Here is a 112,752-nt window from a genome sequence, read left to right on the forward strand (position 1 = left end):
TGCTGCTTGAGCTGGGGGTGGCCGCAGAGACCAGCGAGAAGCGACTGTTTACTAAAAACACAGGTCCGTGCGAAGCCGTAAGGCGATGTATACGGACTGACGCCTGCCCGGTGCTGGAACGTTAAGGGGACCGGTTAGCTTGGATTCGTCCGGGCGAAGCTGAGAACTTAAGCGCCAGTAAACGGCGGTGGTAACTATAACCATCCTAAGGTAGCGAAATTCCTTGTCGGGTAAGTTCCGACCTGCACGAATGGCGTAACGACTTCTCGACTGTCTCAACCATAGGCCCGGTGAAATTGCACTACGAGTAAAGATGCTCGTTTCGCGCAGCAGGACGGAAAGACCCCGGGACCTTTACTACAGTTTGATATTGGTGTTCGGTTCGGCTTGTGTAGGATAGCTGGGAGACTTTGAAGCGGCCACGCCAGTGGTTGTGGAGTCGTCGTTGAAATACCAGTCTGGTCGTGCTGGATGTCTAACCTGGGTCCGTGATCCGGATCAGGGACAGTGTCTGATGGGTAGTTTAACTGGGGCGGTTGCCTCCTAAAGGGTAACGGAGGCGCCCAAAGGTTCCCTCAGCCTGGTTGGCAATCAGGTGTTGAGTGTAAGTGCACAAGGGAGCTTGACTGTGAGACCGACGGGTCGAGCAGGGACGAAAGTCGGGACTAGTGATCCGGCGGTGGCTTGTGGAAGCGCCGTCGCTCAACGGATAAAAGGTACCCCGGGGATAACAGGCTGATCTTCCCCAAGAGTCCATATCGACGGGATGGTTTGGCACCTCGATGTCGGCTCGTCGCATCCTGGGGCTGGAGTCGGTCCCAAGGGTTGGGCTGTTCGCCCATTAAAGCGGTACGCGAGCTGGGTTTAGAACGTCGTGAGACAGTTCGGTCCCTATCCGCTGTGCGCGTAGGAGTCTTGAGAAGGGCTGTCCCTAGTACGAGAGGACCGGGACGGACGAACCTCTGGTGTGCCAGTTGTTCTGCCAAGGGCATGGCTGGTTGGCTACGTTCGGGAGGGATAACCGCTGAAAGCATCTAAGCGGGAAGCCTGCTTCGAGATGAGGGCTCCCACCTCCTAGAGAGGGTAAGGCTCCCAGTAGACGACTGGGTTGATAGGCCGGATATGGAAGCACGGTAACGTGTGGAGTTGACCGGTACTAATAGGCCGAGGGCTTGTCCTCAGTTGCTCGCGTCCACTGTGTTGGTTCTGAAACCACGAACAACCCCACGTCCACAGCGTGGTGCGGTTGATTGTTTCATAGTGTTTCGGTGGTCATAGCGTAGGGGAAACGCCCGGTTACATTCCGAACCCGGAAGCTAAGCCTTACAGCGCCGATGGTACTGCAGGGGGGACCCTGTGGGAGAGTAGGACGCCGCCGAACTCCTTTTAGAGCTCTGGCTCTTGGGCATACAGCCCGAGGGCCAGAGCTTTTTTGCGTTGAGGTAGGGTCGGGGGGCATCGTCGACACGTTTCCCACAGGAGGATCCCGGGTGGAGGTCCAGGAGACGCGGGTCCAGACAGACCGCGTCCTCACCATCCCGAACATGCTCAGCATGGCGCGGCTCGTTGGCGTACCCCTGTTCCTGTGGCTGATCCTCAGGCCGGAGTTCGGTGGCCCGAAGAGTGACGGCTGGGCGCTCCTGGTGCTGGCTTTCAGCGGCGTCAGCGACTACCTGGACGGCAAGCTCGCGCGACGGTGGAACCAGATCAGCAGCCTCGGCCGGCTGCTCGACCCCGCGGCCGACCGGCTCTACATCCTCTCGACCCTGGTGGGCCTCACCTGGCGCGAGATCCTGCCGCTGTGGCTGACCGCCGTACTGCTGGCCCGTGAGCTGGTCCTGCTCGTGATGGTGGGCATCCTCAGGCGGCACGGCTATCCGCCGCCGCAGGTGAACTTCCTGGGGAAGGCCGCCACCTTCAACCTGATGTATGCCTTCCCACTGCTCCTGCTCAGTGACGGAACTGGCTGGATCTCGTCACTCGCTGCTATTTTCGGCTGGGCGTTCGCAGGATGGGGTACAACCCTGTATTGGTGGGCAGGAGTGCTTTACGTGGTCCAAGTCCGCCGTCTGGTTCGTGCGGACGCCTTGGCCGATTGAACTCGCTGATTGACGCGCGCAGAGCGGCGCGCCGGCCCGCAGCTGAAAAGTGCGGGACCACCCCGGCGGGTGCGGTCGGCTGGACCGTCGTCTCTTCGAGGAGGACGCTTCCGACATGAAGGCCGTCGTGATGGCCGGAGGCGAAGGCACCCGCCTTCGCCCCATGACCTCAAGCATGCCCAAGCCGCTCCTGCCGGTGGCCAATCGGCCGATCATGGAGCACGTTCTGCGGCTGCTCAAAAGGCATGGGCTCAACGAAACCGTTGTGACTGTCCAGTTCCTTGCGTCGCTCGTCAAGAATTACTTCGGTGACGGCGAAGAGCTCGGAATGGAGCTCACCTATGCCAACGAGGAGAAGCCACTCGGTACCGCCGGGAGTGTCAAGAACGCCGAGGAGGCACTGAAGGACGATGCCTTCCTCGTCATCTCCGGCGATGCCCTGACCGACTTCGACCTCACCGAGCTGATCAATTTCCACAAGGAAAAGGGCGCCCTGGTCACGGTCTGCCTGACCCGCGTCCCCAATCCGCTGGAATTCGGCATCACCATCGTGGACGAAGAGGGCAAGGTCGAGCGCTTCCTCGAGAAGCCGACCTGGGGGCAGGTCTTCTCCGACACGGTGAACACCGGCATCTACGTCATGGAGCCCGAGGTCTTCGACTACGTCGACCCGGATGTGCCCGTCGACTGGTCCGGTGACGTCTTCCCGCAGCTGATGAAGGAAGGCAAGCCCGTCTACGGCTACGTCGCCGAGGGCTACTGGGAGGACGTGGGCACCCACGAGAGCTATGTGAAGGCGCAGGCCGACGTCCTGGAGGGCAAGGTCGACGTCGACATCGACGGCTTCGAGATCTCCCCGGGCGTGTGGGTCGCCGAGGGAGCCGAGGTGCACCCCGACGCGGAGCTCCGTGGACCGCTCTACATCGGCGACTACGCCAAGGTCGAGGCCGGCGCGGAGATCCGTGAACACACGGTCGTCGGCTCCAACGTCGTCGTGAAGAGCGGCGCCTTCCTGCACAAGGCCGTCGTCCACGACAACGTGTACGTCGGACCGCACAGCAATCTGCGCGGCTGTGTCGTCGGCAAGAACACCGACATCATGCGCGCGGCACGGATCGAGGACGGCGCCGTCATCGGCGACGAGTGCCTGATCGGTGAAGAATCGATCGTCCAGGGCAACGTCCGGGTCTACCCGTTCAAGACCATCGAGGCCGGCGCGTTCGTCAACACCTCGGTCATCTGGGAGTCCAGGGGCCAGGCGCATCTCTTCGGGGCCCGGGGCGTGTCCGGCATCCTCAACGTCGAGATAACGCCGGAACTCGCGGTGCGGCTGGCCGGTGCCTACGCGACGACCTTGAAGAAGGGCTCGACCGTCACCACGGCGCGCGACCACTCCCGTGGAGCCCGGGCGCTGAAGCGGGCGGTCATCTCCGCGCTGCAGGCCAGCGCCATCGACGTACGGGACCTGGAGAACGTGCCGCTGCCCGTGGCGCGGCAGCAGACCGCGCGGGGCAGTGCGGGCGGCATCATGATCCGGACCACACCCGGCGTGCCGGACTCCGTCGACATCATGTTCTTCGACGGGCAGGGAGCCGACCTCTCGCAGGGCAGCCAGCGCAAGCTCGACCGGGTGTTCGCGCGCCAGGAGTACCGGCGCGCGTTCCCCGGCGAGATCGGCGACCTGCACTTCCCGGCCAGCGTCTTCGACTCGTACACCGGATCGCTGTTGCGCAACGTCGACACCACCGGTATCGCGGAGTCCGGGCTCAAGGTGGTCGTGGACGCGTCGAACGGCAGCGCCGGCCTGGTGCTGCCCAGCCTGCTCGGCAAGCTGGGCGTCGACTCCCTGACGATCAACCCCGGCCTCGACGAGTCCAGGCCCACCGAGACGGCCGACATGCGGCGCTCGGGGCTGGTCCGGCTCGGGGAGATCGTGGCGTCCTCCGGCGCCGCGTTCGGTGTGCGGTTCGACCCCGTCGGTGAGCGGCTGTCCCTGGTCGACGAGAAGGGGCGGATCATCGAGGACGACCGGGCCCTGCTCGTCATGCTCGACCTCATCGCCTCCGAGCGGCGCAGCGGCCGGGTCGCGCTCCCGGTGACCACCACCAGGATCGCCGAGCAGGTGGCCGCGTACCACGGCACCCAGGTCGAGTGGACGACCACCTCGCCCGACGACCTGACGCGCGTGGGCGGCGAGGAAGGGACGATCTTCGGCGGGGACGGCAAGGGCGGCTTCATCGTCCCGGAGTTCAGCAGTGTCTACGACGGCACCGCGGCCTTCGTGCGGCTCATCGGGCTGGTGGCGCGCACCCAGCTCACGCTCAGCCAGATCGACGCGCGCATCCCGCGGGCGCACGTGCTCAAGCGCGACCTGGCGACCCCGTGGGCCGTCAAGGGCCTGGTGATGCGGCGGGTCGTCGAGGCGGCCGGAGACCGCTTCGTGGACACCACCGACGGCGTGCGCGTGGTGGAGACCGACGGCCGCTGGGTGATGGTGCTGCCCGACCCGGCCGAGGCGGTCACCCATCTGTGGGCCGAGGGGCCCGACGACGCCTCCGCGCAGGCGCTGCTCGACGAGTGGGCGGCGGTCGTGGACAGCGCGGGACGGTAGATCGAGCGGTACGTGGGCGTGCCGGACAAGTGCCCCCAACGGGGCCTGTCCGGCACGCCGGTAGGTCCGTTCGGAGGTAGTGGCCGCGGCGTGCGACGATGTGCGGCATGCCGAAGCAACCCCCCGTTCGGAGCACACCCGCGCGGCCCGCGCGTCCGGACGCCTCCATGTCGTTGCTCACCAACGTCATGGACCACAGCCTCGATGACGGGTACGCCGAGGCCGCCGCGCGGAAGAAGGCCGACGGCGAGGGCGGCATGCCGAAGACCCTCAGGGCGAAGCTCGGTCTCGCCCTCGGCCTGGTGCTCGCCGCCCTGATCGTGACCGTCGGTGCCGCGCAGGCCCGGGTCGCGGCGCCCGTGGTCGCCAAGGAGCGCGAGGAGCTGATCGACCGCATCGATCAGGAGACCGACGCGGCGGACGAGCTCGAGGACAGTGTCGACGAGCTGCGCGCCGATGTGAGCGCCCGGCAGCGCGAGGCGCTCCGGGACAGTGGCGGAGGCGACGGCTCCGCGCTGGTGGGCATCCTGTCGGGCGCCGTCGCGGTGCACGGACCCGGTGTCCGGCTCGTGGTGGACGACGCCAAGGACACGAGCGCCGGCGGTGACGGGGACCCGCGGTCGACCTCCGGGTTCTCCGACACCGGTCGGGTCCGCGACCGGGACATGCAGCGGGTGGTCAACGGCCTGTGGGAGTCCGGTGCCGAGGCCGTCTCGATCAACGGGCAGCGGCTGACCGCCCTGTCGGCGATCAGGGCCGCCGGAGACGCGATACTGGTCGACAACAGGCCGCTGGTGCCGCCGTACACGGTGCTCGCGGTGGGGGACGGCGGGCGGCTGAGCGACCGGTTCCAGAACAGCGCCGACGGACTGTATCTGCACGCCCTCCAGGAGAACTACGGCATCCGCACGGCCATCTCCGCGGAGGACGACGTCCGGCTGCCCGCAGCACCGAGTGTGATCGTACGTACCGCACAACCGATAACCGAGAAGGGCACATCGTGATCGCCGTACTGGGCCTCGTCGTGGGAGTCGTGGCCGGACTGTTGGTCCGGCCCGAGGTTCCGGCGGTCGTCGAGCCTTATCTGCCGATCGCCGTCGTCGCGGCGCTCGACGCGGTCTTCGGGGGACTGCGGGCCATGCTCGACGGCATCTTCGACGACAAGGTGTTCGTGGTGTCGTTCCTGTCCAACGTCGTCGTCGCCGCGCTGATCGTGTTCCTCGGCGACAAGCTCGGCGTGGGCGCCCAGCTGTCCACGGGCGTCGTGGTCGTCCTCGGCATCCGCATCTTCTCCAACGCCGCGGCGATCCGTCGGCACGTGTTCCGGGCGTGAGGCCGATGAGCGAGCGAGAGCAGGACGAGACGGCGCGCCCGGCGGTGTCGCGGACCGGGCCCGCCTCCGAGGCACCGCCCGCGGCGGGGCTGCGCAAGGAGTTGCCCGCAGAGGTCCCTGTGCGGCCCTCAGCGCCTGCGGAAGAGGGTGTTCCGCAAGATCGGCCCGTCTCCGGTCCCACGGGGCGTCAGCGGCTGGCTGCGGGGCTGTGGCCGCCGCGGGTGACCCGGGCCCAGCTCATCGTCGCGCTGCTGCTGTTCGGCCTCGGCTTCGGTCTCGCCGTCCAGGTGGCCTCGAACAGCGACAGCGACACCGCGCTGCGCGGGGCACGTCAGGAAGATCTTGTGCGGATCCTCGATGAACTCGACGACCGCACAGAGCGTCTAGAGGACGAGAAGCAGGGTCTCGAGAAGCAGCGCGACGAGCTGGAGAACAGCTCCGACCAGGCCGAGGAGGCCCGGAAGCAGACGATCGAGAAGGAACGGCAACTCGGCGTCCTGGCAGGCACGGTGGCCGCGGAGGGGCCCGGGATCACGATGACCATCGAGGACACGAAGGGGACGGTGGAGGCGGACATGCTGCTCGACGCCGTCCAGGAGCTGCGCGCGGCCGGTGCCGAGGCGATTCAGGTCAACGGCGTGCGCGTGGTGGCGAGCACCTACCTGACGGATTCGGGGAACGGTGTCGGCGTGGACGGGAACAAGATCAACGCGCCCTATCGTTTCAAGGTCATCGGCAAGCCGCAGGACCTCGAGCCGGCGCTCAACATCCCCGGAGGCGTGGTGCAGACTCTCGAGAAGGAACAGGCCACCGTTACCGTGGAGCGGTCGACCAAGATCGTTGTGGATGCCTTGCGGGCGGCGAAGCGGCCTGACTACGCTCGGTCGTCCTCCCAGTGAACCGGGGGTGCATGGGGGGCGTCCGGCGAGGGCATGAGGTTGCGGGGGGTCGGCGCACCGATTGGGTGGTGCGTGGTGGAAACTGTCTGGCGGAGGCGGACGTTGTGAAGATGTCCGGGTCGGCCAATGTGTTCAGTCAGGGTTCGTCCTGCCCCACGGGCGGGTCTGTTTCGGTCAAGGGGAATCGCCCGTGAAGTTGTTTGCGAAGTTGTTCGGCAAGAGCGCGCGGCGAGAGGGCAGCGACAACGCGACCGCTCGTCACCGCGCACAGCCTGATGCGGAAGGTCAGCGTCCGCTGTTCCGGGACCAGGTCGCCGGTGGCCAGGGCGCGCCGTCCGCCGACCCCGCGCAGTCGGGCGGCATAGGTTTCGGGCAGCCTTCGGCCTCAGGTGCGGGTGGGTTCTCCGACCCGTACGCGTCCCATGCCCCCGGCGGGCAGTCGCAGCAGGAGGATCCGTCCATGTCGGCCCTGGTGTGCTCGAGGTGCGGCAACCGCAACGCGGAGAACAGCCGCTTCTGCTCCAACTGCGGCGCGCCCCTGAGGCCCGGAGTGGCTCCGGAGCGCCCCTCGGAGACGACGTCCACGATCTCGATCTCCGGTCTCGAGGCCTACGACGCCGAGGCCACCGGTCAGACGCAGGTGCCGATGCTCTCCCCGGAGGCGCAGGCGGCCGTCGACGCGCTGCCGATGGGCTCCGCGCTGCTGGTCGTCCGCCGCGGGCCGAACTCGGGCAGCCGCTTCCTGCTGGACGGTGACCTGACCACGGCCGGGCGTCACCCGCAGAGCGACATCTTCCTGGACGACGTGACGGTCTCCCGCCGACACGTGGAGTTCCGCCGCAGTCCGGACGGCTCGTTCACGGTGGCCGACGTCGGCAGCCTGAACGGCACGTACGTCAACCGCGAGCGGATCGACCAGGTCGCCCTGTCCAACGGTGACGAGGTGCAGATCGGCAAGTACCGGCTGGTCTTCTACGCGAGCCAGCGGGGCTACTGACTCCTCCGGACCGCGTCCGGGGACCCCAGGGAAGGTCCATGCTGCAGACACCGGGCGGCGGTGCCGGTCACGGCGCCGCCGCTGACACCGGACTGATGAGCATCGGCGCGGTGCTGGGCGTGCTGCGCGAGGAGTTCCCCGAGGTCACCATCTCCAAGATCCGTTTCCTGGAGTCGGAAGGGCTTATCGAGCCGCGGCGGACCCCCTCGGGGTACCGCAAGTTCAGTGCCGGGGACGTCGAGCGTCTCGGGCACGTCCTGAGGATGCAGCGGGACCACTACCTGCCGCTCAAGGTCATCCGTGAGCACCTGGCGGCCATGGAGCGAGGCGAGGCCGTTCCGCTGCCGGCGCTCGGCCGTCCGGGGGACGGGGAGGACGGCCGGGAGCCGGCCTCCGACGTGCCCTCGGCGGCCCGCATCGGGCGCGGTCGCCTGCTGGCGGCGGCCGGCGTCGACGAACGGACGCTCGCCGAGTGGGAGTCCTACGGGCTGCTCACGCCGGTCGAGGACGGGGTGTACGACGCCGAGGCGGTCACCGTCGCCGCCCTGATCACGGAGCTGGGGCGGTCCGGGATCGAACCGCGTCACCTGAGGGCGATGAAGGCCGCCGCCGACCGGGAGGCCGGTCTGGTGGACCAGGTCGTCGCCCCACTGAAGCGCCACCGGAACCCGCAGACGAGGGCGCACGCCGAGGCCCGTACGAAGGAGCTGGCGGCGCTCACGGTGAAGCTGCACGCCGCCCTGGTGCAGGCGGCGCTGGGTGTACGGCTGCCCTGAGCGGCGGGTCCGGGCGGGGCCGGATCGGTCACCCGTTCCCTGCCCGACTACCCAAACATCCCGAGCACGGCCTAGGGTTGCTGTGTGAACGAGCTCGATGTCGTAGGTGTCCGGGTCGAGATGCCCTCCAACCAGCCGATCGTGCTGTTGCGTGAGGTGGGCGGCGACCGCTACCTCCCCATCTGGATCGGACCGGGCGAGGCGACGGCGATCGCCTTCGCCCAGCAGGGCATGGCACCCGCACGGCCGCTGACCCACGACCTGTTCAAGGACGTGCTGGAAGCCGTCGGCCAGGAGCTCACGGAAGTGCGCATCACCGATCTGCGCGAGGGTGTCTTCTACGCCGAGCTGGTCTTCGCCAGCGGGGTGGAGGTGAGCGCCCGCCCCTCCGACGCCATAGCGCTCGCGCTGCGCACGGGCACGCCGATCTACGGCAGCGACACGGTGCTCGACGACGCGGGGATCGCCATTCCGGACGAGCAGGAGGACGAGGTGGAGAAGTTCCGCGAGTTCCTCGACCAGATCTCGCCGGAGGACTTCGGGAGCAGCAACCAGTGACCGGTGGCCGCCGCCGCGGCCGGCCGCCGGGGCTCGCGCCGAGGGCATTCGGCTAGCCTTTCCCCACGGTGGGGTACGGGAAACCACTCTTAGGGTGATTATCACTCGGCGTGCCGAGTGTGGCGATCGTTGACGCACCCTTGGTGACTGCCTACCGTCGAGGAGGCAGGTCAAGGACGGAGGTCGGCGTGAGAAGCAGCGGCGACGGTACGGCTGGGGGTGCCCCCACCCGCGGTGTCGGGGCGAGCGGGCCGTACCCTCCCCAGAGCTCTCGGTTCCCCTCGGCCGGGGGGTATCCCGCGCACGGCGGCGCCGTCGAACACGCTCAGCAGCGACCGACGGCCGTGCCGAGTGGAGGGGCGACGTCCATGGCGTCCGAGGAGATCGGCTACAGGGGCCCCACGGCCTGTGCCGCTGCCGGTATCACCTACCGGCAGCTCGACTACTGGGCCCGTACGGGGCTGGTCGAGCCGAGCGTGCGGCCGGCCCACGGATCGGGGACGCAGCGGCTCTACAGCTTCCGCGACGTCGTCGTCCTCAAGATCGTCAAGCGGTTCCTCGACACGGGTGTGTCCCTGCAGAACATCCGCACCGCCGTACGGCACCTGCGGGAGAGCGGCTTCAGCGACCTGGAGCGCATGACGCTGATGAGCGACGGGGCCACGGTCTACGAGTGCAGCTCGCCCGACGAGGTGCACGCCCTGCTGCAAGGGGGCCAGGGCGTCTTCGGGATCGCCGTCGGCGTGGTCTGGCGGGACGTCGAGAGCGCGCTGTCGCAGCTGCACGGGGAGCGCGTCGACACCGGCGAGACCCTGGTCGGCCACAACCCGATGGACGAGCTGGCGCGGCGGCGGAACAAGGCCGTCTGAGCACGGCACTGTCAGTGGCGTAGGGCAGCATCGGACATGTGAGATCCGCGCCCACGATCCTGCATCTCGACATGGACGCCTTCTTCGCCTCGGTGGAGCAGGCGTCCAAGCCGAGCCTGCGCGGGAAGGCCGTCGTGGTGGGCGGGCTCGGGCCGCGCGGTGTGGTCGCCACCGCCTCCTACGAGGCCCGGGTCTTCGGCGTCCACTCGGCGATGCCCATGGCGCAGGCCCGCCGGCTCGCGCCGAACGCCGCGTACCTGGTGCCGCGGTTCGCCCTCTACCGGTCGATCAGCGAACAGGTGATGGGGCTGCTGCGGGACCTGTCGCCCCTGGTGGAGCCGCTCAGCCTCGATGAGGCGTTCGTGGACCTGGAGGCGGGCGGCACGGCCTGGGACGAGCGGTCGGCGCGCCTGGCCGGGGCGAGGCTGCGGGCCGACATACGGGCGGTCACGGGGCTCACCGGCTCGGTGGGACTCGCGGCCTCCAAGATGCTGGCGAAGATCGCCTCGGAGCGGGCGAAGCCGGACGGGCTGGTGCTGATCGAGCCGGGCACCGAGCGCGCCCTGCTGGGGCCGCTGTCGGTGCGGACGCTGCCGGGCGTGGGCCCGGCGACCGGCGACCACCTGCGGCGGGCGGGCATCCACACCGTCGACGAACTCGCCGAGGCCGGCGAGGACGAGCTCGTACGGCTGCTGGGCAAGGCCCACGGGCACGCGCTGTACGCGATGGCGCTGGCGCGGGACGAGCGGGCCGTGGTGGCCGAGCGGGAGACGAAGTCGGTGTCGGTCGAGGACACCTATGACGTGGACATCCACGACCGGGTGCGGGTCGGGACCGAGGTGCGGCGGCTCGCGGACCGGTGTGTGAGCAGGCTGCGGGGGGCGGGGCTGTCCGGGCGCACCATCGTGCTGAAGGTGCGGCGCTACGACTTCTCGACACTCACCCGGTCGGAGACGCTGCGCGGGCCCACGGACGATCCGGCGGTGGTGCGGGAGGCCGCGGCGCGGCTGCTGGACTCGGTCGACACGACGGGCGGGGTGCGGCTGCTGGGCGTGGGGGTCAGCGGACTGGCCGACTACACGCAGGAGGACCTGTTCGCGCAGGCGGCGGGTGCGCGCGAGGACGGACCGGGCGACGAGGAGCCCGAGACCGCGCCCGTGCCGGAGCGGCAGGCGCCCGCGGAGCGGCGATGGCCGGCGGGACACGACGTGCGGCACACCGAGTACGGGCACGGGTGGGTGCAGGGCAGCGGGCTGGGCCGGGTCACGGTGCGCTTCGAGACCCCCGACTCGCAGCCCGGCCGGGTGAAGACCTTCCGAACCGACGATCCGGCCCTGGAGCCCGCAGAACCGCTTCCGCTGGTCCGCCGAAGACCCGATGCGGCGGAGGACGGGGGCGCCGGGGGCGCGGGCGGGTGACCGGAAGCGGGGGGCGAGCGGATCAGGCCGTTTCGTCCCGGCCCGCCAGTTTGCCGAAGGAGTGGTCCGGCAGCGGGGGAGGGGCGGCGATGTCCAGGCCGTAGTGGTGGTAGAGCTGGAGTTCCTGTTCGGGGGAGAGATGACGGCCCACGCCGAAGTCGGGGGCGTCCTTGATCAGGGCGCGTTCGAAGGGGACGTGGAGGGCGCCGTCGATCAGCTCGCTGGGCTCCAGGGGGACGAAGGCGTCCCTGCTGAACAGCCCGGTGCGTATCGCCGCCCACTCCGGGACGCCGGTGGCGTCGTCGAGATAGACCTCGTCGATCGTGCCGATCCGGGTTCCGTTGCGGTCGAACGCCTTGCGGCCGATCAGGTGGCGCGGATCGATGTCGGTCTGCACGGGCCCTCCACTGGTCGCACAATCCATCCGTAAGCACTACAGAACGGCACAATCGGCGGAGCGGCCACTCGAAAGTTCCGCCGCTGTGCTCGCTGGTAGGCTGGCAAACGGCTGCTGACCCCGTGCGGGAGAGCCCTCCGGACACCATCGGGGGCGCCGAAGGAGCAAATCCTCCCCGGAATCTCTCAGGCACACGTACCGCACGGACGAGGTCACTCTGGAAAGCAGGGCGGGTGTCGACGGCTTCCGCTCTCACCGACGGTGAAAGCCGGGTGCCCTGGGGCGTCCGGTGAAGCTCTCAGGTTGAGATGACAGAGGGGGAGGCCGTCCGGGCACCCGCGCCGTGGTGCCCCTCGAAGGTCGTCAGACCAGGAGGCCTCCGCAATGACCGCCCCTCGCACTCCGCTCTCCGAACTCGAACAGGGCATCCCCTTCGAGCAGCGCCACATCGGCCCCAACCACGAGGCGCGGGCCAAGATGCTCGCCCAGGTCGGCTACGGCTCGCTCGACGAGCTGACGGCCGCCGCCGTGCCGGACGTGATCAAGAACGCCGACGCCCTGGACCTGCCGGGTGCGCGGAGCGAGGCCGAGGTCCTGGCCGAGTTGCGCTCGCTGGCCGACCGCAACGAGGTGCTCGGCTGCATGATCGGGCTCGGGTACTACGGGACCTTCACCCCGCCCGTGATCCTGCGCAACGTGATGGAGAACCCCGCCTGGTACACGGCGTACACGCCGTACCAGCCGGAGATCTCCCAGGGGCGGCTCGAGGCGCTGCTGAACTTCCAGACCGTGGTCGCCGAACTCACCGGCCTGCCGACCTCCGGTGCCTCCCTGCTCGACGAGGGCACCGCCGCCGCCGAGGCGATGGCGCTGATGCGGCGCATGGGCAAGAACAAGAAGGGCCTGTTCCTGGTCGACGCGGACGCCCTGCCGCAGACCATCGCCGTGATCGAGACCCGCGCCGAGCCGACCGGTGTCGAGGTCGTCGTCGCCGACCTGAGCGAGGGCATCCCCGCCGAGCTCGCCGGGCGCGAGATCAACGGCGTGCTCATCCAGTACCCGGGCGCCTCCGGTGCCGTCCGCGACATCAAGCCGGTGATCGACCAGGCGCACAAGCTCGGCGCGCTCGTCACCGTCGCCGCCGACCTGCTCGCCCTCACGCTGCTGAAGTCGCCCGGTGAGCTGGGCGCGGACATCGCGGTCGGCACCACCCAGCGCTTCGGTGTCCCGATGGGCTTCGGCGGACCGCACGCCGGCTACATGGCCGTACAGGAGAAGATGGCGCGCAGCCTGCCCGGGCGGCTCGTCGGCGTCTCCGTCGACGCGGACGGCCACAAGGCCTACCGCCTCGCGCTCCAGACGCGTGAGCAGCACATCCGCCGCGAGAAGGCCACCAGCAACATCTGCACCGCCCAGGTGCTGCTCGCCGTCATGGCCGGGATGTACGCCGTCTACCACGGCCCGGAGGGGCTGCGGATCATCGCGCGGCGCACCCACCGGTACGCCACGGTCCTCGCCGAGGGGCTGCGGGCCGGCGGCGCCGAGATCGTGCACGGCTCCTACTTCGACACGCTGACCGTGCGCGTCGCGGGCCGGGCCGCCGAGGTCGTCGCCGCCGCGCGCGACAACGGCGTCAACCTGCGCCTCGTCGACGCCGACCACGTCTCGATCGCCTGCGACGAGACCACCACCAGGGACCGGCTGACCGCCGTGTGGAACGCCTTCGGCGTCGAGGGCGACGTCGAGGCCCTGGACGCGGCCGCGCGGGACACCCTGCCGGACGGGCTACTGCGCGACGACGAGTACCTGACGCACCCCGTCTTCCAGCAGCACCGCTCCGAGACGGCGATGCTGCGCTACCTGCGCCGCCTCGCCGACCGCGACTACGCGCTGGACCGCGGCATGATCCCGCTGGGCTCCTGCACCATGAAGCTCAACGCCACCACCGAGATGGAGCCGGTCACCTGGCCCGAGTTCGGGCAGCTGCACCCCTTCGCGCCGGCCGAGCAGGCGCGGGGCTACCTCACGCTCATCCACGAGCTGGAGGAACGTCTCGCCGAGGTCACCGGCTACGACAAGGTCTCCCTCCAGCCCAACGCCGGCTCCCAGGGCGAGCTGGCCGGCCTGCTCGCCGTACGCGGCTACCACCGCGCCAACGGCGACGAGCAGCGCACCGTCTGCCTGATCCCGTCCTCCGCGCACGGCACCAACGCCGCCAGCGCCGTGATGGCGGGCATGAAGGTCGTCGTCGTCAGGACGTCCGACGACGGTGAGATCGACGTCGCGGACCTGCGGGCGAAGATCGGGCAGTACCGCGACGAGCTGTCCGTGCTGATGATCACCTACCCGTCCACGCACGGTGTGTTCGAGGAGCACGTCGCCGACATCTGCGCCGAGGTGCACGAGGCCGGCGGGCAGGTGTACGTCGACGGCGCCAACCTCAACGCGCTGGTGGGCCTGGCCAAGCCCGGCCACTTCGGGGGCGACGTCTCGCACCTGAACCTGCACAAGACCTTCTGCATCCCGCACGGCGGCGGCGGCCCCGGCGTCGGCCCGGTCGGCGTGCGCGCGCACCTCGCCCCGTACCTGCCGAACCACCCGCTCCAGCCCGAGGCGGGCCCGGAGACGGGCGTCGGCCCGATCTCGGCGGCCCCGTGGGGTTCGGCGGGCATCCTGCCGATCTCGTGGGCGTACGTCCGGCTCATGGGCGGCGAGGGCCTGAAGCGGGCCACCCAGGTCGCGGTGCTCAGCGCCAACTACATCGCCAAGCGCCTGGAGCCGCACTACCCGGTGCTCTACACCGGTCCCGGCGGCCTCGTCGCGCACGAGTGCATCATCGACCTGCGCCCGCTGACCAAGGCCACCGGCGTCAGCGTCGACGACGTGGCCAAGCGGCTGATCGACTACGGCTTCCACGCGCCGACGATGTCGTTCCCGGTGGCCGGCACGCTGATGATCGAGCCCACCGAGTCCGAGGACCTGACCGAGATCGACCGCTTCTGCGAGGCGATGATCGCGATCCGCGCGGAGATCGAGAAGGTCGGCTCCGGCGAGTGGCCCGCGGACGACAACCCGCTGCGCCACGCCCCGCACACCGCCGCCGCGCTCGGCGGCGACTGGGAGCACGCGTACGACCGCGAGGAGGCCGTGTTCCCGGCCGGGGTGAACGCCGCCGACAAGTACTGGCCGCCGGTGCGCCGCATCGACCAGGCGTTCGGCGACCGGAACCTGGTCTGCTCCTGCCCGCCGCTGGACGCCTACGAGGACTGATCCGGCGCGATCGAGTAAGAGGGCCCCGCCCCGGCCACACGGCCGGGGCGGGGCCCTCCGCCGTTCCCGTCACGCCGGGTACGCGTGCGTCTGGGTCGCCTTCACCGCCGCCCAGACGGGTGCGCCCGGGTGCAGATCGAGTTCGGCCGCGGCGACCGCGGTCAGGTCGGCCGTCAGCGCCAGCTCGCCGGTCAGCTCCGCGCGGATCTGGTCGCCGTGGGTCTCCAGCCCGGCGACCGCGCACTGCCAGAGGTTGCGGGCGCTGGAGCCGGTGGGCCGGTCCCGGTACAGGGTGACGGCGCCGGGCGGGAACGCCACGAAGGCCGGGCCGGTGAGGTCCTCCGTGGTGCTCACGGAGGGGCCCGCGTCGAGGCGGACGGTGTGGCCGTCGGCGTGCCCGCGGTACAGGTTGAGGCCGACCAGCTGGGCGACGTACTCGGTGCGCGGGTGGCGGGCGATGTCGGAGGGGGTGCCCTCCTGCACGATCCGGCCGTGCTCCACCACCACCAGGCGGTCGGCCAGCACCATGGCGTCCAGCGGGTCGTGCGTGACCAGGACGGCGACGGCCTCGAAGGCGGCCAGATGACGGCGGAGCCCGGCGCGCACCTCCAGACGGGTGCGGGCGTCCAGGGCCGCGAGCGGTTCGTCCAGGAGCAGCAGCCGGGGGCGGGTGGCCAGAGCGCGGGCGAGCGCCACGCGCTGGGCCTGCCCGCCCGACAGACGGCGGGGTTTCGCCCCCGCGTGCTCGGCCAGCCCCATGCGCTCCAGCCAGGCGGCGGCCTGGGCCCGCGCCTGAGCCTTGCCCGCGCCCCGGCAGCGCGGTCCGAAGGCCACGTTGTCGAGCGCGGTGAGGTGCGGGAACAGCAGGTAGTCCTGGAAGACCACCCCCACCGGGCGCGACTCGGGGGGCCTGCGGCGCAGGTCCGCGCCGTCCAGCCGCAGATGCCCGGCGGTGAGGGGGGCGAGGCCCGCGAGGGCGCGCAGGGCGGTGGTCTTGCCGGCGCCGTTCGGGCCGAGCAGGGCGACGACGTCGCCCGGCGCCGCGGTCAGCGCGATGTCCAGGCGGAACGAGCCGCGGTCCACGACGAGTCGCGCGTCCAGGCCCTCGGCACCGGGCTCCGGCACGGGCCCCTTCCCGGGACGCGGTGGCACGGCTTCGGGCATGGGCGTCAGACCGTCCTCATCCAGCGGTCCCGCAGCCCGGCCAGTACGGCGATGGACACCGCCAGCAGGACCAGGCTGAGGGCGATCGCGGCGGCCGGGTCGTTCTGCAGGGCGAGGTAGACCGCGAGCGGCATGGTCTGGGTGCGGCCGGGGAAGTTGCCGGCGAAGGTGATCGTCGCGCCGAACTCCCCGAGCGCCCGGGCCCAGGCCAGCACGGCGCCCGCCGCGACGCCGGGCGCGATCAGCGGCAGGGTGACCCGGCGGAACGCGGTGAAGCGGGAGGCGCCCAGTGTGGTGGCCGCCTCCTCGTAGCGCGGGTCGGCGGCCCGCAGGGTGCCCTCGACGCTGATGACGAGGAACGGCATCGCCACGAACGTCTCGGCGAGCACGACGCCGGTGGTGGTGAAGGGCAGGGTGATGCCGAACCAGGCGTCCAGCCACTGGCCGACGACCCCGTTGCGGCCCAGCGCGAGCAGCAGGGCCACGCCGCCCACCACCGGGGGCAGCACCAGGGGGAGCGTCACCAGGGCGCGGACCAGGGCCCGGCCCGGGAAGTCCGTGCGGGCCAGCAGCCAGGCCAGGGGGACGCCGACGACCAGACTCAGGGCGGTCGCCGTGGTGGCGCAGAACAGCGACAGGCGCAGCGCCTCCCACACCGCGGGACGGGTCAGCTGCTCGGGCAGGCTGTGCCAGGGGGCGCGGACGAGGAGGGCGAGGAGGGGGACGACGAGGAAGGCCAGGCCGAGGAGGGCCGGCACGAGGAGGGCCGGGGGGACACCGCGACGCGGGGTGCGGGAGGCGGCCGGGGCGGGGGTCACGGCCGCAGGAATCCGGCGTCGTCGAGGACCTTCCGGCCCTCGGGCGACTTCACCAGTGCCATGAAGGCCTTGGCCGCCGACGGGTTGGGGGCGTCGTCGAGCAGGGCGATCGGGCAGTCGTTGACGGCCTCGGCGGACTCCGGGAACTCCACGCCCTCCACCTTGTCACCGGCCGCCCTCACATCCGTGCGGTACACGACGGCGGCGTCGGCCTCCTTCAGCTCGACCTTCGTCAAGGCGCTCTTGACGTCCTGCTCGTAGGAGACGGGCGTCAGTCCGACGCCGGCGGCTTTCAGGGCCGTCCGCGCGGCCGCGCCGCAGGGCACCGTCGCGTCGCACAGGACGACCTTGAGGCCGGACGCCGTCAGGTCGCCGAGGGAGTCGATGCCGTGCGGGTTGCCCGGGACGGTGGCGATCTGCAGCCGGTTGCGGGCGAAGGTGCTCGGGCTGCCCGCCGTGCGCCCGCGGTCCGCGACGAGCGCCATGGTCTTCGCGCTGGCCGCCGCGAAGACGTCGGCCGGGGCGCCGTTGTCGATGCCGGCCGCCAGCGCGTCGCTGCCGCCGAAGTTGAAGGTGACCTCGGTCCCCGGGTGCTCCTTCTCGAACCGCTCTCCCAGTGTCGTGAAGCTTTCCTGCAGCGAGGCGGCCGCGAAGACGGTGACGGTGCCGGTGGGGCCGTCCCCGGCGGCGTCCCGGGACGCGTCCGGTCCGGACGCGGAGCAGCCGCCGAGCGTCAGCACGGCGACGGCCCCGGCGCCCGCGAGCCGACGGGAACGGCGGGTCCGGTGAGCGGAACGGGTCATCGCGTGGCACTCCCTCTCGGGCCGGGGGGAAGGGCCTCCGGAACCTTCCCCTGCGCCGATCATACTGACGCATCTGCCAGGCGGCATGCCCCTGTGGGTTCGCATGAGCCAGGAAGGAGGACGAAGGGGTGCGCATGTGCGTTCACATAGCAGGCCCGCTCCGGTCAGGTGCGGTCGATATGGACATTCGTCGACTTCACGCGTGCGGTGGCCTCCACACCGACCTCCAGGCCCAGTTCCTCGACCGCCTCCCGGGTGAGCAGCGAGACCAGTCGGTGCGGGCCGGCCTGGATCTCGACCTGGGCGGCGACGTCGCCCAGCTTGATCGCGGTGACGATGCCGGGGAAGGCGTTGCGCGCGGAGGTGTACGGGGTCCCTTCCTCGACGGTGCCCGCCTTGGCGAGCTCCACGGAGAACGCGGCCAGGTCCCGCCCGTCCACGACCCGCCGTCCGCCGTCGTCCCGGTGGGTGGTAAGGCGCCCCGCGTCCGCCCAGCGGCGGGCGGTGTCCGGGCTCACTCCGAGCAGCCTCGCTGCCTGGCCGATCGTGTAGGACTGCATGCCGGTCACGATAGGGCGCGCCGCGGGTGTGCGGCGGGCGGGGGCGGCGGGGCACGGCGCCGGGCCGCACCGGACCGGGGGCCCGCGTGCCGTCCGGAAGGGCTCAAGCAGCCGTGCCGGGAGCGGCCGTGCTCGCCCGGACGATCAGCTCCGTGCCCAGTTCCACGCGGGGGGAGTCCGGCTGTTCGCCCCGGGTGAGGCGGAGCACGGTGTGGACAGCGAGCCGGCCCATGTCGGCGAGGGGCCGGCGGACCGTGGTCAGCGGCGGGGCCGACGAGCGGACCTCCGGGAGGTCGTCGAAGCCGGCCACGCTCATGTCCTGCGGCACCCTGAGCCCTCGGCCGCGCAGCGCCTCGGCCGGGCCCAGCGCCATCCGGTCGCCAGCCGCGAACAGCGCGGTCGGCGGCTCCGGCAGGTCCAGCAGGGCGGCGCAGCCGGCGAAGCCGGACTCCGGGGGGAAGTCGCCGGGGACGACCAGCGACGCGTCCAGCGGGACACCGGCGCGTTCCGGTGCCGCCCGGTGGCCGTCGAGCCGGGCGCGGGAGCAGAGCAGGCGCGGCGGTCCGGCGATCAGGCCGATCCTGCGGTGCCCGAGCGCCGGCAGGTGGTCGGTGGCGGCCATGCCGCCCGACCAGTTGGCGGCGCCGATGGTGGGCAGGTCCAGCGCGGGGGAGCCCGCCGGGTCCACGACCACCAGCGGCACCCCGAGGACGCGCAGCTCCTCGTGGAGCGGGGGTTCCAGTGCCGAGGTCACGAGGATCACGCCGTCGGACGCGCGCGCCCGCAGGGTGCGCATCCACTCCCGGGCGTCGCCGGAGCGGCCGTGGACCGCCGACACCACGGTGCCCACCCCGGCGTCGTGGGCGACCTCCTCCACCCCGCGGATGATCTCCACGGCCCAGGGGCTGTCCAGGTCGTTGAAGACCAGGTCGAGCAGGGCGGCACGCGAGGGCGAGGTGGTGGGGCGCTTGTGGTGGCCCTGCCGGCGCAGCAGGTCCTCGACCCGGGCCCGGGTCCGCGGGGAGACGTCGGAGCGGCCGTCGACCACGCGGGAGACGGTCGGCACGGAGACGCCGGCCCGCCGGGCGATCTCCGTGATCGTGACTCTGCCGCCGGCGTCGGCCCCCTGTGCTGCCACTTGCCCGGGGGAGCCGCCGGTCACGCCTTCCGTGCGGCGGACCACGGTGAGTGAGCCACCGCGGACACGCGTCGGGGCCGGTTCGCAGGAGGTCCCGCGGTCCGGCCCCTGGGGTCGCCGGGCGGTTCCGTCCGCCCGGTCGTGCTCAGGCGGTGGTCAGGCTGGCGCTGCGAGGGCGCTGCGGGGCGATGATCCTGCCGTCGGGCAGAAGCTCGCCGGTGTCCTCGAAGAGCACGACACCGTTGCACAGCAGGCTCCAGCCCTGCTCCGGGTGGTGCGCCACGAGGCGGGCGGATTCCCGGTCGGCGGAGTCGGCTGAGGGGCACGGTGGCTGGTGCTGGCACATGGGTGGGTTCTCTCGCTCTGTGGTGGCCTGTGAGTCGGCTGTCGTGTCAGTTCCGCGGCGTGAAGCTTCGTTCATGACCGCCCCCCGTTGTGATAAGTCGGTCGGAAACCAGTGTTGCCCCACGGACACCGATCCGCAGGGATTTCGCGGCACCGCTCCTCACAGGTTGATGACGCGTCACCCGCGCGGACGGTTCACCTCAACTGCACCGTCCCTTCGGGTGGTTCGACGTGGCCCGATGGGGCTAGGCCCTGTCCTGGCCCCGGTCGTCGGCAGAACGTGGTCCGGCCGGGCCGGGGGACGGGCGCGCCCCGCCGCCCGCGGGTGCGGGCGGCGGGGCACACGGGGGTGGACGGTCAGGCGGGGGAGCCGAGCAGACGGGTCGGTGCCACGCGGTGGGTCAGGACCGGAAGCAGTTCGGTGACCCGGTGCGGGCGGTGGGCCGCGATGCCGGGCGGGGCCGGCGCGAGCGGGACGAGCAGATCGGTGGCGGCCGGGTCACCGGTGGCGCCGTCCGCGGTGGTGTCGCCGTGCAGCCAGAGCGCCAGCATGTAGAGGCCGGGCACCGACAGCAGCCGGGGCTGGTACGGCTGGGCCATCGCCTCGGCCTGGCGCAGCGCGAGTTCGGTGGACGTGATGTAAGGGCCCTCGAAGAAGCGGGAGAAGGCCCAGCCGTCGGCGGTGAGCACGGTGTCCGCGGCGGCCACCGCGCGGTCGCCGGTGCGGATCAGGAAACGCCACCCGGCCAGCCGTGTCGAGGTCCCGCCGTCGGCGGTGACCCGGTCCAGGACGTGGACGGGAAGCGGCACCTCGGGTGAGGCGGGTCCCGAGGCGCCGAGCAGGGAGGGAGTTCGGGCTTCGCGGACCGCGGCCGGTGAGGAGAGCGCGGTCAGGACGGAACGCAGTGCGGGCGCGGGAGCCGGGGGGACATGCAGCGGCATGGTGGGTCGCCTCTCATTCGAAGGCACAGTGGCGCGAGGGCGGGGCGTGGCGTGGCGGACGGCGCTGTCAGCTCGCGAAGGTCAGAGAGGCAGGGGCCGGGGGTCTGAGCCCGAGAGGCGGGGGTGAGGACGACCGTCACGCCACCTCTCGGCTGGATCGCTCGACCGAGGGCGCCAACCTTCTGCCTTGTGCGCGAAGTTTATACGACGTGTGTTCACGCTGTGTTTCGGCTAGCTGTTTTCGACCGGCGGAACAAGGGTACTTCTGGCCGGAGAAACGCGAAAATCATCCCGATTCCACAGTGGGGGCACGCCGATGACCTCGAAAAATGGCGGCGATGCGGTCGGCCCATTCTCGTCGGCGTTTTTCACGAGTTCGTAGCCGACTCGATCCGAGGGCCTCGCGCCTTGCCTCGTGAATGTGCCACTGGTCACCTTCGACCAGACTAGCGGTCGACGGGCCCGTCCGGGACGTTATCGATCGCATCCGCGGGGCATCCTCCCCTGTGGACCGGGACCCCGGCGGCCGATCTTCGGTCCGCCCATCCGAGGAGGGACGCTTCGATGGGGGAGAAGGTCGTGGCAGGCCCATTCGACCTGTCCGATCGCCAGCGCTACCGCGAGAAGCTCCGCAGTTGCCTGACGGGCCTGGAGCGACTCCTGGCGGAGAAGCGGTTCGACCGCCCCAAGAACCTCATGGGGCTGGAGATCGAATTGAATCTCGCGGGCGCCGACGGCATGCCGAAAATGTTGAATGCGCAAGTCCTTGAACGGATCGCCAGCAGGGACTTCCAAACAGAGCTCGCCATGTTCAATCTGGAAGTGAACATCGCTCCCCACCGATTGGGCGGCCGGGTATTCGACCGGCTCGACGAGGAACTGCGCACCTCGCTCGCCTACGCCGACCGGAAAGCCGGTGAGGTGGACGCCGGAATCGTGATGATCGGCATCCTTCCGACACTGGACCGGGACGACCTCGTCTCCTCGAATCTCTCCGACGTCGACCGCTACGCATTGCTCAACGAGCAGATCGTGGCCGCGCGCGGCGAGGACTTCACGCTCGACATCGACGGCGTCGAGCGCCTCAGCTGCACCTCGAAGTCCATCGCCCCCGAGGCCGCCTGCACCTCGGTGCAGCTGCACCTCCAGGTCACCCCGGAGCGCTTCGCCGGCGTGTGGAACGCGGCCCAGGCCGTCGCCGCCGCCCAGATCGCCGTGGGGGCCAACTCGCCGTTCCTGTTCGGCCGCGAGCTGTGGCGGGAGTCCCGGCCGCCGCTGTTCCAGCAGTCCACCGACACCCGCCCGCCCGAGCTCCAGGCCCAGGGCGTGCGGCCCCGCACCTGGTTCGGCGAGCGCTGGGTGACCTCGGCGTTCGACCTCTTCGAGGAGAACCTGCGCTACTACCCGGCCCTGCTGCCGATCTGCGACGACGAGGACCCGCTGGAGGTGCTGGACGCGGGAGGCATCCCCTCCCTCGCCGAGCTGGTCCTCCACAACGGCACGGTCTACCGCTGGAACCGCCCGGTCTACGGCATCGCCGACGGCGTCCCCCACCTGCGGGTGGAGAACCGCGTACTGCCCGCCGGGCCCACCGTCACCGACGTCATCGCCAACGCGGCCTTCTACTACGGAGTGGTCCGCGCCCTCGCCGAGGACAGCCGGCCGGTGTGGTCCCGGCTGCCGTTCGAGGCCGCCGCCGCCAACTTCGACGCGGCCTGCAAGGACGGCATCGACGCCCGCCTCACCTGGCCCCGGCGCGGCCGGTACGGCGGCACCGGAGAGGTGGACGCGGTCACCCTCGTACGCGACGAGCTGCTGCCGCTCGCCGAGGCCGGGCTGGACGCGTGGGGGATCGAACCCGCCGACCGCGACCGGTACCTCGGGGTGATCGAGGAACGGTGCCGGCGCCGGGTGAACGGCGCGACCTGGCAGGCGGCGACCTTCCACCGGGCCCTCGACTCGGGGCTCGGCCGGGAGGCCGCGCTCGCCGCCACCACCCGCCGCTACCGGGAGCTGACGGAGCAGGGCGAGCCGGTGCACACCTGGCCGGTGGGCCTGCCCGACCCGGTGCCGACGGGCTGACGGCCACGCGGACCCCGGGCCAGCCCCACAGCCACTGCCCTCATACTGATCGGACCGATCGGTGATGTGGAGGCAGGTGTGCAGGCGGAGGCGGGCCCGGGGGCCGATTCGTATCCTGAGCGTCCCGGGCGGAGGCCGTCGCGGACGACGCTCCGCGACGAGACCCTGCTCGTGCTCGCGCTGTCGCTCGGCGCGAGCGGAGTGTCCGCGCTGATCAGTTTCCTCGGCTCGGTCACCGAACCGGGCGGACTGAAGGACCAGGCGGCCACCCTCAACGCGTCGGCCGCGCCGGGCCGCCCCTGGCTCGACCTGGCCTGGCAGCTCTTCGGGATCACCACGGCACTGGTCCCCGTCGCCCTGGTCGCGCACCTGCTGCTCCGGGAGGGCGCGGGACTGCGCACCCTCGGCTTCGACCGCACCCGCCCCTGGCCCGACCTCGGCCGCGGAGCGGCCGTCGCGGCGGTCATCGGCAGCAGCGGCATCGCCTTCTACCTGGCGGCGCGCGGGCTGGGCTTCAACCTCACGGTGGTGCCGGAGGCGCTGCCCGAGGTGTGGTGGAAGTACCCGGTGCTCATCCTCTCGGCGATGCAGAACTCGATCCTCGAAGAGGTCGTCGTCGTGGCCTATCTGCTGCGCCGCCTGGACCAGTTGGGCTGGACCCCGGGCGCCTCCCTCGCGGCCAGTGCGGTGCTGCGCGGGTCGTACCACCTCTACCAGGGCATCGGCGGCTTCATCGGGAACATGGTGATGGGCGTGGTGTTCGTCCACCTCTACCGGCGCTGGGGCCGCGTCGGGCCGCTGGTGGTCGCCCACACGCTGCTCGACGTGGGGGCGTTCGTGGGGTACGCGCTGCTGGCCGGCGAGGTGGACTGGCTGCCCACGGCGTGAGCGGCCCGGAACCGGGTCGGGGGCGTACGGCACGGCCGTACGCCCCCGACCCGTACCCGGTTCAGACCAGCAGGTCGCCCTCGATGACCGTCACGGCCCGTCCGCTCAGCAGGGTGCGGCCGCCGCGCAGTTCGGTGCGGACGCGGCCGGAGCGGGCCGAGGCCTGGAGACCGGTGAGGACGGACCGGCCGAGGCGCTCGGACCAGTAGGGGGCCAGGGCGGTGTGCGCGCTGCCGGTGACGGGGTCCTCGTCGATGCCGACGTTCGGGAAGAAGCAGCGGGAGACGAAGTCGTAGCCCAGGGCCGGGTTCTCGGCGCGCGCGGTGGCGATGACGCCGCGCTCGGAGTAGGCGGCCAGGGCCACGAGGTCGGGCCGCAGCGCGTGCACGGTCCGCTCGTCGGCGATCTCGACGAGCAGGTCGCCGACGTTCGGGCCGGTGTCGAACGCCGTGAGCGGCGCGGCGCCCAGCGCCTCGGCGACGCCCTCGGGGACCTCGACCGCGGTGAGCGGGGCCGTGGGGAAGTCCAGGGTGATGCCGCCGTCCTCCCCGGGGGTGGCGACGAGCACGCCGCTGCGGGTGGCGAACCGCACCGGGCCCCGGTGCGCGCCGGTGGTGTGCAGGACGTGCGCGGTGGCCAGCGTCGCGTGTCCGCACATCGCGACCTCGGTGGCGGGGGTGAACCAGCGCAGGGCCCAGTCGGCGTCCCCGCCGGCGGGGAGCGGGTGGGCGAACGCCGTCTCGGCGTGGTTGACCTCCAGGGCCACGCTCTGGAGCCAGGGGTCGTCCGGGAAGCGGTCGAGCAGCAGCACCCCGGCGGGGTTGCCGGCGAAGGGCCGGTCGGTGAAGGCGTCGACGATTCGAATGCGCATGGCCCGACGGTACGGGCCGGGTGAACCCGCGGGCCAAGGCCAATTCGCGGGTCGCGGCCCGGTCGCCGGGCCGCCCGGCGACCGGTCCGGCCGGTGCGCTCCGCCGGGCGCCGCAGCGGGCCAGCCCCGAGCGGCGGACCGGGTGCCGCCCGGTCAGGCGGACGCGCGTACGACCAGACGGGTCGGGGTGACCACGGAGGACGGCGCGGGGCGGCCGTCCCGTGACGCGGGCTCGTCCGAGGCCCGTTCGAACAGCAGCCGGGCCATCAGGCGTCCCATGTCCTCGATGTCCTGGCGCACGGTGGTGAGCGGTGGCTCCGTCGCCTCGGCGATGGCGACGAGGTCGTCGAAGCCGACGACCGCCACGTCCTCGGGGACGCGGCGCCCGCGCTCCCGCAGCACGCGCAGGGCACCGGAGGCCATCAGGTCCGAGGCGACGAACACCGCGTCCAGGTCGGGGCAGCGGTCGAGGAGCGCGGCCATGGCGTCGGCACCGCCCCGGAGCGTGAAGTCGCCCTCGGCGACCAGCTCGGCCGGGGCGTCGAGGAGTACGTCGCGGTACCCGTCGAGACGGTCGGCCGCGGAGGTCTGGTCGAGCGGTCCGGTGATCGTCCCGATGCGCCGGCGCCCCAGTGACACGAGGTGCCGGACGGCTTCCCTGGCCCCGCCGCGGTTGTCGGCGTCGACGGACGCGTAGCCGCGGCCGCGGTGGCCGGAGCCGCCGGCCGGACGGCCGCCGAAGACCGCGGGCAGGTCCATGTGCGCGACCATGGCGGGCAGCGGATCGTCGGTACGCAGCGAGAACAGCAGGGCGCCGTCGACGTGGCCGCCGCCCAGGAAGGTGCCGACGCGCGGATAGTCGTCCGGGTCCTCGATGAACAGCAGCACCGGCTGCGCTCCCCGCCGGACGAGTTCCTGCCGGATGCCCCGCAGATGGCAGTCGAAGTACGGGTCCACGAAGAGGCGGTTCTGCGGTTCGGTGACCACCACGGCGACGGCGTTGCTGCGCCGGGTGACCAGGCTTCGGGCGGCCTGGTTGGGGACGTAGCCGAGGGCGGCCACCGCCTGCCGGACGCGGTCCGCGACCGCCGCCCGCACTTTCGGCTCGCCGTTGATCACACGGGACACGGTGGACTTCGACACCCCTGCCCGGCGTGCCACGTCCTCGAGGGTGGGGCGATGTCCGTTCGGCCGTTCCGTCAACACGTTCTCCGATGCGCGCAGTTGCCCGGGCGCCGACCACGTTAGCCGTCGACCGGCCGCATGAGCAGGCGGTTTCCGCCGGGCGCCGGCTCCGGGACCGCCGGTCTGCGGGAGGGGGTTGTCGGTCCCGTGTTTACGATATATCGTTGAGGCATCGTGACAGATCAGCGATGGAATGGAGGGGTGGCGATGCACACCCATGGTTTCGAGCACGGACACGGTCACGGAGGCCCGCGCGGCGGTCGCGGCGACTTCGACAGGCTGCGCGCGGCCTTCGGTCCCTTCGGGCCGGGCGGACCGGGTGGTCCCGGCGGCCCCTTCGGGCCGGGCTTCGGACACGGCCCCTGGGGCGGTCGCGGGCGCGGCGGGCCGAGGGGGAGGGCGCGGCGCGGTGACGTACGGGCATCGATCCTGGCCCTGCTCAAGGACCGCCCCATGCACGGCTACGAGATGATCCAGGAGATCGCCGAGCGCAGCGGCGGGGCGTGGAAGCCCAGCCCCGGATCCGTGTACCCCACCCTCCAGCTGCTGGAGGACGAGGGGCTGATCGCCAGCGAGTCCGAGGGCGGCAAGAAGCTGTTCTCCCTCACCGAGGCCGGCCGCACGGCGGCCGAGGACGGTCCCGAGGCTCCCTGGGAGGAGGCCTCGCGCGGGGTCGACTGGGAGGCGCTGAGCGAGATCCGGCAGGCCGGCTTCGGGCTGATGGAGGCCTTCGGGCAGGTCTGGAAGACCGGCAGCAAGGACCAGCGGGACAAGGCCCTCGCCGTGATCAACGAAACCCGCAAGAAGCTGTACCTGATCCTCGCCGACGAGGACTGAGCGGACCGGTGGGGCGCGGCGGGCGGCGGCGTGCGCCCCTTCGCGCGCAACACCCTGATCTCCTTCGCAAGGAGGAGATTACGGCCCGGGACGTCCACTCCCCGTGGGACGCGAAGATGCTCCCCGCCGGGGATGTCCCGGGCCCGCCGGTGCTGATGGGGTGGAGACTGTGCAACCCCGTATCCCCCGGCAGTCGGCCGAGGAGCTCCCGGAGCAGGACATCCACCGCGCGGACGGCGACGCCGGGCTCAGTGCCGAGCTGGCGGCGGTGGTCACCGGTGCCCGGCGCAGGGCGGTCCGGGACGGGGACCGCCAGATCGACACCGCCCATCTGCTGCACTCGCTGCTGGAGTCCGACGCCGAGGTGGGCGCCGTCTTCGGCGAGGATCCGCGGATCGCGCGGCTGCTCGGCTACCTGGTCCAGCGCAGCATCGGCTACGGCCTGCGCTGGCAGAGCGCGGTCGAGGACTCCGGCGGCGTCCCCGCGGTGCCCGAGACCGCCGGCTTCTCCCCGCTGGCCGCGCGCTGTATGGCGCACGCCCGCGAGCGCGCCGCCCGCCGCGGCCGCGGCCCGGCCCGCGGCACCGACCTGCTCGCGGCGATCGTCGTGGACCCGCAGGCGCGGGCCGTCGAAGTGCTCCTGCGGGCCGGGATCGACCCCTGCGAACTGTCCGACCGGCTCGAGACGCGGGCCGCGGCCCGCCCCGGGGAGTCCAGCCGGTGAGACAGGTGTCACAGGGGGTGACGCTCCTGTCGGCGCCTGCCATCATGTGCCGGTGCCTACCTCTGTCAGTACCCGGAGCAACCAGTCCAAGGGCGTCGGGCTCGGCCTCGCGCTGCTGTCCGCGTTGGCCTTCGGTGGTTCCGGTGTGGCGGCGAAGCCGCTGATCGAGGCGGGTCTCGACCCGCTCCACGTGGTCTGGCTGCGCGTGGCGGGCGCGGCACTCGTCATGCTGCCGCTGGCGGTGCGCCACCGGGGGCTGCTGCGCCGCCGGCCGGGGCTGCTCGCCGGGTTCGGCCTGCTCGCCGTGGCCGGCGTCCAGGCCTGCTACTTCGCCGCCCTCTCCCGCATCCCCGTCGGGGTGGCGCTGCTGGTGGAGTACCTGGCGCCCGCGCTCGTCCTCGGCTGGGTGCGCTTCGTGCAGCGACGGCCGGTGACCCGTGCCGCCGCGGCCGGCGTGGTCCTGGCCGTCGGCGGGCTGGCCTGCGTCGTGGAGGTGTGGTCGGGGCTCGGCTTCGACGCCCTGGGGCTGCTGCTGGCGCTCGGCGCCGCCTGCTGCCAGGTCGGCTACTTCGTCCTGTCCGACCAGGGCAGCGACGCCGACGAGGCGCCCGACCCGCTCGGGGTGATCGCCTACGGGCTGCTGATCGGCGCAGCCGTGCTGACCGTCGTCGCGCGCCCCTGGTCCATGGAGTGGTCCGTGCTCACGGGCAGCGCCGAGCTGGACGGCACCCCCGTCGCCGCCTTCGCGCTGCTGGCCTGGATCGTCCTCGTCGCCACGGTCGTCGCGTACGTCACCGGGGTGGTCTCGGTGCGCCGGCTCTCGCCGCAGGTCGCCGGTGTCGTGGCCCGCCTGGAGGCGGTCATCGCGACCGTGCTGGCCTGGGTCCTGCTCGGCGAGCACCTGTCGGCGCCGCAGATCGTGGGCGGCGCGGTCGTCCTGACCGGCGCCTTCATCGCCCAGTCGTCGGCCCCCGCCAAGGGCTCCGCGGAGCCGGTGGCCGGCGGCGGGCCCGACCGGGAGTTGTCCACGCCGGGAACGACCGCATAAGGTGCCGATTGTGCACGCTCGCGCACTCGTTCTTCCGCCTCCGGCCGCCTGAGGCGGGCCCTCCGGTCCACCGGCCCGGCATGCCGCCGGGCGGAACGGTGCTGCCCGCAGACGAAGTCCGCGGATCCCGTCGAACCGGCCCCTCCGGGCCCGGCCCGGGATCCCTTCCCGAACTTCCGCGCCCGCGCCGACGCGCGGGGCGCGCACCTCTGCGGAGAGAACACGTGTCGAACGCCGTCTCCGGCCTGCCCGTCGGGCGAGGCCTCCTCTATCTGATCATCGCCGGTGCCGCCTGGGGCACCGCGGGCGCGGCCGCCTCCCTGGTCTACCGGACCAGCGACATGGGGCCCGTCGCCCTGTCCTTCTGGCGCTGCGCGGCCGGCCTGGTGCTGCTGCTCGGCGCCCGCCTGCTGCGGCGCGCCCGGACCGCCGCACCCCAGCCGCTCCGCCGCCGGGTGCTGCGGGCCGCGGCCACTGGGATCGGCCTGGCGGTCTTCCAGACCGCCTACTTCGCGGCCGTGGCCGCCACCGGACTCGCCGTGGCCACCGTGGTCACCCTCGGCGCCGGACCCGTGCTGATCGCACTCGGTGCGCGGGCGACCATGGGCGAGCGCCTGGGACGCGGCGGGGCGGCCGCCGTCGTGGGCGCCCTCGCCGGGCTCGTCGTGCTGGTCCTCGGCGACGGCGAGACCACCGTCGACACCTGGGGCGTCCTGCTCGCCCTGCTGTCCGCGGCCGGATACTCCGCGATGACCCTCCTCACCCGCTGGTGGGGACGCGACGGCGGCACGGACTCCTCCGGTATGACCGTCGGCGCGTTCGCCGTCACCAGCCTGGTGCTGCTGCCGTTCGCCGCGCTCGAGGGACTGGTGCCGCACACCGACGCCCCCGGTGCACTGCTGTGCCTGCTGGCCTACGTGGCCGGCGTGCCGACGGCGCTCGCCTACGGCCTCTACTTCGCCGGCGCCGCTGTCGTACGGTCGGCCACCGTGTCCGTGATCATGCTGCTGGAGCCGGTGAGCGCGGCGGTGCTGGCGGTCGCCCTGCTCGGTGAGCGGCTCACGGTGGCCACCCTGGCCGGCACCCTGCTGATGCTGGGCTCGGTCGCGGGCCTCGCGGTGGGCGAGGCACGGGGAGCGAAGGCCCGCAGGGCGGAGCGGGAGGCCGTGCCGGCGTGACGGTGCGGGGCCCTTCCGGCGGGAAGGGCCCCGGGCCGGGACGGCGCGCGGGTCAGGACGCGCGCGGGCCGCCGCGTCCCGCGCGCCGTCCCGGCCGTCCGGTCCGGCGCCGCGATCCGTTCCCGCACCGCTCCGAACCGCCGGCCGGCGTACCGGCGCCGCCGGGCGGCGGCGTCGCGGGGCGCGTCCCAGGGTGGACCGGCATCACAGGGCTGCCAGGTAGCCGGGCAGTGCGGTGCCGGGGGCCAGGCCGGGGTCGGCGACAGGGGCGTCGTAGCCCTTGCGCAGCGGGAGCACGCCCGCCCAGTGGGGCAGGGCCAGGTCCTCGGGCTCGTCGTTGACACCGCCCGTGCGGAGCTTGGCGGACACCTCCCGGAGATCGAGGCGGATGACCGCGGTGGCGGCCAGCTCCTTCTTGTCGGCCGGCCGGGAGTCGGCGGCGCGCCCCGGTACGACATGGTCGACCAGGGCGTCGAGCGCCTGCCGCTTCTCCTCGGGGTCCGTCACGTCGTACGCCGCTCCGTGCACCACCACGGAGCGGTAGTTGACCGAGTGGTGGAAGGCCGAGCGGGCCAGCACCAGCCCGTCCACGTGGGTGACGGTCAGGCAGACCGGGAGACCGGGGCCGGCCTGTCCCGCCGCGCGCAGCGGGCGCGAGCCGGTCGAGCCGTGGACGTAGAGGCGCTCGCCGACCCGCGCGTACAGGGTGGGCAGCACCACCGGCGCGCCGTCCCGGACGAAACCGAGGTGGCAGACGTAGCCCTCGTCGAGTATCGCGTGCACCAGCTCCTTGTCGTACGCGGCGCGGTCGGGGGAGCGGGTGGGGACGGTGCGGCCGGTGGGCGGGTAGGTGTCGGCGGGCTGTCGGGTCCCCTGCATGGCGCTCTCCATTGCACTAGTGCATACTTGGTTTTGTGCTAGGAGAGTATCCGATCAGTGGGCGGCGCGCAGCGGAGATTTCCGCGAGCGTGGAACGGGCGGTGGCGGCAGGGGCACTGCGTCCGGGTGAACTGCTACCTCCCCTGCGGGAGTTGGCGGAACGGCTCGGGGTGAACCCGAACACGGTCGCGGCCGCGTACCGGACCCTGCGCGAGCGCGGGGTCATCGAGACCGCGGGCCGGCGGGGGAGCCGGGTGCGGCCCAAGCCGGCCACCACCGCGCGCGACCTCCTTCGCGTGGAGGTCCCGCCGGGCGTGCGGGACCTGTCCGAGGGCAATCCGGATCCCGCGCTGCTCCCCGCGCTGGCCGGGGCGTTCGCGGCGGCGGCCGCACAGGGCGACCGGGAGCCGGTGCTCTACGGGCACGCGCCCGTGGAGCCCGAGCTGGCGCGCCTGGCCCGCGCCGGACTGGACGCCGACGGTGTGCCCGACGGACCCGTCGCCGTCACCTCGGGCGCGCTGGACGCCCTGGAACGGGTGCTCGCGGCGCACCTCAGACCGGGGGACGCGGTCGCGGTGGAGGACCCCGGGTGGGGGAGCCTGCTGGACCTGGTCCCGGCGCTGGGCCTGCGGACCGTCCCCGTCGGCGTCGACGACGAGGGGCCGCTCCCCGACGCCGTGCGCGGCGCGCTGGCGGGCGGCGCACGGGCCCTGGTCGTCACCGACCGCGCGCAGAACCCGACGGGCGCAGCGCTGAGCGCCGCCCGCGCGCGTGCCCTGCGGGCGGTGCTCGCGGAGCACCAGGACACCCTGCTGATCGAGGACGACCACGGACACCACATCGTCGACCTCCCGCTGCACCCCCTCGCGGGCACCACCCGCGCCTGGGCCTTCGTCCGCTCGACGGCCAAGGCGTACGGCCCCGATCTGCGGCTCGCGGTGCTCACCGGGGACGCGGTCACCCTCGACCGGGTGCGCGGACGGCAGCGGCTCGGGCCCGGCTGGGTCAGCCGGATCGCGCAGCGCGCGGTGGTCCGGCTGTGGAGCGACGGCGCGGTGGACCCGGCGGCCGTGGCGGCGCGGTACGGGCGGCGCCGGGACGCCCTGGCCGGGGCGCTCGCCCGGCGCGGGATCGAGGCGCGCGGGCGCAGCGGCATGAACGTGTGGGTGCCCGTCCCGGACGAGACCGGCGCCGTCGCCCGGCTGCTGCACGCCGGCTGGGCGGTGGCCCCCGGCGCCCGCTTCCGGATGAGCGCGCCGCCGGGCATCCGTATCACCGTCTCCACGCTCAGCCAGGACGACATCGAACCCCTGGCCGAGGCGATCGCCGCGGCGGCCGGCCCCGCCGGTGCCCCCTCGCGGACCTACGTCTGAACGGTCCGGGCACGCAGGCGGCTACGCCCTCTTCGGCCCGACCTGCGTCAGCGCCGCACCCGCCAGTACGATCACGGCGCCCACCGGCGTCGACCAGGTCAGCGTCTCGCCGAGCAGTGCGACACCGGCCGCGGCGGCGATCACCGGGACGAAGTAAGTGACCATCTGGCCGGTCGTCGGACCGACCTCGGCGACTATGCCGTACTGGACGAGGACGGCCAGTCCGGTGCCCAGCGTGCCCAGCGCGGCGATCGCCAGCAGCGGCCCCACGGCGACGGTGGTCGGCAGGGTGGTGAACAGCGGTGTCACCACGGCCAGTTGGACCGTGGCCAGCAGCAACTGGCCGCCGGTCAGGGACAGGTGGGAGTGGCTGCTGCCCGCCAGGGTGCGGCGGACGTAGATCCAGCCGACGGGATAGCTCAGCGAGGCCAGCAGGGCCAGCGCGGTGCCGCGGGCGTCCAGGCCCTGGAAACCCTGCCAGGCGCCCAGCACGGTCAGCACCCCGAGGAAGCCCACCCCGAGCCCCGCCACCCGCACCCGGGTCGGCCGGTCCTCGGACAGGGCCACCAGCGACAGCGCCATGCCCCACAGCGGCGAGGTCGCGTTGCAGATGCCGGCCAGCGTGGACGGGATGGTCAGCTCCGCGAAGGCGAACAGCGAGAACGGCAGCGCGTTCAGCAGGAATCCGGCGACCGCGAGGTGGCCCCAGGTGCGCGCACCGCGCGGCAGCCCCTCCCGCCGTACCGCCATCGCGACCGCGAGGACGGCGGTGCCGAAGGCCAGCCGGCCGAGCGTGACCTGGAAGGGGGCGTAGCCCTGGGTGCCGACCTTGATGAGGAGGAAACTGAAGCCCCAGATCAGGGACAGGGCGCCGAAGCGCAGACGCCAGTCCAGGCGGGGGCGGGCCCCTCGCGGGGCCGAAGGGGCCGGGCTCGGCGTGGTGGTGGTCGCGGTGACGCTGCTCATGGACGCAACGATGGGGGACAGCCATCTCGTAGCACAATCGAGATTTCGCACGCGGTATCTCGTAGCATCGCTTACATGTTGAACCTGGAGCGCCTGCGCACCCTCGACGCCCTCGCCCGGCACGGCTCGGTCAGCGGGGCGGCCGAGGGTCTGCACATCACGACCTCCGCCGTCTCGCAGCAGATGTCCAAGCTGGAGCGGGAGGTCGGCCAGCGGCTGCTCGCCAAGAACGGGCGCGGTGTCCGGCTCACGGACGCGGGCCGGCTGCTCGCCGAGCACGCCGCGCGCATCCTCTCCCAGGTGGAACTCGCCCAGTCCGATCTGGAGGCGCAGCGGGGCCAGGTCGTCGGGGAGCTGCGCGTCTCGGCGTTCCCCACCGCCGCGCGAGGGCTGTTCCCGGCGGCGCTCGGCGATCTGCGCGCGCGGCATCCCGCGCTGCGCGTGCGCTCCCGCGAACTGGAACCGGAGCAGGGCATCCGGGGGGTGGTGCGCGGGGACCTCGACCTCGCGGTGCTGCTCGACTGGTACAACAAGCCGATGCCGCTGCCCGACGGCCTGGTCAAAGCACCCCTGCTGGACGACCCGGCCGATGTGGCGCTGCCGGCCGGCCACCGGCTCGCCGACCGTGACGAGGTGGACCTCGCCGAGCTGGCCGAGGAGGAGTGGATCACCTGGGGCGAGGGCGAGTTCTGCCACGAGTGGCTGATGTTCACCCTGCGCTCCAAGGGCATCGAGCCGGTCGTCGGCCACCGCGCCGCCGAGAGCCACACCCAACTCGGCCTGGTCGCCGCAGGGCTGGGCGTCTGCGTCGCACCGCTCCTGGGACGCGATCCGCTGCCCTCGGGGGTGGTGACCGTCCCGCTCAGGCAGCGCGTACGGCGGCACGTCTTCGTGGTGTGGCGTGCGGACGCCGACCGCCGCCCGTCGATCCGGGCGGCGGTGCGGGCGCTGCGGGCCGCCGGCGCCCGTGTCGGGGCGGGGGCGGTCTGAGCCGAGCGTCCCGGGCGGGGCGGGGCGGGGTTGCCGCGGCCCGCGCGCCGGAACCGAGCCCCGGCCGTGCTACGACAGTGTCGACAGCTTCCTGAAGTCCCACGACACGGTCTTCTCCGGGGTCAGGCGCAGCCAGGCGTGGCGGCCGTCGTGGGGCATCTCGTCCAGGCCGAAGTTCTTGCGGGCGAACAGCGTCTCGGCGAGGTCGAGTTCCGCGCACAGCTCACCGGTGCACGGCACCTCGCCCACGAACTCCACCCGCCCGGACAGCTCCGCCCCGCGCAGTTCGTCGTACTCCTCGCCCGTGTCGACCACGACCGCCACCCGGGGGTCGCGGCGCAGGTCCGCCCAGCGTCTGCTGCGCACCACGGAGTACAGCCACAGCGAGGTGCCGTCCCAGGCGAACCAGAGCGTGCTGACGTGCGGCGCGCCGTCGGCGGACACCGTGGCGACCCGGCAGGTGCGCTGGGCCGTGAGGAAGTCGTCCAGTTCCCCGGGCGTCATCATGATCCTGCGGCCGCGGCGCTGGCCTGTGGTCATCGGTTCCCCTCGTCTCCCACGTCGTGCCGGTGAGGAGGCCGGCTTCGGCGACTCACGCGAGGGTGATCGAGTCCCCGCTCACGGTGATCTCCACGGAGGGTAGCGGTGTGGTGGCCGGGCCGCTCTGCACACTGCCGTCCGTGATGGAGAAATTGCTGTTGTGGCAGGGGCAGTTGATCACCCCGTCCGCGATGCTCTTCACCGCGCACCCCTGGTGGGTGCAGGTCGCCGAGAACGCCTTGAACTCGCCCGCCGTCGGCTGGGTGACGACCACCTTCCGGTCGGCGAAGACCTTGCCGCCGCCCTCGGGGATGTCGGCGGTCGAGGCGAGCGCGGCACCCGCGGCCGCATCGCCGCCGTCCGAACCGCCGCCGCTCGTACCGGCGTCGTCCGGGGAGCCGCCGGCCGTGCCGGAGTCCGCGGAGGAACCCGACGCGTCGTCGCCGGAGCCGCCGCACGCGGTCAGCGCGACGGCGAGACCCGCCGCTCCGGCCGCCGCCACGACCGTGCGACGGGCGGGTCCCCCGAGGGCACCGCCCCCTGCGGGCGGAGCCGGGAACTCGGGGGAGTGCTGGAACGATGTGCTGGTCATGCCGGTGTCCCTTCCGGGGGATGCGGTGATCTGGGGAGAGGTACGGTCAGCGGGCCCACGCTGTTCAGGCATTGCGGAGAGCTTGGCCTGCCCGCGGTCGGAAGGGCGTAAGGCACGGCTGTCGTTTCGCTGTCGGCGCGCGGCCGGGGGCGTCCGCCGGTCCGTGCGACGACCGCGCGGAGCACACGCGGCGACGCCCGCCGTCCCGGGGAGGCCGTGGGCGGCAGGCGGGGAAGATCGCGTAGCCTGGCGAGATGCTGTCCGAGGTCACCGCAACCCGCTACATCACGCCCCTGCGCGAGGGCGGCTCGCTGCCGGGACTGATCGAGGCCGACGACCTCCACACCTACGTCCTGAAGTTCACCGGCGCCGGACAGGGCCGCAAGACCCTCGTCGCCGAAGTCGTCTGCGGCGAACTCGCGCGCCGGCTGGGGCTGCGGGTGCCGCGCCTGGTCACCGTCGAGCTCGACCCCGTCCTGGGACTCGCCGAGCCCGACCAGGAGGTGCAGCAGCTGCTGAAGTCCAGTGGCGGCACCAACCTCGGCATGCACTTCCTGTCCGGCGCCCTCGGCTTCGACCCGCTCGCCTTCGAGGTGAGCCCGCGGGAGGCGGGGCGGATCGTCTGGTTCGACGCGCTGGTGAACAACGTCGACCGCTCCTGGCGCAACCCCAACCTGCTCCGCCTGCGCGACGAACTCTGGCTCATCGACCACGGTGCCACCATGATCTGGCACCACAACTGGCCCGGCGCCGAGGCCTCCGCCGACCGCCCCTACGACGCCGTCGACCACGCCCTGAGAGCCTTCGCGCCGGACGTCGCCTCCGCCGCCGCGGAGCTCGCGCCGCAGATCACCGAGGAACTGCTCGCCGAGGTCACCGCCGCCGTCCCCGACGTCTGGCTGGCCGGCGAGCCCGGCTTCGACTCGCCCGACGCGCTGCGGCGGGCCTACGCGCGGCCGCTGATCGCCCGCGCGGCCACCGTCCACCAGCGCATCCACGGCCTCCAGGGGGACCAGTGAGCGACCGGCACGTCTACGAGTACGCCCTGCTGCGGGTCGTACCGCGCGTCGAGCGCGGCGAGTGCGTCAACGCCGGCGTGCTCGTGTACTGCCGCCCCCGGTCGTTCGTCGCGGCCCGCACCCACCTCGACGAGGCGCGGCTACTGGCCCTCGACCCGAAGGCCGACCTGCCCGGCGTCCGGGCCGCGCTGCGCGCCGTCGAGGGGGTCTGCGCGGGCGGGGACGCGGCGGGACAGGCGGCGGGGGACGACGCCGGGCGGCGCTTCCGCTGGCTGATCGCGCCCCGGTCCACCGTCGTCCAGCCCGGTCCCGTGCACACGGGGCTCACCGCCGATCCCGCGGCGGAGGTCGAGCGGCTGCTCGACCTCCTCGTGCGCTGACCCGCCGTCAGGTGCGGCGGCGCCTCACCGCGTGGCCGACGGCGAGGACGGCGCCCGTCACGAACGTGGCGCCGATGCCCACGTCCCAGTCGCTCGGGCCGGAGTCCGACGCGCCGCCCAGCCCGCCCCGCACGCCGCGCGTGGGCACGGCGGAGGCGGACGCCGTGGGAGCGGTGGTCGTGGGGCTCGCGGTGCCGGTGGGTGTCGCGGTGCGGGTGGGCGTCGCGGTCGCCGTCCGGGTGGGCGTCGCGGTCGCCGTCCGCGTGGGCGTCGCGGTCGCGGTGCGGGTCGGCGCGGCGGTGGTGGGGGTCGCCGTCGGGGCCGGAGCGGAGGTGGTCGGCGCGGGGCGGAACGTGGACGAGGTGAGACCACGGCGGGGAAGGGCCTCGCAGGCCACTCCGTCGTCCGGACCGGGGTCCTCGTCGAGCCGGTGCGGATCACTTCGGTCCGTGTTGAAGAACGCCTGCGCGTCCTCCTGGTAGGTGAAGTCGCCGCAGTCCAGATCCTGGGCGTGAGCGGTGTCGGCCAACGGCACGATCGCGGCGAGCGCGATCAGCGTGCCTATGGCACCGGTGCGCCGGCGCATGGAGCGCCTCCTTTCCGGCCACGGGTGGCTCGCGCTTCGACGCTAGGCGCGGTCCGGTGCGCGGGCGCGCAGCCGTAGGCCGATCGGGTGCTCGTCACGGCGGCCGGGCGCGGGCCGGGGCGGCGCGGGAGCCGACGGGCGGGGCGTCCCCGCGCGGGGAATGGATCACACACGCGCGGTGTGCCGTTGACACCGGGTGCCAGGGCTTCTAGCGTCTCGTCTGCTGAAGGTACTAAGCGGTCGCTCACTGCTGTGGGTCCGGCCGCAGGAGCCGCATCCCAAGGGCGAGGAGAAGCAGCAATGTCCACCACTGAGCAGCGGGTCGCGGTCGTCACCGGCGCCGCGCGCGGCATCGGCGCCGCCACCGCCGTACGACTGGCCGCCGAGGGCCGCGCGGTCGCCGTGCTCGACCTCGACGAGGCCGCCTGCAAGGACACCGTCGAGAAGATCACCGCCGCCGGCGGCAAGGCGATCGCGGTCGGCTGCGACGTCTCCGACGAGGCGCAGGTCGAGGCGGCCGTCGCGCGGATCGCCGAGGAGCTCGGCGCGCCCACGATCCTCGTCAACAACGCGGGCGTGCTGCGCGACAACCTGCTGTTCAAGATGAGCGTCTCCGACTGGGACACCGTCATGAACGTGCACCTGCGCGGCGCGTTCCTGATGACGAAGGCCTGTCAGAAGCACATGGTGGACGCCGGATTCGGCCGGATCGTCAACCTGTCGTCCTCCTCCGCGCTCGGCAACCGCGGCCAGGTCAACTACTCCGCCGCCAAGGCCGGTCTCCAGGGCTTCACCAAGACCCTCGCCAAGGAGCTCGGCAAGTTCGGCGTCACCGCCAACGCCGTCGCCCCCGGCTTCATCGCCACCGAGATGACCAAGGCCACCGCCGACCGCGTCGGCATGGGCTTCGAGGACTTCAAGGCCGCCGCCGCCACCCAGATCCCGGTGAACCGCGTCGGCGAGCCCGAGGACATCGCCAACGCCATCGCCTTCTTCACCGGCGAGGCGGCCGGCTTCGTCTCCGGCCAGGTCCTGTACGTCGCCGGCGGACCGCTCGACTAGGGAAGACCGAGAACATGACTTCTGTGGAACTCTCCGGCAAGGTCGCCCTGGTCACCGGCGCCAGCCGCGGCATCGGGCTCGGCGTCGCCGAGGCGCTGGTCGCGCGCGGCGACCGGGTCTGCATCACCGGCCGCAACGAGGACGCCCTCAAGGAGGCCGTCGAGAAGCTCGGCGCCGACCGGGCCGTGTACGTGGCCGGCAAGGCGCACGACGAGGCCCACCAGGCCATCGCCGTCGAGCGCGTGATGGAGGCCTTCGGCCGCGTCGACTACCTGGTCAACAACGCCGGTACCAACCCGGTGTTCGGGCCGATCGCCGACCTCGACCTGAACGTGGCGCGCAAGGTGTTCGAGACCAACGTGATCTCGGCGCTCGGCTTCGCGCAGCAGACCTGGCACGCCTGGCAGAAGGACAACGGCGGCGCGATCGTCAACATCGCCTCCGTGGCGGGCATCGCGCCCTCGCCCTTCATCGCCGCCTACGGCGTCAGCAAGGCCGCGCTGATCAACCTGACCCAGCAGCTCGCGCACGAGTTCGCGCCCGGGGTGCGGGTCAACGCCATCGCCCCGGCCGTGGTCAAGACCAAATTCGCCCAGGCGCTGTACGAGGGCCGGGAGGAGGAGGCCGCCGCGGCGTACCCGCTCGGCCGGCTCGGTGTGCCGTCCGACATCGGCGGCGCCGCCGCGTTCCTCACCTCCGACCAGTCGGACTGGGTCACGGGACAGACTCTCGTGGTCGACGGCGGCATCTTCCTGAAGGCCGGCGTGGGCTGAGCCGCACGCCCGCGCGGTGCGGTACCCGCCCGCGCGGGAGCGGTGCGCCGCCGAACGGGCACGGCGGGTGCCCGTTGCGGCGCTCGCGGTGCCCGTATGTGCCCGCCGTTCGACCGCAGGACACGGGCGCCGTCGACGAAACGGCGCCCGTGTCCGCGTATCGGTGTCACGACGGTGCGTGACAACGTAGTCATCGAGAAGTCGATCTCAAGGGCCGTACGAGGGAGGGTCAACGGGGCAAACACTGCGGTATGGTCTGCCGACCCTTGGGACGGCAGATCGAGGAGCGTGCGCGTGTTCAACCGGAACCGATGCCTGCGGCGGGTGGCGGCCATCGCGTCCATATCGTCCTTGGTGACCGGATGCGGCGTCCTGGCGTCCGATTCCCCGGACGACGAGGGGCCCATCGTCGTCGGAACCACCAGCTCCCCGAGCACGCTGGATCCTGCCGCCTCCTGGGACAGCTCCTGGGAGCTGTTCCGCAACATCTACCAGACCCTGCTGAGCTACCCGGTCGGCGCGACCGCCCCCCAGCCGGACGCCGCGAAGAGCTGCGAGTTCACCGACAGCTCCAACCAGGTGTTCCGCTGCGAGCTGCGCGAGGGCCTGACGTTCTCCGACGGCGGCACCCTCGACGCCAAGGCGGTCAAGCACTCGATCGACCGCATCCGGACGATCAACGTCAACGGCGGTCCGGCCGGTCTGCTGGGCAGCCTGGACCGCGTGCAGGCACCGAACGAGCGCGAGGTCGTCTTCCACCTCAACAAGCCGGACGCCACCTTCCCGTTCGTGCTCGCCACCCCCGCGATGTCGATCGTCGACCCCGGCGCCTACCCGGCCGGCGCCCTGCGCGAGGACACCGCCGTCATCGGTTCGGGGCCGTACACGCTCCAGTCGTACGAGGAGGGCAAGGAGGCCCAACTCGTCCGCAACGACCGCTACAAGGGCCACGCCGAGCGCCGGAACAACGCGGTGACCATCCGCTACTTCCAGGACTCCGGCACCATGGTCGAGGCGCTGCGGGACGACCGGATCGACCTGACCTACCGGGGTCTGGCCGCGGACGACATCATCGATCTCCAGGGCAGGGCCTCCAAGGAGGAGGAGATCCAGCTCATCGACGGCACCGGGACCGACATCAACTACCTGGTGTTCAACCCGAAGGACCCCTGGGCCGGCAAGAAGGAGGTGCGCCGGGCCGTCGCGCAGATCGTCGACCGCGCGGCGATCGCGCACAAGGTCTACAAGGACACCGTCGACCCGCTGTACTCGATGGTCCCCAAGGGCCTGGATGGCCACACGACGGGCTTCTTCGACGACTTCGGCGAGCCGAGCGTCGCCAAGGCCCGGCAGTTCCTCGCCGGCGCGGGCATCACCGAGCCGGTCCCGCTCACCCTCTGGTACACCACGGACCGCTACGGCTCCGAGACCGCGCTGGAGTTCAAGGAGATCGAGCGGCAGCTGGAGGCGTCGAAGCTGTTCGACATCACGCTCAAGAGCCGTCCCTGGAAGACGTACGTCGAGGGGTACCAGAACGGTGAGTACCCGGTGTTCGGGCGCGGCTGGTTCCCCGACTTCCCCGACGCGGACAACTTCATCGCCCCGTTCGTCGGCGAGCAGAACGCGCTCGGCACGCCCTACGCGGCGAAGAAGATCACGAACGATCTGCTGCCCAGCTCCCGCCGGGAGAGCGACCGTGGCAACGTGGTGAAGCAGTTCGAGGAGGCCCAGCAGATCCTTGTCGACGACGTGCGGCTGCTGCCGCTGTGGCAGGGGCGGGCGTACGTGGCGGCGAGCCGGGACATCTCGGGCGCCGAGCGGGCGCTGGACCCGTCGACGATCATGATGATGTGGGAACTCTCCCGCAAGACCAGCTGGTAGCACCGGCGGACGACCGTCCGCCGGGCCGGTTGTCAGTGGTCGCCTGTAGGTTCTGTGGCCTGGAAGTGACCGCACACGTGAGGACATTGACGTGACCGACATCGCCATGCTGCCCGAGTCCTGGCGCGGGGTTCTGGGCGACGAGCTGCAGCAGCCCTACTTCAAGGAGCTGACCGAGTTCGTCGAGGAGGAGCGGGCGAAGGGTCCCGTCTACCCGCCGCGCGAGGAGGTCTTCGCGGCGCTGGACGCCACGCCGTACGACAAGGTGAAGGTCCTGGTCCTCGGCCAGGACCCCTACCACGGCGAGGGCCAGGGCCACGGGCTGTGCTTCTCGGTGCGCCCGGGCGTGCGGATCCCGCCGTCGCTGCGCAACATCTACAAGGAGATGCACGCCGAGCTGGGCACCCCCATCCCGGACAACGGCTATCTGATGCCGTGGGCCGAGCAGGGCGTGCTGCTGCTCAACGCGGTGCTCACGGTCCGCGCCGGCGAGGCCAACTCGCACAAGGGGCGGGGCTGGGAGAAGTTCACCGACGCGGTCATCCGCGCGGTGGCCGGGCGCCCCGACCCGGCGGTCTTCGTGCTGTGGGGGAACTACGCGCAGAAGAAGCTGCCGCTGATCGACGAGAGCCGCCACGTGGTGGTCAAGGGGGCGCACCCCTCTCCGCTGTCGGCGAAGAAGTTCTTCGGCTCGCGTCCGTTCACGCAGATCAACGAGGCGGTGGCCGCGCAGGGCCACGAGCCGATCGACTGGACCGTCCCGAACCTGGGCTGACGCGTCCCGCCGTGTGCCGCGCCGGGCGCGGGCCGGTTCCACCGGTTCCCGCACCCGGCCGTTCCCGGGGCGGCTTGGGGCGCGGCGGAGCGGCTTGCCCGGTACCGCGCCCGGCTGCGGTTAGCGTCGGGGGCGACAGCCGGCGAGCGGTGCGGAGGACGCGGTGGCGGAGCGACAGGGGCAGGCGGCGCCGGACGCCGTGCCGACGCGGATCGGTCAGGTCGTGATGCTGCACCACGCGGGGGACCGCGAGGAGGCCCGGCACCGTTTCCTCGCCCTGTGGGCGGAGATCGGGGAGCACGGCGACCCGCTGCACCGCTGCACCCTGGCCCACTACCTCGCCGACACCCAGGACGAGCCCGAGGACGAACTGGCCTGGGACCTGCGGGCGCTGACGGCGGCCGAGGAGGTCGCCGGCGACCGCCCCGCCGAGTACGAGGGAACCGTCGCCGTGCGCGCCCTCTACCCGTCGCTGCATCTGAACCTGGCCGCCGACTACCTTCGCCTCGACCGCCCCGACGCCGCCCGCACCCATCTCCGCCGGGCCCGGGACGCGGCCCGCACCCTCGCCGACGACCGCTACGGCGAGGGCGTGCGGGCAGCCATCCGGCGGCTGGCCCTCCGACTGGGCGAGGACGGCACTCCCGGGAGCTGGGGACCGCCGCGGCAGCGCCCGTAGGGGCGGCGGCCTGCGCCCGGTCCCGCCGGACGCCGTGCGCCCCCGCTCGCCCGCGGCCGGTTCAGCGGCCGTACGCGTCGCGGCAGATGGCCGCCTCCGGGCTGTCCGCGCGCCAGCCGCCGTACTTCCTGCCCAGCGCGCACAGGTCCGGTCTGCCCGAGGCGTCACCGTGCATCGACTCCGCGACGCCGGGGAGGTCCACCGGGGGACCCGGCGTCCGGCCGTGGCCGCCGGACCCGGGACCGGCCGGACGGGTCTGCCCGGTGCGGTGGCCGGGCGGAGCGTCACGCCGCGGCTCGGTCGTGGGCGCGGCGCGGTGCGACGGGGACGCGGACGCCTTCGGCGGCCGGGACGGGCCGATCATCTCCAGGGCCTCGCGCGCCGGTGCCTGCACGACCTGCGTCTCGTTCTGTCCCACCGGACGTGGCTCGGTCCGCTGGGACGGTGCCGTCCCCGCGCCGGGGGCGAGGGGCCGCTGGACCGTCACACAGCCCGAGAGGGCGGAGACCGCCACGGTCACCAGAAGCGTTGCTGTGGTCGTCGTTCGGTGCACGCGCGCAACTCTGCTGGCTCCGCCCGCCCCGGTGGGGGCGGACAGGCGCAGCATGCCCCGCACGGGTGATCTCCGGCCCCGTACGGGGGGCCCGGAAGGTGCCGCGGGTGACGTCACTCGCCGATGGCGCCGTCGATCCGCTCGCGGAGCAGATCGGCGTGGCCGTTGTGCCGCGCGTACTCCTCGATCATGTGGGTGTAGATCCAGCGCAGGCTGTACGGTTCGCCGGTCTGCCTGCCGACGCCCCGGGACAGGTCGTCCAGCGCGAAACCGGCCGCGTTGCGCCGGGCGGCGTCGATCTCCGACTGCCAGGTGGCGTACGCCTCCTCGTGGGTGTCCGCCGCGGTGAGGTGGAAATCGCCGTCCCGGTCGGCCTCGCTGTAGTAGAGGGGGCCGGCGGCCTCGTCCGCGAGCACCCGGCGGAACCAGTTGCGCTCCACCTCCGCCATGTGCCGCACCAGTCCCGTCAGGGACAGCTTCGAGGGCGGTACCGACGCGGTGCGCAACTGGTCGTCGGTCAGCCCCTCGCACTTCCAGGAGAGGGTGCGGCGGTGGTAGTCGAGCCAGCCCTCCAGCATGGTGCGCTCGTCGGCGTCGGGGGCGGGTTCACTGCGCTCGGTCGTCATGGTGTCATCCTTGCCCGGAGCCGCCCCCGCACACCGGGCGATTCCGGCCTCGGACGCGCCGGTCGGCACCGCGGATCCGCGGGCGGTTCGAGCGGGACCGGGAGCCCCGGCCGGCGCTCCCGCCGGCCGCCGTATGCTTCCCAGCGGACCACGACGGGCGAGGACCAGAGGAGCACACCAGGTGAAGGTCGGCTGCATCGGACTCGGTGACATCGCACAGAAGGCCTACCTGCCGGTACTCGCCGTCCAGCCCGGAGTGGAACTGCACCTGCACACCCGCACCCCGGCGACGCTGGACCGGGTCGCCGACGGCCTCCACCTCCCGCCCGCACGGCGTCACCCGGACCTCGGCTCCCTGCTCGCCCAGGACCTCGACGCGGCCTTCGTGCACGCGCCGACCGAGGTCCACCCGCAGATCGTCACCCGGCTCCTCGAAGCGGGCGTACCGACCTACGTCGACAAGCCGCTCGCCTACGAACTCGCCGACTCCACGCGGCTGGTGACGCTCGCCGAGGAGCGGGCCACCAGCCTCGCCGTGGGCTTCAACCGGCGCTTCGCCCCCGGCTACGCGCAGTGCGCCGACCATCCGCGCGAGCTGATCCTGATGCAGAAGAACCGGATCGGGCTGCCGGAGGAACCGCGCACGATGATCCTCGACGACTTCATCCACGTCGTGGACACCCTGCGCTTCCTGGCGCCCGGCCCGGTCGACGACGTGACCGTGCGCGCCCGTACCGAGGGCGGGCTGCTGCACCACGTGGTGCTCCAGCTCGCCGGTGAGGGCTTCACCGCCCTCGGGGTGATGAACCGCCTCAGCGGTTCCGCGGAGGAGATCCTGGAGGTCTCCGGGCAGGACACCAAGCGCCAGGTGGTCAACCTCGCCGAGGTGATCGACCACAAGGGGCAGCCGACCGTGCGGCGGCGCGGCGACTGGGTGCCGGTGTCCCGGCAGCGCGGCATCGAGCAGGCCGTGCTCACCTTCCTGGACGCGGTGCGTGCGGGCAGGGTGCTCAGCGCCCGGGACGCGCTGGCGACCCATGAGCTGTGCGAGCGGGTGGTACGAGCGGTCCACGAGCGCTCCGCCTGAGGCGCACCGCCTCGGTGACGCCCCACACCGCGAGCACCAGCAGCGCCGCGTGCAGCGGCCAGTCGCCGAAACGGACGTAGGGCGTGGTGCCGTGCGCCAGCGGGACCTCGTACACCCGCGCGGCGCTCGCGTCCGTACCGAGCCACGTGCCGACGCGCCCGCCGCCCGGCCCGTACACGGCGGAGACGCCCGTCAGTGTCGCGTGGACCATCGGGCGCCCGGACTCGGCGGCGCGCAGCGCGGCCAGCGAGGCGTGCTGTTCGGGGGCCCAGCTCTGCTGGAACGTCGAGGTGGAGGACTGGGCCAGGAGGACGTCGGCGCCGTCCTCGGCGAGGTGCCGGCTCATGTCGGGGAACGCGGACTCGAAGCACACCATGGGGCCGATCCGCAGTCCGTCCCCGGCGTCCATCACCACCTGCCGCGAGCCGCGCCTGCGGTCCTCGCCGGCCGCCTCCCCGACGGAGGTCGCCCAGCCCAGCAGGGAGCGGGCCGGGACGTACTCGCCGAACGGCACCAGCCGCATCTTGTCGTACCGGTCGCCGGTCGGTCCGTCCGGGCCGATCAGCACCGAACTCTTGTAGATGCCGGGCTTGTCGGAGCGCCGGGCGTCCACGTTGACCAGGATCGGCGAGCCCGTCTCGCGGGAGAGCGCGGCCAGCCGCCGGGCGAGGTCGGGCCGGGCCCCGAGGTCGAAGCCCACGCTGCTCTCGCCCCAGACGATCAGTGCGACGTCCTGGCCCACGAGCTCGCGGGTGAGCCGCTCCTCGCGGTCGAAGCGGCGGTCCGCGCTGTCGCGTCCGGAGACGACGCCCGGCTGCACGAGCGCGATCCGGACCCGCCGGTCGGGGTCGGGGCGGGGCGAGAACACCCAGGCTGCCGAGGCGGCGGCGGCCGTGGCGACCAGGCAGGCCACGGCGGGCACCCGGGCCCGCGGGACCGCGACGAGCACGGCCACGGCGACGTTCAGGGCCACCACCAGGAAGCTCGGCAGCCAGACCCCGCCCACCGACGCCAGCCGCAGCGCGGCCTCCACCTGCCACTGGCTCGCGCCGAGCACACCCCAGGGGCCACCGAGCCCCTCCCAGGAACGGACCAGCTCGATCACCAGCCAGCCCGAGGGCACCACGACGAGCGCGGCCGCGACCCGCCCGCGCGTCGGCTCCCCGCCGAGCAGCCGCCGCACCAGTCGGCCCCACGGCGCCCACAGCGCGCCCAGCAGGGCGGCGATGACGAACGTGAACACGTGCAGGTTCGGCAGCAGCCAGTGGTGCATGGCCAGCATGAAGCCGAACCCGCCCCACCAGCCGTCGTGGGCCGCCCGTTTCCCGGTCGGAGCGCCGCGGACCAGCAGGATCCACGGTACGAGGGCGACGTAGGCGAACCACCACAGGGACGGGGCGGGAAAGGCCAGGACGGGCAGGGCGCCCACGACCGCGGCGACGGTCGAGCGCCGCCACGGGGAGGTGAGCCAGTGGCCGAGCGTCTTCATAGGCGCCTCCCTACCCCGTGGTGCCTCCAGTGTGCGTCCCGGAGGTGATCCGGAACAGGGCACGCCGGTTCAGTGGATCACAGGCCCGCCGGGCGGTCGGGAAGGCGGCGCCACTTCTCCCGCACGACCACCTCGCTCAGCCGCCAGCCGTCGTCGGTGCGCAGCAGGGCGAAGGCGCACCGCCCGCCGCACACGAGGTCCGGGGCGGCGGACGCGCCGTCCTGCCCGCCGCCGCCCATCGGATTCACGTAGTCGGCCTGGACCTGCGCCGTGTCGCCCGTGTCCTGTTCCCAGACCCCGAACCGCACCCGCCGGTTGACGAACAGGTGCTGCCGCACCGGAAACGCCTCCAGGCTCTCCGCCAGCCACCCGGCGACCGTCCCGGCGCTCCCCTCGATGCCCCCGGCCGAGCGGTAGTCCACCCGCCCGTCCGGCGTGAACAGCCGCCGGTACGCCGGCCAGTCGCCGTCGTCCACGGCCATCGCGTACTCGGTGACCAGCCCGTCCACGGCCAGCCGGTCCCTCACGGTCGCGAGCTCCACACGCTGCGTCATCGGCTCAGTGTTGGCCATCGGGGGTGCGTGGCCAAGGGGGCGTGCGCGGGAATTCGCCCGACCCGGGCGTACGGCGCGGCAGCCGGGGTTCCGGGTCACCCGGCCGGCCCCCCGCCCCGTGCGGTGCCTCGACGCCGGTCGGGGGAGCGGGTACACCCGTGGGGCCGGGCACGGGACCGGGCTCGCCTAGGGCCGGGTCCGTCCCGTGCCGACGGCCGACAAGGGGCTCGTCGGCGGGGCGGCGAGGGCCGCCGCGAGAGGCGAGGAGGAGAGCGCGATGACCGCACGGACGGGCAGGGTGATCTGCGACATCACGGTGTCGGCCGACGGCTACTCGGCCGGGCTCCACCAGACGGAGGCGCGTCCCTTCGGCGACGACGGCGGAGACGGCACCGGCGGCAGGCTGCACGCCTGGATGTTCGACACCCCCGAGGAGAACCGGGCCGAGGCCGACCTGGTGTCGGCCGCCGGGGCATTCGTCATGGGGCGCAACATGTTCGGTCCGGTGCGCGGGCCGTGGGACCGGCAGTGGAACGGCTGGTGGGGTGAGAACCCGCCGTTCCATGCCCCGGTGTTCGTGCTCACCCACCACGCGCGCGAGCCGCAGCCGATGGACGGCGGCACCACCTTCCACTTCGTCACCGAGGGCGTCGAGCCGGCCCTGGCGCGGGCGCGCGCGGCGGCCGGCGACGCCGACGTGCTGGTCCTCGGCGGCGCGCACACCGTCAACCAGTACCTCGCCGCCGGCCTGGTCGACGAGCTGCGGCTGCACATCGCGCCGCTCACGCTCGGCGCCGGTACGCGGCTGTTCGAGGGGGTCCCGCCGCTGGACCTGGAGCAGGTGAGGTCGCGCCCGGCGACGCTGGCCACGCATCTGACCTACCGCGTGCTGCCCTGAGCGTCGGCCGTCACCCCGGCCCGCGCGGGAATCGACGGGCCGTCACCCCCCTCGGTGAGCGTGCCCGCGCGTCTGCGAGCCTGAGGATCTTCGTCCCGCGCTCTTCGCCAGGAGGTACTCATGAAGCGTCCGGTCACCGTGGTCACCGGTGGCAGCCGGGGGATCGGCGCCGCGATCTGCCGCAGGCTCGCCGCGGAGGGGCACGACGTGGTGGTGGACTACGTCCGCGACTCCGCTGCCGCGGAGGCGGTGGCGGAGGAGGTGCGGGCGGCCGGTGCGCGCGCCGTCACCGTGCGCGCGGACACCTCCGTCGAGGCGGACGTCGAGCGGCTCTTCGACGTGGCGGAGCGGGAGGCGGGGCCGGTGACGGGACTGGTGAACAACGCGGCGGTGACGGGGCCCCTGGGGGCCTTCACCGAGGTGGACACCGACACCCTGCGGCGGGTCGTCGACGTCAACCTGATGGGCACCCTGCTGTGTGCGAGGCGCGCCGCGCAGCTGATGACGCCCCGGGGCGAGGGGGTCATCGTGAACATCTCCTCCGGCGCCGCCACGCTGGGCAGCCCCGGCGAGTACGTCCACTACGCGGCGACGAAGGCCGCGGTGGACACGCTGACGCTCGGGCTGGCCAAGGAGCTGGGACCGGACGGGATCCGTGTCAACGCGGTCGCGCCGGGTGTGATCGACACCGAGATGCACGCCGCCATGGGCGCTCCGGACCGGGCCCGGCGGATCGCGGGGGCGGTTCCGCTGCGGCGGGCGGGACGGGCCGAGGAGATCGCGGCGGCGGTGGCGTGGCTGATGTCGCCGGACGCCTCGTACGCCACGGGGGCGGTGCTGCGGGTCGCGGGCGGGCGCTGAGACGGACGCCGGACGGCGGTGGACGCCGGCGTCGGGCCGGTGGCACGGGCGGCGCGCGTCCGGGGCCGTCAGGCCGCCTCGACGACCTGTCCGGCGATCGCAGCCGCCCACTCGACCACCAGCAGCTCGTACTCGGCGCGCTCCTGGGCGGACAGGGACCCGCCCGAGCGCAGCCACAGGGCGCGGATCTGCTCGTTGACCTCGGCGGCGGACCGCACGGAACCAGGGGTCATTAAATCGGGGGACATGCCCACAAGCCTAGGGCCATGGACTGACAGTGCGCTACCGGGCGGCTACCCGTCCCGTATGTCCTCGGTCACGTGCCCGGGACACGTACCCCCGGACTCAGCCCGCCGACTCAGCCCGCCGACTCCGCCGCGTGCGGGCTGAGGACGCCCATGGAGACCAGGACGATGATGACGATGCCGAGCGCGATGCGGTACCAGACGAAGGGCATGAAGCTCTTGGTCGAGATGAACTTCATGAACGAGTTCATGCGTCGAGGTCCTGAGCGGCTTTGACCTGCTGTTTCCACCACTTTTCAGGATCGAAACAGAGAGCAGTGGGAGAGGGCACCTTCCAGAGCTCTCCCTCGCTGGCCACGAAGCGCAGCCACCTGGTTTGCAGCGAATCGGCGATCTCCTGCTCACAGCCGGAGTAGTTCCGCCGGTCGGCTTTGCCGGTGCGGCGCTGGGTGCGGACGAGGGTGCCGTCGATCAGGACCAGATCTCCGCCCTGTCTGGCGATCTCGTTCAGGGCGCGGTCCAGGCGTGGAGCCTGGGCGGCGAGCAGTCCGATCAGCTCGTCGCGCGGGCGCCGGACGGTGGATTCCGACACGTTGTTTCCGCCCGGCCATGTCGGCGAGGCGCTGGTCATGCCGCAGCACGGCCAGGACGATCACCGCGATCTTTCCCGGTGGGTTTGCCGGCACGAGGGACTCCGCTGCTTGCGCATGCCCGGCAGAAGCACGGAGGTCGCCGTTCTCGTCGGAGCGGACCGTCGCTCCGTACGACGTCGCACTCATCCCTGTCGGACATCCCCGCGTAGCCAGGGAGTGGCGCTCCCTGGAAAAGCTTGACCTTCCTGATGCCGATATCGGCAGGTGTACTGAACGCATCGAACCGAGCACCAATGACCAGGAGCCTCCGTGAACATCAGCGGCAACACCATTTTCATCCCCGGCGGCACCTCCGGCATCGGCCTCGGCCTGGCCCTGCGCCTGCAGGCCAAGGGCAATACTGTGATCGTCGGCGGCCGACGCGCCGAGCTGCTGGACGAGATCCGCTCCCAGCACGCCGGTATCGGCACCGTCGTGATCGACACCACCAGCCCCGCCTCGATCGCCCAGGCGTACGAGAGCGTCACCTCCCGCTACCCGCAGCTGGACACGCTGATCACCATGGCGGGCATCATGCTGCCCGAGGACCTCGCGACCGAAGGCTCGCTACAGGTCGCCGAGCAGACCGTCGAAACCAACCTGTTGGGCCCGATCCGGCTGGTCTACCAGTTCCTGCCGGCCCTGCAGAAGGGCGAAAAGGCGACCATCATCACGGTTTCCTCCGGTCTGGCCTATGTGCCGCTACCGGCCACGCCCACCTACAACGCCACCAAAGCCGCGATCCACTCCTTCACCGAGGGCATCCGGGTGCAGCTGGAGAAGAGCAACGTCCAGGTCATCGAACTGGTCCCGCCGGCGGTCCGGACCACGCTGATGAACCAGGAGGAGTCGCCGATCGCGATGCCCCTGGAGGAGTTCCTCGAGGAGGTCATGACCCTGCTGGAGAAGGCCGGCGACGCCGAGCAGATCCTGGTCGAGCGAGTCAAGTGGCAGCGCAACGCCGTGGCCGAGGGCCGCTACCAGGACGTGCTTGGCGTTCTGGCCGGGCGCTACCGCTCCTGACCTCCCGGCCTGGACTACGGATGGCCGGCCACCGAGGGCATCGAGGGCGACACCGGAGAACCGCCGATCTTCACCCTTCGCCCGGATGACGCCTCGCCCTCGGGAACGGCCTACGCGGCCGGGTCGCTGTGGGTGGGCGCGCTGGGCGGGCAACGCCTCTGGCAACTCCCGGTTGCGGGTGAGCAGCCCTCCGGGCAGCCGATCTCCCACCTCGAAGGCACCTACGGACGTATTCGGGCGGTCCGGACGGCACCGGACGGTTCGTTGTGGATCACTACGTCCAACACCGATGCGTCGACCTGGGGTGGCACTCCGTCTCGGGACGGGGACGACCACCTGCTGCGCATCGAGGTGAATGCTCCTTGACACAATTCCTTTGAACGACGGATGCCAGATCCCGCAGATCGGCTTTGGTACCTGTCTCATGCCCTCTCCGGATACCGAACGGCTGGTGGGGACGGCTCTGGTGGCCGGGTACCGTCACATCGACACCGCCCGCTACTACCGCAATGAGGCCCGGGTGGGCAAAGCGGTGCCGCCAGTGACCTGCCCCGAGAATCGCTGTGGGTCACCAGCAAACTGCCCTTCGGCGCGCACACACGTCCGTCAGGCGATCGATGCGAGTGTGGGCGAATTGGGCACGCACCCGGACCTTTACCTGATCCATTGGCCGCAGCAGGGACACTACGCGCAGACCTGGCGGGCCCTGCAGGAGGCCCAGGCCGACGGCCGACTGCGCTCGGTCGGCGTCTCCGACTTCCACCGGGGACATCTGGAGCGCATTCTGGGCGACGGCGGTATCCGCCCGGCTGTGAACTGTGCCGACCTCGGCATTGCCGTTCAGGCGTGGTCCCCCCTGGGCGCCGGGGCCGTGCTACGGGACCGGACGATCGCGTCGGTGGCCCAGGACGTCGGACGTTCATCCGCCCAGGTGATCCTGCGCTGGCACCTGCGGCGCGGCGATCCGGTCATGCCCAAGGCCGGCGCAGGGCCCAGGATCCGGGAGAACCTGGCGTCGGACGACTTCGTACTCAGCCCGGGTGACATGACCCGCACCGACCGGATCGACCGGGGGGAGCGTGGGCGCTCTGGCCCGCGGCCTGCCGCGGCTTGAACCGCGATCCACGCTTCGTGGGGGAGAATTCACCCGCATGAGCTTGTCCGATCTTTCAGAGATTTCCCTCGGACCCTCCGGCCTGGGGCTTCGAACCAGAAGGAGGTAGCTGGTGTCCACCGAAAATGATTCGCTCGGCGGGTTCCTGCGCCATCGGCGCGAACGTCTGTCCCCCCAGGAAGCGGGTCTTTCCCCAGGCGGACGTCGGCGCACTCCCGGACTGCGACGCGAGGAGGTGGCCTCGCTGGCCGCGATCTCTTCCGATTACTACGGTCGGCTGGAGCAGGGGCGGTTGACCAACGCCTCATCGGCCACCCTGGCCAGTCTGGCCCGGGCCCTGCGCCTGTCGTTGGACGAGCGGGACTACCTGTTCCGTCTGGCCGGACAGGAACCACCGTCACGCCACTCGGCCTACGCCCACATCGACCCGGCCATGTTGTTCCTGCTCGACGCCCTGTCCGAGACCCCGGCCCAGATCACCGACGACCTGCTGACCGTGGTGGCGCAGAATCAGGCAGCCACCGCGCTGCTCGGCCCCTGGACCGGGCTGCCGGATTTCGACTCCAACGTCACTTGGCGCTGGTTCGCCGACCCGTCCTCACGTGCCCTGAACGTCCCGGAGGAACACGCGGCCATCGGCCGCGCCTACGCCGCGGATCTGCGCTCAGGTCTGGCCCGTCGGCCCGCGCGCGAGAAATATGGCACCGAACTGGCGAAGGACCTGCTGGAGCGCAGCGCGGAGTTCCGTAACCTTTGGGAGGACCATGAGGTGGAACCGCTGACCTCATCCGCCAAGCGCATTCAGCACCCAGAGGCAGGCGTGCTCGACCTGCAGTGCGATGTCGTCCTGAGTCCGGCCACCGGACACCGTCTCATCGTCTTCCGCCCGCGCCCCGGCTCCGGCGCAGGCGCCAAACTGTCCTTCCTGTCCGTGCTCGGCGAGCAGAACTTCGACTGACGGCCACGGACCTTCGCAGTCGCCGCCGGCATCGGTGACCAGGTCCGCGGTCCAGGCATGGGGCCGTGCTCAGCGGTCGCGCCCGGGCCCCGTCCTGTTCGACCACCACCGGCCCCGGCAGGTCACCGTGGTCGAGCACCACCTCGCGCACGCCGCCTCCGCCTTCCACCCCAGCGGCTTCGACGAGGCCGCCGTCCTGGTGGTCGACGGCTCCGGCGACGGCGTCTTTGCCACCCTCGCCCACGGCACCGCCGACGGACTGAAGGTCCTGCGCCAGTTCCCGTTCAGCCAGTCGCCGGGCTGGTCCTACGAAACCGTCGCCGAACACCTCGGACTCGGCAACTGGACCAGCTCCGGCAAGCTCATGGGCCTGGCCGGCTACGGCAACCCCGACCGCTACACCCTCGACTTCCTCACCGCCCGCGCCGGCGGCTCGTCGAGAAGGAGCTGAGCGACGTCATCGTGACGGCCGCAGTGGCACTTGCCCGCATCACCCCGGACCCGGAGAAGGCGCTGGCCGGCCGTGTCCAGGGCCTGCCGGCGCGCCTCAGCCTCGACCGACCCGGGCCGGCCGCCACGCGGAACGGCCCGCACAGCTGCTGCTGTGCGGGCCCTATTTCTGCTCCCGACTTTGCAGGTGCGCACTTCGGGCTGATCGTCTCCCGGTCTCCTGAGTGGGAGACAAGTGGGAGATGATCATGGAGTGGTGCCGCAGTCAGGCGCTGGAAAACGCTGGATGGCGCTACATGTGCCTACCGGATCAGTGCGCCGATTCCGCAGCATGAGGACTCAGCACACCCATCGAGACCAGGACGATGATGACGATGCCGAGCGCGATGCGGTACCAGACGAACGGCATGAAGCTCTTGGTCGAGATGAACTTCATGAACCAGGCGATCACCGCGTAGCCGGTCGCGAAGGCGATCACCGTGGCGAAGGCCGTCGGGCCCCAGGAGACGTGCCCGCCCTCCGCGGCGTCCTTCAGCTCGAACAGGCCGGAGGCCAGCACCGCCGGGATGGCGAGCAGGAACGAGTAGCGGGCCGCGGCCTCGCGCCGGTAGCCCATGAACAGGCCGCCGCTGATGGTGGCGCCGGAGCGGGAGACGCCCGGGATGAGGGCCATGGCCTGGCAGATGCCGTAGATCAGACCGTCCCTGACGGTCAGGTCCCCGAGTTCCTTGCGCTGCTTGGCCACGCGGTGCCGGCCGCCGCTCTCGCCCCGCGCGGCGAGGCGGTCGGCGATGCCGAGCACGATGCCCATGCCGATCAGCATGGCCGCGGTGATCCGCAGGTCGCGGAACGGCCCCTCGATCTGGTCCTTGAGCGTCACCCCGAGCACGCCGATCGGGATCGAGCCGACGATGACCAGCCAGCCCATGCGGGCGTCCTGGTCGCGCCGCATCTCCTTGTTCGTCAGCGACCGCGTCCACGCGGACAGGATGCGCCCGATGTCCTTGCGGAAGTAGATCAGGACCGCGGCCTCCGTGCCGATCTGGGTGATCGCGGTGAAGGCCGCGCCCGGGTCCTCCCAGCCGGAGAAGGCCGCGGTCAGCCGCAGGTGCGCGCTGGAGGACACGGGCAGGAACTCGGTCAGCCCCTGGACGAGTCCGAGGATGAGGGATTCAAACCAAGACATGAGGTAGCGGAGTCCAAGTGCCGATCGTGGAACGGACGAAGGGCACGCCGCACCACCGCCGAGGGGCGGTGATCGTCGATCAGGTGTGCCGAGGGGGAAGCGTAGCGCCCCAAGATGAAGGTCCCGACACAGGGGCCGGACGGCCGGGGAGCGGCCGCGGGGCGCGGCTCAGGCCGCCGTCGGGCCGGCGGTCGTCCACCCCGGGGACCGCGGGTGCGCGGTCAGGTCCTCGTGGCGCACCTCGTCGCCGCAGGACCGGCAGGTGACGGCCGGGACGAACTCGTCGCCGCAGACGTGCTCCAGCACCATCGGCAGCTCGCCGTCCGGGTGCAGGTGGCGGTCGCCCCACTCCTTCAGGGTCAGCAGTACGGGCTCCAGCTCCAGCCCCGCCCGGGTGGGCCGGTACTCGAAGCGCTGCGGGCGCTCGCTGTAGGGGACCTTGGTCAGGATCCCGGCCTCGACCAGCCGCTTCAGCCGTGTGGCCAGGATGTCGCGCGGGGCGCCGGTGTTGCGCACCAGCTGGTCGAAGCGGCCGTTGCCGAGGCACACCTCGCGCAGGACGAGCAGGGAGTACTTCTCGCCGACCAGGGCGAGCGTGTCGGCGATCGAGCAGGGGCGCGGGTGCTTGGTGGCGGCCATACGGCCGATTCTACGGGAGGGTTGGAAATTCCAACGCACGGAGCTATGGTGAGTTCGGATTTCCTACTCACTGGTAGGTCGATGCTGATCCGTCCGGCCGCACCGCGCCCGGGCGGTCGAGGAGGCCCGCACCATGCGTGACGCAGTCGTCGTCGAAGCCGTACGCACCCCCATCGGCAAGGGCAAGCCGAACGGCGCCCTCGCCCACGTCCACCCCGTCGAACTCCTCGCCCACACCCTGCGCACCCTCGTCGAGCGCTCCGGCGTCGACCCGGAGCTGATCGACGACGTGATCGGCGGCACCGTCGACCAGGTCGGCGAGCAGGCCATGAACACCACCCGCTACGCCGTCCTGTCCGCCGGACTGCCGGAGTCCGTCCCGGCCACCACCGTGGACCGCCAGTGCGGCTCCTCCCAGCAGGCCGTGCACTTCGCCGCGCAGGGCGTCCTCTCGGGCGCGTACGACCTCGTCGTGGCCTGCGGCGTGGAGTCCATGAGCCGGGTGCCGATGTGGTCCAACGTGCCCGAGGGCAAGGACCCCTTCGGCCCCGGAGTCGCCGAGCGCTACCCCGAGGGCCTGGTGCCGCAGGGCATCAGCGCCGAACTGATCGCCGCCAAGTGGTCGCTCACCCGCGAGCGGATGGACGCCTTCGCCGTCTCCTCGCACCGCAGGGCCGCCGCGGCCTGGGACGCCGGCCTGTTCGACGCCGAGGTGGCACCCCTGGACGGCGTCACGCGCGACGAGTGCGTACGCCCCGACAGCGACCCGGCGACCCTGGCCGGCCTTCGCCCCGCCTACCACGACCCCGCCTACGCCGCCCGCTTCCCGCAGATCGAGTGGAACGTCACCGCCGGCAACGCCAGCCCGGTCAACGACGGCGCCTCCGCCGTCCTGATCACGTCGAGCGAGACCGCCGCCCGGCTCGGCCTGCGCCCGCTCGCCCGGCTGCACAGCTTCGCCGTCACCGGCTCCGACCCGCTGCTGATGCTCACCGGCGTGGTCCCCGCCACCGAGAAGGTGCTGCGCCGCGCCTCCCTGTCACTGGACGACATCGACCTGTTCGAGGTCAACGAGGCGTTCGCCAGTGTGGTCCTGGCCTGGCAGCAGGAGACCGGCGCCGACCTCGCCAGGGTCAACGTGCACGGCGGCGCCCTCGCCCTCGGCCACCCGCTCGGCGCCAGCGGCACCCGGCTGACCACGACCCTGGTCCACGCGATGCGCGAACGCGGTGCCCGCTACGCCCTGCAGACCATGTGCGAGGCCGGCGGACTCGCCAACGCGATGGTCCTCGAACGGGTCTGACGCCCCGCCGGGCTCCTCAGCGCCCGCCCAGCCGGTGCCGCTTGCGCCACGCCACCACAGCGCCCGCCAGACCCGGTACGGCGATGCAGGCCAGCGCGATCAGGAAGGCCGGGGACGTCGGCGTCGAGGCGCGGGCGCCGGCCACCACGTAGGCGGCGGTGTTCGGGACCGAGCCGAGCGCCGTCGCCAGCAGGAACGGCAGCAGGCCCATCCGGGAGACGGCGGCGCAGTAGTTCGAGGCGGCGAACGGGATGCCCGGGAAGAGCCGGGCCGCCAGCATCGAGCGGAAGCCGTGCCGGCTGAGCTGGTCGTCCGCCGCCTTCAGCCAGCGCCCGCGCAGCAGCGGACGCAGCGCGTCCTGCCCGAGCGCCCGCCCCAGGCAGAACGCCAGCCCGGCACCGAGCACCGTGCCGCCGAGCGCGGCCCCCAGACCGAGCTGCGTCCCGAACAGCGCGCCCGCGGCGAGGTTCAGCAGCGGGCGCGGCACGAACGCCACCGTGCACACCCCGTAGGCCACCGCGTACGCCACGACCGCCGCGGCCCCGCCGAGGTGCGCCGGCCAGCCCTCGGTCAGCAGCCGCTGCGGCTGGAAGGCCAGCACCAGCGACGCCGCGGCGGCGAGCAGCACGACCAGCAGCGACAGCCGCGACCACGGCGACAGCAGCACTCTGGCGCAGCGGGCTGCGGGACCGGTGGCGGGGGCGAGCGCGGGGGCGGCCGTGGGGACGGCGACCGCGAGGTCGGTGGAGGTGGCCCGGGGAGAGGCCGTGGCGGTGCCCCCAGAGCGGGTGGTGGCATCGAGCATCCGGTGACACTAACCGACATATGTGTGTGATCGCCGTAGTGTTCGTCTCATGGGCGTAACAGGGGACGGAACAACGGCCCCCGAGGACACCGCCCCCGGGGACGGCCGCGCCGCCGTGACCCGGCGTCCCGTCGCCGAAAACCATTCGACGCGGGGCGGGTCGTCGGCAAGGATCGACCCCATGTTCCGGTACGCCTTCCACCTCGCAGCATCCGCCGTCGCGGATGCCCCGAAGGCTGCCGTTCCCGCTGTCCTCGCCGCAGTCGACGGCGCCCGAAGCTGACCCTCCCCGGATCGTCCGGCGGACCCCGCAGGGGGAGGGTCGGCACCTTCCCGGGGGTCCCCGTCCCGCCGCCCGCCGCATCCGCCGCGAGCCGGGACGCGCACGCGTCACCATCGAGAGGCTTCGAGGTACCGCCATGTCCAAGACGGCGTACGTCCGCACCAAACCGCATCTGAACATCGGCACGATGGGCCATGTCGACCACGGCAAGACCACCCTGACCGCCGCCATCACCAAGGTCCTCGCCGAGCGCGGCTCCGGCAGTTTCGTCCCGTTCGACCGCATCGACCGGGCCCCGGAGGAGGCGGCGCGCGGCATCACCATCAACATCGCGCACGTCGAGTACGAGACCGACACCCGGCACTACGCGCACGTCGACATGCCCGGCCACGCCGACTACGTCAAGAACATGGTCACCGGAGCCGCGCAGCTCGACGGGGCGATCCTCGTGGTCTCCGCGCTCGACGGGATCATGCCGCAGACCGCCGAGCACGTGCTGCTCGCCCGGCAGGTGGGCGTGAACCACATCGTGGTCGCGCTCAACAAGGCCGACGCCGGGGACGAGGAGCTGACCGACCTGGTCGAGCTGGAGGTCCGCGACCTGCTCTCCGCGCACGGCTACGGCGGCGACTCCGCGCCCGTCGTCCGGGTCTCCGGGCTCAGGGCCCTGGAGGGCGACCCGCGCTGGACGGCGTCGGTCGACGCGCTGCTCGACGCGGTGGACACCTACGTGCCCATGCCCGAGCGGTACGTCGACGCGCCCTTCCTGCTGCCGGTGGAGAACGTGCTCACCATCACCGGCCGGGGCACCGTCGTCACCGGCGCCGTCGAGCGCGGCACCGTCCGCGTCGGCGACCGGATCCAGGTGCTCGGCGCCGGCGTGGAGACCGTGGTGACCGGCCTGGAGACCTTCGGCAAGCCCATGGCGGAGGCGCAGGCCGGGGACAACGTGGCGCTGCTGCTGCGCGGGGTGCCGCGCGACGCGGTGCGGCGCGGGCACGTGGTGGCCGCACCGGACAGCGTGGTGCCGAGCCGGCGCTTCACCGCGCAGGTGTACGTGCTGTCGGCCCGCGAGGGCGGCCGCACGACACCGGTGTCGACCGGCTACCGGCCGCAGTTCTACATCCGCACCGCGGACGTGGTCGGCGACGTCGACCTCGGCGGGACGGCCGTCGCCCGGCCCGGGGACACCGTCACCATGACGGTGGAGCTGGGCCGGGAGGTGCCGCTGGAGCCCGGACTCGGCTTCGCCATCCGGGAGGGCGGCCGCACCGTCGGGGCCGGCACGGTGACGGAGGTCGGCTGAACCACGCGGGGCCGCCCCCTCCCCCCGAGGGGGCGGGCGGCCCCGCGCACCGGCGACGGCACAATGTGACGGTGAGCGAGCCCCTCCCCGTGACCCGTGTCGTCGAGCACGGCACCGCCAAGCTGATGCCCGACATCGACCGGGAGCGCGCCTGGCTGCTCACCGTCGACGGGGCGCCCCAGTCGTACGTCGACCTGGACGAGCCGACGCACCTGGAGTTCGAGTACGCCCGGCGGCTCGGGCACCTCCTGGACACCGTCGCCGAGCCCGGCCGGCCGCTGGACGCGCTGCACCTCGGCGGCGGCGCCCTGACCCTGCCCCGCTACCTGGCCGCCACCCGGCCCGGCTCCCGGCAGCACGTCGTCGACGCCGACGGCCCGCTGCTCGACCTGGTCGCCGAACACCTGCCGCTGCCCCCGGACTCCCGCGTCGCGCTGCACGCGGCGGACGCCCGCGCCTGGCTGGAGGCGGCGCCCGACGACAGCGCGGACGTCCTCGTCGCCGACGTCTTCGGCGGCTCACGCGTCCCGGCGCACCTGACCTCTGTGGCCTACGTGCACGAGGCCGCGCGCGTGCTGCGCCCCGGCGGGGTCTACCTCGCCAACCTCGCCGACGCCGCCCCGTTCGCCTTCCTCCGCTCCCAGCTCGCCACACTGGCCACGCGGTTCGAGGAACTGGCGCTGATCGCCGAGCCGGGGGTGCTGCGCGGGCGCCGCTTCGGCAACGCGGTGCTGGCCGCCGCGCACCGCCCGCTGGACATCGCCGCCCTCTCCCGCCGCACCGCCGCCGACGCCTTCCCCGCCCGCGTCGAACACGGCGCGGCCCTCCGGGACTTCACGGGCGGCGCACGGCCGGTGCGGGACGAGGACGCGGTGCCCTCACCCGAGCCCCCCGAGGGAGCGTTCGGCATCGGCTGAGCGGCGGCACGGGACGCGGTGCGTCAGGTGAGCCCACCCACGGGGCGCTCGGGCTCGGCCGCCGGCGCACCGGCCGGCTCCGGGGCCGCTTCGGTGACGTGGCGGGTACGGCGCCGCAGGTCGCGTACGTCCGGGACGCACAGGACCGCCGCCGTGACGACCACCACCAGCGCGGCACAGCCCCACAGCGCCTCCGTGCGCCCGAAAGCCGTCTCCGCCGGGCCCGCCAGCGCCATAGCGGCCGGCACCAGCGCGACGGAGCCGAACCAGTCGTACGCCGAGACCCGGGACAGCTTGTCCTCCGGTATCTCCTGGTGCAGCGCGGTCATCCAGGAGACGCCGAACACCTCCAGGGACACACCGGTCACGAACATCACCGCGCACAGCACGGCGACCGGCACCGGGACGGCCAGCGCGGCGGACGGCAGGGCCAGCGGGAACACGCACAGGGTGCCCACGAACAGCATCCGGCGCGGCTGCCAGCGGGTCATCACCAGCGCGCCCACCACCGTGCCCCCGCCGAAGAAGGCCAGCGCCACGCCCCACGGCGCGGCACCGCCGAGGTGGTCCCGCGCGACCAGCGGCCCGTAGACGGCGTCGGCCGCGCCGACCACCGCGTTCGCGACGGAGAACTGGACGACGACGCCCCACAGCCAGGGCCGCCCGCTGAACTCCCGCCAGCCCTCCCGCAGATCGGCGAGCATGCCGCCACCGGGAGCGCGCGGCGGGACGTGCTTCACGTCGAGGAAGGCCCGCAGCGCCGCCGCGGCCGCGAAGGCCGCCGCGTCCGCCGCCAGCACCCAGCCCGGTCCGATCGCGGCGACCATGGCGCCGCCGAGCGCGGCCCCGCCGAGGGTCGCCCCGTGCATCGCCATCCGGAACACCGCGAACGCCCGGCCCGCCTGCTCGCCCTGGACCGACGACAGCAGCATGCCCTCGGCGGCCGGGCTGAAGAACGCCTGGCCGGTGCCGCCCAGCGCGCTGAGCAGCATCATCTGCCACAGCCGCGGCTCGCCCGCCAGGACCAGTGCCGCGAACGCGGCCTGCGAGACGCAGTTCAGGGCGTTGGCCGCGACCATCACCCGGTGGCGCGGCAGCCGGTCCGCGACCGCGCCGCCGATCAGCAGGAAGAGCACCAGCGGCAGGGTGCGGGCGGCGGCCACCAGACCCACGTCGCCGGCGTCGCCGCCCGCGCCCAGCACGGCGAAGGCGGCGGCGATCAGCGCGCCGTGGCTGCCCAGGTTGGTCACCACAGCGGCGGCGGTCAGCAGGGAGTAGTTGCGGCCCGCCCAGGCGGGGCGGCGGCGGAGGACGGTGGTCGGCACCCCGTGACTATCGCCGGGGCGGGGCCGACGTGCCAAATGCCGTGCGAGCCCCCTGGCCCGCTACGACTCCGTCGGGGCCTCCTCGGTGAGGCGCACCGTGCTCAGGATCTTCTGCACGGTCGCGTCGGGGATCTCGTCCTTGACGCCCTTGGCGCCGTACAGGTTCCAGGTGACGTAGTTGCCGGCGCCGTTCTTGAACGCGAAGGTGATCGCCTTGCCCTCGCTGTCGCACTTGCCGTTCTGCGGAGTGTTCTCCGAGCGGGCGGTGGCGACGCTGCCCTTGATGCCGGACGCCGTGGTGTACGCCTTCGGCTTCTCGTACTTGACGCTCTTCTTGTCGGGCTGGGTGTAACCGCCGAAGATCCACCACGGCACGCGCGTCTCGGCGGCCTCGTCGGCGTTCTTGGCGCCGTTCTCCCCGCGGGTTCCGGCGGTGGCGAGGGCGGTGTCCTCCTCGCGGCCGTCCTTGTTGTCGTCGCTCGTGCACCACTTGGACTTCAGGTACGCCGGGGCGGTGACGGTGGTGCGGTCCAGCTCACCGTCCTCCTCCTCCCACTCGAAGCCCACGCTGGTGCCGGGAGTCTCGATCTCCCAGTCGGCCGGCACGTCGAACTTGGTGCCGAAGCGCGTGTTGACGACGACCTTCCAGCCCGGAATGGTCGCCTTCTCCTCGTCGCCGCCGCGCGGGTTGCCCTCCGAGGCGGAGGTGCTCGGCTCCGCGGAGGTCTCCTTGGACACGGTCGGGGTCGGCTTGCCGTCCTTCTCGCCGCCGGCCTCGTCGTCCTTGTCGCCGCCGAGCACCAGGAACCCGGTGACACCCGCGGCCACGACGACGGCCGTCGCCGCCACGATCGCCACCAGCTTGGTCCGGTTCCCGCCGCCCCCGCCCTGCGGCGGCTGAGGCGTGCCCACGGTGGACGGCGCCCCCCACTGCGGCTGCTGCTGGTACGGGTTCGGCTGCTGATAGCCGGGCTGCTGGTACGGATTCGGCTGTTGGTACCCCGGCTGCTGGTACGGATTGTTCGACTGCGGGTTCTGCTCGCCCCCGGGCGGCTGCTGTCCTGGCCACATGGGCAGCAACCCTATCCGCGCGCGGGACACGATTGGGTCACCGCCGTTTGACGGGGACGTAGCAAAATCCGGCCGCCGCGCGGCATGGCCAGCCGAGGCTACTCGCGGGTAACCTTCGGGTATGAGCGCAGACCAGATGTCCATCGGCGACATGCTCGCCGCCACCGTGCCCATGGCCCGCACCCTGGGCCTGGAGTTCCTGGAGACCACGCCCGAGCGGGCCGTGGTGGCCCTGCCGGACCGGGCGGACTTCCACAACCACGTGGGCGGGCCGCACGCCGGCGCGATGTTCACCCTCGGTGAGTCGGCGAGCGGCGCGATCGTGCTCGCCGCGTTCGGCGACCAGCTCGCGCGCGCCGTGCCGCTGGCCGTCCGCGCCGACATCGCCTACAAGAAGCTGGCGATGGGCCCGGTCACCGCCACCGCGACCCTCGGCCGCCCGGCCGCCGAGGTCGTGGCCGAACTGGACGCGGGCCGGCGCCCCGAGTTCCCGGTGACGGTCGCCATCAGCCGCGAGGACGGCGCGGTCACCGGGGAGATGACCGTCGTCTGGACCCTGCGCCCCAACAGCTGACCGCCCCCGGCCCGCGACACGGGGCGGGGGCGGCGCGGGCGCACGGTGCGGGGCGTCGCCCGCCGGTTCCGGGCGGACCGGCCGCCGCCGGCCCTGGGCGCCGGCCGGCCCGGTCCACGCCCTGCGCGAGTCCGCCGGCAGCCGGCGGCGGCGTGGCGTGGTGGCGGCGGCGCCGGCCGGCCTGTCGCTGCGTCCGTCAGGTGCCGGCCTGCGGCTCCCGCGGGGCCGGCACACGGGCGGGGCGGCCGGCCCTGCCCGGGCGCCGCCCCTCCACCCGGTAGGCTTCCCGCCCGTGCGCCGCGCTCGGGCGCACGCACGGACCCGCGACGACGCGCGCGGGCTCAGCGGACCGGGAGGAAGTGGCGTGCACGTCCAGGAGTGGCTCGAGACCGTCCCGGCGGTCGCCGTGTACGCGCTGGTGGGACTGGTCATCGGGCTGGAGAGCCTCGGCATCCCGCTGCCCGGCGAGATCATCCTGGTCTCGTCCGCGCTGCTCGCCTCCCAGCACGGCGACATCGACCCGGTGATCCTCGGCGCCTGCGCCACGGCCGGCGCGATCATCGGTGACTCGATCGGCTACGCCATCGGCCGCAAGGGCGGACGGCCCCTGCTGGCCTGGCTGGGTGCCCGCTTCCCCCGGCACTTCAGCGAGGGGCACATCGCCACCGCCGAGCGGTCCTTCCAGAAGTGGGGCATGTGGGCCGTGTTCTTCGGCCGCTTCGTGGCCCTGCTGCGCATCTTCGCCGGCCCGCTCGCGGGTGTGCTGCGGATGCCGTACTGGAAGTTCCTGACCGCCAACGTCCTCGGCGGCATCCTGTGGGCGGGCGGCACCACCGCCGTCATCTACTACGTCGGCATCGTCGCCGAGTCCTGGCTGAAGCGGTTCTCGTGGCTGGGCCTGGTGGCCGCCGTGCTGGTCGGCGTGGTGTCGATGCTGGTGCTCAGGCGCAAGGCCGCGCGGGCGACCGCTCGGCGGCCGGGCGCCGACCCTGAGCCGGTCCCGGCCGCCGACTGAGCGTCACGAACCCTCGTGCGCCTCGCGGTGGGCCTTCGCCAGCTCCGCGTACATCGTGCCGTTGAGCGTGATCCCCTCCCGCTCCTCCCGGGTCAGCTCGCGCCGCACCTTCGCCGGCACCCCCGCGACGAGCGAGCCGGGCGGCACCTCCATCCCCTGCGGCACCAGTGCCTGCGCCGCCACCAGTGAACCGGCGCCGATCACCGCCCCGTTGAGGACCGTGGCCCCCATGCCGATCAGGCAGTCGTCCCCGACGGTCGCGCCGTGCACCACGGCGTTGTGCCCGATGGAGACCCGCTCGCCCACGGTGACGGGGTGGCCGGGGTCGGCGTGCAGCGTGCAGTTGTCCTGCACGTTGCTGCTCGCGCCGACGGAGATCCGCTCGACGTCACCGCGCAGCACCGCCCCGTACCAGACGCTCGCCCCCGCGTGCAGCGTCACGTCCCCGATCACCGAGGCCGTGGGCGCCACGAACGCCCCGGCGTCCAGCCGCGGCTCCTTGCCCCCGATGCCCTCGACCAGCGCGCTGTGCGTCATCGCCTTCCCTTCCACCCGCGTCGTGAACAGCACGCACCGTAGCCCAACCCGGTGGGGTGAAGATCACAGGGTCGCCGGACCGACGGCGCCACGCCCGCCGACTACGGTGAGCGGGTGCCCAAGCGCAAGAACACGTTCTCGTCCTGGCCGCGCCGCCTCGCCCAGCGCGCCGTCCACGCGGGCTGGGCCTGGGCGCAGCGCACCGGCTCGGTGACCGCCGAGCACCCCGGCCGCTTCCGCTTCGGGGCGATGGGAACAGGTACCAGACTCGCCTTCCCGCTCGGCACGGTCTTCGGCGAACCCTGGATCCGGATCGGCGCGCACTGCATCGTCGGTGAGCAGGTCACGCTCACCGCGGGCCTGATGCCCGGACTCGACCTCGGCCCCGAGCCGATCCTGCGCATCGGCGACGGCGTCGTCCTCGGCCGGGGCAGCCACGTCATCGCGGACACCACCGTCACCATCGGCAGCGACTGCTACTTCGGGCCGTACGTCTACGTCACCTCCACCAACCACTCCTACGACGATCCGCACGCGCCCATCGGCAAGCAGTGGCCGCGGATGGAACCGGTGGAGATCGGCCCCGGGTGCTGGATCGGCACCGGCGCCGTGATCCTGCCGGGGGCGCGCGTCGGGCGGAACGTGGTGGTGGCCGCGGGCGCGGTGGTCCGGGGCACGGTGCCCGACCACGCCGTGGTGGCGGGCGCCCCGGCCCGGGTCGTACGCCGCTGGACCCCCGCCGACGGCTGGCAGCCGCCGCTGCGCACCCCGGCGCCGGTGCCGATCCCGGAGGGCGTCACCCCGGAGCAGCTGCGGGCGCTGTCCGGGCTGGACGAGGAGGGCGCCGCGCGGCTCGCGGCGCTGGACGACGAGGACGTGGCGCGGCTCGCCGCGCTGGACGGGGAGAGCGCGGGCCGGCCGGCCGACCGGCACGGGGACGGCGCGGCGCGGCCGGCCGGGCTCTGACCCGGGAGCCGGCGAAGCCGGTGGAGGGCGGCGGGCAGCCCGGCCCCGGTGACCGGTCCGTTCCGCGCGGCGACCGGGGAGCCGCGCAGTACAGTGCGGTGAACGATCGGGTGCAGCACACCGTGGCCGAGCAGAATGCACTCCGGCAGTCACCGTATGGAAGGGAGGGGAGGGCGCGTTGTCGGACCTCGACCTGCTGACCCAGTCCCTGGCGCGCAACGTCAGGCGCTGGCGCACCGAGCGCGGTTTCACCCTGGACACCCTCGCGGCCCGGGCGGGCGTCAGCCGCGGCATGCTCATCCAGATCGAGCAGGCCCGCACCAACCCCAGCATCGGCACGGTCGTCAAGATCGGCGACGCGCTCGGCGTCAGCGTCCCCACCCTGCTCGACTACGAGCGCGGCCCCGCCGTCCGTGTCGTCCCCGCCGACCAGGCCGTGCGGCTCTGGCACACCGAGGGCGGCAGCTACAACCGGCTGCTCGCGGGCACCGAGGCGCCCGGCCCGCTGGAGATGTGGGACTGGCGGCTGATGCCGGGGGAGAGCAGCGACTCCGACCCGCACCCCGCCGGCACGGTCGAACTCGTCCACGTCACGTCCGGTGAACTGACCCTCACCGTCGACGGCGTCGAGCACCGGGTGCCGACCGGGGCCAGCGCCTCCTTCGAGGCCAACACGCCCCACACCTACGGCAACCGGGGCGACGTCCCGATGGAGATGATCATGACCGTTTCGGTGCCGCCCGTGCGCTGACACAGCCCTCCGGCCCCCGCCGGACGGGCTGTTACGGTGCGGCCATGCGCGCACCCATCGGAGACTTCGACCACGCCACCCCCGCCCCCGACTGCCTCGACGAGCTCACCGCCCCGGTTGCCGCCGCGGTCCGCGCCTGGAGCGGCAGCGTCCCCGCCGAGCGGATCCTCCACGTCGACACCGACCCGCGCTGGGCCGACACCGCTGTCTTCGTCGAGCACTACGGCCGGGACCTGCTGGAGCGGTCGGCCAACTGCGTGGTCGTGGCGGGCAGGCGCGGCGGCGGGAGCACGCTCGCCGCGTGCGTCGTGCTGTCCACCACCCGGCTCGACGTCAACGGGGTCGTACGCCGTCACCTCGGCGCCCGCAAGGCGTCCTTCGCCCCGATGGACACCGCGACGGGGGAGACCGGCATGGAGTACGGCGGCATCACCCCGATCGGACTCCCGGGCGACTGGCCGGTGCTGGTGGACGCGGCCGTCGTCGACCTGCCGTACGTGCTCGTCGGCAGCGGCCGGCGGCGCGGCAAACTGCTGGTGCCGGGCAAGGCGTTCGCCGAACTGCCGGGAGCGGTGGTGCTGGAGGGGCTGGGGGTGGCCTGAGGTCACCTCGCCGTGTGGTGGGCCAGCGCCAGGTGCGGGTCCGCCGTGCCCGGCACCGGTTCCGGGTCGGCGTGCACCAGGGCCGCGGTCAGCCGGGGGACGGCGTGCAGCAGCGCGTGCTCCGCGTCGACGGCGATCCGGTGCGCCTCGCGCACCGTGGCCCCGCCGTCCACCACGACCGCCACCTCGGCGCGCAGCCGGTGGCCGATCCAGCGCAGCCGCAGTTCGCCCACCCCGCGCACGCCCGGAACCCGCGTCAGCGCCCGCTCGGCCCGGTCCACCAGGGCCGGGTCCACGGCGTCCATCACCCGGCGGAACACCTCCCGGGCGGCGTCCCGCAGGACCAGGACGATCGCCGCCGTGATCGCCAGCCCCACCACCGGGTCGGCGTACCGCCATCCCAGCGCCGCGCCGCCCGCGCCCAGCAGCACCGCCAGCGAGGTGAACCCGTCCGCGCGGGCGTGCAGTCCGTCGGCGACCAGCGCGGCCGACCCGATGGCCCGCCCGACCCGGATGCGGTAGCGCGCCACCCACTCGTTGCCCGCGAACCCGACGAGCGCCGCGACGGCGACCACCGGGAGGTGCTGGACGGGGCGCGGGTCCAGCAGCCGGTCGAACGCCGTCCAGCCGGCGAAGGCCGCGGACGCCGCGATCGTCAGCACGATGGCGAGACCCGCCAGGTCCTCCGCGCGCCCGTAGCCGTAGGTGAAGCGGCGCGTGGCCGCGCGGCGCCCCAGCACGAAGGCGACGCCCAGCGGTACGGCGGTCAGCGCGTCCGCGGCGTTGTGCACCGTGTCGCCGAGCAGCGCCACCGAGCCGGAGACGACCACCACGACCGCCTGCGCCAGCGCCGTCGCGCCGAGCACCGCCAGCGAGACCCACAGCGCGCGCATGCCCCGCGCCGAGGACTCCAGGGCGGAGTCGAGCTTGTCGGCGGTCTCGTGGGAGTGGGGGGTGAGCACATGGCCGAGGCGGTGGAGCGGGGACGCCCCGTGGTGCCGGTGCCCGGGGCGGTGACGGTGTGCGTCCCCGTGGTCGTGCTGCTGCCGTTCGCTCACGATCGTCCCCTTCCGGTGCGCGGGGTGGACGCGACGACGCCCACGCCGCCATTATGTGCGTATGAGCGCACGCATGCACCTGTTACCTGCGCACGATGCGCACCCACGCACCCCCGGCGAGGAGCAGTTCGCGCTCGCGGCCGAGCTGCTCGCCCCGCTCGGCGACCGCACCAGGCTGGCCCTGCTGCACGCCCTGGCCGACGGCGAGGCCGACGTCACCACGCTCACCGAGGCGAGCGGGGCGGCCCGGCCCGCGGTCAGCCAGCACCTGGCGCGGCTGCGCCTGGCCGGGCTGGTGGAGACCCGCAAGGAGGGCCGCCGGGTGATCTACTCGCTGCGCGACGGCCATCTGCGGCGCCTGGTGGACGAGGCGCTCAGCGTCGCCGACCACCGTCTGCGCGACCGGCCCGCCCACGACTGACGGACCGCGGCGTCAGTACCTCGCGGCCGTGCCCAGGTACTGCTCCGCGAAGGCGGCGGCCGCGGTGGGGGAGGTGAACAGCCGGCGCAGCCGGGCCAGCGTGGTGCCCGCGCGGAACGGATCGCCCGCCGCGGTGCCGTGGTACAGCTCGGAGAGCCACTGCGAGAACTCCTGGTAGTCCCACACGCGCCGCAGACAGGCCGCCGAGTAGCCGGCCAGCCCGCCGCCGTCACCCCCGGTGAGCCGCGCGACCAGCGCGTCGCCGAGGAGGAACGCGTCGTGCAGGGCGAGGTTCAGGCCCTTGGCGGCGATCGGCGCGACCAGGTGCGCCGCGTCCCCGGCGAGGAACAGCCGCCCGGACACCATCGGTTCGGTGACGTAGTCGTGCATGTCCAGCACGCGCTTCTCGATCAGCGGGCCCTCGGTCAGCGGGGCCGCTCCCGCGACCTCGAGCCGGCGCCGCAGCTCCGCCCAGACGCGCTCGTGCGGCCAGTTCGCCGGGTCGTCGCCGGGCGGGCACTGGAGGTAGTAGCGGGTCACCTCGGGGCTGCGCGGCATCTGGCCGGCGAACCCGTCCGGATGGCAGCCGAACAGCACGCAGTCGGCGGACGGCGGCGCCTCGGCGAGCAGGGCCAGCCAGCCGATGCCGTAGTCGTGCCGCGCCACCCGGACCCGCCCCGGCGTGACGCAGGCCCTGGTCACCCCGCGCGCCCCGTCGCAGCCCGCCACGTAGTCACAGGTGACGACCTCCCGCTGTCCGGTGTCGGGGCACACGTAGGACACCGACGGACGGTCGCCGTCCAGGCCGTACAGCCGTACGCCGCGCACGCCGAACCGCGCCGTGCCGCCGCGCACGTCCACGTACTCCCGCACCAGGTCGGTCACCAGCAACGGCTGCGGGTAGACCCAGTGGTGGCCGCCCGTCAGCTCCCCGTAGGAGAACCGGTGGCGCTCCCCGTCGAAACGGAACTCGCACGCGGTGTGCGGCTCGGCCCGCTCCAGGAGGTCGCGCGCGAGGCCCCGGCGCTCCAGGCCGCGTACCGCCCACTCCTCGATCACCCCAGCCCGGGGGCGCCGCTCGATGAACCCCCGGGTCTCGGTCTCCAGGACCAGACAGTCGACACCGGCCGCCCGCAGGATGTTGCCGACGGTGAGCCCGGCGGGTCCGGCACCCACGATCACGACCGAACGATGCCGCGGCGCGCGCGAGTCGGGGTGGTCGGCCCTCTGGTTCATCGGGCCATTATGGCGGCGCGGCACCCTTGTCGGTCAGGCGCCCGAAGGGGACGGGAAGAGCGCCGTGGTGCGCCGTCGCGGGGCCCCGCCCGGCGTGCGCGTCCAGGGGCCTCCGCTCCCGGCGGCGGTGGATCCCGCGTCGACGCGCACCACGCGCACCACGCGTCCATCGACGCCTCGACCCCCTGACCCCCACGCCCGGACGCCGCGGCCTCCCCGGGGCCGGGGTCACCGGTCGAGCAGGGGTGTCTCGATCGCGGGGCAGCGGTCCATCACCATCTCCAGGCCCGCCGCGCGGGTCCGCTCGTACGCCGCCTCGTCGATGACGTCGAGCTGGAACCACACCGCGCCGGCGCCCTTGGCCACCGCCTCGTCGGCGACGGCCCCGGCCAGCTCGCTGTTGACGAACACATCCACGACGTCCACCTCGAAGGGGATGTCCGCGAGCGAGGCGTAGCCCTGTTCGCCGTGCACCGTCTCGGCCTTCGGATGCACCGGTACGACCCGCTTGCCGAAACGCTGGAGCACCTGGGCGACGCCGTACGCCGCGCGCCGCCGGTTCGACGACAGGCCGACCACGGCCCAGGTGTCGCCGGCTTCGGTGAGGATCTTGCGGACCGTTGCCTCGTCGCCGTACACGCCGGCCTCCCGGGACTCGTGTGAGAGCTGTCACCGCCCACAACGAAGCGGGGGACACGGTGATTCCCGGCGGCGGCCCGCTCCCCGGGGGCGGTGGACTGTACCGGCCGCCGGGGCGCCCGGCGCCGGGAACCGACCACCGCGACCCGAAAGGCGTGCGAGATACCTGCGTACGCCCGCTCGCGCGCCTACGCTCGCCTCGTGCTGCGCATCACCGACGCCCGAACGGGCGAGCCCGTGGACGCCGCCCCCGCCCGCCGGGGGCTGACCCGTGTCGAGGCCCACACCCAGGGGCTCGATCCGACGAACCTGCGTGTGCTGCTCACCGCCGACCTGCTCGTGCGCGCCCTGGAACTCGGCGGCACGCCGGTGTGGGCGCTGCTCACCGGCGAACGGCAGCGGGCGGAACTCCGCGCGGCGGGCGCGGCCCTCGGGGTCCGGCCCTTCGAGGACGGCGGGGACACCGGCACCCCGCTCGGCGAGGCACAGGTGCTCCACGTGGTGAGCGAGGGCGGCGCGACACCCGACGGAGTCCGGGTCGCCGTCGCCCCCGCGCACGGCGAGGCAGCCGGTTTCCCGGACGGCGCCGACCCCGCCGTCCTGCGTCTGGCTCTGCTCGCCCACCCCAGGAGCACCCCCGTGAGCATCGGCCCGGCCGTCCTCGCCGACGCCGCGGACACCCTCGGCCGCTGGCGCCGCGCGGTCGCCGACTGGGCGCGCCGGCCCTCGCGCCCCATCCCCGACGCGGTCCGCGCGGACCTGCGCACCGCGTGGGAGGACGACCTGGACGCACCCGCCGTGCTGGGCGTGCTCCGCGCGGTGGAGACGGACCCGGAGCTGGCGGACGGCGCCCGCTTCGAGACCTACGCCTACGCCGACCGGCTGCTCGGCCTCGACCTCACCCGCGACCTGGGATCCCCGGCATGATCGAGCGCGCCGGGGCGGGACCGCTGCGCCGCCTGGTCGTCCTGCGCCACGCCAAGGCGGCCCGGCCGGAGGGCGTGACCGACCACGAGCGTCCCCTCGCCCCGCGCGGCCGCGGGGACGCCCCGGCCGCCGGCCGCGCGCTCGCCGAGGCCGACTGCCTGCCCGGCCTCGCGCTCTGCTCCACCGCCGTCCGGGCACGCCGGACCTGGGAGCTGGCCGCCGCCGAGTGGGGCACGCCCCCGCCGGTCCGCCACGACCCGCGCCTGTACCACGCCGGCGTCCCCGAGCTGCTGGCCGTGGTGCGCGAGGTGCCGGCCGAGGTCGAGACGCTGCTGCTGGTCGGCCACAACCCGGGACTGGAGGACCTCGTCCTGACACTTGCCGGTGACGGTCTCGACGACACCCTGGACCGTGTCCGCGAGAAGTTCCCGACCTCCGCGATCGCGGTCCTGTCCTGGCGCGGCGCGGGCTGGCGCGACCTGGCCCCCGGCGCGGCCCTGCTGACGTACGTGACCGTGCCCCGGGGCGGCGGGCGGTAGCCGGGACGGCCCCGCATCCGGCCGGCGCATAGGCTGGCCGGATGCAGGACGAGTACCGCACCGTCGCGCGCGCGGGTGTGCACGAGACCGAGATCAACCGCTCCCGCTTCCTGTGCGCCCTCGCCCCGGCGGCCACCGAGCGGGAGGCACAGGAGTTCGTCGCCGCAGTGCGCAAGGAGCACGCCGACGCCACCCACAACTGCTGGGCCTACGTCATCGGCGCCGACGCCTCCACCCAGAAGGCCAGCGACGACGGCGAGCCCGGCGGCACCGCCGGCGTCCCCATGCTCCAGATGCTGCTGCGCCGCGACATGCGGTACGTCGTCGCCGTCGTCACCCGCTACTACGGCGGCGTCAAACTCGGCGCGGGCGGCCTCATCCGCGCCTACGGAGGAGCGGTCGGCGAGGCGCTGGACAGCCTCGGCACGATCACCCGGCGCCGCTTCCGGCTGGCCACGGTGACCGTCGACCACCAGCGGGCCGGCAAGGTCCAGAACGACCTGCGCGCCACCGGCCGCGAGGTGCGGGACGTGCGCTACGGCGAGGAGGTCACGATCGAGATCGGCCTCCCGGACGCCGATGTGCCCGCCTTCCGCGCGTGGCTCGCCGACGCGACCGCCGGGGCGGCCGGGTTCGAGCTCGGGGGAGAGGCGTACGGGGACGCGTGAGAAGCGCCCGCACCTGCCCCTTTTCGGGGGTGATGGCGGGCGACCCCGGACCGGACAGGCACCCGCGCTGTCGGACCCGGCGGTGCCGCAGATGTCGGCCGTCGTCGCGTGCGGGTGTTCGTCAGCCGCGTGAGGCGACTCCTCGCGCCCCGATGCCGAGCGCAGGGGCGTACGCGGAGGAGTCACGGGGCGGGGACGAGGGCGGGGACGGGGACGGGCCGGAGTCCGGGGGGAGTCCCATGAGACGGGCGGCGGCCGACGCGGCGTCCCGGGTGAACAGGGCACAGGCCAGCCGGAGGGCGAGGAGCTCCCGGGAAGGGGCGGGCGATGTCCTGGGCGTGGGTCGTTCGGGTTCACCATGCATGAGGCAAGCGTCGCCGGGGGTGGTGGAGGGCGGCTCGAGGCGCGGGCGCGGCTCGTGCGGTCGAACCCGGTGCTCGCACGCGGACTTCCGTGCCCGCGGCTCGGCTGCTCGCGGGTCGCCCCGCGCTCACCGCACCGACTCGACGGGGCAGGGTGGCCCGGACGGCGAGAGGACCTCCCGTCCCCCGACGACGACGAGGCGCAGGGCCCGCAGCGCCGTGACGTCGTGCAGCGGGTCGCCCTCGACCGCGATGAGGTCGGCGCGCAGGCCGGGTGAGATCCGGCCGGTCAGGGCCTCGACGCGCAGGGCGCGGGCCGCCCGGGACGTCGCGGCCTCCAGGATCTCCGCGGGAGGCAGACCGAGCCGGGCCATGCCGATCAGGCCCTCGACGTAGGCGTGGTGGGGCGCGCCGTCGGTGCCCGCGTCGGTGCCCGCGACGATGGGGACGCCCTGCCGGTACAGCGTCGGCAGGGCGGGCAGCGGGCCGGGCGCGAGCCGGTCCCAGCGCTCGGTGAAGCGCACGCTGATGGTCGGACACACGTGAACACCGCCCGCGGCGAGCCGGCGCACGAGGCCGTGATCCGGGACGATCGCGCCGGACGTGTCGAGGAAGCTGCAGTGCTCGATGGTGTGCACCCCGGCCCTCAAGGACGCCGCTATCCCCGCCGTGCCGTGCGCGTGCGCGGCGACGGGGACACCCGCCCGCGTCGCCTCGTCGACGACCGCCGCCAGCTCCCGCTCCGTGAACTGCCCCTGGGACGAGGCCGAACCCCGCGTCAGCGCCCCGCCGGTGGCCATGACCTTGATGAGGTCGACACCGGCCCCGGCCTGGTCCCGTACCGCCTGCCGCAGCGCCTGTTCACCGACGTGGGCCCCGCCCATGAACCAGCAGTGCCCGTCCGGTACGGTCAGCGGCGCTCCCGACACGACCAGTGCCGGCCCGGGAGCGAGGCCCGAGCGGATCGCGTCGCGCACGCGCACACCCAGGCCCCCGGGCGCGCCGAGGTCCCGGGCGGTGGTCACGCCCGCGGACAGCAACTCGCCCGCGTTGCGCAGCATGAGCGCGTACAACTCCTCCGGGGAGGCCGCCCGCATCCGGTCCATGGCGCCGGGCGCGCCGTCCAGCGCCAGATGGACATGGCTGTCGATGAGCCCGGGCAGCAGGGTGAGCGGCCCGAGGTCCACATGCTCACTCCGTCGGCGCAGATGCCGCGGCACCTCCTGGGCGGGCCCCGCCCACCGGACCAGCCCCCCGTCCACGAGCACTCCGCCGTACCGGATGCGTCTGCCACGATCACCGGTGATCAGCCGGTCCGCCGTGTAGTACCTGATCATGGATTCTCGTCTCTGCCGGGGGCGCGCACCGGCAACCGGAGACCGCGCCGAGGATTTCGGGGGCGGGCGCTCCTCCTGGCCCGGGACGCTCGGGGGCCGGGGCGGGGCCGCGTTCCCTCCCCTCCCCTCCCCGGCCCGGCCGACCGCCGTCAGTAGTTGCCCAGACCACCGCACACGTTCAGGGCCTGAGCCGTGATGGAGGCGGCGAGGTCGCCGGCGAGGTAGCCGACGAGGCCCGCGACCTCCTCGGGGGTCGAGTAGCGGCCGAGGGGGATTTTCGCCTGGAACCTCGTCAGCACCTCGTCCTCCGTGGTGCCCCAGTGCGCCGCGTAGCCCTGGCGTACCCGGGCTGCCATCGGCGTTTCCACATAGCCGGGGCAGACGGCGTTCACGGTGATGCCGGACTGGGCGAGCTCCTTGCCGAGCGCCTTCGTGAAGCCGATGACGCCGTGCTTCGACGCGGAGTACGGGGCGGCCAGCTCGACGCCCTGCTTGCCGCCGGTGGAGGCGATGTTGATGACGCGGCCGTGGCCGCGCTCCAGCATGCCGCCGCTCGACAGCACCTCGCGGGTGATGCGGAAGACGCTGTTGAGGTTGGTCTCGATGACCGCCTCCCACAGCTCGTCGGGAAGTTCGGCGGTCACCCCGCCACCGCCGCGCCCCGCGTTGTTGACGAGGACGTGGAGGGGCCCGAAACGGTCCACCGCGGAGCGGACCAGGCGCTGGACGTCCGACTTCGACGTGACGTCCGCGGCGATGCCGTCGACCTCGAGACCGCGGCCGCGCAGCTTGTCCACCACGGCGGCGACCGTCTCGCCGTCCCGGCCGCACAGGAACACCGCGTGCCCCTGCTCGGCGAGCAGTTCGGCGACGGCGAAGCCGATGCCGCTCGTGCCACCGGTGACCAGAGCCACCCGCCGCTGTCCGGCCTGCGCGTTCTCCTGCTGAGCGGCTGCTTCTGCCACTGCCATGCTGAGTCCTTTCGCCATGACGTTCAGGGAGGTTCGGTGCGGTGCGCCGCGCGGGCGGTTCAGTGCGCGGGCCGGTGCAGCACCTGCCGCAGGGCGCGCTCGATCTCGGCCGCCGGGTCCGGATGTGCCCCGGTGCACCGCCACGCCACGAACCGGTCGGGCCGCACCAGGGAGGCCCCGTCGGCACCGATGCCGTACGCGGCGGAGAACGCCCCTTCCTCATCGAGCAGTTCCGTGCCGGAACCGACCCGGTACACCTGGACGGCGACGCCGAGCGCGTCCGCCGCGGCGGCGGCGCCCTCCGCCCACGCGGCGCCGTCCGGCCCGGTGAGCAGCACGAACGCGTGACCGAAGAGGGCGGTCGTCGAGGTGGCGGAGCCGTCCCCCCGGGTGAGGGGGACGTACGGGGCGTGGGAGCCGGGCCGGCCGGTGGGCCGGGCGGGGTCCTCGAACAGGGCGCCGTCGTCGTCCGGTTCGAGGAGCACGGCCCCCTTCGGGAAGCGGTAGCCGAACGCGACGACCGGCGGCGGCAACGCCACGGCCAGCGACTCGTCCGCGAGCTCGGGCGAGATACGGTCCACGAGGTTCGCGAACTGCTGCTCCACCAACTCCTCGGCGTACGGGCGGCGTTCCGCGTCGTGGCTGTCGAGCAGTGCCTCGCCCGCCGTGCCCCGCAGTACGGCCGCGAGCTTCCAGCCCAGGTACAGTCCGTCCAGATAGGCGGTGTTGCCGCCCATGCCGCCGGTCGGCGGCATCACGTGCGCGGCGTCGCCGACGAGCAGCGCACGGCCCGCGCGGAAGCGCTCGGCGACCCCGCAGGAGATCTCCGTCTCGCTGATCTCCTCGATCTTCAGCGGGGTCTCCGGGATGCCGAGGTCGGAGCGGATCTGTGCGGCGACGGTGTCCTCGCTCGTCCACCAGCCGTCGGGCAGTTCGGGCGTGAGGTTGCGGAAGTACCCGTACAGGCCGGGCACCTCGGTGTTGAACAGGACCGCGCGGCCCACGTGCAGCGCGGTGAACCGGCGGCCGTCCGCGGCGCCGTCCGTGTGCGACAGAGGCTCGCTCAGGTCGGCCTCGAACAGGACGCGCAGCACCTTCCCGACCGTGCCCCGGCCGCGCACCGCGATGCCGAGGGACTGCCGGATGCCGCTGCGCCAGCCGTCCGCCACCACCAGGTACCGCGCCCGGATCACCCGCCGCTCGCCGGTCCCGGTGTGCTCGGTGACCGCGGTGACCCCGTCGGCGTCCTGGGTGAGCGAGGTCAGCCGGGTCGAGAAGCGCAGCCGCGCGCCGAGTTCCGCCGCCCGGTCGGCGAGGACGGCCTCCACCGCGGACTGGCTCGCGGTGCCCCAGTCCTCCGGGGACACGTGCCGCATGCTCAGTTGTTCGCCGCTCATCAGCGTGCGCAGCACCGGCCCCGCGAGGGTCTTGGCGACGACCATGTGGAAGTCGCTGCGGTACGCGCGGCCCCGCTCCCGCACGGTCTCGGCGGCGCCCGCGATGGCCAGCGCCTCCATCGTGTGCGGGTACTGGCCGGTGGCCTTCACCGCGGTCGACGTGCTCGGGTGGCGCTCGACCACCAGCGCGGGTACGCCGTGCAGGCCGAGGAAGACGGCCGTGCTGAGGCCGCCGGGGCCCGCCCCGGCGACGAGGACGGGCACGGTCTCGTCGGGCTCGGACCCGGGTGCGGGCGTCGGTGTGCCGGCCGGATCCGGCCGCTGTGCTCTCGGTGACATGGTGACGGGCTCCCTCGGGGCTCAGGGGACGAGGACGACACGGCCCAGTTGGGTACGGCTCTCGATGACCCGGTGGGCCTCGGCCGCCTCGGTCAGCGGCAGCGTGGTGTGCACCGCTACCCGCAGACCGCCCGACGTGACCAGCCGGACCAGCTCGGCGCGCGCCTCCGCCACCCGTACCGGATCGGCCTTCGCCCAGGCGTCGAGCGAGGTGCCCACCACGTAGGTCAGGCCGAGGAGTTCGGTCATGGCCACCTTCGCGACCTCGCCGTCGGCGCCCGCGAAGCCGTAGTAGACGAGCCGCCCGTACGGCTTGAGCAGCTTCAGGCCGTCCTTGAACACGGTGCCCTCGACGCTGTCGAGCACCACGTCGACGCCCTGGCCGCCGGTGATTTCGCGGACCTTCTCGGCCCAGTCGGGCTGCCGGTAGTCGACGACGTCGTCGGCGCCGTGCGCACGGACGAAGTCCGCCTTCGCGGGCGAGCCGACCGTGCCCACGACCCGGCCGGCGCCGCGCGCCTTCGCGAGCTGGGTGACGAGATGGCCGATCGCGCCGGCCGCGGCGTGCACGAGCACCGTGTCGCCCTTGGCGACCCGGGCCGCGTCGAGGACGCTCCAGGCGGTCTGCGCGGTGGAGCCGAGCGCGGTCGCGGTGGCCGCGTCGAGGCCCTCGGGTACGACCAGGACGCGCTCGGCGTCGGCGACGACCTGGTCCGCGTACGCGGCGGGCACGCCGAACGCCGCGACCCGGGTGCCGGGCGCCGGCCCGTCGGTGTCCGGACCGAGCGCCTCGACCCGGCCCACCACGTCGCCGCCCGGGCGGCCGGGCAGCGGGGAGGGGAACGGGGCGGTGCCGCCGCGCAGTTGCGTCTCGATGAAGTTGACACCGACGGCCTCGGTGCGCAGCAACAGCTGACCCGGGCCGGGGGCGGGCACCGGTACGTCCTCGACGCGCAGGACGTCGGGGGAGCCGTGCTCGTGGTAGCTGATCAGTCGCATGGGAACCTCGCGGTGCGGTGACGGGAGTGGGCTTCGCGGGTACGGCGGCACTCGGGCGCCCGGGGTCACATGGACAGGACGACCTTGCCGTTGACCTCGCGGGAGTACAGGGCGTCGATCGCGCGCCGCGGGTCGGTCCAGGGCGTCAGCAGGCCCGGCTCGGCCACCAGCTTCCCGGCGGCGACCAGGGTCAGCAGGAGAGCCAGGTCGGCCGGTACGTCGCGCCGGGTGACCTCGTCGAGCAGGAACAGGTACTCGATGCGGACGCCCGGGCGGGCGTGGCCCCAGTCGGCGGGCAGGCGCAGCTCGGCGCGGACCGTGTTGCCGAAGACGGTCGCCACGCCGCCGCGGCGCAGGAGCCGGTAGCCGGTGCTGAACACCTCGCCGCCGACACTGTCGACGAGGATGTCGACGGGGGTGGTGGGCGGCTCGTCGTAGCCGGCGACGACGTCGGCGCCGAAGCCGGCGAGCCCCTGGCCGCGGGCCGGGGAACCGACCCAGGCGGTGACTTCGCTGCCGCCCGCGCGGGCCAGTTGTACGGCCACGCGGCCGACTCCGCCGCTCGCGCCGGTGACGAGGGTGCGCCTGCCCAGGAGCCAGCCGGCTTTCCGGAGCGCGTAGAGGGCGGTGAGGCCGGCGACGGGGAGGGTGGCCGCGTCGGTGTCGGTGACGCCGTCCGGGATGACCGCCAGGCGGTCGGTGCGGACCGCGGCCAGTTCCGCCCAGGCGTCGTTCGCCGCCAGGCCGGTGACGCGGGCGCCCGCGGGTGGGCCGCTGCCGTCGGAGGCGGGGCGCAGGACCGTGCCGACGACGTCCAGCCCCAGGGAGGAACCGATCGGACGGCGGACCGCCAGAAGGAGATCGGCCCTGTTCAGGGCGGTCGCGTGGACCTCGACAAGTGCCTCGTCCGGGCGGGGGCGGGGGTCGAGTACGGACCGCAGCTCGACGGTGAGCGGATCCACGGCGGTGGTGACCAGAGCCTTCAACGTTTTCCTCGCGGGCAGACGGGTGCGGTGGGTGCTCCAGGTATAGGCGGGGGCACTGGATTCCTGGTCCAGCGGCCATGGGGCGGGCCGGCGCGGTGCCGGGCGCCGCTGCCGGCCGGCGGGCAGAAGGAACCGGCCCGCCCCCCGGGGGATGAGGGGCGGGCCGGTATCGGGGGAGGGAGTGGTCAGGCGGGGGTGGACCGCGGGAGGGCGCCCGTGTCCTCGGTGGGCTGCTTCGGTGGTGCTTCCGCGCGGAAGGAGCCGGGGAGGGCCAGGGCCGCGAGGACCGCGATCACGCTGAAGGCGATGATGACCCAGTACGAGCCGCCGTACGCCCCCGCGGGGTGCCCGTCGGACGTGCCCAGTCGCTCCTGGAGGGTGATCGCGATGGCCGCGATGCCGAGCGCGCCGCCGATCTGGTTGAAGATGAACAGCGCGCTGGTGGCCCGGGGCGCGCTGGCCTCGCCGACGGCCTTGTACATGAAGGCCATCGTGCCGGGCGCGGTCAGACCGATGCCGTAGCCGGTGAGGCCGAGGGCGACGGACAGCAGCGCGGTGTTCGTGTCGGAACCGATCTGCGAGAAGGCGAGCGCGCCGAGCGCGGTGACGAGCATGCCGACCGTGGAGGTGAGCCGCGCGGTGACCTTGTTCGCCGTCTTGCCGGAGGTGATCGCGCCGGCGGCGCCGAGGACACCGGAAGGGATCAGCAGCAGGCCGGCGTGCAGGGCGCCGAAGTCGCGGGACTGCTGGTAGTACAGCGGGGTCAGGAGCAGCAGGGCGTTGGCGACGGCGCCGACGAAGAACATCGTGATGACGGCCATGGTGAAGCCGCGCTTGCCGAACATGCGCAGGTCGATGAGTGGGGTGACCGAGGTGCGCAGCGCGTGCACCGCGTACCCGACGAGCAGCAGCACACCGGCGACGAAGGCGACGAGCACCTTCGGCGACGACGCGTCACCGGAGTGCGCGGCCGTCGTGAAGCCGTAGACCAGCGCGGCGAAGCCGGGGGAGAGCAGCGCCAGGCCGAGGACGTCCAGGCGCTCCTCGGGGCGGCCGGCGTGCTGGTCGGCGGGCAGGGTGCGCAGCGCGAGCAGCAGGGCGATCAGACCGATGGGCAGGTTGATCAGGAACATCCAGCGCCAGCTCACGGCATCCACGAGGACGCCGCCGAGGACGGGACCGAGGATCGGGCCGAGGGTGAGGGGCAGCGAGATCAGCGCCATGGCCTTGGCGACCCGCGCGGGGCCGGCGGTCGTGGCGAGGACGCTCTGCACGACGGGGACGATCATGCCGCCGCCGAGGCCCTGGAGCACCCGGAACGCGATCAGCGACTCGATGGACCAGGCGAAGCCGGACAGCACGGAGCCGAGCACGAACAGGGAGACGGCGGCGAGCCACATCGTGCGGCCGCCGAAGCGGTCGACGGCCCAGCCCGCGAACGGTGTGGCGACGGCGACGGCGAGCAGATAGCCGGCGGTCACCCACTGGACGGTCGCGAGCGGTGAGCCGAACTCGCTGCTGAGCGTCTTCACGCCGACGTTGACGATCGTCTCGTCGAGCAGCGCCATCAGCAGGGCGAGCAGCAGGACACCGGCCATGCGCATGAACGCCGGGTCGAGCTTGTCGTTCACTTCGGCGGCCGCCTCCGCCGCCGCTGGAGCGGTCTGCGAGGGATCGGTCGTCGTATCGGGTGCCGTGGACGATTCGGGAGTGCCGCGTGTCATGCGTACCGCCTGGGGTCGATGCAGTCGGGGACGGGCGCGGAACGACGCCGCGCTCTGTGTGCGTCACACAGTAGAGGTAGATGCAGGCGCCTGCATCTAATTTTCGGACAGATCTCTGCTTGCCTTGCTGATTGCCGGGTTGGTGGGGCAGGCTGGGAAAGAAAGCGCTTGAAAAATGCATGCGTAGACATGGTTTGTGCATGGAGATAGTTATAGTGGAGGGGGAGCGAACGAAGGGGAGGCGGACATGTCGGCCGATGACCGTGGAGGGCGTCCCGGTGAGTTCGACCTGTGGCGTCGCCTGACGCTGATGGTGGGACAGCTCAACCAGTCGCTGGAGAGGATGCTCGTGAGCGAGCACCAGATCTCGCTGCCCGAGCTGATGGTGCTGATCGAGCTGCGGCACGGTCACGAGCGCGGCACCCGGGTGCAGGAGCTGTCCACCGCGGTCGGACTCGACCAGTCGTCCATGAGCCGGCTCGTCACCCGCCTGGAGAACAAGGGCCTGACGACCCGGGTCTCCTGCGAGCACGACCGCCGTGGCGTGTACTGCATGCTGACGCCCGCGGGCGCGGAGCGCGGTGAGCGGGCCGAGGCCCGCTGCCGTGAGGAGCTGACCGGACTGCTCGATGTCGCCTCGTTCGACGACCGTTGGGCATCGCTCGTCTCCCGCGTCCGGCACACCGCGGCGGGAGCTGCCACCCCTTAAGCGCGTCACCCCCTCCTTTCGGCCCAGTCCGTGAAGGAGACCAGCGTGAAACTGTCCGTCCTGGACCAGTCCGTCGTGCCGGAGGGATCCACCCCGGCCACCGCCCTGCACAACTCCCTGGACCTGGCACGTCTCGCGGACCGGCTCGGCTACCACCGCTACTGGTTCGCCGAGCACCACGCCACGGCCTCCTTCGCGGGCCCCGCTCCGGAGATCATGGCCGCCAGGGTCGCCGCCGAGACCCACCGCATCCGCGTCGGCTCCGGCGGGGTGCTGCTGCCGCACTACAGCCCGCTGAAGGTCGCCGAGGTGTTCCGGGTGCTCGGTGCGCTCTCACCCGGCCGGATCGACCTCGGCGTCGGCCGCGGCATCGGCGCCGGGAGCATCGAGGCGCACGCGCTCGCCCCCGGCACCTCGGGGGGCGGGGACGACGGGGACTTCCCCGGCAAGCTCGCCGAACTCCTCGCCTTCCTGCACGGCGGCTTCCCCGACGGGCACCCGTACGGGCGCATCCAGCTCATGCCCACCGCGGGCGCGCCCGAGGTGTGGCTGCTGGTCGCGAGCCCGCAGAGCGCCGAACTCGCCGCCCGCCTCGGGCTGCCCGTGTCCATAGCCCACTTCGGCCGGCCCGAGGCCACCCGCTCCGTCGTCGAGGCGTACCGCGGCGCCTTCGACAGCCACGACGGGTCGCGGCCGCGGGTGCAGATCGGCATCGGGGTGTACTGCGCTCCCACCGAGGAGGAGGCCCAGCGGGTCTTCGCCAGCCAGCGGCTCTTCCGGCTGCGCATGGGCCGCGGGTTGCTGCTGCCCCTGCCGTCCCCGGAGGCCGCGCTCGACGGGCTGCGCGGCGAGGTGGAACCGCTCGCGGACGAGGTGGCCGAATGGCCGAGGTGCGTGGTCGGCGACCCCGACCACGTGCACAAGGAGCTCACGTCCATGACCGATGCGCTGGGCATCGACGAGTTCATGGTGCTCTCCACGATCCACTCGCCCCGGGACCGCATGCGCTCCTACGAGCTGCTCGCACGGCGCTTCGGCCTGACCGGGGAGGGCGGCGGCGACCGCGCCGCGTGAAACGCGGGCCGAGGCGGCCGGGCGAAAAATGTCCTGAACCATATGACACACCGGCCCGCTGAATGTGGCCTGGATCACACTGTGGCGGCCTCGTGCGCAAGCACGTTCTACTGTGACGCCGTGCACGGCCGACCGTGCACAGGGGGACCGACGGGGCAGGTGTGCGCTTGAATGGGGAACACGCTTCGATCTACGACTTCCGGATACTCGGGCCCCTGGCGGTCCGCACGGGGGGACGGGAACTGACCGTTTCGTCCCCCAAACAGCGGGTGCTCCTCGCATCCCTGCTGCTGCGGGCCGACCAGGTGGTCACATCCGACGAACTCATCCGCAGGCTCTGGGACGACCAGCCGCCACGAGACACCCGTGCCGCGCTGCACGTCCACACCACCCGGCTGCGGGCACTGCTGCGGCAATCACTCGACCTCGGTGATCCTCCGGTCATCGAGACCCACCCGGGCGGCTACCGGCTCGCGATGGATCCGGCCGCCCTCGACCTCACCCGCCACCGGGAGGCGGCGAGCGAGGCCCGCGTCGCCCGCGGCCGAGGGGACACCGCCCGGGAACTGGCCGCCCTGGAACGGGCGCTCGCCGAATGGCGCGGCGATCCCTTCGAGACCGTGCCCTCCGCCTCGCTCCAGACCGAGGCCGTGCCGCAGCTCGCGGAGGAACGCCTCACCCTCGTCGAACGGCGCTTCGCGCTCGTCCTCGACCTCGGCGGCAGCGCCGACATCATCCCGCAGCTGCGCGCACTCGCCGCCGAACACCCGCTGCGGGAGAGGCTGCGCGAGTACCTGATGAGGGCTCTGCACCGCACCGGGCAGATCGCCGCGGCGCTGGAGGAGTATCGCGACTACTACCGGATGCTCGACCGTGAACTCGGACTCCCGCCGGGGCAGGAGCTTCAGGAGCTGCACCGGCAGCTGCTCGCCGAGACCGGTGAACTCCACACCCCCCAGGCCGGACCCTCGGGCCGCCGTGCGTACGCGGTCCGCGAGGTCCACAGGCCCGCCGGGGTGCAGCCCACCAACCCCAGCGCGCCCTGGGTGGTGCAGCGCCAACTCCCGCCCGACGTCACCCACTTCGTCGGCCGGGAGGAACTGCTGGAGGAGGTCGTCGCCGCGCTCACGCCACGCCAGCGCGCGGCCGTACCGCTGGTCAGCCTCGTCGGCCCGCCCGGCGTCGGCAAGACCGCGCTCGCGCTGCGGGCCGCGCACCGGCTCAGCCCGGCCTACCCCGACGGACAGTGGTACATCCGCCTCCACGACGCCCGCGGCGGAGCCCGGCCCGTGCACGACATCATCGCCGAGCTGCTGCACGCCTCCGGTGCCGACGTCTCCGTCCTGCCCACCGAACGGCACCAGCTCACCGGCGTGCTCCGCAGCCGGCTCGCCGACCGGCGCGTGCTCATCGTCATCGACGACGTCAACGACAGCGAACAGGTCCCCGACCTGCTGCCCGGTTCGCCGAGCTGCGCCGTGCTCGCCCTGCACCGCGAGTACCGGCCCGACCTCGTCGCCGTCTACGGCGCCCGCAGCTTCACCCTCGACCTGCTGTCGCAGAAGGAGGGGGAGCAAGTCCTCACCGCCGTGCTCGGCCGGGCCCCGGAGACCCTGTGCGCCACAGCCGTCACCGAACTCGTCGAACTGTGCGGCCGGCTTCCGCTCGCCCTGCGCATCGCCGCCGGACACCTGGCCGGACGGCCCTGGCGGTCCGTCGAGTCCTTCGCCGAGGCGCTGCGCGAGGGCGACCCGCTGGAACTCCTCGCCCTCGGCGACAGCCCGTCGACCGCCGTACGGGCCGCGTTCAGCGTCGCCTACGAGTCGCTGCCCGCGCTGTCCCGCCGTTTCTTCCGGCTGCTCGGCGTCGTCGGCGACATGGCCTTCACCGCCCTTACCGCCGCCCAACTCGCCGACTGCGAACCCCAGGTGGCCGACCAGCTCCTCGACAAGCTAGCGGCGGCCCAGCTCCTCGAGGTCTCGTCCCAGGACACCTACCGCTTCCACAGCCTCATCGCCCTGTACGCGGCCGAGCGGGGCGTCGAGGAGGACGGCCCCGCCGACCGGCGGCAGGCCCTGAACCGGCTGTGCCGCTGGTACCTGCGCCGCACCGACGAGGCCGTGCGGTCCTGCTACCCGGGCTTCCTGCGGGTGTTCCGGCCCGACCCCCACGGCCCGGGACCCGAGGTCGACCCCCGGGCCGCCCAGGAGTGGCTGCGCGCCGAGCAGTCCAACCTCGTCGCCCTCGTCGTCCGCGCCGCCGACGAGCACCTGGACGAGGTGTGCGTACGCCTCGTGGACATGCTCCGCGGCTACTTCACCCTCGGCCGGCTCCAGACCGACTGGCTCACCATCGCCCAGGCCGGTCTGCGCGCCGCGATCTCCCTCGGCGACCAGCGGGTCACCGCCGTGATGCGGCTCAGCGCCGGACTCGCTCTCCAGGGACTCAACCGGCTCCCGGACGCGTCCCGCGAACTGCGCGCCGCGCACCGCGCGTTCATCCGGCTCGGCGTGCGCGACTTCGAGGCCGTCACCGTCAACGCCATCGCGATGAACCAGCTCCAGCGGCCCACCAAGCACATCGACAGCGCCGTCGCCCTGCTGGAACGCGGCCTGGAGATCAGCCGGCACCTGGAGCTGCGGCATGTCGAGGCCCGCGGACTGATGTACCTGGGCATGGCCCGGCACAGCCAGGGCCGGCTGCACGCGGCCGAGGCCCACTTCAGCCGCGCCGCCGCGATCCTCGACGAGGACGGCGTCCAGCGCTCCCGCCCCGAGGTGCTGGCCCGGCTCGGTGCCGTCCACGCCGACCTGCGCCAATGGGACGCGGCCATGACCAACCTCAGCCTCGCCCTGTCGCTCAGCGAGGAGTTCAACGCCCCCCACTCCACGGTTCTCGCCTCCTACGGCATCGCCCAGGTCTACGCCTGCAACAGCTACGTCGACCTCGCCTACCAGCACGCCGAGAGCGCCGTCGTCATCGCCCGCGACCACGGCTACGTCGCCCTGGAGGCCAACGCCCGCAACACCCTGGGCGGACTGCACCTCATCCGGGGCAGATCCGCCGACGCCCGCGAGGAGTTCACCCGCACCCTCGCCATCGCCGAACGCATCGGCCACCCCCAGTCCGAGGCGCACGCGCTCATCGGCCTCGGACGGCTCGAACTCGCGGGCGGCCGGCCCGCCGAGGCGTACGAGCTCGGCACGCGCGCGGTCACCGTCGCCGAGCGATCCGGGCTGCTCCTCCTCCGCGCCCAGGCCGAGGAGCTGTGCCGGCGCACCGGCACGGCTCCCGGCCGGGAACAGCCGGAGCCCACCGTCGAAAAGCCCGCGGACGGCAGCGGCACGGACCTGCCCGAGGTGTCCGAAAGCCTCCGCGCACTCTTTCCGGAATGCAGTGCGTGAAGGTGGCGGGAGAGGTGACAGGGGTGCCCTTCGCGAAGGGCACCCCTGAGCGTTCGGGGCCGGTCCGCCGACGTCGTGTTGCGGCTTCATGACGGGCGTGCCCCGCGACGGCGCGCGGAGACAGGATCCCGCCAGGGTGAAAGGCCGCCGAAAGTGAGGCGCAAGAGCCGACGGCCAGGATGGTGCCCGTAACCCGTCCAGCCAGTCCTGGAGGCGCGATGTACGCACGGATCCTCGGCACGCTCACCCTCACCGACGGCCTGCGCACCGTCACCCCGCGGGCCCCGAAGCAGCGTCAGCTCCTGTCCCTGCTGCTGCTCCACGCCGGGCAGGTCGTCACCGTGGACGAATGCGTGGACGAGCTGTGGGCGGACTCGCCCCCGCTCAGCGCCCACTCCACACTCCAGACGTACGTGATGCAGATACGCAAGACCCTCAGAAGCGCCGCGGCCGACACCGGCGCCCCGGCGGAGATGTACCTGGAGACCCGTGACCGCGGCTACCTCCTCGCCGTCGGCCCCGGCCAGCTGGACCTGCACCAGTTCGAGAAGCTCGTCGAGCAGGCGTCCCTCGCCCGGATCGTCGGCGACCACACCCGCGAGTCCGAACTGCTGCACCGGGCCCTCGGACTGTGGTCGGGCAGGGCGCTCGCCGACGTGACCTGCGGACCGCTGCTGCGCACCCGGCTCAGCGGACTGCGCGAGACCTGGCTGGGCGCCCTCGAACAACGCATCGACGCCGACCTGCGGATCGGCCGTCACCACCGGCTCATCGGCGAACTCCGCGTGCTCACCCGCCAATACCCCACCTACGAGAACCTGCACGCCCAGCTGATGATCGCCCTCTCCCGGTCCGGGCGCACCGCCGACGCCCTGGAGGTGTTCGCCCGGCTCCGCCGCACCTTCAGCACCGAACTCGGCCTGGAGCCCTCGGCCCGGATGCGGGACCTGCACGCCGATCTGCTCAACTCCGTGCCCGTGACGGAGTCCGTGTACCTGCCGGGGCCGGACAGCACGCCCGTACCGCTGCGCCCGGCCGGCTGACCACCGGGCGCGACGCGTACGCGTGGAGCCGGACTCCATGCCCGCTCCACCGGAACCGGCGACGGTGGCCCGGACCCCGGCGCCCGACCGGCGCCCACGAAGCACAGGAGGAAGACCGTGACACGGACCGCACCTCCGGACACCGAAACCGTGTCCGCCCTGGACTACGCGGCCATCACCCAGTTCTACGCCGGGCACGCGCAGCTGCTGGACGCCGGCCGGGCGGAGGAGTGGGCCGAGCAGTTCACCGAGGACGGCACGTTCGCCCAGAACGTCAAGCCCGGTGTCAAGCGCGGCCGGGTGGACATCGCCGCCGGCATGCGCAAGGGCATCGACGCGCTCGCCGCGCGCGGTCTGACCCGCCGCCACTGGTTCGGCATGGTCGCCGCCGAGCCCGTCGAGCCCGGCGTCGTCCGCACCCGCTACTACGCCGTCGTGTTCGAGACCCCGAAGGGCGGCGAACCCCGGCTGTACCTGAGCACGACCGCCGAGGACGTCCTGGAGCGCCGTGCCGGGACCTGGTTCGTCCGCAGCCGCTACATCAGCCACGACGGCGCCGAGACCGTCACCGGACGCGAAGCCGTCGCCGGAGCCGGGGCATGAGCGGCCTGTTCGACCCGGTGCGGCTGGGCGGCCTCACCCTGCCGAACAGGCTCGTCATGTCCCCGATGGGCCGCGGCCGTACCACCGCCGACGGCACACCGCTGCCCGTCATGGCCGAGTACTACGCGCAGCGCGCCGCCGCCGGACTCATCATCAGCGAGGCGACCCACCCGAGCCCGGTCGCCGTCGGCCACGCCCACAGCGTCCGGCTGCACACCGCCGAACAGGCCCGCGCCTGGGCCCGGATCGTCGACGCCGTGCACGACGCGGGCGGGCGGATGTACCTCCAGATCATGCACGCGGGCCGGGTCAGCCACCCCGACCTGCACGGCGAGACCCCCGTGGCGCCGTCCGCCGTCCGGGCCGACGGCATCGCCCGAGTCTTCGACGGCAAGCCCGCCTACCCGGTACCGCGGCCCCTGACCCGCGACGACATCGCCGTCACGATCGAGGACTTCGTGCGCTGCGCCCGCACCGCCGTCGGCATCGGCTTCGACGGCGTCGAGATCCACGGCGCCAACGGCTATCTGCTGCACCAGTTCCTGTCGCCGGTGACCAATGTGCGCGAGGACGAGTACGGCGGCGACGCCGAGGGCCGCGTCCGGTTCCCGGCCGAGGTCTCCCGGGCCGTCGCCGCGGAGATCGGGCCGGAACGCACCGGCATCCGGCTCTCCCCGGGCTTCGCGCTCAACGACATGTCCGAGCCGGACCGGGCCGACGTGTACCCGGTCCTGCTGGACGCGCTCGCCGCTCTCGGACTCGGCCATGTCCACTTCGTCGCGGGCAGCGATGTGGACCTCGTCCACGAGCTGGGCCGACGGTGGCCGCACACCGTCGTCGTCAACGCCGGCACCGGACCGCTCGACACCGACGGCACGCTCGCCGCCGCCGACCGGGCCCTCGCCGACGGCGCCGGCCTCCTGTCCTTCGGCCGTCAGTTCCTCGCCAACCCCGACCTGCCCGAGCGGCTGCGCACCCGCGCCCCGCTCAACGCCTGGAACCCGCGGTTCTTCTACGAGGGCGGCGGCCAGGGCTACACCGACTATCCGGTCCTCGCCGCCAGCGCGGCGGGCACCTCGAGCTGACCGGGCACCCGCCGTACGCCACCGCGCCGGCGGGCCGCCCCACGACCACCCGCCCACGAGCATCCACCCCGAGGAGACCACCATGGCCGTCGTGTTCGTCAACAAGCTCACCCTGATCGGCGACGCCGAGGAGTTCGAGACCCTCTACGAGGCCGTCGGAGCCTTCATGGAGACCCAGCCGGGCCTCATCCGCTACTCCCTCGTACGGTCCACCAAGGACGACTCCGTCTACTTCAACATCGCCGAGTGGGACGACGAGGACACCTTCCGCAAGGCCCTCGCGGAGCCGGAGTTCCGCCGCCGGCTCGACGCGCTCACCGGGCTCATCAAGGGCGAGCCGCACCTGAGCCTGCCGGTGCGAGAGGGCCGGGCCGCCCAGGTCTGAGCCGGACGGGACCGCGGGCCGGCGCGTACGCCACGCGCCGGCCCGCGGTGTCCCGAGGGGACGCTCAGCGCACACCACCGTCCACGCGCAGCACCTGACCGTTGACGTACCCGCTCTCCGGCGAGGCCAGGAACAGCACCGCCTGGGCCACCTCGTCGCCCGTACCGGGACGCCCGGTCGCGAGCGACGGGGCGAGCTTCGGCCACAGCGCCTCGTTGCCGATGAGCGCCTTGCCCATGCCGGAGTCGATGTAGCCCGGCGCCACGCAGTTCACGGTCACCCCGTCCGCGGCCAGCTCCAGCGCGGCGACGGCGGTGAACGCCTCGACGGCCGCCTTCGACGCGCAGTACGCCACGGCGCCCGGCATGGCCCGCGAACCCAGGAGGGAGGACATGGTGACGACCCGGCCGCCCGGGGTCTCACGCACGTACGGCAGGGCCGCCCGCACGGTGTGGAACACGCCGTGCAGGTTCGTGTCGACGACCTCGTTCCAATGCTCCACGGACAGCGCGGCGATCGGGCCCGGGCGGCTCAGGCCCGCGTTCGCCACCACGATGTGCGGACCCCCGTACCGCTCGTGGACCGTGTCCATCAGCGCCGTCACCGAGTCCGGTGCGGTCACGTCCGCCTTCAGCGCGATCAGCCCGTCGCCCGGGTCGTCCGGGACCTCCCGTGCGGCCACCACGACGGTGGCGCCCGCACCGGCGAGCGCGAGCGCCACGTCCCGGCCGAGCCCCCGGGTCCCCCCGGTGACGACGGCGGTCCTGCCACGCAGTTTCATCTCTCCTCCACAGCTCCGGCTTCGGGACGTCGCCGAGCATGCGCGGCACGGCTCGCGCCTCGGCGGAGGAGGGCTGGAGAAGCCCCGGTGCGGGGAACCGCCCGCGGGCGTCGTCCAGCGCACCTGGAGTCCCGCTCCAGCGGGCGCCGGAACGCTGCGGGACATGGACACCTCCGTAGGGCGGCGCCCGGAGCCGTACCAGCCGTCAGGCCGGGCTGCGCAGGGGGCGGCCGCCGTTGAAGGCGACCATCTCGCGCATCGCCGGCGCCGACTCGATACGGGCGCCGGGCGCGCCGCCGCGCGCCTCGTGATAGGCGCGGTGGAGGTTGCCGACCAGCCGCTCGCGGTCCAGCAGGGCGGCGAACGCGCCCTCGTCGGCGCGCTTCGCCGTCTCCAGGGGGCTCAGTCCGTCCGCGAGACCCCGCTCGGCGAGCGCCGCGACCCAGCGCAAGTAGTCCTCGGTGAACGCGAGCAGTTCGGGCCCGCCGACGGGGCCGTGCCCCCCGACGACGACCAGCGGATCGAGCTCCCGCAGCCGGGCGAGCGCCGCGAGGGACCCGGCGAGCGAACCCATCAGCACGAACGGCGCGGCCCCGGAGAACACCAGGTCGCCCGCGAACAGCACCCGCCGCTCGGGCAGCCACACCACCAGGTCGTCCGAGGTGTGCGCCACACCGGGATGGATCAGCTGCGCGGTGGTGCCGCCGAGATGCAGGGTGGCGCCCTCGCACACGGTCAGCGCCGGCAGCACGGTCGGGGTGCGGCCCCACTCGACCTGCGGCCACATCGACTGCAACGCCGTGCCCTTGCGCACCAGTTCGGCGGGACCGGCCTCATGGCTGACCAGCAGCGTGTGCGGGCCGGAGAACACGTGGTTGCCGAAGGTGTGGTCGCCGTGGTGGTGGGTGCTCACCAGAATCCGGCGCGGGCCCGGCGCCAGCGAGTCCACGGCGTCGCGCAGCGCGAGCGCCCGTTTCTCGGTGGCCGCCGTGTCGACGACGAGGACCGTGTCCCCGCCCACGACGATCCCGGCGTTGTTCACACACCAGCCGGCCGGTTCCTGCACATACGCGTGCACCCCGTCGGCCACCGTCACCACTGTTCCCGGCATGACCCCTCCACCTGTCCCGCACCACCTCGGCTCCCTGCCCGTCCATTGGGCCGACACCCGGTGGAGCGCCGCTGGAGACGTCACGGAAACCACTTGTGAAGGACCGCACCAGGCGAAGAGAGGAGCCACGATGGAATTCGGCGTGCTCGGGGGACTGTCCGTCGAGGACAGCGATGGCCGCCATCTGCCCACCGCGCCCAAGCAGCGCCAGCTGCTCGGGCTGCTGCTGCTCCACGCGGGCGAGGTCATGCCCGTCCGTACCTGTGTGACCGAGATCTGGGGCGAGCATCCACCGCCCAGCGCGGCCACCACCCTGCAGACGTACGTGATGCACCTGCGCCGGCTGCTGGCCCGCATGCCGTCCATCGGCTCCCGCGAGGCCGCCCACGACCGGCTCAGGACGACCGGGCACGGCTACCTCATCGTGGTACGGCCCGAGGAACTCGACCTGCTCAGGTTCGAGCAGCTCGTCGAGCAGGCGGGCCGCGCCGCCGGCGACGACGCCACCGTGGCGCGGCTGCTGCGCGGCGCCCTCGCCCTGTGGAACCGGCCCGTCCTCGCCGACGTGCGCACCGGACCGGTGCTCCAGTCCGCCGTCACCCACTGGGAGCGGCGCCGCCTGGAGGTCCACGAGATGTACCTCGACGTGCGGCTCCGGCTAGGACGCCATCGCGACGTGCTCGCCGAACTGGCCGTCCTCACCCGCCGCCACCCCACCCACGAGGCCCTGCACGCCCGCTACATGACCGCGCTCCACCAGACCGGCCGGGTCGGTGACGCGCTCGACGTCGCGTCCCGGCTCACCAGCCGGCTCGCCCGCGACCTGGGCGTCGCGCCCGGCCCCGCGATCGGGCGGCTGCAGGCCGCCATCCGGCGCGGCGGCGGTGTCGCCGTCCCCCGTCCGCCCGCCCTACCGTCCGCCCCCGGCCGGCGCCGGGCGTAAGGAGGCCATCCCGTGCCCGTACCCCTGCAACGCGACCCCGACCTGACCCGCGCCGTGCTCACCCACTGGTTCGGCACCCGCTCCGCCGAGATCGGCGCGGTCGAGCTCGGACCGGTCACCGTGCCGAAGGAGGCCGGCTTCTCCGGTGAGATCCTGCTGTTCGACGCCGAGTGGACCGAGGCCGGCACCCGCCGGCGGCGGGCGCTCGCGGCCCGGGTCGCCCCGACCCGGCACCGAGTCTTCCCCGAGGACTTCTGGGACGACCAGGTACGGCTGCTGAGGCTGCTCGGCGACACCGGCCTGCCCGTACCGCGGGTGCTGTGGGACGAGCCCTCCGCCGCGTACCTGGGCGCGCCGTTCCTCGTCATGGAACGCGTCGACGGACAGGTGCCCGCCGATCTGCCCTCCTACCACCGGCAGGGGTGGCTCACCCGGCTGCCGCCCGCGGACCGGGCCGCCGTGTGGAACGCGGGAGTGGACGTGCTCGCCGCCGTCCACCGCCTCGACCCGAAGGAGACCGGCGCCGGCTTCCTCGACCGGCCCGAGTTCGGCCCCACCGGCTCCGCGCAACTGCTGGGGCACTTCACGCATCACCTCGACTTCTACGGGGTCGCCGACGACAACACGGCCGCGGCGGCCGCCCTCGACTGGCTGCGCGCCCACGTGCCCGACGACGAGGGGCCGGTGTCGCTGCTCTGGGGCGACGCCCGGATCGGCAACATCGTCTACGCCGGGACGCGGCCCGCCGCGCTGCTCGACTGGGAGATGGCGGCACTGGGGCCCGCCGAGGCCGACCTCGCCTGGTACCTGCACATGGACCGGCATCTCAGCGAGGGCATCGGCGCGCCCCGGCTTCCCGGACTGCCGGGCCGGGCCGAGACCGTGGCCCGCTGGGAGGAGCGCGTCGGGCGCACCGCGCGGGACCTTCCGTACCACGAGGTGTTCGCCGCGTACCGGTTCTGCGTCGTCACCGCGCGCGTGGCCCGGCTGCTCGACGAGAGCGGCATCCTGCCGCCCGGCACCGACTTCCCGCTGCACCGCAACGCGACCGCGCTGCTGGCGAAGGTGCTGGAGGAGAACGCCCAGGGAGCCTCCTCCAGAGGATATGGACCCGCCCTCCAGCGACGACCGACAGCCTGAGCGGGCAAGGGAGGAGCTACAGACCCATGGCGATCGATGACGAACTGTTCCGCGCGATGTTCAGCGCACACCCGGCCGCGGTCTGCGTTGTCACCGCCGCGGGCGCCGACGGCCGGCCGAGCGGTCTGACGACCAGCGCCGTCACCTCCGTGTCGATGGAACCGCCGTTGCTGCTCGTGTGCGTGGGCACCGGGTCGCGGACCCTCGCTGCCATCCGGCACTCGGGCGGCTTCGCGGTCAACTTCCTCGCCGTGCACAACGAACGGCTCTCGGAGCGCTTCGCCGGCAAGAGCACCGAGAAGTTCGCCGGGCTCGACTGGCGGCCCTCCGGACGTGCCGCCGAAGCGCCGCTGCTGCCCGCGTACCACCTCAGCGCCGCCGCCGAGTGCCTCGTGCACCAGGAGATACCGGCCGGCGACCACTGTGTGTTCCTGGGCCGGATCGAGGGCGCCGTCGTGCACGGCCGCGCGCCGATGCTCTACCACGAACGCGACTACATCCATCTGCCCGTACCCGCCCTGTCCGGGACCGCGACGGCCGACTAGCCGGCCGTCGCGGTCCGGGGGCCCCAGCCGTGCCGCACGCACCGTCCGTCCAGCCATCACATCGAGGGGACTCCATGAAGTTCGGCATCAACCTCTTCCCCACCGTGGGACCCGCGGAGAAGTCCGCCGGACAGCACTTCGAGGAGTCGCTCCGGCTGGCCGAACTCGCCGACGAACTGGGCTTCCACCACGTCAAGACCGTCGAGCACTACTTCCACGAGTACGGCGGCTACAGCCCGGACCCGGTGACCTTCCTCGCCGCCGCTGCGGCCCGCACCCGCCGCGTCCGCCTCGTCACCGGCGCCGTACTGCCCGTCTTCACGCACCCGCTGAAGCTCGCCGGCAAGCTCGCCATGCTCGACAACATCTCCCGGGGCCGCCTGGACGTCGGCTTCGGACGGGCGTTCCTGCCCGACGAGTTCACCGCCTTCGAGGTCTCGATGGACGAGAGCCGGGCCCGCTTCGACGAGGGCGTCGAGGCCGTCCGCCGGCTCTGGGCGGAGGAGGATGTCGTCTGGGAGGGCACCTTCCACCGCTTCGGCCCGGTCACCATGCTTCCGCGCACCTGGCAGCGCCCGCATCCGCGCATCCTCGTCGCCACCGCGAAGACGCCCGCGTCCGCGGAGGCGGCGGGCCGCGCAGGGCACGGCGTGATGCTGGTCCCCTCCATCAACCCCCGCGAACAGGTGCAGAGGACGCTCGCCCTGTACCGCGACGCCGCCTCCGCCGCGGGCTTCAAGCCCACCGAGGAGGACATCCACATGAGCTACAACTGCTACCTCGCCGAGGACGGGCAGGAGGCCCGCGAGAAGGGCAGGCAGGCCTCCGAGCGGGCCAACCAGGCCCTCGCGTCCGCGGTGTCCGCGTGGCGCGAGACCCGCAGCACCGACTACCCCGGCTACGAGAAGATCGTCGAGAAGGCGGGCCGCGGCGACTTCGACCGCTCCGTCGCCGAACGCAAGGCGCTCGTCGGCACCCCCGACGAGGTACGGGCCGCGATCGACGAGATCCGCGGCTGGTTCGGCGACTTCACGATCAGCCTCCAGGTCATCTCCGGTGCCATGCCCTTCGAGGAGTCGGCCCGCACCATGCGCCTGTTCGCCGAGCACCTGCTGCCGCACTACGCGTCGAACGACTGAGGACGGACCGCCGATGGTTTCCCTGCGCACCGAGCACGGCCGCACCGGCCCGGGCGACGGCACCGGCGGCGAGGACCGTACGTCCCGCGCCCGCACGGCCCGTTCGGACAAGGCCGGCGGGCCGGGCCGGAAGGCGGTGGGCGATGCCGACGCGGCGTCCGCGCGGCCCCGCCCCCGCCCGCTTCGCTGGGTGGCCGCCGCGGCGGGCCTCGTCCTGTTGGCGATGGCCCTCAACGCCCTGGTCACGAACGACGCGTTCCGCTGGGACGTGGTCGCCAAGTACCTCTCCGCGGAATCGGTGCTCGCCGGACTCGGCACCACGCTGTGGCTGACCGCGGTCGCCTTCACCGGCGGCTTCGTCCTCGGCACCGTGCTCGCCGTGATGCGGCTGTCCCGCAACCCGGTCCTCGTGACACTGAGTTTCGGCTACACCTGGCTGTTCCGCTCCGTGCCGATGCTCGTGCAACTGCTGTTCTGGTACAACATCTCGCTTCTGTATCCCGAGTTGTCGCTCGGCATCCCGTTCGGGCCCGCGTTCACCGAGTTCTCCACCGAGCGGCTGATCAGCGGTCTGACGGCCGCCGTCATCGGGCTGGTTCTCCACGAAGCCGGGCAGCTGGCCGAGATCGTCAGGGCCGGCATCCTGTCCGTCGGCCGCGACCAGACCGAGGCCGCGGAGGCCCTCGGCCTCGGCGGCTGGCGGACCTTCCGCCGGGTCGTGCTGCCGCAGGCCATGCCCGCGATCCTGCCGCCCGCCGGCAGTCAGATCATCGGGCTGCTCAAAGGCACCTCCATCGTCAGCGTCATCGCCGTGCAGGACCTGCTGTACGCGACCCAGCTGATCTACAACCGCAACTACCTGGTCATCCCGCTGCTCTTGGTGGCCACGCTCTGGTACCTGCTGCTGACCACGCTGCTCAGCGTCGTCCAGCACTTCGTCGAACGCCGCTACGCCACGGGGGACCGAGGATGATCGAGGCAGTCGGTGTCCACAAGTCGTTCGGCGGGCTGACCGTGCTGGACGACGTCTCCCTCACCGTTCCCGAGTCCACCGTCACCTGTGTCATCGGCCCCTCCGGGTCGGGCAAGAGCACCCTGCTGCGGTGCGTCAACCGGCTGGAGCGCATCGACGCGGGACGCATCGTCGTCGACGGCGAACTCGTCGGCTACGAGTGGCGTGGCGACCGGCTCTACGAGCGTCCGCGCCGCGCGGTCGCCCGGCAGCGGACCCGTACCGGCATGGTCTTCCAGAACTTCCGGCTCTTCCCCCACATGACGGTCCTCGGCAACGTCACCGAGGCCCCGCGCGCCCTTCTCGGGCTGAGGCGCGCCGCGGCCGAGGAACGGGCCCGCGACCTGCTGGCCCGGGTCGGCCTCGCCGGGAAGGAGACCTCCCGTCCGCATCAGCTCTCCGGCGGGGAGCAGCAGCGGGCCGCGATCGCGCGGGCCCTCGCCATGGAGCCGAGAGCGATGCTGTTCGACGAGCCGACCAGCGCGCTCGACCCCGAACTCACCCGGGAGGTGCTGACGGTGATCCGGGAACTCGCCGACGGCGGGATGACGATGATCGTCGTCACGCACGAGATGCGGTTCGCCCGGGACATCGCCGACCAGGTCGTCTTCATGGACAACGGCCGGGTGGTCGAGACGGGCCCGCCGGAGGAGGTTCTCGACGCCCCGCGCCACGACCGCACGGCCCGTTTCCTGGCGCAGAACTGACGCGGAGACAGCGCCGCCCGCAGCCGACGGGAGACCGCGCCGCCCGCAACCGACGGGAGACCGCGCCCGGTTCCCCCACGTGCCACCGTGCCCACCCGTCCCAGAACAGAGCCCAGCACCGTCGAGGAGGCACCATGTCCCGAACCCCGGCCGCGCGCCCCACGGGCGTGCGCGGACGTCGCCCGCGCACCCGTCGGGCTCTCGCCGCGACCACCCTGTTCACCCTGCTCCTCGCGGCCTGCGGCTCCGGTACGGAGGAGATCCCCGAGGACACCCGGGCTGCCGACCTGGGACGCGAGGACGTCGTCTCGGCGGTCCACGAGGAATCCGCCATCTCCGCTTCGCTGCCCGCGAAGCTGCGCGAGTCGGGGGTGCTGCGCATCGCATCCGGCATCGGCGTGCCCCCCGTCGCGTTCAGCCCCGAGGACGGCGGCCCGCCGCGCGGCGTCGACATCGACGTCTCCGAGGCCGTGGCCCGCGTCCTCGGACTGAAGGTGGAGCGCAAGCACGTCAGCGGCGCGTCCCTCATCACCGGCCTGAACGCCGGCCGCTACGAGCTGGGCACCGCGAACCTGGCCGTGACCGAGGAGCGCAAGCAGGTGCTCGACTTCGTTCTCTACGTCACCGACGGCACCGGCTTCGCCGTGCGGGACGACAGTGAGCTGACGAGGATCGAGGACCTCGGTCAGCTCTGCGGACTGCGCGTCGGCACGGGCACGGGGACGACGTTCGAGGCGGACCTCGAGGCGGCGAGCAAGGAATGCGCGGCCGACGGCGAGGAGCCGATCGCGATCAGTACCTACCCGGACGCGGCCGCGCACTTCCTCGCGTTGCGCCAGGGCCGGGTGGACGCCCTGATGACCACGGCCAGTGTGCTGCGCTACGCGGCCACCCAGCAGCCGGACCTGCGCTACCTCAACGAGATCGAGCGCAAGAACATCGGTCTCGCCGTCAAGAAGGGCTCCCCGCTCGCCGAACCCCTGAAGCGGGCGGTGAACCGGCTCATCGAGGACGGCACGTACGCGAAGATCCTCAAGAAGTGGCAGCTGGAACCGGCGGCCGTCGAGAAGTCGGTCGTCAACCCCCCGGCGCGGCCCTGACCGGGCGACAGGGACAAGAAGGCCAGAGGACAAGGGGACAAGGGGACAAGAGGAGACAGAGGGCGGGCCGCTGCCAACCAGCGGCCCGCCCCGGCCGTTTCGCCACCGCGCCACCGCGCCACCGCGCCACCGCGCCACCGCGCCACCGCGCCACCCGCGCGGCGCGGTCACCCGGACTCCGGCCCTCCCGCGCCCGCGCCCGCACCCGTGAACTCCACGATCGCGCAGCTCCAGGTGAAACCGGCGCCGACCCCGAACAGCAGGCCCAGTTCACCGGCGCGCGCCCGGCCCGACTCGGCGAGGAACGCGAGGCCCGCGAACTGGTCGCCGGCCCCGAGGTGACCGACCGAGCGGCCCCACCGCCAGGTGGTGCGCTCCTCCGGGATGCTCCAGCGGCGCAGGAACGTCGAATTCAGCCGTCCGCGCCCGAAGTTCGGCAGCACGAACCAGGAGAGGTCGGCGAGCGTGCAGTCCGCCTCGGCGAGTGCCCGCTTCAGCGTCTCGTCCTGCCCGGCCGTGATCCGGGCGACGCTGTACGACCGCCCCGTGTCCTCGATGAACGCCCGTTGCAGCAGCCCCAGATCGATGGGCTGCCGGACCGCGAACGGCACCGGCGAGAACGGGTCCCGCCCCCGGTGCATCTGCTCGAGGTCGGCCTCCGACACGGTCACGAGGCTGCGCAGCCGCGCGAAGCCCGCGCGCCCCCGGCCGAGGACGAGCGCGGTGCCCGCGTCCCCGTACACGGTGCCGGGGTCGCTGCGCCAGCGGTCGAAGCCCGGTGCGCCGAACACGTCGCCGGTGGTCAGCAGCCCGGCCGTGCGGCCGGGCGCGCCGGTGAGATAGCCGGACGCGAGTTCCAGCGCGGCCATGCCCCCGTTGGAGAGCTGCCTGATCTCGATCGCGGGGCATCGGTTGCCGAGCGCGTACCGCTGGATGTACGAGGCGGGGGCCCACAGGTCGTGCCCCTGGTGCTGCACGGTCGCGTGCAGCACCAGATCGATGTCGGTGGGATGCGTATCGGTACGCTCCATCACCTGCCGTGCCGCGCCCACCGCGAGTTCGGGCGCCGACGCGCCCGTCGACACCGCCACGGAGGCGATCCCGCTGCGGGCCGCGGTGCGCTCGTCGCACCGCCCGTCCCGCAGCGCCTGAGCCACGGTGGTCCTGCCCTCCAGGTGCACGGCGGCCCCGGCGATGTACAGGTCGTCGAACCTCATGTCCCGATGCCCTTTCACCGGCTGTCCAGGGGAACTCCGCGGACACCGACGGCCGCCGGTCCGGGTGGTGCCCGGCCCGGCGGCCGTCGTTCCGCCCGCGGCGCACCGGGGCGACGGGTCGCGTGCCTCCGGCTGGGGACAACACTCCGGCCGGTCGGTGGACGAGCGGTCCAGAACGGCTGGAACGGCCCGGCCCGGCGCCGCTCCGGGACGGCACGGGCGCCGTGCGGGAGCCGCGCCGCCCGGCCGCGGCCGTTGTGCCCGGGGTCGACCGCGGCTCCAGGCAGCGCCCCCACCATGGCGGGACAGCGAAGAGAGGAGACCCGCCGTGACCGCACCGCAGCCGGCCGTACTGCTGTTCCCGGGACAGGGCGCGCAGCAGCCCGGCATGGGCGTCGGCCTGTACCACGCCCACCCGGGCTTCCGGACCCGCATGGACGAGGTCCTGGAACTGTGGCATGCGCACGGGTTCGACCTGCGCGCCGACTGGCTCGCCGCCCGCACCGGCCCGGAGGCCGACGGTCCGCGCACCGCGCAGCCGCTGCTGTTCTCGCTCGACTGGGCTGTCGGCCGGACGGTCCTCGACGCCGGGGTGCGGCCGGCGGCCCTGCTCGGGCACAGCGTCGGAGAGGTCGCCGCGGCCACCCTCGCCGGCGTCTTCGACCCGGCCGACTCCGTGGCCCTGATGGCGGACCGCATCGCCCAGCTCGACGGCACCCCGCCGGGCGGCATGCTCGCCGTGCGGGCGGGCCCCGACGAGGTCGCCCCGTACACCACGGACGAGGTCGTCGTCGGCGCCGTCAACGCGCCCCGCCAGGTGCTGCTCGCCGGCCCCGAGGACGGTCTGCGCACCGCCGAGGAGAAGCTGCGCGCCGACGGCTTCACCTGCCGCAGGGCTCGCGCGCTCAACCCGTTCCACAGCCCGGTGCTCACCTCGGCGGCCCTGCGCGCGCTGCCGCTGCTCGCCTCGGTGCCGGTCCGTCGGCCCCGGCTGGCGCTGTACTCCGCCTACGAGCCCGGGCCCCTGACCTATGAACAGGCCAGGGACCCGCGGTTCTGGGCGCTCCAGCCCGCGCGTCCCGTGCTGTTCGGGCCGGCGCTCGACCTGCTGCTCGCCGAGCGGGACGTGGTGCTCGCGGAAGCGGGCCCCGGACAAGGGCTCACCGCGCTCGCGCGCCGTCATCCGCGGGTCGCGAAGGGGGGTGCCCGGGCGGTCGGTCTGCTGCCCGCGCGCCCCGGCGCACCCGACGCCGAGCGCGCAACCTTCGACAGGGCCCTCGCCGAACTCGCGAGCGCACCCGCAGGACCGGCCGCCGCACCGGCCGCCGACGCGGCGGCACAGGTGTCCAGGCCGGTTCGAGCGGGTCTCCAGACCGGCTTGACACGGTTGCGACCAGGGACCGGAGCGCCGGTTCCCGCCGACAGCGAGTGAGGATGCCCATGGAACGACGCGTCGTCATAACCGGAATCGGTGCGGTGGCGCCCGGGGGAACAGGGATCAAGAGGTACTGGGATCTGCTGTCGACCGGGCGGACGGCCACCCGCACCATCTCCCTCTTCGATGCCTCCCCGTACCGCTCCCAGGTCGCGGCCGAGGTGGACCTCCAGCCCGCGGCGGCCGGACTCTCCCCGCAGGAGGAGCGCAGGCTCGACCGCGCGGGCCAGTTCGCGCTGGTCGCCGCCCGGGAGGCGCTGGCCGACTCCGGCCTCGACCTCACGACCCCCCAGGCCGCGCGCACGGGAGTGTCGCTCGGCTGCGCGGTGGGCTGCACCACGTCGATGGAGAACGAGTACGTCGTCCTGAGCGACGGCGGCGCCCACTGGCTCGTCGACCCCGCGTACGCCGTGCCCCGGCTCTACGACCACTTCGTGCCGAGCTCGCTGGCCGCCGAACTGGCCCGCGAGGTCGGCGCCAGGGGCCCGGTGTCGCTGGTCTCCGACGGCTGCACCTCGGGCCTCGACGCCGTCGGGCACGGTGCCGATCTGATTCGCGAGGGCAGCGCCGACGTCATCGTCGCGGGCGGCACCGACGCGCCGATCTCCCCGATCACCCTCGCCTGCTTCGACGCCATCAAGGCGACCACGCCCCGCAACGACGACCCCGGGCACGCCTCCCGCCCCTTCGACAACACCCGCAACGGGCTCGTCCTCGGCGAGGGCGCCGCGGTGCTGATCCTGGAGGAACTGGAGCACGCACGCGGCCGCGGCGCCCGGATCTACGCCGAGGTCGCCGGATTCGGCACACGCAGCAACGCCTACCACATGACCGGACTGCGCTCGGACGGCGCGGAGATGGCCGAGGCGATCCGGGCCGCGCTCGCGGAGGCGCGGCTCGCTCCCGGGCAGATCGACTACGTCAACGCGCACGGCTCCAGCACCAAGCAGAACGACCGGCACGAGACCGCCGCGTTCAAGACGTCGCTCGGCGAGCACGCCCACCGGGTCCCCGTCAGCTCCATCAAGTCGATGATCGGGCACTCGCTCGGCGCGATCGGCGCGCTCGAACTCGTCGCGTGCGTCCTCGCGATGGACAACGGCCTGATCCCGCCGACCGCGAACCTGCACGAGCCCGACCCGCTGTGCGACCTCGACTACGTTCCGAACACCGCGCGGGAGGCCCGGGTCGACTCCGTGCTCAGCGTCGGCAGCGGCTTCGGCGGTTTCCAGAGCGCCGTCGTCCTCGCCCGTCCCGAGAGGAGTGGCGCGTGACGGCCACCGCCACCCGCCCCGTGATCACCGGCCTCGGCGTGGCCGCCCCCACCGGCCTCGGCGCCGACGCCCACTGGTCGGCCGTCGTCGAGGGCGCGAACGGCATCGCGGAGATCACCCGTTTCGACGCCTCCGGTTACCGGGTGCGGCTCGCCGGCGAGGTGCCCGGCTTCGAGGCCGCCGCGCACATCCCGAGCCGGCTGCTGCCACAGACCGACCACATGACCCGCCTCGCCCTGTACGCGGCGGACGAGGCCCTGAAGGACAGCGGCATCGATCTCACCGCCCTCTCCCCCTACGAGGCGGGCGTCTCCTCGGCCTCGTCGATGGGCGGCTTCGAGTTCGGCCAGCGCGAGCTGCAGAACCTGTGGAGCAAGGGCGGCCAGTTCGTCAGCGCGTACCAGTCCTTCGCCTGGTTCTACGCCGTCAACACCGGCCAGATCTCGATCCGGCACGGGATGAAGGGACCGAGCAGCGCCGTCGTCACCGACCAGGCCGGCGGCCTCGACGCGATCGGGCACGCGCGGCGGCAGATCCGCAAGGGCACGAAGGTGATGCTCGCGGGCGGGGTCGACGGCGCCCTGTGCCCGCTCGGCCTCGCGGGTCAGCTCGCCTCCGGCCGGCTCAGCACCGAGGACCGCCCCGATCGCGCGTACCTGCCCTTCGACGAGGCGGCCTCGGGCCATGTCCCGGGCGAGGGAGGCGCGTACCTGGTCCTGGAGGACCCGGTGTCCGCCGAGGAGCGCGGTGCCCGCGTGTACGGCGAACTCGCCGGGTACGCGGCCACGTTCGACCCCGATCCGCGCGCCCCCGGGGCCGACGGTCTGGAGCGCGCGATCCGCGCCGCCCTGGCGGACGCGGACCGCACGCCCGACGCCATCGCCGTCGTCTTCGCGGACGCGGCCGGCGTACCCGACGCGGACCGTGCCGAAGCGGCCGCGCTGGCCGCGGTGTTCGGCCCCCGCGGGGTGCGGGTCGCGGTACCGAAGGCGCAGACCGGCCGCCTGTACGCGGGCGGTGCCGCCCTCGACGTGGTGTCCGCGCTGCTCGCCCTGCGCGACGGCAGCATCCCCCCGACCGCGCACGTCACCTCGGTCGCCGCGGACTGCCCCGTGGACCTGGTGACGGGCGAGGCGCGCCCGCTCCTCGGTGACGCGGCACTGGTCCTGGCCCGCGGTGAAGGCGGCTTCAACGCCGCCGCGGTGGTCACGCGCACGAGCTGAACCGCCGCGGCCCCGGAACCACGGGACCACCCGAACCATCGGCACGACCGGTGAACCCACCCACGCGTACGAAACCAACGGAAGGAACCCACCATGAGCGCCAACGGGGTCACGGCACTGAGCATCGACGACTTCACCCGTATCCTGCGCGAGTCGGCCGGCGAGGACGAGGGTGTCGACCTGAGCGGAGACATCGCCGACGTGTCGTTCACGGACCTCGGCTACGACTCCCTCGCCCTGCTGGAGGTGGCCGGCCGTATCACCCGCGCCTACGGGGTCGCCCTTCCCGACGAGGACCTGGACGGCGCCGAGACCCCCCGGGCCTTCGTCGAACTGGTCAACGCGTCCCTGTCGGGAAGCTGAACGGGAACACGGAGCGGGGCCCCGGATCTCCGGGGCCCCGCCCTTTCCGTTCGCGCGACGTCAAAGGGACACGGCGCGTTCCGCGGCCTCCTTGGCCAGGGTGAGGGTGGCCCTGCTGTTCCTGCCGAGGGCCTGGCGCACGAGGTCGCGGGCCGTGTCCAGAGTGGCCTCGGGGCCCAGCAGCTCCCGCACCCGCTCGGGGCGCAGGACGACCGTGTGGTGCGAGGTGGCGCGCACCCCGTGCTCGGTCGGCTCGACGGTCCAGCGGCCCGTGTGCGCGGCCATCAGCGGCGGCACCTGGATCTGCTTGTACACGAGCCGGTCCGGCGCGAACCCGACGCGTACCGACTTGGTCGTGTGCACCGAACCGTCGGCGGCACGGGTGTCCATCTCCACCGTCTGCAGGTCGTCGCCGGGCTCGGTCAGCACGAGCCTGCTCACATGCGGCAGCCGCTCCTCCCACAGGTCGGCCCGCCACAGGAAGTCGTACACCTCCTGCCCCGAGCCCGAGATGTCGACGTGATCGGCGAACGACAGCAACGCCCCCGGCTCCGCTGCCAGGGACTCGGCCACCGCCTTCAGCGCGGCCAGCTCGGAGCCGCTGTTGGTGTCGACGGCGCGCTCCACCCACGCGCGGTCCGCCGGGTCGTCGTCGACGACGGTGAAGTCGTGCAGCAGCACGACACTGCTGCCGCCCGGCGCGGCCTCGATGATCCATTCGCCGCCCATCGACGCGACCGGCGCCGACGACACCTCCTGGCGGAACGTGACCCGCAGCACACCCGGATCCAGTTCCCGGCGGGAGGTCCACGACCGCACCTCCCCGTTCGCGAAGGCCCGGATCCGCAGCCGTTCCCAGCGGCCGTTCCCGTCGAGCCTCTCCACGTGCACGGTGGGGGGAAAGACGTGTGGCCAGTCCTCCGCCGCAGCGATCAGCTCGTACACGGCCTCGGGCTCGGCCGCCACATCGATCGCATGACGCGTCCTGACGACGCCTGAGTCCGGCATGAAGTGCCCCTTTCCGAGATGTCACCGCGAGTTTCGGGGCCGCCACTCCAGCGGCGGTGGAGACCGGCTGGACACCGCTCGACGTGCCGCGCGGTGTCGAGGGGGCCCGGTCGCTCCACCATCCGGATCGCGGCCGGCATCGATGGCCGTCCGACCCCGGACGCCGGTGGCAGACTGAGGTCCGTGGTGGATCAGGTGCCGACGGGCGTTAGCGTGGTCGGTGCCGACCACGAGGACCGTGCCGGTTCGGCGCTGACTACAGGGGCTGGGTGAGGGGATCATGCGGGTCGGAGCGGCGTCTTGAGATTTCTGCACACGTCGGACTGGCACCTCGGCCGGTCCTTCCACCGGGTCGGCATGCTCGGTGCCCAGGCCGAGTTCATCGGTCACCTCGTCACCACCGTGCGTGAGCGCGCCGTGGACGCGGTGGTCGTGTCGGGAGACGTGTACGACCGTGCCGTGCCGCCGCTCGCCGCGGTCGAGCTGTTCGACGACGCCCTGCACCGCCTCGCCGGCCTCGGCGTGCCGACGGTGATGATCTCCGGGAACCACGACTCGGCCCGCCGGCTCGGCGTCGGCGCCGGCCTCATGGGGCGCGCCGGCATCCACCTGCGGACCGAACCGTCCGCGTGCGGCACACCCGTGGTGCTGTCCGACCGCCACGGTGACGTCGCCTTCTACGGGCTGCCCTATCTCGAACCGGGCCTGGTGAAGGACGAGTTCGGGGTGGAGAAGGCCGGTCACGAGGCGGTGCTGGCCGCCGCCATGGACCGGGCCCGCGCCGACCTCGCCGCCCGCCCGCCCGGCACCCGTTCCGTCGTCCTCGCGCACGCCTTCGTCACCGGCGGCGAACCCAGCGACAGCGAGCGGGACATCACCGTCGGCGGCGTGGCCGCCGTGCCCGCCGGGGTCTTCGACGGCGTCGACTACGTGGCGCTCGGCCATCTCCACGGCTGCCAGACCCTCACCGAACGCGTCCGCTACTCCGGCTCCCCGCTGCCGTACTCCTTCTCCGAGGCCGGCCACCGCAAGACCATGTGGCTGGTCGACCTGGCCGCCGACGGCGCCGTCACCGCCGAGCGCGTCGACTGCCCCGTGCCGCGCCCGCTCGCCCGGATCCGCGGCACCCTGGAGGACCTGCTCGCCGATCCGGCGCTCACGCGGCACGAGGCGGCGTGGGTCGAGGCGACCCTCACCGACCCGGTCCGCCCGGCCGACCCCATGGCCCGGCTCACCGAGCGCTTCCCGCACACCCTCAGCCTCGTCTTCGACCCGGAGCGGACCGCCGAGGACCCGCAGGCCTCCTACGCCCGCCGCCTCGCCGGCCGCGACGACCGGCAGATCGCCGAGGACTTCGTCAGCCATGTGCGCGGCACCGGCCCCGACGCGCGTGAACGCGACGTGCTGCGGGACGCCTTCGACGCGGTCCGCGCGGACGACGCGGTCCGGGAGGTGGCGCGGTGAGGCTGCACCGGCTGGACATCACCGCCTTCGGGCCGTTCGGCAGCACCCAGAGCGTCGACTTCGGCGACCTCTCCGCCGCCGGCCTGTTCCTGCTGCACGGCCCCACCGGCGCCGGCAAGACCTCCGTACTGGACGCCGTCTGCTACGCGCTGTACGGCTCCGTCCCCGGGGCCCGGCAGAGCGGCCAGGGCACGACGCTGCGCAGCGACCACGCCGCCCCGGCGACCCGCACCCAGGTCACCCTCGACCTGACCGTCGCCGGACGCCGCCTGGAGATCACCCGGCAACCGCCCTGGGAACGGCCGAAGAAGCGCGGCACCGGCACCACCACGGACAAGGCGCAGACCTGGCTGCGCGAACGCGAGGCGGCCTCGGGCACCTGGAAGGACCTCAGCCGCTCGCACCAGGAGATCGGCGAGGAGATCACCCAGCTCCTCGGCATGAGCCGCGAGCAGTTCTGCCAGGTCGTCCTGCTGCCCCAGGGCGACTTCGCGCGCTTCCTGCGCGCCGACGCCGAGGCCCGCGGCAGGCTGCTGGGCCGCCTCTTCGACACCCGCCGCTTCGCCGACGTGGAAAAGCGCCTCGCCGAGCAGCGCCGGGCCGCCGAGTCCCGGGTCCGCGACGGCGACGCCGACCTGCTGGCCGACGCGCACCGGATGCAGCAGGCCGCGGGCGACACCATGGAGCTGCCCGAGCTGGCGCCCGGCGATCCGGGACTGGCCGAGGCGGTGCTCGCCGCGGCCGCCGTCGCCCGCAGCACCGCGCGGGAGCGGCTCACCGCCGCCCACTGCCGCCTCGCCACCGCCGAGTCCGCCCTGACCGTCGCCGACCGGACTCTGGAGGACACACGCGAACGGGACCGTCTGCAACGGCGGTTCGCCGAGGCGCGGGAGCGGGCGGCACGGCTCCAGGAGCGCTCCGGTGCCCACCGGGAGGCGCGGACCCGGATGGAGCGGGCCCGCAAGGCCGAGACCGTCGCCCCCGCCCTGGAGCTGCGGGACTCCGCCGACGCCGAGCACCGGCGCGCGGCCGGCGCGGAGCAGCGCGCGCGGGCTCTTCTCCCGGCGTCCCTCGCGGACGCGGGACCGGCCGGGCTCGCCGCCGCCGCCCGCCGGGCCGCCGAGGAACTGGGCGGGCTGGAGTCGGCCCGCCGCGCCGAGCGGCGGCTGACGGAACTCCTCGCCGAGCGCGCCGACCTGGACCGCCGGGAACGCGCGGACGAAGAGGTGCGGGAGGACGCCGAGGCCTGGCTCGCGGACTGGGAGCAGACCCGCGCCGGCATCCAGGCCCGCATCGAGTCCGCCCAGCAGGCCGCCACCCGCGCCGGTGAACTCGCCGTGCGGCGCGACCCCGCGCGGCAGCGGCTGGACGCCGCGCGCACGCGCGACCGGCTGGCCGAGGACACCGGGACGGCCGCCGAACAGGCCCGGGCCGCCCGGGAACGGGCGCTCGCGGCCCAGCAGCACTGGCTCGACCTCAAGGAACGGCGCCTGAACGGCATCGCCGCCGAACTGGCCGCCGGCCTCACCGACGGTGAGCCCTGCGCGGTCTGCGGCGCCACCGACCACCCCGCCCCCGCCCGCAAGGTCGACGGGCACGTCGACCGCGAGACGGAGGAGCGCGCCCTCGCCGACTACCGGCGCGCGGACGAGCGGCGCGCCGAGGACGAGCGGCGGCTCGGCGTCGTACGGGAGGCGCTGGCCGCCGCGAGCGCGGAGGCCGGGGACGCGGCGACCGAACAGCTCGCCCGCGCGGTCGAGGAACTGGAGCGGGAGTACGCGCGGGCACGGGACGCCGCCTCCGTGCTGCACTCCGCGCAGGAACAGCTGCGCCGCGCGGAGCACGAGCACGAGGCGCGGACCGCCGCCCAGCGCGAGGCCGCGGTCCGGGCCGCCTCCCGTGTGGGCCGGCGGGAGCGGCTGGACCAGGAGCACCGCACCCTGGCCGAAGAGCTGACCCGGGCGCGGGGGGACGCCCCCAGCGTGGCCGCGCGCGCCGAGCAGCTGGAACAGGGGGTCGCGCGGCTCACGGAAGCCGCCGACGCCGCCCGCGCCGCCGAGGAAGCGGCCCAGCGGCTCAAGGCCGCCGACGCCCGGCTCGCCGACGCCGCCTTCCGGGCCGGCTTCGACACCCCGCAGGCCGCCGCCGACGCCCTCCTGGACGACGCCGGCCACCGTGAACTCCAGCGGCGCCTGGACGCCTGGCAGCACGAGGAGGCCGCCGTACGGGCCGTCCTCGCCGAACCGGAGACCGCGGCCGCCGCCCAGCTGCCGCCCGCCGACCTCGCCGCCGCGCAGCGGGCCGCCGAGGACGCGGCCCGCCGGGTGCGCGAGGCGGCCTCCGCGCGCGACGCCGCCGCCCGGCGCTGCGCCGAACTCGACCGGCTCTCCGCGCGGGCCGCCGCCGCGGTGCGCCGGCTCGGCCCGCTGCGCGAGGAGTACGACCGGGTGGCCCGCATGGCCGGCCTCACCGCGGGCACCTCGGCGGACAACGAACGCAGGATGCGGCTGGAGTCCTATGTCCTCGCCGCCCGGCTGGAGCAGGTGGCCGCCGCCGCGACCGCGCGGCTGCACCGCATGTCGTCCGGCCGGTACACCCTCGTCCACTCCGACGACCGCACCGGCCGCGGCCGCAGCGGCCTCGGTCTGCACGTCGTCGACGCCTGGACCGGTCGGGAGCGCGACACCGCGACCCTCTCGGGCGGCGAGACCTTCTTCGCCTCCCTCGCCCTCGCGCTCGGCCTCGCGGACGTCGTCACCGACGAGGCGGGCGGGGTGCGGCTGGACACCCTCTTCATCGACGAGGGCTTCGGCAGCCTCGACGACCAGACCCTCGACGAGGTGCTCGACGTCCTCGACTCGCTCCGCGAGCGCGACCGCAGCGTCGGCATCGTCAGCCACGTCGCCGATCTGCGGCGGCGGATCCACGCCCAGCTGGAGGTCGTCAAGGGACGGACCGGTTCCGTGCTGCGGCAGCGCGGGATCCGGTGACGGCCGCCACCGCCCCGGCCCTCGCCCAACTCGGCCACCACGTCACGGAGATGCTCGGCGGGTTCGCGTACGGGGTGCGTGAGGGCTTCGCGTACGGGACCCCGCGGGGCGGCGAGCGCCGTGCGCCCGCTCCGCTGACGGCACCGGTGGGCTCCGGCGACTGCGGTTGCTGAACCCCCGGCTCCGGTACGGGAGTCGACCCGATAGGTTCTGCGCATGGTGCGATACGCGGAGCCGGGCACGGTGGAGTGGGTGGAGTCGGGCGGCGGGCCGCTCATCGCGGTGCCGGAGGCCGTCCTGCCGTTCTGGACGGGCGCCGACGGCGAGGAGACGGCCTCGGACTACGACCGGGCCTGCGAAGTGGACGGACTTGTCGGACTCCTCCCGGTCGGCGACTCCACGGCGCTGGTCCTGGGCGACGAGCCCGCCCCGACCGCCTTCCTCCCCGAGCACGGCACCCTCGTCCGGTGCGTCGCCGGACACTCGGAGGCGGAGGTCCTGGCGAGCGTCCCGGAGGCGCTGCACACCGCACCGTGGGGGCCCGAGACGCCCTACGAGGTCCGGGGCGACCTCATCCTGTTCGACGCGGCCTGGCCCGGCGACCGGTCCACCGGCACGGACCACGTACGGCTCGCCCTCGCACCCGGCCGGTACGCGGTCCGGGCGGCCGAGGTGCAGCCGGGCCCGGAGACCTGGCTGGTGCTCGTCCGGTTCCGCGCGCTGACCTGATCCCCGACCGGGGCCGGCCGGCCCCGGCGGCGCCGGGCACGCGGTGGCCCGGCGGCTCGCCGTACCACCCCGTGCCGCACGACGCCGCCCCGGGGCGCCGACGGCGTCGAGAAGGTGACCGCCTCCGTGCGCGCCGCCCTCGGCGCCCCCGGCCACCGCCCCCCTCACCGGCGACGCCCACGAGGCCGTGGCCGGCCGCTGGGGCGGGCCCGGCGACCCCGCCCGCCTCATCACACGGGCGGCCACGGACGAGGCGGACCGGATCAGCGGCCGGGTCAGCGACTGCGAGAGCGGCTTCCGGCGTCGACGGCGGCGGTGCCGGTCCGGCTCACAGCGCCGACAGCTCGTCCACCAGGTCGTCCAGACCCAGGGAGCCCTGGGAGAGCGCGGCCATGTGCCAGGCCTTGAGGTCGAACGCGTCGCCGTGCCGCGCGCGGGCGTTCTCCCGGCCCAGCAGCCACGCCCGCTCGCCGAGCTTGTAGCCGATGGCCTGGCCCGGGATCGTCAGATAGCGGGTCAGCTCGCTCTCCACGAAGTCCGCCGGACGGCTGCTGTGCGCCCCGAAGAACTCCTCCGCCAGCTCCGGCGTCCAGCGCTCACCCGGGTGGAACGGCGAGTCCGCCGGGATCTCCAGCTCCAGGTGCATGCCGATGTCGACGATGACCCGCGCCGCCCGCATCATCTGCGCGTCCAGATAGCCCAGCCGCTCCTCCGCGTCCGCGAGGAAGCCGAGCTCGTCCATCAGCCGCTCCGCGTACAGCGCCCAGCCCTCGGCGTTCGCGCTGACCCCGCCCACGGAGGCCTGGTAGCGGGAGAGGTCCTCGGACACGTGCACCCACTGCGCCAGCTGGAGGTGATGGCCGGGGACGCCCTCGTGGTACCAGGTGGAGACCAGGTCGTAGACCGGGAAGCGGGTCAGGCCCATCGTGGGCAGCCAGGTGCAGCCCGGCCGGGAGAAGTCCTCCGACGGGGGCGTGTAGTACGGCGCCGCCGCGCTGCCCGCCGGGGCGATCCGCGACTCCACCCTGCGCACCCGCTCGGCGAGGTCGAAGTGCGTGCCGTCCAGCGACTCGATCGCCCGGTCCATCACGCCCTGGAGCCAGTCGCGGACCTCGTCGACGCCCTCGATGTGCCGGCCGTGCTCGTCGAGGTGCGCCAGCGCCACCCACGGCGTCGCGGCGCCGGGCAGGATCTTCTCGGCCTCCTCGCGCATCTCGCCGAGCAGCCGGTGGTACTCGGACCAGCCGTACGCGTAGGCCTCGTCCAGATCGAGGTCGGTGCCGTTGTAGTAGCGGGCCCAGCGGGCGTAGCGCTCCCGGCCCACGGTGTCCGGGGCATCCTCGACGGCCGGCGCGTACACGTCGCGCATCCAGTCCCGCAGCTCCACCACGGCCGCGGTCGCCGCGCGGGCGCCCTCGTCCAGTTCGCCGCGCAGCGCGTCCGGGCCCGCGGCGGCGAACTCCTCGAACCAGCCGCGGCCCTCACCGGTGTCCGCCCACTCGGAGAGCTGCCCGACGAAGGTCCGCGTCGGGCGCGGAGCCGCGTACAGCTTGCGCTCCAGGCCGAGTGCGAGCGACTCGCGGTAGCCCGCCAGCGCGGTGGGCACCGCGCGCAGCCGCTCGGCGATCGCCGCCCAGTCCTCGTCCGTCTCGGCCGGCGTCACGGTGAACACCTCGCGCACCGAGTGCGCGACCGTGCCCAGGTTGCCGACCGCGCGCAGGTGTTCGTCGGCCTCGTGCACGGCCAGTTCCGCGGTGAGCCGCTCGCGCAGCAGCCGGGCGCAGCGGCGCTCGATGCCGCTGTCCGCGCCGGGCAGCCGCTCGGCCTCGTCGAGCCGTGCGAGGGTGGCCCGCTGGAGCTCGGCGAGCGCCTCCTGTCCGGCGGGCGAGAGGTCGGGCAGCCGGGAGGAGCTCTCCTTCACTCCGAGGTACGTTCCGGTGACCGGGTCGAGGGCGATGAGCTCGTCGACGTAGGCGTCGGCGACCTGACGGGGAAGGGCGCTGTTGGTCTGTGACATGCGGACCATCCTGATACGCGGCCCGCCGCACGTCACCCGGTTTGAGCCGAGGGCGAAGGCGGCAGCACCGGCCCGCAGTCCCACTGCTGGAAGATCAGCCGGGTCTCCACGCGCGCCACCTCGCGCCGGGCCGTGAACTCGTCGAGCACCAGCCGCTGCAGATCCGTCATGTCCGCGACCGCGACATGCACCAGATAGTCGTCGGGGCCGGTCAGGTGGAACACCGTCAGGGACTCCGGCAACGCCCGGATCCGCTCCACGAACGGTCCCACCAGCTCCCGCCGGTGCGGTCTGACCTGAACCGACAGCAGCGCCTGGAGACCCCGGCCGAGCTTGGCCGGATCCAGTTCCAGCCGGTGCCCGAGGATCACGCCGGAGCGGCGCAGCCGGGTCACCCGGTCCAGACAGGTCGACGGAGCGACCCCGACCTGCGCGGCGAGGTCCCGGTAGGTCGTCCGGGCGTCGTTCTGCAACAGCCGCAGCAGAAGGAGGTCCACCGGATCGAGTACGACGGATTCGGCCACCGGCCGAACGTAGCACGGGCTCCCGACGCGGTGAACCGTTCTGTGTTCACCCTTCCGTCCATGGACATGGGCATGGAAACGCGACGCACCACCAGAGCACTCGCCACCGAAGCCGTGCACGCGGGCCGGGACGACCTCGCCGGCCTGGGACTGCACGCCCCGCCGATCGACCTGTCCACCACCTACCCCTCCTACGACAGCCGCGGCGAGGCCGCCCGGATCGACGCCTTCGCCACCACCGGCGCCGAGCCGGAGGGCCCGCCCGTCTACGGGCGGCTCGGCAACCCGACCGTCGCCCGCTTCGAGACCGCCCTGGCCCGTCTGGAGGGCACCGAGTCGGCGGTCGCGTTCGCCAGCGGCATGGCCGCCCTCAGCGCCGTCCTGCTGGTGCGCGGCTCCATGGGACTGCGGCACGTCGTCGCCGTCCGCCCGCTGTACGGGTGCAGCGACCATCTGCTGACCGCCGGACTGCTCGGCTCCGAGGTGACCTGGACCGATCCGGCCGGGGTCGCCGACGCGCTGCGCCCGGACACCGGTCTGGTGCTGGTGGAGTCCCCGGCCAACCCGACGCTCGCCGAGATCGACCTGCGGGCCGTCGCCCACGCCTGCGGCTCCGTGCCGCTGCTCGTCGACAACACCTTCGCCACCCCGGTGCTGCAGCGCCCGGCCGAGCAGGGGGCGCGGCTGGTGCTGCACAGCGCCACCAAGTACCTGGGCGGCCACGGGGACGTGCTGGCGGGCGTGGTGGCCTGCGACGAGGAGTTCGCCGGGCGGCTGCGCCAGGTGCGCTTCGCCACCGGCGGAGTGCTGCACCCGCTGGCCGGCTATCTGCTGCTGCGCGGCCTGTCGACGCTGCCGGTGCGGGTGCGGGCCGCCTCGGCCAACGCCGCCGAACTCGCCGCGCGGCTCGCCGCCGACCCGCGCGTGGCCCGCGTCCACTACCCGCGCGTCGGCGGTGCGATGGTCTCCTTCGAGGTGCACGGCGACCCGCACGAGGTGATCGCCGCCGTACGGCTGATCACTCCGGCCGTCAGCCTCGGCAGCGTGGACTCCCTCATCCAGCACCCGGCGTCCATCAGCCACCGCATCGTCGACGCCGACGACCGCAGGGACGCCGGGGTGAGCGACCGGCTGCTGCGGCTCTCGGTCGGCCTGGAGGACGTCGAGGACCTGTGGGCCGATCTGGACGCGGCCCTGGGGGAGCGGGCCGGGACGCCCGCGCGCCCCGAGACGCTGGTCCAGGGCTGAGGCCCGGCGCACACGGCGATCGGCCCGGCGGGACACGCCGGGCCGATCGCCGTCCGTGGGAGCGGGGGCCTACGACCGGCCGATCCGCTCGCCGTGCTCCCGCGCGCCGCGCGCCGCCACCGCGTCCAGCCGGGCCGTGACGACCAGGGTGCCCTCCTCGATCTGGTAGTCGAGCGGCAGCCCCAGGGCGCGCATCGCGGCGACCATGCCGGTGTTGGACGCCTGCGTCACCGCGTACACATGGGCGCAGCCCGCCTCGGCGGCCATCGCCACCAGCCGGGCGAGCAGCGCGCCGCCGATGCCCCGGCGCTGCCAGGCGTCCTCCACGATCAGCGCCACCTCGGTCTCGTCGCCGTCCCACAGCAGATGGCCGAGGCCGACGATGCGGCCCGAGGCGGTCTGCGCCGCGAGCGTGCGGCCGAAGCGGGGGCTGAGCAGGTGGTTCAGATAGCGGTCCGCGTCGCCGACCGGCCCGTGGTAGCGCATCCGCAGGGTGTGCGGGGAGCACCGCTCGTGCATCGCCCGGGCGGCGGCCAGGTCGCCGGTGTCCGCCCGGCGCACGGAGATGTCACCGCCCTCGGGCAGCGTGAGCACGTCCCGGCCGCGCGGGATCCGCGGGCCGAGCCGGGCGTCCAGCTCCACCAGCGCACGGGCACGGGCGAACTCGGTGGGGGTGAACGGCAGATACGGCCGCTCCACGGTGATCACCCCGCCCTCGGGGGCGCGCAGCCGGATCACGGTGTCCTCCAGGGAGCCCTCCGCCGGGACGGCCCCGTCGGTTCCGTGGATGTCGGCGGGCTG

Annotated in this window: 111 protein-coding genes, 2 rRNA genes, 2 pseudogenes and 1 riboswitch (2 of these 116 running past the window's edge); of the genes and pseudogenes, 71 read left to right on the plus strand and 44 right to left on the minus strand. The window is 73.2% G+C overall.

Going from position 1 to position 112,752, the window contains the following annotated elements:
• The 12 genes and pseudogenes from FHX78_RS29670 to FHX78_RS29725 form a co-directional block, all read left to right on the plus strand.
• A 23S ribosomal RNA gene (locus FHX78_RS29670) occupies positions 1-1,180 on the plus strand (it extends 1,940 nt beyond the left edge of the window).
• A gap of 84 nt (positions 1,181-1,264) precedes the next feature.
• Positions 1,265-1,381 (plus strand): 5S ribosomal RNA (gene rrf, locus FHX78_RS29675).
• A 109-nt stretch (positions 1,382-1,490) separates the two neighbouring features.
• Positions 1,491-2,099, plus strand: coding sequence for a cardiolipin synthase ClsA (gene clsA, locus FHX78_RS29680; protein ID WP_145870461.1), 609 nt, complete (start codon positions 1,491-1,493; stop codon positions 2,097-2,099).
• A 115-nt stretch (positions 2,100-2,214) separates the two neighbouring features.
• Positions 2,215-4,710 carry a mannose-1-phosphate guanyltransferase gene (locus FHX78_RS29685; RefSeq protein WP_145870462.1) on the plus strand — a complete coding sequence of 832 codons (2,496 nt, stop codon included), beginning with the start codon at positions 2,215-2,217 and terminating at the stop codon, positions 4,708-4,710.
• Positions 4,711-4,877: 167 nt separating this feature from the next.
• A complete protein-coding gene (locus FHX78_RS29690; RefSeq protein ID WP_167532002.1) occupies positions 4,878-5,714 on the plus strand; it encodes a DUF881 domain-containing protein in 837 nt (278 codons plus the stop codon).
• Positions 5,711-6,043, plus strand: coding sequence for a small basic family protein (locus FHX78_RS29695; RefSeq protein ID WP_003988855.1), 333 nt, complete (start codon positions 5,711-5,713; stop codon positions 6,041-6,043). The genes FHX78_RS29690 and FHX78_RS29695 overlap by 4 nt, the downstream gene beginning before the upstream one ends.
• Before the next feature lie 5 nt (positions 6,044-6,048).
• Entirely contained in the window at positions 6,049-6,942 is an 894-nt protein-coding gene (locus FHX78_RS29700; protein WP_167531882.1) for a DUF881 domain-containing protein, read from the plus strand.
• 61 nt (positions 6,943-7,003) lie between these two features.
• Positions 7,004-7,939: an FHA domain-containing protein gene (locus FHX78_RS29705; protein WP_167531883.1), complete on the plus strand. Its 936-nt coding sequence runs from the start codon at positions 7,004-7,006 to the stop codon at positions 7,937-7,939.
• A gap of 38 nt (positions 7,940-7,977) precedes the next feature.
• Entirely contained in the window at positions 7,978-8,715 is a 738-nt protein-coding gene (gene ftsR, locus FHX78_RS29710) for a transcriptional regulator FtsR (protein ID WP_145870465.1), read from the plus strand.
• Positions 8,716-8,799: 84 nt separating this feature from the next.
• Positions 8,800-9,273, plus strand: a complete 474-nt coding sequence (locus tag FHX78_RS29715) for a bifunctional nuclease family protein (protein WP_030833746.1) — start codon at positions 8,800-8,802, stop codon at positions 9,271-9,273.
• Positions 9,274-9,461: 188 nt separating this feature from the next.
• A complete protein-coding gene (locus FHX78_RS29720) occupies positions 9,462-10,142 on the plus strand; it encodes a MerR family transcriptional regulator (protein ID WP_145870466.1) in 681 nt (226 codons plus the stop codon).
• A gap of 38 nt (positions 10,143-10,180) precedes the next feature.
• A pseudogene (locus FHX78_RS29725) lies at positions 10,181-11,664 on the plus strand (DNA polymerase IV).
• Here FHX78_RS29725 and FHX78_RS29730 read toward each other — a convergent pair.
• On the minus strand, positions 11,583-11,957 hold the full coding sequence (locus tag FHX78_RS29730) for a PRC-barrel domain-containing protein (RefSeq protein WP_167531884.1): 375 nt from the start codon (positions 11,955-11,957) through the stop codon (positions 11,583-11,585). The pseudogene FHX78_RS29725 and the gene FHX78_RS29730 overlap by 82 nt on opposite strands.
• Before the next feature lie 115 nt (positions 11,958-12,072).
• Positions 12,073-12,168, plus strand: a riboswitch (glycine riboswitch).
• Between the two features lie 173 nt (positions 12,169-12,341).
• Here FHX78_RS29730 and gcvP point away from each other — a divergent pair.
• Positions 12,342-15,227: an aminomethyl-transferring glycine dehydrogenase gene (gene gcvP, locus FHX78_RS29735; RefSeq protein WP_145870469.1), complete on the plus strand. Its 2,886-nt coding sequence runs from the start codon at positions 12,342-12,344 to the stop codon at positions 15,225-15,227.
• Between the two features lie 69 nt (positions 15,228-15,296).
• Here the strand turns inward: gcvP and FHX78_RS29740 are convergent, their stop codons facing one another.
• From FHX78_RS29740 to FHX78_RS29770, 7 genes are all read right to left on the minus strand, one after another.
• The gene (locus FHX78_RS29740) at positions 15,297-16,391 is read right to left on the minus strand and encodes an ABC transporter ATP-binding protein (protein WP_145870470.1); all 1,095 of its coding nucleotides are present in this window, start codon (positions 16,389-16,391) and stop codon (positions 15,297-15,299) included.
• 5 nt (positions 16,392-16,396) lie between these two features.
• Positions 16,397-17,209, minus strand: coding sequence for a molybdate ABC transporter permease subunit (gene modB / locus FHX78_RS29745; protein ID WP_229924011.1), 813 nt, complete (start codon positions 17,207-17,209; stop codon positions 16,397-16,399).
• Positions 17,206-18,012, minus strand: a complete 807-nt coding sequence (modA, locus tag FHX78_RS29750) for a molybdate ABC transporter substrate-binding protein (protein ID WP_145870472.1) — start codon at positions 18,010-18,012, stop codon at positions 17,206-17,208. The genes modB and modA overlap by 4 nt, the downstream gene beginning before the upstream one ends.
• Before the next feature lie 164 nt (positions 18,013-18,176).
• Positions 18,177-18,572: a TOBE domain-containing protein gene (locus FHX78_RS29755; RefSeq protein ID WP_145870473.1), complete on the minus strand. Its 396-nt coding sequence runs from the start codon at positions 18,570-18,572 to the stop codon at positions 18,177-18,179.
• 103 nt (positions 18,573-18,675) lie between these two features.
• Entirely contained in the window at positions 18,676-19,710 is a 1,035-nt protein-coding gene (locus FHX78_RS29760) for a LacI family DNA-binding transcriptional regulator (protein ID WP_145870474.1), read from the minus strand.
• 145 nt (positions 19,711-19,855) lie between these two features.
• Positions 19,856-20,056 carry a DUF5999 family protein gene (locus FHX78_RS29765; RefSeq protein WP_145870475.1) on the minus strand — a complete coding sequence of 67 codons (201 nt, stop codon included), beginning with the start codon at positions 20,054-20,056 and terminating at the stop codon, positions 19,856-19,858.
• A gap of 356 nt (positions 20,057-20,412) precedes the next feature.
• Entirely contained in the window at positions 20,413-20,997 is a 585-nt protein-coding gene (locus tag FHX78_RS29770; RefSeq protein ID WP_145870476.1) for a hypothetical protein, read from the minus strand.
• A gap of 564 nt (positions 20,998-21,561) precedes the next feature.
• Between FHX78_RS29770 and FHX78_RS29775 the strand changes: the two genes are divergently transcribed.
• Entirely contained in the window at positions 21,562-23,079 is a 1,518-nt protein-coding gene (locus FHX78_RS29775) for a glutamate-cysteine ligase family protein (RefSeq protein WP_145870477.1), read from the plus strand.
• A 78-nt stretch (positions 23,080-23,157) separates the two neighbouring features.
• A complete protein-coding gene (locus FHX78_RS29780) occupies positions 23,158-23,967 on the plus strand; it encodes a CPBP family intramembrane glutamic endopeptidase (protein WP_145870478.1) in 810 nt (269 codons plus the stop codon).
• A 61-nt stretch (positions 23,968-24,028) separates the two neighbouring features.
• On the opposite strand, the gene FHX78_RS29785 is transcribed toward FHX78_RS29780, so the two are convergent.
• Positions 24,029-24,838 carry a PhzF family phenazine biosynthesis protein gene (locus FHX78_RS29785; RefSeq protein WP_145870479.1) on the minus strand — a complete coding sequence of 270 codons (810 nt, stop codon included), beginning with the start codon at positions 24,836-24,838 and terminating at the stop codon, positions 24,029-24,031.
• Between the two features lie 153 nt (positions 24,839-24,991).
• On the minus strand, positions 24,992-26,041 hold the full coding sequence (locus FHX78_RS29790; protein WP_145870480.1) for a LacI family DNA-binding transcriptional regulator: 1,050 nt from the start codon (positions 26,039-26,041) through the stop codon (positions 24,992-24,994).
• 189 nt (positions 26,042-26,230) lie between these two features.
• On the opposite strand from FHX78_RS29790, the gene FHX78_RS29795 reads away from it, so the two are divergent.
• The 4 genes from FHX78_RS29795 to FHX78_RS29810 all read left to right on the plus strand — a co-directional run bounded on the left by FHX78_RS29795 (position 26,231) and on the right by FHX78_RS29810 (position 29,810).
• Positions 26,231-26,860: a PadR family transcriptional regulator gene (locus tag FHX78_RS29795; protein ID WP_145870481.1), complete on the plus strand. Its 630-nt coding sequence runs from the start codon at positions 26,231-26,233 to the stop codon at positions 26,858-26,860.
• Positions 26,861-27,029: 169 nt separating this feature from the next.
• Complete coding sequence (locus tag FHX78_RS29800; protein WP_145870482.1) at positions 27,030-27,584, plus strand: Clp protease N-terminal domain-containing protein; 555 nt, start codon at positions 27,030-27,032, stop codon at positions 27,582-27,584.
• Between the two features lie 46 nt (positions 27,585-27,630).
• A complete protein-coding gene (locus FHX78_RS29805) occupies positions 27,631-28,632 on the plus strand; it encodes an EamA family transporter (protein ID WP_145870483.1) in 1,002 nt (333 codons plus the stop codon).
• Between the two features lie 224 nt (positions 28,633-28,856).
• Complete coding sequence (locus FHX78_RS29810) at positions 28,857-29,810, plus strand: DMT family transporter (RefSeq protein WP_145870484.1); 954 nt, start codon at positions 28,857-28,859, stop codon at positions 29,808-29,810.
• Between the two features lie 204 nt (positions 29,811-30,014).
• Here the strand turns inward: FHX78_RS29810 and FHX78_RS29815 are convergent, their stop codons facing one another.
• Positions 30,015-30,689 carry a pyridoxamine 5'-phosphate oxidase family protein gene (locus FHX78_RS29815; protein ID WP_145870485.1) on the minus strand — a complete coding sequence of 225 codons (675 nt, stop codon included), beginning with the start codon at positions 30,687-30,689 and terminating at the stop codon, positions 30,015-30,017.
• Between the two features lie 35 nt (positions 30,690-30,724).
• Between FHX78_RS29815 and FHX78_RS29820 the strand changes: the two genes are divergently transcribed.
• On the plus strand, positions 30,725-32,062 hold the full coding sequence (locus FHX78_RS29820; protein ID WP_145870486.1) for an aminotransferase class I/II-fold pyridoxal phosphate-dependent enzyme: 1,338 nt from the start codon (positions 30,725-30,727) through the stop codon (positions 32,060-32,062).
• Between the two features lie 21 nt (positions 32,063-32,083).
• Here the strand turns inward: FHX78_RS29820 and FHX78_RS29825 are convergent, their stop codons facing one another.
• The gene (locus tag FHX78_RS29825; RefSeq protein WP_145870487.1) at positions 32,084-33,028 is read right to left on the minus strand and encodes a DMT family transporter; all 945 of its coding nucleotides are present in this window, start codon (positions 33,026-33,028) and stop codon (positions 32,084-32,086) included.
• 75 nt (positions 33,029-33,103) lie between these two features.
• Here FHX78_RS29825 and FHX78_RS29830 point away from each other — a divergent pair, with 75 nt between their 5' ends.
• Complete coding sequence (locus FHX78_RS29830) at positions 33,104-34,018, plus strand: LysR family transcriptional regulator (RefSeq protein ID WP_145870488.1); 915 nt, start codon at positions 33,104-33,106, stop codon at positions 34,016-34,018.
• Positions 34,019-34,087: 69 nt separating this feature from the next.
• Here FHX78_RS29830 and FHX78_RS29835 read toward each other — a convergent pair whose 3' ends face one another.
• On the minus strand, positions 34,088-34,558 hold the full coding sequence (locus FHX78_RS29835; RefSeq protein WP_145870489.1) for a pyridoxamine 5'-phosphate oxidase family protein: 471 nt from the start codon (positions 34,556-34,558) through the stop codon (positions 34,088-34,090).
• Between the two features lie 52 nt (positions 34,559-34,610).
• A complete protein-coding gene (locus FHX78_RS29840) occupies positions 34,611-35,150 on the minus strand; it encodes a Rieske (2Fe-2S) protein (RefSeq protein WP_145870490.1) in 540 nt (179 codons plus the stop codon).
• Between the two features lie 254 nt (positions 35,151-35,404).
• Between FHX78_RS29840 and FHX78_RS29845 the strand changes: the two genes are divergently transcribed.
• Positions 35,405-36,169, plus strand: a complete 765-nt coding sequence (locus FHX78_RS29845; protein ID WP_145870491.1) for a HipA family kinase — start codon at positions 35,405-35,407, stop codon at positions 36,167-36,169.
• A complete protein-coding gene (locus FHX78_RS29850; protein WP_145870492.1) occupies positions 36,166-36,549 on the plus strand; it encodes a DUF3037 domain-containing protein in 384 nt (127 codons plus the stop codon). Before FHX78_RS29845 ends, FHX78_RS29850 begins: the two co-directional genes overlap by 4 nt.
• A 7-nt stretch (positions 36,550-36,556) precedes the next feature.
• Here FHX78_RS29850 and FHX78_RS29855 read toward each other — a convergent pair whose 3' ends face one another.
• Positions 36,557-37,135, minus strand: a complete 579-nt coding sequence (locus FHX78_RS29855; protein WP_145870493.1) for an excalibur calcium-binding protein — start codon at positions 37,133-37,135, stop codon at positions 36,557-36,559.
• A 300-nt stretch (positions 37,136-37,435) separates the two neighbouring features.
• On the opposite strand from FHX78_RS29855, the gene fabG (FHX78_RS29860) reads away from it, so the two are divergent.
• The 5 genes from fabG (FHX78_RS29860) to FHX78_RS29880 all read left to right on the plus strand — a co-directional run bounded on the left by fabG (FHX78_RS29860) (position 37,436) and on the right by FHX78_RS29880 (position 42,305).
• Complete coding sequence (gene fabG / locus FHX78_RS29860; protein WP_145870494.1) at positions 37,436-38,197, plus strand: 3-oxoacyl-ACP reductase FabG; 762 nt, start codon at positions 37,436-37,438, stop codon at positions 38,195-38,197.
• Between the two features lie 14 nt (positions 38,198-38,211).
• Positions 38,212-38,970 (plus strand): SDR family oxidoreductase, encoded by a 759-nt coding sequence (locus FHX78_RS29865; RefSeq protein ID WP_145870495.1) that lies wholly within the window; start codon positions 38,212-38,214, stop codon positions 38,968-38,970.
• Between the two features lie 294 nt (positions 38,971-39,264).
• Entirely contained in the window at positions 39,265-40,851 is a 1,587-nt protein-coding gene (locus FHX78_RS29870; RefSeq protein ID WP_167531885.1) for an ABC transporter substrate-binding protein, read from the plus strand.
• Between the two features lie 91 nt (positions 40,852-40,942).
• The gene (ung, locus tag FHX78_RS29875) at positions 40,943-41,626 is read left to right on the plus strand and encodes a uracil-DNA glycosylase (protein ID WP_145870497.1); all 684 of its coding nucleotides are present in this window, start codon (positions 40,943-40,945) and stop codon (positions 41,624-41,626) included.
• A 163-nt stretch (positions 41,627-41,789) separates the two neighbouring features.
• Complete coding sequence (locus tag FHX78_RS29880; protein WP_145870498.1) at positions 41,790-42,305, plus strand: hypothetical protein; 516 nt, start codon at positions 41,790-41,792, stop codon at positions 42,303-42,305.
• Positions 42,306-42,366: 61 nt separating this feature from the next.
• On the opposite strand, the gene FHX78_RS29885 is transcribed toward FHX78_RS29880, so the two are convergent.
• Together FHX78_RS29885 and FHX78_RS29890 are read right to left on the minus strand one after the other, a co-directional pair.
• Positions 42,367-42,858, minus strand: a complete 492-nt coding sequence (locus FHX78_RS29885; RefSeq protein ID WP_229924013.1) for a hypothetical protein — start codon at positions 42,856-42,858, stop codon at positions 42,367-42,369.
• A 113-nt stretch (positions 42,859-42,971) separates the two neighbouring features.
• Positions 42,972-43,484, minus strand: coding sequence for a DinB family protein (locus FHX78_RS29890; RefSeq protein ID WP_145870500.1), 513 nt, complete (start codon positions 43,482-43,484; stop codon positions 42,972-42,974).
• A 181-nt stretch (positions 43,485-43,665) separates the two neighbouring features.
• Between FHX78_RS29890 and FHX78_RS29895 the strand changes: the two genes are divergently transcribed.
• Entirely contained in the window at positions 43,666-44,571 is a 906-nt protein-coding gene (locus FHX78_RS29895) for a Gfo/Idh/MocA family protein (RefSeq protein WP_145870501.1), read from the plus strand.
• On the opposite strand, the gene lnt is transcribed toward FHX78_RS29895, so the two are convergent.
• Both lnt and FHX78_RS29905 read right to left on the minus strand, forming a co-directional pair.
• Complete coding sequence (gene lnt / locus FHX78_RS29900; protein WP_145870502.1) at positions 44,495-46,060, minus strand: apolipoprotein N-acyltransferase; 1,566 nt, start codon at positions 46,058-46,060, stop codon at positions 44,495-44,497. The two genes, FHX78_RS29895 and lnt, sit on opposite strands and share 77 nt — an antisense overlap.
• Before the next feature lie 77 nt (positions 46,061-46,137).
• A complete protein-coding gene (locus FHX78_RS29905) occupies positions 46,138-46,614 on the minus strand; it encodes a nuclear transport factor 2 family protein (RefSeq protein ID WP_145870503.1) in 477 nt (158 codons plus the stop codon).
• Positions 46,615-46,891: 277 nt separating this feature from the next.
• On the opposite strand from FHX78_RS29905, the gene FHX78_RS29910 reads away from it, so the two are divergent.
• Positions 46,892-47,512 carry a dihydrofolate reductase family protein gene (locus FHX78_RS29910; RefSeq protein WP_145870504.1) on the plus strand — a complete coding sequence of 207 codons (621 nt, stop codon included), beginning with the start codon at positions 46,892-46,894 and terminating at the stop codon, positions 47,510-47,512.
• Between the two features lie 120 nt (positions 47,513-47,632).
• Positions 47,633-48,373, plus strand: coding sequence for an SDR family NAD(P)-dependent oxidoreductase (locus FHX78_RS29915; protein ID WP_145870505.1), 741 nt, complete (start codon positions 47,633-47,635; stop codon positions 48,371-48,373).
• 68 nt (positions 48,374-48,441) lie between these two features.
• Here the strand turns inward: FHX78_RS29915 and FHX78_RS29920 are convergent, their stop codons facing one another.
• The 3 genes and pseudogenes from FHX78_RS29920 to FHX78_RS37180 form a co-directional block, all read right to left on the minus strand.
• Entirely contained in the window at positions 48,442-48,621 is a 180-nt protein-coding gene (locus FHX78_RS29920; RefSeq protein WP_145870506.1) for a hypothetical protein, read from the minus strand.
• 110 nt (positions 48,622-48,731) lie between these two features.
• Positions 48,732-48,860: pseudogene (locus FHX78_RS29925) on the minus strand (undecaprenyl-diphosphatase); the annotation flags it as partial.
• A gap of 5 nt (positions 48,861-48,865) precedes the next feature.
• Positions 48,866-49,249, minus strand: a complete 384-nt coding sequence (locus FHX78_RS37180) for a hypothetical protein (protein ID WP_189908631.1) — start codon at positions 49,247-49,249, stop codon at positions 48,866-48,868.
• A 271-nt stretch (positions 49,250-49,520) separates the two neighbouring features.
• Between FHX78_RS37180 and FHX78_RS29935 the strand changes: the two genes are divergently transcribed.
• The 5 genes from FHX78_RS29935 to FHX78_RS29955 all read left to right on the plus strand — a co-directional run bounded on the left by FHX78_RS29935 (position 49,521) and on the right by FHX78_RS29955 (position 52,796).
• Positions 49,521-50,273 (plus strand): SDR family oxidoreductase, encoded by a 753-nt coding sequence (locus FHX78_RS29935; RefSeq protein ID WP_145870507.1) that lies wholly within the window; start codon positions 49,521-49,523, stop codon positions 50,271-50,273.
• Positions 50,274-50,282: 9 nt separating this feature from the next.
• A complete protein-coding gene (locus FHX78_RS29940) occupies positions 50,283-50,639 on the plus strand; it encodes a PQQ-dependent sugar dehydrogenase (RefSeq protein ID WP_145872213.1) in 357 nt (118 codons plus the stop codon).
• A 10-nt stretch (positions 50,640-50,649) separates the two neighbouring features.
• Positions 50,650-51,387 (plus strand): aldo/keto reductase, encoded by a 738-nt coding sequence (locus FHX78_RS29945; protein ID WP_167531886.1) that lies wholly within the window; start codon positions 50,650-50,652, stop codon positions 51,385-51,387.
• Between the two features lie 112 nt (positions 51,388-51,499).
• Positions 51,500-52,345: a helix-turn-helix domain-containing protein gene (locus FHX78_RS29950; protein ID WP_145870508.1), complete on the plus strand. Its 846-nt coding sequence runs from the start codon at positions 51,500-51,502 to the stop codon at positions 52,343-52,345.
• Between the two features lie 34 nt (positions 52,346-52,379).
• A complete protein-coding gene (locus tag FHX78_RS29955) occupies positions 52,380-52,796 on the plus strand; it encodes a carbamoyltransferase N-terminal domain-containing protein (RefSeq protein ID WP_145870509.1) in 417 nt (138 codons plus the stop codon).
• A 309-nt stretch (positions 52,797-53,105) separates the two neighbouring features.
• On the opposite strand, the gene FHX78_RS29960 is transcribed toward FHX78_RS29955, so the two are convergent.
• Both FHX78_RS29960 and FHX78_RS29965 read right to left on the minus strand, forming a co-directional pair.
• The gene (locus FHX78_RS29960; RefSeq protein ID WP_145870510.1) at positions 53,106-53,981 is read right to left on the minus strand and encodes an undecaprenyl-diphosphate phosphatase; all 876 of its coding nucleotides are present in this window, start codon (positions 53,979-53,981) and stop codon (positions 53,106-53,108) included.
• Positions 53,982-54,149: 168 nt separating this feature from the next.
• Positions 54,150-54,620, minus strand: coding sequence for a winged helix-turn-helix transcriptional regulator (locus FHX78_RS29965; protein ID WP_145870511.1), 471 nt, complete (start codon positions 54,618-54,620; stop codon positions 54,150-54,152).
• 133 nt (positions 54,621-54,753) lie between these two features.
• On the opposite strand from FHX78_RS29965, the gene FHX78_RS29970 reads away from it, so the two are divergent.
• The gene (locus FHX78_RS29970) at positions 54,754-55,923 is read left to right on the plus strand and encodes a thiolase family protein (protein WP_145870512.1); all 1,170 of its coding nucleotides are present in this window, start codon (positions 54,754-54,756) and stop codon (positions 55,921-55,923) included.
• 16 nt (positions 55,924-55,939) lie between these two features.
• On the opposite strand, the gene FHX78_RS29975 is transcribed toward FHX78_RS29970, so the two are convergent.
• Entirely contained in the window at positions 55,940-56,728 is a 789-nt protein-coding gene (locus FHX78_RS29975) for a TVP38/TMEM64 family protein (RefSeq protein WP_145870513.1), read from the minus strand.
• 419 nt (positions 56,729-57,147) lie between these two features.
• Between FHX78_RS29975 and tuf the strand changes: the two genes are divergently transcribed.
• Positions 57,148-58,317: an elongation factor Tu gene (gene tuf, locus FHX78_RS29980; RefSeq protein WP_145870514.1), complete on the plus strand. Its 1,170-nt coding sequence runs from the start codon at positions 57,148-57,150 to the stop codon at positions 58,315-58,317.
• 71 nt (positions 58,318-58,388) lie between these two features.
• A complete protein-coding gene (locus FHX78_RS29985; protein WP_145870515.1) occupies positions 58,389-59,234 on the plus strand; it encodes a spermidine synthase in 846 nt (281 codons plus the stop codon).
• 23 nt (positions 59,235-59,257) lie between these two features.
• Here the strand turns inward: FHX78_RS29985 and FHX78_RS29990 are convergent, their stop codons facing one another.
• Both FHX78_RS29990 and FHX78_RS29995 read right to left on the minus strand, forming a co-directional pair.
• Complete coding sequence (locus FHX78_RS29990; protein WP_145870516.1) at positions 59,258-60,559, minus strand: MFS transporter; 1,302 nt, start codon at positions 60,557-60,559, stop codon at positions 59,258-59,260.
• Between the two features lie 60 nt (positions 60,560-60,619).
• Positions 60,620-61,630, minus strand: a complete 1,011-nt coding sequence (locus tag FHX78_RS29995; RefSeq protein WP_145870517.1) for a DUF8017 domain-containing protein — start codon at positions 61,628-61,630, stop codon at positions 60,620-60,622.
• Between the two features lie 121 nt (positions 61,631-61,751).
• Here FHX78_RS29995 and FHX78_RS30000 point away from each other — a divergent pair, with 121 nt between their 5' ends.
• Entirely contained in the window at positions 61,752-62,204 is a 453-nt protein-coding gene (locus FHX78_RS30000) for a DUF4442 domain-containing protein (protein ID WP_189908632.1), read from the plus strand.
• A 364-nt stretch (positions 62,205-62,568) separates the two neighbouring features.
• A complete protein-coding gene (locus FHX78_RS30005) occupies positions 62,569-63,219 on the plus strand; it encodes a DedA family protein (RefSeq protein WP_145870518.1) in 651 nt (216 codons plus the stop codon).
• A gap of 3 nt (positions 63,220-63,222) precedes the next feature.
• Here FHX78_RS30005 and FHX78_RS30010 read toward each other — a convergent pair whose 3' ends face one another.
• A complete protein-coding gene (locus FHX78_RS30010; protein ID WP_145870519.1) occupies positions 63,223-63,756 on the minus strand; it encodes a gamma carbonic anhydrase family protein in 534 nt (177 codons plus the stop codon).
• Positions 63,757-63,870: 114 nt separating this feature from the next.
• Here FHX78_RS30010 and FHX78_RS30015 point away from each other — a divergent pair, with 114 nt between their 5' ends.
• The 3 genes from FHX78_RS30015 (at position 63,871) to FHX78_RS30025 (ending at position 66,075) form a co-directional block, all read left to right on the plus strand.
• A complete protein-coding gene (locus FHX78_RS30015; protein WP_145870520.1) occupies positions 63,871-64,722 on the plus strand; it encodes an acyltransferase in 852 nt (283 codons plus the stop codon).
• Positions 64,723-64,900: 178 nt separating this feature from the next.
• On the plus strand, positions 64,901-65,473 hold the full coding sequence (locus FHX78_RS30020) for a helix-turn-helix domain-containing protein (protein ID WP_145870521.1): 573 nt from the start codon (positions 64,901-64,903) through the stop codon (positions 65,471-65,473).
• Positions 65,474-65,517: 44 nt separating this feature from the next.
• Positions 65,518-66,075: a YbaK/EbsC family protein gene (locus tag FHX78_RS30025; protein WP_145870522.1), complete on the plus strand. Its 558-nt coding sequence runs from the start codon at positions 65,518-65,520 to the stop codon at positions 66,073-66,075.
• Between the two features lie 2 nt (positions 66,076-66,077).
• Here the strand turns inward: FHX78_RS30025 and FHX78_RS30030 are convergent, their stop codons facing one another.
• On the minus strand, positions 66,078-67,133 hold the full coding sequence (locus FHX78_RS30030) for a cation diffusion facilitator family transporter (RefSeq protein ID WP_145870523.1): 1,056 nt from the start codon (positions 67,131-67,133) through the stop codon (positions 66,078-66,080).
• Positions 67,134-67,194: 61 nt separating this feature from the next.
• Between FHX78_RS30030 and FHX78_RS30035 the strand changes: the two genes are divergently transcribed.
• Entirely contained in the window at positions 67,195-67,554 is a 360-nt protein-coding gene (locus tag FHX78_RS30035; protein WP_167531887.1) for an ArsR/SmtB family transcription factor, read from the plus strand.
• Positions 67,555-67,566: 12 nt separating this feature from the next.
• On the opposite strand, the gene FHX78_RS30040 is transcribed toward FHX78_RS30035, so the two are convergent.
• Complete coding sequence (locus tag FHX78_RS30040) at positions 67,567-68,790, minus strand: 4-hydroxybenzoate 3-monooxygenase (protein WP_145870524.1); 1,224 nt, start codon at positions 68,788-68,790, stop codon at positions 67,567-67,569.
• Between the two features lie 228 nt (positions 68,791-69,018).
• Positions 69,019-69,429, minus strand: a complete 411-nt coding sequence (locus FHX78_RS30045) for a CoA-binding protein (RefSeq protein WP_145870525.1) — start codon at positions 69,427-69,429, stop codon at positions 69,019-69,021.
• 162 nt (positions 69,430-69,591) lie between these two features.
• Here FHX78_RS30045 and FHX78_RS30050 point away from each other — a divergent pair, with 162 nt between their 5' ends.
• Genes FHX78_RS30050 through FHX78_RS30060 form a run of 3 tightly spaced genes read left to right on the plus strand, consistent with a single transcriptional unit; the run spans position 69,592 to position 71,563 of the window.
• Complete coding sequence (locus tag FHX78_RS30050; protein ID WP_145872216.1) at positions 69,592-70,356, plus strand: hypothetical protein; 765 nt, start codon at positions 69,592-69,594, stop codon at positions 70,354-70,356.
• On the plus strand, positions 70,353-70,895 hold the full coding sequence (locus FHX78_RS30055; RefSeq protein WP_145870526.1) for a SixA phosphatase family protein: 543 nt from the start codon (positions 70,353-70,355) through the stop codon (positions 70,893-70,895). Before FHX78_RS30050 ends, FHX78_RS30055 begins: the two co-directional genes overlap by 4 nt.
• 41 nt (positions 70,896-70,936) lie before the next feature.
• Positions 70,937-71,563 (plus strand): YigZ family protein, encoded by a 627-nt coding sequence (locus tag FHX78_RS30060; protein WP_145870527.1) that lies wholly within the window; start codon positions 70,937-70,939, stop codon positions 71,561-71,563.
• Between the two features lie 490 nt (positions 71,564-72,053).
• Here the strand turns inward: FHX78_RS30060 and FHX78_RS30065 are convergent, their stop codons facing one another.
• From FHX78_RS30065 to FHX78_RS30090, 6 genes are all read right to left on the minus strand, one after another.
• Positions 72,054-73,262 (minus strand): metal-dependent hydrolase family protein, encoded by a 1,209-nt coding sequence (locus FHX78_RS30065; protein ID WP_145870528.1) that lies wholly within the window; start codon positions 73,260-73,262, stop codon positions 72,054-72,056.
• A 149-nt stretch (positions 73,263-73,411) separates the two neighbouring features.
• Positions 73,412-74,233 carry a 3-oxoacyl-ACP reductase FabG gene (gene fabG / locus FHX78_RS30070; RefSeq protein WP_145870529.1) on the minus strand — a complete coding sequence of 274 codons (822 nt, stop codon included), beginning with the start codon at positions 74,231-74,233 and terminating at the stop codon, positions 73,412-73,414.
• A gap of 59 nt (positions 74,234-74,292) precedes the next feature.
• Positions 74,293-75,969, minus strand: coding sequence for an FAD-dependent monooxygenase (locus FHX78_RS30075; protein ID WP_229924016.1), 1,677 nt, complete (start codon positions 75,967-75,969; stop codon positions 74,293-74,295).
• A 21-nt stretch (positions 75,970-75,990) separates the two neighbouring features.
• Positions 75,991-76,968: a quinone oxidoreductase family protein gene (locus FHX78_RS30080; RefSeq protein ID WP_145870530.1), complete on the minus strand. Its 978-nt coding sequence runs from the start codon at positions 76,966-76,968 to the stop codon at positions 75,991-75,993.
• A 65-nt stretch (positions 76,969-77,033) separates the two neighbouring features.
• Positions 77,034-77,954, minus strand: a complete 921-nt coding sequence (locus tag FHX78_RS30085) for a zinc-binding dehydrogenase (RefSeq protein ID WP_145870531.1) — start codon at positions 77,952-77,954, stop codon at positions 77,034-77,036.
• A gap of 185 nt (positions 77,955-78,139) precedes the next feature.
• Positions 78,140-79,678, minus strand: coding sequence for a DHA2 family efflux MFS transporter permease subunit (locus FHX78_RS30090; protein WP_229924017.1), 1,539 nt, complete (start codon positions 79,676-79,678; stop codon positions 78,140-78,142).
• A gap of 247 nt (positions 79,679-79,925) precedes the next feature.
• On the opposite strand from FHX78_RS30090, the gene FHX78_RS30095 reads away from it, so the two are divergent.
• The 7 genes from FHX78_RS30095 (at position 79,926) to FHX78_RS30125 (ending at position 87,981) form a co-directional block, all read left to right on the plus strand.
• Positions 79,926-80,387 carry a MarR family winged helix-turn-helix transcriptional regulator gene (locus FHX78_RS30095; protein WP_145870532.1) on the plus strand — a complete coding sequence of 154 codons (462 nt, stop codon included), beginning with the start codon at positions 79,926-79,928 and terminating at the stop codon, positions 80,385-80,387.
• Between the two features lie 45 nt (positions 80,388-80,432).
• Positions 80,433-81,461 (plus strand): LLM class flavin-dependent oxidoreductase, encoded by a 1,029-nt coding sequence (locus tag FHX78_RS30100; RefSeq protein ID WP_167531888.1) that lies wholly within the window; start codon positions 80,433-80,435, stop codon positions 81,459-81,461.
• A gap of 161 nt (positions 81,462-81,622) precedes the next feature.
• Positions 81,623-84,865 (plus strand): AfsR/SARP family transcriptional regulator, encoded by a 3,243-nt coding sequence (locus tag FHX78_RS30105; protein WP_268257211.1) that lies wholly within the window; start codon positions 81,623-81,625, stop codon positions 84,863-84,865.
• 218 nt (positions 84,866-85,083) lie between these two features.
• Positions 85,084-85,908, plus strand: a complete 825-nt coding sequence (locus tag FHX78_RS30110; protein ID WP_145870535.1) for an AfsR/SARP family transcriptional regulator — start codon at positions 85,084-85,086, stop codon at positions 85,906-85,908.
• Between the two features lie 117 nt (positions 85,909-86,025).
• Complete coding sequence (locus tag FHX78_RS30115; RefSeq protein ID WP_145870536.1) at positions 86,026-86,511, plus strand: nuclear transport factor 2 family protein; 486 nt, start codon at positions 86,026-86,028, stop codon at positions 86,509-86,511.
• Positions 86,508-87,596: an alkene reductase gene (locus FHX78_RS30120; RefSeq protein ID WP_145870537.1), complete on the plus strand. Its 1,089-nt coding sequence runs from the start codon at positions 86,508-86,510 to the stop codon at positions 87,594-87,596. Before FHX78_RS30115 ends, FHX78_RS30120 begins: the two co-directional genes overlap by 4 nt.
• 82 nt (positions 87,597-87,678) lie before the next feature.
• Positions 87,679-87,981, plus strand: a complete 303-nt coding sequence (locus FHX78_RS30125) for an antibiotic biosynthesis monooxygenase family protein (protein WP_145870538.1) — start codon at positions 87,679-87,681, stop codon at positions 87,979-87,981.
• 64 nt (positions 87,982-88,045) lie between these two features.
• Here the strand turns inward: FHX78_RS30125 and FHX78_RS30130 are convergent, their stop codons facing one another.
• Positions 88,046-88,762 (minus strand): SDR family NAD(P)-dependent oxidoreductase, encoded by a 717-nt coding sequence (locus FHX78_RS30130; RefSeq protein WP_145870539.1) that lies wholly within the window; start codon positions 88,760-88,762, stop codon positions 88,046-88,048.
• A gap of 205 nt (positions 88,763-88,967) precedes the next feature.
• Positions 88,968-89,873, minus strand: coding sequence for an MBL fold metallo-hydrolase (locus FHX78_RS30135; protein ID WP_229924019.1), 906 nt, complete (start codon positions 89,871-89,873; stop codon positions 88,968-88,970).
• A gap of 130 nt (positions 89,874-90,003) precedes the next feature.
• Between FHX78_RS30135 and FHX78_RS30140 the strand changes: the two genes are divergently transcribed.
• The 7 genes from FHX78_RS30140 (at position 90,004) to FHX78_RS30170 (ending at position 96,459) form a co-directional block, all read left to right on the plus strand.
• Positions 90,004-90,816: an AfsR/SARP family transcriptional regulator gene (locus tag FHX78_RS30140; RefSeq protein WP_145870540.1), complete on the plus strand. Its 813-nt coding sequence runs from the start codon at positions 90,004-90,006 to the stop codon at positions 90,814-90,816.
• A 12-nt stretch (positions 90,817-90,828) separates the two neighbouring features.
• Positions 90,829-91,956 (plus strand): phosphotransferase family protein, encoded by a 1,128-nt coding sequence (locus tag FHX78_RS30145; RefSeq protein WP_145870541.1) that lies wholly within the window; start codon positions 90,829-90,831, stop codon positions 91,954-91,956.
• 26 nt (positions 91,957-91,982) lie between these two features.
• Complete coding sequence (locus FHX78_RS30150) at positions 91,983-92,501, plus strand: flavin reductase family protein (RefSeq protein WP_145870542.1); 519 nt, start codon at positions 91,983-91,985, stop codon at positions 92,499-92,501.
• Positions 92,502-92,575: 74 nt separating this feature from the next.
• A complete protein-coding gene (locus FHX78_RS30155) occupies positions 92,576-93,640 on the plus strand; it encodes an LLM class flavin-dependent oxidoreductase (protein WP_145870543.1) in 1,065 nt (354 codons plus the stop codon).
• A 13-nt stretch (positions 93,641-93,653) separates the two neighbouring features.
• The gene (locus FHX78_RS30160; protein ID WP_145870544.1) at positions 93,654-94,613 is read left to right on the plus strand and encodes an amino acid ABC transporter permease; all 960 of its coding nucleotides are present in this window, start codon (positions 93,654-93,656) and stop codon (positions 94,611-94,613) included.
• Entirely contained in the window at positions 94,610-95,359 is a 750-nt protein-coding gene (locus tag FHX78_RS30165; protein WP_145870545.1) for an amino acid ABC transporter ATP-binding protein, read from the plus strand. The genes FHX78_RS30160 and FHX78_RS30165 overlap by 4 nt, the downstream gene beginning before the upstream one ends.
• Positions 95,360-95,493: 134 nt before the next feature.
• Complete coding sequence (locus FHX78_RS30170) at positions 95,494-96,459, plus strand: ABC transporter substrate-binding protein (protein WP_145870546.1); 966 nt, start codon at positions 95,494-95,496, stop codon at positions 96,457-96,459.
• 167 nt (positions 96,460-96,626) lie between these two features.
• Here FHX78_RS30170 and FHX78_RS30175 read toward each other — a convergent pair whose 3' ends face one another.
• Positions 96,627-97,676 (minus strand): ketoacyl-ACP synthase III family protein, encoded by a 1,050-nt coding sequence (locus FHX78_RS30175; RefSeq protein WP_145870547.1) that lies wholly within the window; start codon positions 97,674-97,676, stop codon positions 96,627-96,629.
• Between the two features lie 328 nt (positions 97,677-98,004).
• Here FHX78_RS30175 and FHX78_RS30180 point away from each other — a divergent pair, with 328 nt between their 5' ends.
• The 4 genes from FHX78_RS30180 (at position 98,005) to FHX78_RS30195 (ending at position 101,971) form a co-directional block, all read left to right on the plus strand.
• Positions 98,005-99,108 carry an acyltransferase domain-containing protein gene (locus FHX78_RS30180; protein WP_145870548.1) on the plus strand — a complete coding sequence of 368 codons (1,104 nt, stop codon included), beginning with the start codon at positions 98,005-98,007 and terminating at the stop codon, positions 99,106-99,108.
• Between the two features lie 8 nt (positions 99,109-99,116).
• Positions 99,117-100,385, plus strand: a complete 1,269-nt coding sequence (locus FHX78_RS30185; protein ID WP_145870549.1) for a beta-ketoacyl-[acyl-carrier-protein] synthase family protein — start codon at positions 99,117-99,119, stop codon at positions 100,383-100,385.
• The gene (locus tag FHX78_RS30190; protein ID WP_145870550.1) at positions 100,382-101,608 is read left to right on the plus strand and encodes a ketosynthase chain-length factor; all 1,227 of its coding nucleotides are present in this window, start codon (positions 100,382-100,384) and stop codon (positions 101,606-101,608) included. The genes FHX78_RS30185 and FHX78_RS30190 overlap by 4 nt, the downstream gene beginning before the upstream one ends.
• Before the next feature lie 93 nt (positions 101,609-101,701).
• On the plus strand, positions 101,702-101,971 hold the full coding sequence (locus FHX78_RS30195) for an acyl carrier protein (RefSeq protein ID WP_145870551.1): 270 nt from the start codon (positions 101,702-101,704) through the stop codon (positions 101,969-101,971).
• A gap of 60 nt (positions 101,972-102,031) precedes the next feature.
• Here the strand turns inward: FHX78_RS30195 and FHX78_RS30200 are convergent, their stop codons facing one another.
• A complete protein-coding gene (locus FHX78_RS30200; protein WP_145870552.1) occupies positions 102,032-102,979 on the minus strand; it encodes an aromatase/cyclase in 948 nt (315 codons plus the stop codon).
• Positions 102,980-103,279: 300 nt separating this feature from the next.
• Here FHX78_RS30200 and FHX78_RS30205 point away from each other — a divergent pair, with 300 nt between their 5' ends.
• From FHX78_RS30205 to FHX78_RS30220, 4 genes are read left to right on the plus strand one after another with little or no spacing between them, the layout of a single operon-like run.
• Positions 103,280-104,443 (plus strand): exonuclease SbcCD subunit D, encoded by a 1,164-nt coding sequence (locus FHX78_RS30205; RefSeq protein ID WP_145870553.1) that lies wholly within the window; start codon positions 103,280-103,282, stop codon positions 104,441-104,443.
• Positions 104,440-107,433, plus strand: coding sequence for an AAA family ATPase (locus FHX78_RS30210; RefSeq protein WP_145870554.1), 2,994 nt, complete (start codon positions 104,440-104,442; stop codon positions 107,431-107,433). The genes FHX78_RS30205 and FHX78_RS30210 overlap by 4 nt, the downstream gene beginning before the upstream one ends.
• On the plus strand, positions 107,430-107,606 hold the full coding sequence (locus FHX78_RS30215) for a rhodanese-like domain-containing protein (RefSeq protein ID WP_373313045.1): 177 nt from the start codon (positions 107,430-107,432) through the stop codon (positions 107,604-107,606). Before FHX78_RS30210 ends, FHX78_RS30215 begins: the two co-directional genes overlap by 4 nt.
• A gap of 43 nt (positions 107,607-107,649) precedes the next feature.
• Positions 107,650-108,162 carry an Imm21 family immunity protein gene (locus FHX78_RS30220; RefSeq protein ID WP_145870555.1) on the plus strand — a complete coding sequence of 171 codons (513 nt, stop codon included), beginning with the start codon at positions 107,650-107,652 and terminating at the stop codon, positions 108,160-108,162.
• A gap of 328 nt (positions 108,163-108,490) precedes the next feature.
• On the opposite strand, the gene FHX78_RS30230 is transcribed toward FHX78_RS30220, so the two are convergent.
• Complete coding sequence (locus tag FHX78_RS30230; RefSeq protein WP_145870556.1) at positions 108,491-110,179, minus strand: DUF885 domain-containing protein; 1,689 nt, start codon at positions 110,177-110,179, stop codon at positions 108,491-108,493.
• Positions 110,180-110,211: 32 nt separating this feature from the next.
• The gene (locus tag FHX78_RS30235) at positions 110,212-110,703 is read right to left on the minus strand and encodes an Lrp/AsnC family transcriptional regulator (RefSeq protein ID WP_145870557.1); all 492 of its coding nucleotides are present in this window, start codon (positions 110,701-110,703) and stop codon (positions 110,212-110,214) included.
• 72 nt (positions 110,704-110,775) lie between these two features.
• Here FHX78_RS30235 and FHX78_RS30240 point away from each other — a divergent pair, with 72 nt between their 5' ends.
• Positions 110,776-111,951, plus strand: coding sequence for a trans-sulfuration enzyme family protein (locus FHX78_RS30240; RefSeq protein WP_229924020.1), 1,176 nt, complete (start codon positions 110,776-110,778; stop codon positions 111,949-111,951).
• Positions 111,952-112,020: 69 nt separating this feature from the next.
• Here FHX78_RS30240 and FHX78_RS30245 read toward each other — a convergent pair whose 3' ends face one another.
• Positions 112,021-112,752, minus strand: the 3' portion of a protein-coding gene (locus FHX78_RS30245) for a GNAT family N-acetyltransferase (protein WP_229924021.1). Its footprint extends 522 nt past the window's final position; only the last 732 of its 1,254 coding nucleotides appear in the window; the start codon falls outside the window, past its right edge; it ends in the stop codon at positions 112,021-112,023.

Source organism: Streptomyces capillispiralis (assembly GCF_007829875.1).
Classification (GTDB): Bacteria; Actinomycetota; Actinomycetes; order Streptomycetales; family Streptomycetaceae; genus Streptomyces; species Streptomyces capillispiralis.

Coding starts and splice junctions, on each gene's coding strand:
- FHX78_RS29685 (WP_145870462.1), top strand. CDS start 2,215: ATGAAGGCCGTCGTGATGGCCGGAGGCGAAGGCACCCGCCTTCGCCCC.
- FHX78_RS29690 (WP_167532002.1), top strand. CDS start 4,878: ATGTCGTTGCTCACCAACGTCATGGACCACAGCCTCGATGACGGGTAC.
- FHX78_RS29700 (WP_167531882.1), top strand. CDS start 6,049: ATGAGCGAGCGAGAGCAGGACGAGACGGCGCGCCCGGCGGTGTCGCGG.
- ftsR (WP_145870465.1), top strand. CDS start 7,978: ATGCTGCAGACACCGGGCGGCGGTGCCGGTCACGGCGCCGCCGCTGAC.
- gcvP (WP_145870469.1), top strand. CDS start 12,342: ATGACCGCCCCTCGCACTCCGCTCTCCGAACTCGAACAGGGCATCCCC.
- FHX78_RS29740 (WP_145870470.1), bottom strand. CDS start 16,391: ATGCCCGAAGCCGTGCCACCGCGTCCCGGGAAGGGGCCCGTGCCGGAG.
- modA (WP_145870472.1), bottom strand. CDS start 18,012: ATGACCCGTTCCGCTCACCGGACCCGCCGTTCCCGTCGGCTCGCGGGC.
- FHX78_RS29755 (WP_145870473.1), bottom strand. CDS start 18,572: ATGCAGTCCTACACGATCGGCCAGGCAGCGAGGCTGCTCGGAGTGAGC.
- FHX78_RS29765 (WP_145870475.1), bottom strand. CDS start 20,056: ATGTGCCAGCACCAGCCACCGTGCCCCTCAGCCGACTCCGCCGACCGG.
- FHX78_RS29770 (WP_145870476.1), bottom strand. CDS start 20,997: ATGCCGCTGCATGTCCCCCCGGCTCCCGCGCCCGCACTGCGTTCCGTC.
- FHX78_RS29775 (WP_145870477.1), top strand. CDS start 21,562: ATGGGGGAGAAGGTCGTGGCAGGCCCATTCGACCTGTCCGATCGCCAG.
- FHX78_RS29785 (WP_145870479.1), bottom strand. CDS start 24,838: ATGCGCATTCGAATCGTCGACGCCTTCACCGACCGGCCCTTCGCCGGC.
- FHX78_RS29795 (WP_145870481.1), top strand. CDS start 26,231: ATGCACACCCATGGTTTCGAGCACGGACACGGTCACGGAGGCCCGCGC.
- FHX78_RS29815 (WP_145870485.1), bottom strand. CDS start 30,689: ATGCAGGGGACCCGACAGCCCGCCGACACCTACCCGCCCACCGGCCGC.
- FHX78_RS29825 (WP_145870487.1), bottom strand. CDS start 33,028: ATGAGCAGCGTCACCGCGACCACCACCACGCCGAGCCCGGCCCCTTCG.
- FHX78_RS29830 (WP_145870488.1), top strand. CDS start 33,104: ATGTTGAACCTGGAGCGCCTGCGCACCCTCGACGCCCTCGCCCGGCAC.
- FHX78_RS29835 (WP_145870489.1), bottom strand. CDS start 34,558: ATGACCACAGGCCAGCGCCGCGGCCGCAGGATCATGATGACGCCCGGG.
- FHX78_RS29840 (WP_145870490.1), bottom strand. CDS start 35,150: ATGACCAGCACATCGTTCCAGCACTCCCCCGAGTTCCCGGCTCCGCCC.
- FHX78_RS29845 (WP_145870491.1), top strand. CDS start 35,405: ATGCTGTCCGAGGTCACCGCAACCCGCTACATCACGCCCCTGCGCGAG.
- FHX78_RS29855 (WP_145870493.1), bottom strand. CDS start 37,135: ATGCGCCGGCGCACCGGTGCCATAGGCACGCTGATCGCGCTCGCCGCG.
- fabG (WP_145870494.1), top strand. CDS start 37,436: ATGTCCACCACTGAGCAGCGGGTCGCGGTCGTCACCGGCGCCGCGCGC.
- FHX78_RS29865 (WP_145870495.1), top strand. CDS start 38,212: ATGACTTCTGTGGAACTCTCCGGCAAGGTCGCCCTGGTCACCGGCGCC.
- FHX78_RS29890 (WP_145870500.1), bottom strand. CDS start 43,484: ATGACGACCGAGCGCAGTGAACCCGCCCCCGACGCCGACGAGCGCACC.
- lnt (WP_145870502.1), bottom strand. CDS start 46,060: ATGAAGACGCTCGGCCACTGGCTCACCTCCCCGTGGCGGCGCTCGACC.
- FHX78_RS29905 (WP_145870503.1), bottom strand. CDS start 46,614: ATGACGCAGCGTGTGGAGCTCGCGACCGTGAGGGACCGGCTGGCCGTG.
- FHX78_RS29910 (WP_145870504.1), top strand. CDS start 46,892: ATGACCGCACGGACGGGCAGGGTGATCTGCGACATCACGGTGTCGGCC.
- FHX78_RS29915 (WP_145870505.1), top strand. CDS start 47,633: ATGAAGCGTCCGGTCACCGTGGTCACCGGTGGCAGCCGGGGGATCGGC.
- FHX78_RS29920 (WP_145870506.1), bottom strand. CDS start 48,621: ATGTCCCCCGATTTAATGACCCCTGGTTCCGTGCGGTCCGCCGCCGAG.
- FHX78_RS37180 (WP_189908631.1), bottom strand. CDS start 49,249: ATGACCAGCGCCTCGCCGACATGGCCGGGCGGAAACAACGTGTCGGAA.
- FHX78_RS29960 (WP_145870510.1), bottom strand. CDS start 53,981: ATGTCTTGGTTTGAATCCCTCATCCTCGGACTCGTCCAGGGGCTGACC.
- FHX78_RS29965 (WP_145870511.1), bottom strand. CDS start 54,620: ATGGCCGCCACCAAGCACCCGCGCCCCTGCTCGATCGCCGACACGCTC.
- FHX78_RS29970 (WP_145870512.1), top strand. CDS start 54,754: ATGCGTGACGCAGTCGTCGTCGAAGCCGTACGCACCCCCATCGGCAAG.
- FHX78_RS29975 (WP_145870513.1), bottom strand. CDS start 56,728: ATGCTCGATGCCACCACCCGCTCTGGGGGCACCGCCACGGCCTCTCCC.
- tuf (WP_145870514.1), top strand. CDS start 57,148: ATGTCCAAGACGGCGTACGTCCGCACCAAACCGCATCTGAACATCGGC.
- FHX78_RS29995 (WP_145870517.1), bottom strand. CDS start 61,630: ATGTGGCCAGGACAGCAGCCGCCCGGGGGCGAGCAGAACCCGCAGTCG.
- FHX78_RS30000 (WP_189908632.1), top strand. CDS start 61,752: ATGAGCGCAGACCAGATGTCCATCGGCGACATGCTCGCCGCCACCGTG.
- FHX78_RS30010 (WP_145870519.1), bottom strand. CDS start 63,756: ATGACGCACAGCGCGCTGGTCGAGGGCATCGGGGGCAAGGAGCCGCGG.
- FHX78_RS30025 (WP_145870522.1), top strand. CDS start 65,518: ATGCGCGCACCCATCGGAGACTTCGACCACGCCACCCCCGCCCCCGAC.
- FHX78_RS30035 (WP_167531887.1), top strand. CDS start 67,195: ATGAGCGCACGCATGCACCTGTTACCTGCGCACGATGCGCACCCACGC.
- FHX78_RS30040 (WP_145870524.1), bottom strand. CDS start 68,790: ATGAACCAGAGGGCCGACCACCCCGACTCGCGCGCGCCGCGGCATCGT.
- FHX78_RS30055 (WP_145870526.1), top strand. CDS start 70,353: ATGATCGAGCGCGCCGGGGCGGGACCGCTGCGCCGCCTGGTCGTCCTG.
- FHX78_RS30060 (WP_145870527.1), top strand. CDS start 70,937: ATGCAGGACGAGTACCGCACCGTCGCGCGCGCGGGTGTGCACGAGACC.
- FHX78_RS30065 (WP_145870528.1), bottom strand. CDS start 73,262: ATGATCAGGTACTACACGGCGGACCGGCTGATCACCGGTGATCGTGGC.
- fabG (WP_145870529.1), bottom strand. CDS start 74,233: ATGGCAGTGGCAGAAGCAGCCGCTCAGCAGGAGAACGCGCAGGCCGGA.
- FHX78_RS30075 (WP_229924016.1), bottom strand. CDS start 75,969: ATGTCACCGAGAGCACAGCGGCCGGATCCGGCCGGCACACCGACGCCC.
- FHX78_RS30080 (WP_145870530.1), bottom strand. CDS start 76,968: ATGCGACTGATCAGCTACCACGAGCACGGCTCCCCCGACGTCCTGCGC.
- FHX78_RS30090 (WP_229924017.1), bottom strand. CDS start 79,678: ATGACACGCGGCACTCCCGAATCGTCCACGGCACCCGATACGACGACC.
- FHX78_RS30095 (WP_145870532.1), top strand. CDS start 79,926: ATGTCGGCCGATGACCGTGGAGGGCGTCCCGGTGAGTTCGACCTGTGG.
- FHX78_RS30110 (WP_145870535.1), top strand. CDS start 85,084: ATGTACGCACGGATCCTCGGCACGCTCACCCTCACCGACGGCCTGCGC.
- FHX78_RS30120 (WP_145870537.1), top strand. CDS start 86,508: ATGAGCGGCCTGTTCGACCCGGTGCGGCTGGGCGGCCTCACCCTGCCG.
- FHX78_RS30125 (WP_145870538.1), top strand. CDS start 87,679: ATGGCCGTCGTGTTCGTCAACAAGCTCACCCTGATCGGCGACGCCGAG.
- FHX78_RS30130 (WP_145870539.1), bottom strand. CDS start 88,762: ATGAAACTGCGTGGCAGGACCGCCGTCGTCACCGGGGGGACCCGGGGG.
- FHX78_RS30135 (WP_229924019.1), bottom strand. CDS start 89,873: ATGCCGGGAACAGTGGTGACGGTGGCCGACGGGGTGCACGCGTATGTG.
- FHX78_RS30140 (WP_145870540.1), top strand. CDS start 90,004: ATGGAATTCGGCGTGCTCGGGGGACTGTCCGTCGAGGACAGCGATGGC.
- FHX78_RS30150 (WP_145870542.1), top strand. CDS start 91,983: ATGGCGATCGATGACGAACTGTTCCGCGCGATGTTCAGCGCACACCCG.
- FHX78_RS30155 (WP_145870543.1), top strand. CDS start 92,576: ATGAAGTTCGGCATCAACCTCTTCCCCACCGTGGGACCCGCGGAGAAG.
- FHX78_RS30160 (WP_145870544.1), top strand. CDS start 93,654: ATGGTTTCCCTGCGCACCGAGCACGGCCGCACCGGCCCGGGCGACGGC.
- FHX78_RS30165 (WP_145870545.1), top strand. CDS start 94,610: ATGATCGAGGCAGTCGGTGTCCACAAGTCGTTCGGCGGGCTGACCGTG.
- FHX78_RS30170 (WP_145870546.1), top strand. CDS start 95,494: ATGTCCCGAACCCCGGCCGCGCGCCCCACGGGCGTGCGCGGACGTCGC.
- FHX78_RS30175 (WP_145870547.1), bottom strand. CDS start 97,676: ATGAGGTTCGACGACCTGTACATCGCCGGGGCCGCCGTGCACCTGGAG.
- FHX78_RS30185 (WP_145870549.1), top strand. CDS start 99,117: ATGGAACGACGCGTCGTCATAACCGGAATCGGTGCGGTGGCGCCCGGG.
- FHX78_RS30195 (WP_145870551.1), top strand. CDS start 101,702: ATGAGCGCCAACGGGGTCACGGCACTGAGCATCGACGACTTCACCCGT.
- FHX78_RS30200 (WP_145870552.1), bottom strand. CDS start 102,979: ATGCCGGACTCAGGCGTCGTCAGGACGCGTCATGCGATCGATGTGGCG.
- FHX78_RS30220 (WP_145870555.1), top strand. CDS start 107,650: ATGGTGCGATACGCGGAGCCGGGCACGGTGGAGTGGGTGGAGTCGGGC.
- FHX78_RS30230 (WP_145870556.1), bottom strand. CDS start 110,179: ATGTCACAGACCAACAGCGCCCTTCCCCGTCAGGTCGCCGACGCCTAC.
- FHX78_RS30240 (WP_229924020.1), top strand. CDS start 110,776: ATGGAAACGCGACGCACCACCAGAGCACTCGCCACCGAAGCCGTGCAC.